Here is a 115343-nt window from a genome sequence, read left to right as displayed (position 1 = left end):
GCGCTCGAAGCCCTTGGTGTAAATTGGGGTAAGCTGTTCCCGGTACCTAATTATGATATCAACAAGTATCCGGAGTGCCGGAAGTATGTAGAGCGCGGGTTCCATAATGCCCAGTTCAATTTCAGGCTTGACCCTACACGGATCGGGGAGATTTTCCAGGGCGAATCACCAAGCCGGAACAACGGAAATCTTGAGGTAACCATTCCGCCGGAAGGCTACCCGCTGCCTACACTGCCTGAGATGCCGAATGAGCACAGTCCCGGACTTACGGATTTGAACCGTTAATTGATGTGATTGAATGATGCAAATTGAATTGAAATTCTGAATTGAATCTTTGTAAAGACCTAGACCTTGCCCAGCAGGGTCTTTTTGTACTGCTATTTTTCATGGGAAGAACGGCTGCTTTCAAGGGGAGAAAATGAACAGGAAAATTCTGCTTATCAACAATCGAATTAAAACTTGTTAAGGTTATATAGATACCTGCACGACAATCAAGAGAATACTTCAAGAGGTGATGAACGAAGATGGCTAGAAAGCAATGTCTGTTCTGTGACGGGATTGTTTCGATTGTAACGGAGGGGGAGTATGACCGGTTTGTCAGTTGTCACTGCTCTCCGACTGGAGATTACCTGTTGGAGCGGGGCAGCTATAATTCCATCCAGGCATTACCCTATCAGGACAAGAGACAGATTCTTCATGTGGTGTCCGCCTACATCAGGGAGATGACCGGTGCCGGTAAAAAAGTGAGGATAACAGCGGAGGGCTTAAATGACATTATGAATTCGCCGGAAATTCCAGTCACGATTGAGGACAAGGCTGGTCGGCTGCTGTTGTATTTATACAAGAATTCTGGAGCCCCTGATGATCCGGTCGTGATCCGGCCCCTATCCCACAGCTTTAATCTGACCTACTCGCCTAATCTGCAGGAGCTGGTGTTTATTATCGACCGGCTTGTCAGTGAAGGTTCCATTTCCAGGGAAGGGGGAACCTTCAAGTTAACCGCCAAAGGTTGGAAGGAAGCCGAAGCCAGGGCAGGCGGCAGGAAGCTGAAAAGCTGCTCCGTTATCATGCCTGAAGGCGGCCTTACGGTGGATTGGCAGGAGAAAGTGCTGTCCCGGCTGGAGCAGTGTGGCTACCAACCGCATATTTGGCGTGAGGAAGTAGACGCGAGCTTGGACATTTCCCCTGTTGAACTGATTCATGAGCGGCAGCTTGTCGTTGCCGATGTGACCAAGCCTTCACCTGACGTATATTATGCCGCAGGGATTGCGGCAGGAAGCAAGGTGCCGGTTATTTGGACAGCCAGACAATCAGAGTACGAGCCATTGCCGGCGCATGCCAACCATATTCGGCCGCTGGTTTACCAGTCTGCGGAAGATCTGGCTGAGAAGCTGCAGCAGAAGCTGTTATCCCTGTAATTTAATTCGGATTAAAGTCTCTCCATGATATTGGAATAACTATGACAAGAATTGTCGCTATTACAAGCTAAAATGAATTATGACAACAGATTGTCTAACCAATATTCAAAATTTCACTTAAAGGAGAGGGATATGATGAATTTCCAATTAACCCCGTATCTTATGCTTAACGGTACAGCCAAGGAGGCCGTTCAATTCTATCAGAAGGTGTTGGGGGCCGAGGTCGTGTTCATTCAAACGTTCGGGGAAGGTCCAGAGGAGTTCGTAAACAGTCTGTCTTCCGAAGAAAAGGGGCGGATTGCCCATTCCGTTCTGAAGATTGGTGACTCCGCGCTTTATGTTGGTGATGTGGAGACTCGCATGGCTCCGGTAAAAGGTAACCAGATTATGCTCTGCATAACTACGCGGGATGTTAAAGAATCGCAGCGGCTTTATGAACTGCTCCAGAAGGAAGGAGGGGTTGTGAATCAGCCGCTCCAATCCACCTATTTCAGCCCATCCTACGGGGTAGTTACCGACCGTTTCGGTGTGACCTTTCAAGTGTTCACAAGAAAATAAGATAACGGTTAACCATCGTGGCTCTGATGTACAGGCTTTCCTGTGCATCAGAGCCATTCTTTCTTTAAGCCTCAATTCTCATAGAGAAGGGGCAAGGTACATATATTGTAGGAAAACTGGCTGAAGGGGCTGGGTTCTATGAAATCAAAGCTTCTAAATTCACCGTTCACCTATGCGCTCGGTATGCTGGCTATGATGATCCCGGTCCAGGCATTCAGCGCATATTACAGTTATTATTATGTAGAGAAGCTCGGCCTTGCAGTAGGTCTTGCCACTTTGGCGAGGACGATCTTCCTGATATGGGACGCGGTAGACCAGCCCATATTCGGCTATTTGTCTGACCGGACGCGAAGCCGCCTTGGAAGACGGAGGCCGTGGCTGATCGCGGCCACACCGCTGTTTGTGATCAGCTTTGTGATGATTTTCGCAGTTCCTCAAGGGACAACCGGAATGGGGCTGTTCATCTGGTTTCTGTCCGCGTTAATATTTTATGAAACCGTCTCCACAGTCTTATGGGTCAATTATGGGGCGTTGTTTCCGGAATTATTTCAAGGAGACCGTATTAGGGCCAAGGCATCTGCGGTCCAGCAGGTGTTTCAGATTGCCGCTCTGCTGATTGCCTCAGGCTTGACGTCCGTGCTGATCTCTCTTTATGGTTTTCCAGGGATGAGCATAGTGTTTGCTCTAGTATTTGCTTGCTTAATGGTCTTATGCATCATTACGATCCGAGAGCGGACAGACGATGTGGCCCAGGAGCCGTTGAAATTCAAAGAGGCGTTTCGTCTGACGCTCCGCAATAAGCCCTTTTGGATATTCAACATCGCTAATTCGTTCGCCCAGACGGTGAACGGCCTGCTTAGCTCGATTATCCCTTTTTACGCCAAATATGTGCTGCACATTCCTGAAGACCAGGTATCGCTGCTGCTGGCTTCTATCTTCGTATCCGTCATCCCACTTGTCGCCGTGTGGTACTGGCTTATCCGCAAGCTGGGAGGCACCGCCGGCTGGCGGCTGTCGCTGGCTTGTTACGCGCTGTCGGTTATTCCGCTCTGGTTCGCTTTTGACCTTGGCAGCGGGATTGGCGCCGGAATTGCGGCAGGCTTTGGACTCTCCGGCTTTCTGGTGACACCAGCCGTGATCAGCGGCCAGATTATTGACCGGGACGCAGAGGAGACGGGAGAGAGAAGAGAAGGCATCTATACGGCGGTGGCCGGCTTCATTACCCGTTCCAGCGGTCTGCTCTCCGCGCTGGCCTTCTGGATCGTGGGGGCTCTATTTGGGTATGTGAGCGGGGATCAACCGGGCTCTCACCCGGAAGCAGCTTTCAAGATCCTGGTCAGCGGTGTTCCGTTTCTTCTGCTGGTCATTGCTTTTCTGATCTCGCTTGGTTTTAAGCTTTCAAATGCTGAACGGAAAGGGGACTAACGCTTGTGAGCAAATATTTAATTATCAATTGTGATGATTTCGGTCAAAGCAAGGCAGCGAATGAAGCGATAATCCAGCTGCTCGAAGAGGGGATGGTCTCCTCGGCGACCATCATGCCGCCCGCCCCAGCCTTTGAGGAGGCGGCGGATTGGAGCCGGCGACACGGCAGAGGCAGGATCGGCCTTCATCTTACTTTTACCAGTGAATTTGCGGGTTATCGTTGGGGCAGCTTGACGGGAAGGGCTTCCCTGCGGGACGGGGAAGGATATCTGCCCCTGACCGTTCGCGAATTTGAAATTCAGGCTGCGCCGAAGGATGTCAAAGCGGAGATGCTGGCCCAGTTCACGGCTGTCCGCCGGGCTGGGATTGAAATCTCCCATGCGGATAACCATATGGGCAGTCTGTATGGGCTGGAGACGGGCCGGAGTTATCTGCCCATGGTGTTGTGGCAGTGCTCCCGCCGCAGAATTCCTTTTCGGCTGTGCCGGAACATATACGACAAAGACACGCTGCTCTCCGGTATACCTGGAGTGGAAGCAACGCTGGCCAAGATCGTACGGGTAGCAGATTTGATGGGGGTTCCAATCCCCGATTACCTGTTATCCCATCCGTATACCCTGCAGGAGGGCGAGACCTATGATACTTTCAAATCGAGCTTAATCCAAAAGCTGTATGAGCTTCCCTATGGGGTCAGTGAGACGTACATTCATCCGGCGGTTCACGATCCGCAAATGCTAAAGCTGATCCCTTCCTGGGAGAAGCGGGTGTGGGAGTACAGATTGATGCTGGACGGGGATTTCAGCTATGCGCTTAAGGATGCGCGGGTGGAGCTGACCGATTACCATTACGTTAAGACGAAGCTTAGAAGGTCTAGAGCGGTGAGCCTTCGCCGGTTTATTTTTCCCCGGTCGACTTGACGTGATATGATGGATTTATCGTAGTTGGTGAGAAATGGACAGCTGAAACCTTGTCAGGCTTTCAAGTTTGGGTGATGAACTTAAAAGCGGGAGCAGTGCGTGCCGCAGCGGGTATTATATGTTTATAATCATGATATCCTATCCAGAGCCCGTATTTTAAATGAAAGGATGATAACGATATGCTGTCTACACAACAAAGACTCAGCTTGCTTGAAGAAAGGCTAACCAGCGACCATCACCGTGATCTGTATATGCAGACCAAGCATCTCATGGACAGTCTGGATGCTTACGAAGAGAAGCACCGCAGGATCGTTAATATTCAGGCGATAGAGGGAGGGATCAAGCCGCAGCACGAGGTGGAGCAGGTTTTCTATTCCACGATCCGCGACTTCCGGGAACAGCTGCTTAGAACGCTGGAGAAGACTGCAGAGGACCTTGAACACAAATATGATAAAAGCTATCATAAGCATTACCAAGACGGCGTTGATTAATATGCATCAGCTGTGAAGCTGTGTCTTTTCATGGGAGTCTAATCGGATAAGGGGATAGGGGCAAATGACATTCATCGGGGATAACGATATCGTTCTATTTCAAGGCGACAGTATTACGGACGCTGGACGTGATTATTATGATGAGCGCTCGCTCGGCACAGGTTACGCTTTAATGACCGCAGCTGAATTTGGGCGCAGATACCCGCGGAAGCAGGTTCAATTCTTAAACCGGGGAATCAGCGGGAACCGTGTGGTGGATCTACAGGGCCGGTGGAGGGAGGACTGCCTGAAGCTTCGGCCTACATGGGTCTCCATTTATATTGGCATCAATGATACCTGGCGCAGATATGATTCGAATGATCCGACCACGGCCGAGTCGTTCTACAGAGACTACCGTGATTTGATTGTTCAGACCAAAGAGGAGCTGAATGCGAATCTGATTCTGATGGAGCCGTTTGTTCTGCCTGTTCCAGAGGACCGGTCTGGATGGCGGGAGGATCTCGATCCCAAGATCCAAGCAGTGAGGGAACTGTCCAGGGAATTCAAGACGTTTTATGTTCCGCTGGACGGGTTGTTTAATGCCGCCAGTAGTCAGGTTTCTCCCGCATACTGGGCGGAAGACGGGGTTCACCCCACACCCGCAGGCCATGCGTTAATCAGTCAAGCCTGGCTGCAAGCCGTGCAAGCTTGATTCGACAGTTTAGTCTTAACAATAACCAAAGCCAATCTGCCGCAGATTGGCTTTTTTATGTCTTTTTAGGGGAGGATCATAACTTTGCACTAATTCCGGGTAAATATAGAATGACGGTAACAACCAGGTCAATACGGAAAGGAGATATCCATATGACACATGAGCAAATGGAACAATGCATGGAGGAATGCATCCGCTGTATGGCAGCCTGCAACCGGTGTTACACCGCTTGTCTACAGGAAGAGGATACGGGCATGATGAAAGAGTGCATACGCCTGGACCGCGAATGTGCGGACCTGTGTTCCTTTACGGCAAACGTGCTGTCGCTGGGCAATTCCTATGCCAAGCAGTTGTGTGAAATGTGCGCACAGATATGTGAGGCATGTGGTAACGAGTGCAAAAAGCACAAGGCAGAGCACTGCCAGCGCTGTGCTGAAGCGTGCTTCCGTTGTGCCGAGGCATGCAAGGCGATGGCTGCATGATGTGGGTTCAGAATAACCTCTTGCCTGATTAAAAGGAAAGGGGTTATTTTTCGTGGCAATAAAAAAGTGGATTTCGAATCGCTTAATTCATTTCTCAGTAATTTTTTTAAGCTCAAAAATAGATGCTCCTGATAACAAGATAAGCCTGTCGTTATTAACAACAAAAAAACTTACACTTACAGGTATGCTAAGCTTTGTAGAAGGGTCACTTATATCTATTGCTTTTATAACATCATTTATATTTAAGTCTGGTATATCTATTTTATATAATCTATAAAAAGAGTCAGAGTTATAGCATGTCGTTGTAATTTCATATATTGGATTTTGTAGTTCATATTGATAATCATTATAGTTTTTAAGTCCTTAACAATATTTATGAATAAGCTTAAGTTTATGTTATCTAAATCAGAAAACATATCTATTTGAGTCATCCTGGAAGAAGAAATAAACGGAATGAGGTAACGCAGAGCGGACATGATGTCTCCAGGTATTGCCTGATATAGCTAGATATTACTTTAATCCTGGCTCTATTAATGATAAAATATAAGAACGTTAGTTCTTATTCTGAGGAATGGGTTTTAAAAACACTGTTTCATTTCTCATTATTGAGTAGGAGCGATCGCTCTATAAACAGTTGGATGGGGATATTGATAACAAAGACTAAAGTTTATACTAAGAATACAGAAGGTAACCCAAACATTGTCTTCCAGAATATGGGTGGGTGCATTAGGCCTGAACTTTACATGGGAAAGGGGAACAGCCTTAGCATGATCACAGACAGATATGCCGAGATCGATCATGTCCTGCACTATATCAGACAAAACCTTCATGAACCGGTGCATCTCTCCAAGCTTGCCAGCCGCGCAGGCTACAGTCCGTATCATTTCACCAGGGTATTTAAAGAAAGAACGGGGCTATCCCCGCTCTATTACGTCTCTTCGCTTAGGCTTCAGAAAGCCAAGGACCTGCTGCTTCACACCCATTTGAGCATTAGAGATATCGCTCTTGAAATAGGGCAGCAAAGCCTTGGCACGTTCACTTCGAGATTCACGAGCCGGGTTGGCTTAACCCCATCGCAATTCCGGAATTCTACAATAGATGCTGACTTGCATCTGAGATCCTTGCAGCAGGTTGGGGAATCGAGTCAAACCTTAACTTTCTCCACAGCGTATGGGGTAGTTGAAGGGACCGTTGTTACTGATCATCCTTTCCAAGGAATCATTCTGCTCGGATTGTTTGCGAAGCCTATTCCGGAAGGACTTCCGCTGCATGGGACTCTTCTGTTCTCACTCGGCCGATTCCGGTTAACCGGTGTCAGACCAGGCACTTATTATCTAATGGCGACCTCGGTATCCTGGGGAAGTAAGGCCGTGGATGTGCTTCTGCCGCACCATACGCTCCGCACAAGATCCAGGGAGCCGGTTGTTGTCCGTCCCTATGAGCCGGTCCCTGAGCAGAAGGTCACCCTGTACCCGCCAAGATTTGATGATCCGCCCATTCTCATCTCACTTCCCCTATTGATGCAAAATTATTTGAGCAAGTCTCTGAATTACAGCAATCGGTAAGAAATACAAAGTTTCTTCCTGTGCTAAACTAACAGAATCTTCCCTAGCCAACTATATCAAGATTGGCTGTTTATGCCGCGATAGGAGGAGCTTTGATGGCTAAAGTGATTTTGGATATGAGCATGTCGCTGGATGGATATATTTCCGGCCTGAGCGGGCAAAGCAGCGGCCTTCATGATTGGTTCTACCACCGTAACGATCTAAGAAACGCTCAGATTATAGATGAAATGGTGCTAGGTACCGGAGCGATCGTGATGGGAAGGAGAACCTATGAGCTTGGGGATCACATGGACGGGTTTGTGCACAATCCCTTCAGAGTTCCTCACTTCGTACTGACCCACAGCACGCCGGAGCGCCCGGCCAAGGGGAATATCCGGTTTGTTTTTGTCACGGATGGCACCCATAGTGCTGCTGCACAGGCCAAGGAAGCCGCAGGTGGCAGGTCGGTCATCATCATGGGTGGAGCACATACAGCCCGGCAGTATATCGAAGCCGGGCTGATGGATGAGATTCACATACATATTGTTCCTGTACTGCTTGGAGGAGGAATCCGCTTGTTTGAGTCCAACATAGGAGGAGATGGCGGATCTTATCCGCTCGAGGTGATTCAGGTAGTAGAGGCCCCCGGGGTTACCCATGTGAAGTACCGCGTGGTGAAGTAGAGCGGTACAAGAGTTAGGGGGTTGTAAGGACATTAATCACCGCCAGTCCCTGGACTGGCGGTGATTAATGTTTATATTATTTTGCCGGGTCTTCAGGGAACTTGGCCGGGTCAAAATATTCATAAGCGAGGATAACTCCGTCCTTGTCCGTTTCAATAACGGTAAGTTTCTTTTCTGTAGCTTGGATTTCCGTACCGGAAGTTAAAGCCCAAGCATTAGCCCATTCAAAGCTTTCGCTTTTTTTCTTGCCGATCTCGGCACTCTTCATAGTATTTAAATAATAGTACACATGGCCTTCGGGTAATGAATCAAAACTCACTTTGTACATCCCAGGAAGCTGTTGATTGTCAGAGAGTTCAATAGTTATCCCGCTCGAAAGGCCCTTAGCACGCAGGACCTGGTCCTCACTAATCTTGAAGCTCTGATATCCGATGACTTCCTTGGTTGCTGTGTTATAACTGATCACTGTGATGACGTTACGGGAGTTCGCAATAGAGATCGGATTGGCCTCACTTAATATGTCTCTCTCCTCACCTGAATTCCATCCTAATGTACCGTTCTCATCCGAGTTGTAAGCCAGTCCTATTATAGCGGAAACGGGCTCAGCAGCGACCTGATATTTAAAGGCGGTGCCTTCAGGGTGCTCGCCAATTTTGGGCTGTGTCTTATTCCAGTTTCCTTCTTCGACATTCGGCTTTACAAAGCTGACAGTACTGTTCAGCCCCGGATTCTCCACCTCCACTTTCCGTACGATGGGGGAGATAACGTTGCCGGCAAGGTCGGTGACTCCGCCAACCTGAATTCCCGCATCTCCTGTAAAGAAGCTTGGCACAGAATACAGTCTGTTATCAATTGAGAATGTTTGTGGGAAGGTTAAAGTGACCTGCTTCTTATCGCCTGACAGAACAGCTGTAGATGCTTCTGGCAGGTTAATGGAGCTAGCGGCATCCTTAACAAGTTTATAGGAAGACAGGTTAATGGCTGAAGTGCCACTCAGAGCTTCGGAAAAGCTTAGAAGTACGGTGCTCTCACTACCTTTACGCTTAATTGAGAGCAGCTGGGGAGCCGTGGTGTCTGATGGTGGCGTATAACCGCCTCCGCTGCTTGGGGGAGTATAGGTGCTTCCGGTACTTCCGGTATTGGAAGGAGGAGCGACGGGCGGAGCCGGGAGCAGATTTCCTTTTTCAATGGCCACGGGTTTGTCGGTCTTCAATGTCTTCCCTGTTATGGACTGCAGCCCAACTATAGAGACCGCGGGTCGATTGAGCAAATCTTGGCTGAGAGGCCCGTCGAAAATAATCGTAAGAACCTTTCCGTTTGTGGATAACCTGAATTGAGCCTTAATTTTATCGAGCGGTTTGCCGTTAATAAGGATCTTAGACAGGTCTACTTGGGAGGGCTGAAGGGAAGCGCTGAAGGTAAGGGTAAGCTCATGCTGTTCGGTTACAGAGGCGCTGAGAAGCTGGAGCGGGTCGAGTTGAGTCTTGGTTTCATAACTTGACAGCACAAGATCATTACGATTGGCAGTTCCTGTCCAATTCATATTCGCCTGTTGTTTTAAAAGTTCCAGCTGCATTGCTAAGCCTACATAGCCTGCTGCCCATTCACTAACCGTCCCTTTTATACTCAAATGCTCATTTTTAACGTCTAAGCCGAGGACGCGCACCAGGAATGCCGCAAGCTGCTCCTTGGTTACTGGGCCGTCCGGATTGAATGTATCAGCTTTGCCATCCCCATTCGTAATCCCCGCTTGCTTGAGCGCTTCAATATAGGGAAGAGCGTAGCCATTAGCAAAGTCATCTGGCTTAACATCTTTAAAGCTGGAATTTTTTAGGGAAGTATCCACCTTCAAATTAAGGATAAGGGCTGCAACTTTGGCAAATTGCGCCCGGGTCATTGCATCGTTCAAGCCAAATCTGCTGTCCCCTAGCCCATCGAATATACCTGCACTGATCAAGGCATCAAATTTGGCTTTGGTCGCAGCATCCAGGTCTTTTAGATCCGTGAAGTCCGCGCTGGTCTTCGCATGAGTAAGCGAAGGGACTGACAAAGTAAGCAGAAGAGCAGCTGCCGCGGAATAGACAATCTTTTTCATTCAATCAACCTTTCTGTAAGTGATGTTTCGTAATATTATAGTGGAATTTAGAAAAAAGTGGTATATGCCTTATGATAAAAGTTATAGCACTAATCGATGGAATCATGTATATTGTCTCATTTCCTAGTTGTAACAATGGGTTGGATGTTGTATATTTAATGCAATCATTGCAAGCAAGCACTTGCTTGCAATGATTATTTTTTCAGCATGGAGGTCGGTATTAATGGATACACAACATATTCAAGGAGAACCGCGTGAGCGGATATTAAACGCAGCAGCTGAGCTGATTAGGCTCAAAGGTTTTAAAGCGGTAACAACTAAAGACTTGGCGAATTCAGCGCGGGTAAATGAAAGTACCATATTCCGCCAGTTTGGGAACAAGATGAATGTGCTCAGCGCGTTAATCGAACGATTCTCTTATTATCCAGGGATGAAAGATGTCTACGAGCATCATATAACATGGAATTTGCGGGAAGACTTGTCCCGGTTCGCTACTGCTTACCAGCAGTTCATGCGGGAGAACAGCGCACTAGTTCTAATTGGCCTAAAAGAAGCAGGGGTGTTCCCTGAGCTGGATGAACGGATTGCCGGGGTTCCGAAGCAGACCAAAGAAATTCTTAAGTCATACTTAAGCCAGATGTACGAGAAGGGCTATATTGAGCGGCTGGATTTTGAAGCGGTAGCCATGAGTTTTATTTGGATGAATCTGGGGCATTTTCTTTCAAAATCCCTCTATGGAGATACAATCAGCCTGGTAACCGACGAGGAGTTTATTGGCTCCGGGGTGCGCATTTTTGCGGATGGCCTACAAAAGGGGAGAGAGTAACATGAAAATTGTTGACGTGATTATTGTCGGAGGTGGCCAGGCAGGCTTGGCTCTGGCCTATTACTTAAAGCAGAAAAACTTAAATTTTATCGTTCTGGAGGCCAATCCGGCTATTGGGGACAGCTGGAGAGAGAGGTACGACTCTCTGCGCTTGTTCACGCCAAGGAAATTCAGCAGTCTGCCGGGCCTAACCTTTCCGGGATCTCCTGGCGGCTGCCCAACCAAGGATGAGGCGGCCCGTTACCTAACGGATTATGCTGAATACTGGAACCTGCCAGTGAGAACCGGGATTAAGGTAATGAAGATAGTGAAGGAAAATGAGGGATTTACCGTACATGCCGATTCGGGGGATTTCTATTCACGCAATGTGGTAGCAGCAACGGGGCCGTTTCAGCAGCCCTATACACCAGCGTTCTCCAGCTGTCTTGATTCTGATGTTGTGCAGATCCACTCCTCCGGGTATAAGAATGAGACACAGCTTAAGCCGGGGAAAGTATTGATTGTGGGGGCAGGTAACTCGGGGGCACAGATCGCCGTGGAGTTGGCGGGAAGCCGGGAGGTCTATCTTTCTTATGGGGATAAGCTTTACTTCAAGCCATTGACCATCTTTCGCAAAAGCATATTCTGGTATTTTGACAAGCTTGGTCTAATTAAGGCCGGATTGAACACGAGAGTGGGCCGCTGGATGAAGAACCAGCCTGAAATTATATACGGGACTGAACTCAAATCACTGCTGCAGCAGAACAGGATTGTGCCAAAGGCGAGAGCAACAGAAGCCACGGGAAACACGATCGTATTCCAGGACAACAGCCGGCTCCAACCCGAAAATGTAATATGGGCAACCGGCTTTCGACTCAGCTATCCATGGCTGCAAATTCCAGGCGCTTTGGACGATCGGGGTTATCCGCTTCATAATCAGGGGATAAGCCCGGTCCCAGGACTTTATTTCCTCGGTCTTCCATGGCAGACTTCCCGCGGTTCGGCGTTGATGGGCTGGGTTGGACGGGATGCCGCATATATTGCCAATCAGCTGTCCTAATGATTCGTGCTTGCAAGGATTAAGGGCTCTAGTCTGATTCTTGAGAAAGCGGTTTCTTTCTTATGTGAAGTATGTTATAAGAATAGCGTATGGACTTTTTTTATAGAAATTCTAATCACACACAAATTTTTAACATCACTTAAGAAGAGATCGGGAAGTATTTCGAGACAAGCTGGAATACTATAAAGGATGAGGTGTGTACAGCTGCTGATATCGAATGGATTGTGAAGAGCGAGTCGTCCGCTGACGAATCATGGACACTTATGCATGAGCATTTAAGCAAGCAGGAATTAACCACAATAGCACTCTGGGGGAATAAGCCATGTCAGAAATGAAATTTCGTACAGAGAAAGATTTTCTGGGAAGTAAAGAGGTTGAAATTCATGCCTACTATGGCATTCAAACACTGCGTGCAGTCGAGAATTTCCCGATTACCGGCTACGCGGTTCATCACGAGTTAATTAAGGCCATGGCCATTGTTAAGAAAGCAGCCGCTTTGGCCAACATGAAGATTGGCCGCTTGTATAAAGGTCATGGAGAGGTCATTGTTCAGGCTGCGGAGGAGATTATTCAAGGACAGTGGCTCGACCAGTTCATTGTCGATCCGATCCAAGGCGGCGCAGGGACTTCCCTGAACATGAATGCGAACGAAGTGATTGCGAACCGGGCCCTGGAGCTGCTCGGCAGGGAGAAAGGGGATTATGCTTATCTAAGCCCCAATTCCCATGTGAACATGGCTCAGTCAACCAATGATGCTTTTCCAACCGCGATTCATATTGCGGTGCTGTCCTTGATGGAACAGCTTCTTGTGACAATGCGCAATATGCATCAGGTGTTCGTCAGCAAAGCCAATGAATTCGATCATGTGATTAAGATGGGGCGCACCCATCTTCAGGATGCGGTACCTATCCGTCTCGGACAGGAATTTGAAGCTTATTACCGGGTACTGGAGCGGGATATTCTGCGGATTGAGAATTCAAGACAGCACCTGTATGAGGTGAACATGGGAGCCACGGCGGTCGGCACGGGTCTTAATGCTGATCCGAAGTACATCGAGCTGGTGGTTGAATATTTGGCTGACATTAGCGGATTTCCGCTTCAAACCGCGGTCCACTTGGTTGACGCGACACAGAATACGGATGCTTACACCGAGGTCTCCGCTGCCCTTAAGGTGTGCATGATGAATATGTCCAAAATCGCAAACGATCTGCGTCTGATGGCTTCGGGGCCGCGCGTCGGGTTCAACGAGATCTCCCTGCCTGCGAGGCAGCCGGGCTCCTCTATTATGCCAGGCAAGGTAAATCCAGTCATGGCCGAGGTCATTAACCAGGTTGCCTTTCAGGTTATCGGCAATGATCATACGATTTGTTTGGCCTCTTCTGCAGGGCAGCTTGAGCTTAACGTGATGGAGCCGGTACTGGTTTTTAATTTGATCCAATCCATTAGTATAATGAATAACTCCTTCCGCGTGTTCACCGAGTATTGCCTTGCTGGAATTGAGGCTAACAAGGAGAAGATGGCGGAGGATGTGGAGCGAAGCGTTGGCATTATCACCGCTGTGAACCCGCATCTGGGTTATGAGGTAGTATCGCGGATAGCGCGTGAAGCCATTCTTACCGGAGAATCTGTCCGGGCGCTGTGCATCAAATACAACGTGCTGACCGAAGAAGAATTGAATTTGATTCTTGATCCGTATGAGATGACCCATCCAGGAATCGCGGGCGCGGAAGTATTTTACCGGGATGAGCCGAGGAAATGACCACTAATGCTGTCGTGACAATATAAAGCTTAAAGCAAAGAGACCCTTTATGCGGAACTCCGCATCAAAGGGTCTCTTTATTCGTTCCGGTTAAGTCCTTCGCGGTGTCATAAGCCGGAACTGCTGCTGCTGATTAATTAGCGATAAATTCCTGAACCCACTCACCGTTATAATAAGCCACACCAATCTTGGTATAGTTAGGACTTAGAATATTCTGTTTGTGGCCCGGGCTGTTCATCCAGGCATTCATAACCTCTTGAGGTGTTTTTTGACCTTTTGCGATATTCTCGCCTGCATACGTATACTGGATTCCGTACTGCTTCATCATATCGAACGGTGAGCCATAAGTAGGTGAAGTATGATCGAAGTAGCCTTTATTATACATGTCTTTCGCTTTATCCAGGGCCATGGAAGACAGAGCTTTATCCGCGGCAAGCGGCTTCACTCCGGCTTTGGCACGCTCTTGGTTGACCAGTGTGATGACCTGATTGGCATAAGCAGATTGGGAAGTTCCGCTGCTGGCTTGTCCGCTGGATGTATTTGTATTTGTTGTATTAGATGTGCCAGTTCCCGCTTGGCCAGACGTAGTTTTATTTGCTGAACCACTATTAGTCTGATCTGTTGTGCCAGTGCCTGCTTGGTACTGTCTTGCCCACTGCTGAAGCAGGGCCTGCAGGGAGGCGTTCTGCTGAGTGCTGAACGTCCAGTACGTGGTGTTCTTGGTAGTGCCTGTGTCAGCGGCAGCGGATGCGGATGCGGCTCCAGCTCCCACAACCATGCTGAGTGCCAGTACTCCAGTGATCAGTTTTTTTCTAAAATGCATTCGTAAATCTCTCCTTTTCATAGCCTGCGAGGTTAGCTGTCGGATTAGGGTCAAAGAGGCAATCACCCTGCCAAAGAATAGTGGCTTCACCCCGGTAAATGGGTCCCCCGTGCTTGGTGTACAAGCTTCGGCTTAGTTAGATAGGGTCCATAATCCAGACCATTATGGCCTGTTTATGAACCAGGTTCGATGAAATTGTAACATAGTTGTTACTTTCGGTTCATTGCGCAAATGTTTCCACCTCATACTGAGCTATTCAATAAATTACATAAGATATTTCTAAATAAAATTTATCTTTCAACCGATATATTTTTGTTCGACAAATTTGAAAAAGGATGTAGAGAAATGAAACAAACCGTGCAGACCGTCTGGTTGCGGTGGCTAACGGCAATATCAGCCGTGGTATTGCTGAACGCATGCTCAACGCAGCCGACACATCAGGCAGAACAAGATTTAAAGAAAACAAAAGTGGGGATCATGCTCTCGGATGTTGGGCTTGGGGATCAGAGCTTTAGTGATGCCGGGTTCAATGGACTGGCCAAGGCCAGGGACGAGAAACGGATCATATTTGATTACAGGGAGCTTCAGGATACGAAGACTTATGAGGCCGGACTGGAGCAGCTCGTACAGGAAGACAGCCAGCTTGTGATCGGGCTGGGATTTGCCATGAAGGAAAGCATGGAAAAAGTCGCGAAGAAGCACCCTGACCGCCAATTCCTTCTCGTTGACGAGAAGTCGGAGCTGCCGAACGTGGCATCCATGACCTTTAAAGAAGAAGAAGGAAGCTACCTCGCCGGAGTAGTTGCCGGCCTTGCCACACATACCGGAAATATCGGCTTTCTTGGTGGGGTAGACAATGCGCTTATACATAAATTTGAAGCCGGATTCCGTCAGGGGATTAAGGCGGTTAATCCGGAAGCTAACTTGACCACAGCTTATGCCGGGGACTTCGGTAAGGCAGATCTAGGCAGAGAGTTTGCGGATGAGATGATCGATAAGCATGATGTCGACACGATCTATGCCGCCGCCGGATTTACCGGAGTTGGTGCGCTGCAGGAAGCGGAGAAGCGGAAGATTCACGGGATTGGTGTGGATACGGATCAGTTTTTTGTTGCGGAGAAAGCGGTGGTTACGTCCATGGTGAAGAACGTGGATGTGGCCCTGAACACAGCTGTGAAAGCTTTCGTGGACAATCAAGGTCATTTCAAAACAAAGGATATGGTGTTTGGCATCCAAGAGGGCGGTGTTGGCCTTGCCCAAATCAGGGCGATCCAGCTCAGTCCCGGGCAGATGGCTGCGATTGAAGAACAAAAACAGAAGCTGATCAAAGGCAGCATTTCCGTCAAAACCAACTAAATTTGCGCACAGAAGGGGATTTACAGCATATGAAACTCCAAGGTAAATTGGTGCGCAATGCGATGATTTCACTTATCGCATCACTTGCACTAGTTGCTTATATTATTGTACAACTTCTCCGCATCAATGATCAGAATCAGGACCTTGTTCCCGCGATGCTGAATGTGGAGACTCTGAACGGGTATATGATCCAGGCAGGACAGGCAATTAACAACTATTCCACCTCCATGTCGGAGAGCAATAAGTCGGACGCGGTTAACCAGCTGAATCAGACAGCTAAGCTGCTGGCCACCCTGAATGCGGACATGTTGAAATCCGAAGAGGAGCAAGCGGTCTTACATCGCATTAATGATAAATTCTCGAAGCTGAAGAAGGCTGCGGAGACGGCGATGAATACGAAGAACAGTGCCGATTCCAAGCGGGAATCGTTCCGGATTAAAGGGATTCAGAACGATGTGTATATGCTCAATCTTCAGACGAAGGCGAACTATGCCGCATATACCGATCAGTTAAGCCGGAGCATAAGACTTACCTGGCAGCTAGCCCTGGCTGGGGGTATTGTGCTGCTCATCGGTGTCGGGCTGTTCAATACAGTTGCTGCCCGGCGGCTTGTTAATCGGATTCGGGAGCTGAATGAAGCGGCAGGGCATATGGCTGAGGGCAATCTGACGATTAAGCTTCCAGAGAGCCGGGGCAAGGACGAGCTTAGTGAGCTGAATGCCTCCTTCCGGCTGATGATTGATAACCTTCGTTCTATTGTGATCTCTGTAGAACGGGCTGGTGGGCAGGTTGTCCGGATGTCGAGGGACCTGGAGCAGAACAACCAGGTGATGCAGGAAGTGGTGGACCAGGTTGCCGTGTCAACCGAGGAGCTGGCCATAGGCAGTCAAAAAGTGGCCGAAGATCTCAGCGTAACCGTGTCGCTTGTGGATGAGATGCAAAGCAAATTCGAAGCAAACCTTGCTGATACGGCGCTCTCTGTTACAGACAGTCAAGAAGCGCTTGAAGTGATTGAGCAGGGAGGCAGCATCATGAAGCAGCAGCTTCAGGTTGTTGCGGATAATCGTGCTGCTATTGTAAGGGTAGAGCATACCGTACAGGATCTTGAACAGCATACAGCCGAAATTACAAAGATGACCCACCTGGTATCGGAAATTGCAGCTCAGACAACATTATTGTCGCTTAACGCCTCCATTGAGGCAGCTAGGGCCGGTGAAGCGGGAAGAGGCTTCGCCGTGGTTGCCGGCGAGGTTAAGAAGCTGGCCGAGCAATCCGGCCAGGCCGTGCAGCAGATTTTCGCAGCTGTACAAGGAATTTCCTCCGCGATGGACAAGGTGAAAAATTCGGTCAGTCAGAGTCTCGAACTATCCAAGGACCAGGAATCTGCTGCTTCCCTAACCGGAGCTTCGTTCGCGGAGATAAGTGCTAAGGTCCAGCATATCGCTGCCCGAATAACAATTCTTGCCGAGGAGATGAATGCCTCACAGAAGATTACCGTGCAGGTACAGGATGCGACCCAGAACATCAGCGCCATTACAGAACAAGCGGCCGCAGGCAGTGAGGAAATTACGGCCTCAACGGTCGAACAGAAGCGTTCCTTCGAGCAGGCAGGAGAACAAGTCAGAAGAATGAGAGAGATTGGTGAAGAGCTTCAGGAGGAGCTCAAAAAATTCAAAGTGGAGGCCTAAGCATCGTCAGACTTCTTCCTACTGTAAGCAGAGGGATTCAGCCTCAGGTAACTGTACAGCGACCGGAAGAACAAGTAACATAAAGGGATGTCCGCTCCAATGTCTTCAACATGAATGTTCAGAAAGAAGGTTGTTCTTTTGGCAAAATCTTTATATTTTGCGCTTATCCTGTTAAGCCTGATTTGGGGAGGTTCGTTCTTCTTCATTAAAAATCTGCTGAATGACTTCGGCCCTTGGGGAATCGCTTTTCTTCGATCCTCCTTCGGGTTCTTGCTCATTACAGCCGTGATGCTGATCATGCGGAAGCCTTTCGGTTTACGCGATATCAGATGGCTGCCCACCTTTGCGGTGGCGATGGTCAATATGGCCGTCCCATGGACCCTCATTGGCTTCAGTGAGACCAGACTGGCGAGCAGTATGGCATCGGTCCTTAATGCAACAACTCCAATCTGGACGATGTTGGTCGGGCTCTTGTTCTTCGGGGCTGTCTTCCGGCGTATTCAATGGGTGGGCATGGGGGTAGCACTCGTTGGATTGATCATCCTGCTGGGTATCCGTCCCGGATCATTCATCAGCGTAGACCCTCTCGGGTTCGCCACCATGATTGCCGCAACCCTGTGTTATGCAGTTGGCACACAGCTGTCCAAGCGCTATCTTGGCGGACTAAGTATGTACCAGCTCACGTTTGGTACACTTCTTGGCGCTATGACAGGCAGCGGCATTCTGGCCTTTTCATTCGAAGGGGTGAACCTGGCCAGGGTCGCTGAGCCCGCGAACCTGTTCGGTCTATTGGGACTAGGCGTTTTCGGATCAGGTGTAGCCTACATTCTGTTCAACTATATGGTGCTCCGGGGCAGTCCAGAATTTGCAACATCGGTCACCTATCTGGTTCCCGCCACGGCAATGATTTGGGGCTACACGCTGCTTCATGAACCGATCGGCTGGAACCTGATCGCAGGGCTCGTGCTGATTCTGGCCGGAGTGTTCATTGCCAGCCGGAAGCCAGGCAGCCTGGGAAACCGGCTTCGTTCAGCGGAGTAAATACGATTACAAAATAAGGGTAATCCGAGTCATCTTCTGATGACCGGGTTACCCTTTTTTGTACATTTCAGCATTTATCACAAGTCAGTACAAATCCCGGATTGCCGATAGCCTACACGTTTCAATAGGAATTCCAACTGGGACATCCGTGATCTTCCCGGTTTACCCCCGTCCGCCCATGAAGCTCGGATATTTCGTCATGCCCCCATCGGCGAAGAGCGTTATCCCCGTTACATAGCTGGCTTCTTTAGACGCCAGCCAAGCGGCCACAGCTGCAATTTCCTCCGGCGCACCGATGTAGCCCATAGGAATCATGGAGACCACATCGGCCTTGGCTTTTGGGTCCGCAAATTTAGCGGCGTTAATTGGGGTGTTGATTGCGCCCGGACCGATCCCATTTACCCGGATTCCTTTGGGAGCGAACTCAAGGGCTAACGTCTCGGTAAGCATCTTGATTCCACCTTTGCTTGCAGCGTAATGGACAAAATGCGGCCATGGAATTTGCTCATGGACACTGGACATGTTGATAATGGACCCTTTGATCCCTTTATCCAGCATGTAATGGATCGCTTCTCGGCTGCCTAGAAAGGCCCCCGTCAAGTTCACATTAATCACCTTGTTCCAGTCGTGAAGAGAGAGCTCGTCCGAGTCCACCTCGTTCTCCACACCGGCATTGTTTATATAGACGTCCAGGCTGCCAAATGATTTGTCGGCTGCCGCGACCAGCGCCTTCACATCCTCTTCTCGGGTAACGTCCCCTTGCACAGCGATGGCCTTGCCTCCGGCAGACTCAATATCTTGGACCAGTTGTTCCAAAGTTTTGTCTTCCCTGATGTAGTTAATGACCACATTGGCTTTCTCCTGGCCAAACCGAAGAGCCATAGCTTTGCCTATGCCTGTTGATGCGCCAGTGATGACTACCGTTTTTCCCTGAAGATCTGTGTACATGAATTATGCATCTCCTTCGGTTAACGTTTGGTGAAGCCCATCATAACCCCGCCTGCGATAATCAGGCAGCAACCTACAATTACAAATACCATCTGCCGCCTGGATTTCTTCTCCCCCAAGAAGAAGATCCCTCCAAGTGTTGAGATGATGATACCGGTCTGTGACAGGGAGAAGCTTGTTGCTTGTCCAATATGGGGGAGCGACAGCAGCAAGCCTAAATTACCGATTCCCCACCATAGTCCCGTAATGATATTCCGCACCATATACTTATTAAACGGGCGATGCCTGTAAGTTAAGAGCAGGGTTCCTGCTGTAATTCCGATCCCTTGAGGGAGAACGGCTGACCAGCCGTTGATATCGTACCAACGAATGAGGCTCACGTAGACCAGATAGCCCAGCGTGGATAACAGCAGTATTCCGGTACCATGGCCCATTGCGGCTTTCTTGTCGTTGCCCGGATTATCCTTATCACGAACAACGGTGAATACCGCACCGGCAATAATACAGATAATTGCGGCAGAGCCCAATATAATGGTGAACATGGAGCTCCATTCATGGAATACCAGAACTCCAATTAAAGCAGTGGCTACCAGCTGCATTCCCGTTGACAGAGGAACCGTCCGTGAGACGCCCAGATACTGAACGGCACGGAGCTGGTTGCTCTGACCTACCGACCAGAACAGGCCGGAAACTATGCCTACAGTCCAGGTTAAGGGGGACATGGGAGGACTCTTAAATACATAAAGAAGGACAGAGAAGATCAGTGCTCCGAAGCCGGTTCCCAGAACCTGGCTGTAAGCGTCTCCCCCGAGTTTGGAATTGAAAAAAACAATACTTCCCCAGCACACGGCCGGCAAAAGAGCCAGTAGCAAATACATGACCGGTTTCCTTTCTTCTAGGCAGGGTTTCAGTACAGAACTAATGTGTTACATCTCTTTGGAACTTATACCCTTAAATGAAGCGAATTTAACATTTGTAGTTATTTAGAACAAAGCCGCTTCTGAAATAACACCATTAATCTCAAAAAAAAAGCAGCACGCCGTGTACTGTAGACACAGCGCGCTGCTTCAACAAATGATTTTACCGCTTTTTGATTAGCAAATACATAAAGTATGGGGCGCCAATCAGGGCTGCCATAATTCCTGCCGGTACCCCATCCGGGTCCGCCAGATTCCGGCCGATCGTATCCGCCATCACAAGCAGCCAGCCCCCGCTCAAGACCGCAACCGGGATGGACAATTGGTTGCGTGGGCCGACCAAAGCTCTGGCAATATGCGGAGCCATTAATCCGATGAAGGCAATCCCTCCGGTAACAGCCACTGCGGAAGAAGCTAAGGCAACAGCGGCTATCAGCAGAATGATACGTTCCCTCTCTACAGGCACCCCTACACTGATGGACACCGGCTCGTCCAGGTTGAGGAGGTTAAGCTGGCCTGCTTTATACAGGGTGAAAGGCAGGAGGACAAGCAGCCATGGCAGCAAAGCCCAGATGAAAGGCCAGTCTGCTCCCCAAATGTTTCCCGCCAGCCATTTGGATATAAAGTCCACTTTCTGACGGTCGGCTGAGGAAATAATGACGATCATAACCCCAGAGAGGGCCATGGAGAAGCCGACACCGGTAAGCACCAGCCGGACAGGCTGAAGACCGGCGGATCTCCGGTAAGACAGCCAGTAGATTAATGTGGCAGCTGCCAGGCCGCCGAGAAAGGCTGCAAAGGGAAGTACATAGGCCAGAGAGCCAACCTCCGTGGAAAAGAACAAAAAGAATACGGAAATTGCCACACCGGCGCCTGAATTAATTCCCACGATGCCGGGGTCTGCAAGATCATTGCGTGTAACCCCCTGGAGAATGGCGCCCGACAGGGCCAGTGCCATACCGGACAACAGGCAGATCACAATCCGGGGCAGGCGGACAGAGAACAACACAAAATCCTCAGCAAAAGTGCCCTGCCCAAACAATGTGGGCAGAAGCCGGCTGAAGGAGAGGGAGGAGTAGCCAATTCCCATACCCGCAATGATGGTGGCTATAATCAGCACAAGCAGACCGCCGATGACTTTAGCCTGTTTTTTATGTAGGTTTAGATTGGGATTCATTTCAGCACTTTGCCTCCTTTACGCACGATAATCAGGAAAAATGGCAGTCCCAGTATGGCAATAATGGCCGCCACCGGGGTTTCGTAAGGGGGATGAAGCGTCCGCCCAATCGTGTCTGCGGCGAGCATGAATGCCGCCCCCAGTATGGCGGATACCGGAATGATATGCCGGTAGTCCCTGCCAACAATGGACCGCACGATATGCGGAATCATCAGCCCTACAAAAGTCAGGTTGCCAACCAGAGCGACCGAAGCTCCAGCCAGGAGGATGATGATCACAAAGAGGATTCCCTTGATATAAACGGTTCTTTGACCCAGCCCAGCGGCTACCTCCTCATTTAAGCTTAGAACGGTAAGCTGCTTGGATAGAACTATGGAGGCCAGAGTTCCGGCAAGAATAACGGGGGCAATCGCACCAACCTGCTCCCAAGTGGTCCCCATCAGCCCGCCGGCTGTCCACATGGAGACGTCCTTGGATATTTTGAACAGAAGGGCAACCCCTTCGCCAAGGGCGTATAGAAAGGCGGTGACCGCGGCTCCGGCAAGCACAATCCGCAATGGGGAGAAGCCCCCTTTCTGGGTGGCGGCAATCCCGAACACCATCAGGGCACCCGCTGCGGCTCCAATGAAACAAGCCGCCATAATGCCAAGATAGCCGGCCGAGGGCAAGAAAGCCAAGGTAAAGGCCAGAGCCGCATTTGCCCCTGTCGTCAGGCCGAGCAGACTCGGGTCGGCCAGCGGATTTCGGGTGATTCCCTGCATGATGGCTCCGGATACCGCGAGCGCAGCGCCGACCAGCATCCCGGCGATCTCGCGGGGCAGCCGAATCTCCCGGATCATCGAGAGTGTTTCAGTGACCTCTCTGGAGGTAAGCGCCATCCATACATCCTTCAAGGAGGTATCAGCAGCCCCTAACACGATAGCCAGAATAAACATACAGACAAAGATGGCAATGGAGCACAGAAGCTTTATGGCGAATAATAGCGAACGTTTTTTCGAATGGTTCATCTGCTGTTATCTCCCGAGAAATTTCGAGATGAAGAAGTTAAGCTGATAGTCCAGTGTCATCGCATCATTGAAATAAAATTGTTTGGCATTGGCTTCAAAGACCCGGTTATTCTTGACAGCAGGAATATTCTTGTAGGTGTCTGTATTCTGGAAGGAGGTATCTCCATCCGTGTTTTTGCTGAAAATAACATAGTCACCGGCATACTGCGGAAGCACTTCGGCAGAGAGCGCATAATAACCGTCCTTTAAAGCCATCTCCTTCACTTTTTCAGGCATCTTCAGCTTCATAGCCTGGTAGATAATCTCAGTGCCGCGTCCCCAGTTGTCGCCAAAAACATACAGCTGCTTATCAAAATTCTCGATAACAGATACCGTTGAGTTCTCGCCAATCTTAGCCTTAATTTCTTTACCCGCCTCTTCGGCACGTTTCTTGAAGTCTTCCACCCAAGCCGTCGCTTCTTTCTCCTTGTTCAGGAGCTTGCCGATCTCGATGTATTGGGTAAGGTAGTCAACTTTACCGTAAGTATACGTAACGGTAGGTGCGATCTGCTTAAGCTTGTCTAGATTCTTACTGGTGGAGCTGCCGATAATCAGATCAGGCTTCAGCTCGATAATCTTCTCGAGGCTTTCATCCGAAACTTCCGGCACGTCCTTAAGTTTGTCAGCGAAGAGGGGATTCTGTTTGGACCAGGAATCCACACCGACCATGTTCACATTTAGAGTGAGCAGATCCCCGGTATAAGCAGTCAGAACCACAACACGCTGAGGATTTGCAGGCACCTGCACAGGACCGTTTTCGGATTTGTATGTAATAGTGGAAGCGGTGGCTTCCTTAGAGGTATCAGGAGTCTGAGCAGATCCGGAAGTATTATTGCAAGCACTTATCAACAGCAGAACAATCAATAGAAGAGGGGCCGACCATTTTTTCATCATAAGAGTCTCCTTTAAAATAAAGTAATTGATATTCAGTTAATGATAATGATTATCAGTATCAACAAATGATACTTTAAATCGATCTATGAGCAAAGTCAATATTTTTTTGCGGAAGCAGCTTAAGAAAAATGTTCTACTAAGCACTTGTCCGCTCGTTGTGCAAACACCCTGGGTCGTGCTATAATACAGACCGAACGTTCAGTATTATTATGAACTATCTATTCTGATACTTGCTGGAGGCTTTTTAACATGTCATTGTTTACTAAAAACCGGGGTGCGCTGCTGCTGTTGATGCTTAATATTTTTCTTGTCTTTACCGGAATAGGCCTCGTTATTCCGATTATGCCTACGTATATGAACGAGCTGCATATAAACGGCAGCATGGTTGGACTGCTGGTGGCCGCTTTCTCGGCGACTCAGCTTATCTTCTCACCGCTTGCGGGCAGACTTTCGGATTCCTTGGGCCGGAAGAAAATGATCGTATCCGGAATGGTTATATTTGCTTGCTCCGAGCTGCTGTTTGGTGTGGTGAGCACATCACCGCTGCTGTTCCTGTCAAGGATGCTGGGAGGTATAGGTGCCGCATTTATCATGCCTGCGGTCATGGCTTATACAGCAGATATGACAACCTCAGAAGAACGTGCCAAAGGTATGGGCTTTATTAACGCGGCAATCACTACCGGATTCATTATAGGACCAGGAATCGGGGGTTTTATTGCGGAGTATGGGATTAGAGTACCGTTCTATGCCGCATTTGCGGCAGCAGGAATCGCTGCAGTGATCACACAGCTTGTGCTTCCTGAGTCTTTGACTTCCCAGATGAGAGAGGATGCCAAAGCTAAGAGCCTGGGCGTCAAGCAGAATTTGCTCGCACAGCTGGTTCAATCCGTACGGGAACCCTACTTTTTGAGTCTGGTTATTGTGTTCGTTATGTCATTTGGACTTGCTAATTATGAAACGGTATTTGGTCTCTTTGTTGACCATAAATTTGGATTCACACCAAGTGATATCGCATTTATCATAACTTTCGGTTCCATCTCGGGCGCGGTGGTTCAGGCAACGGTCTTCGGCTGGATTCTCAATCGTTTCGGGGAAAAGCTTGTAATTTCAACCTGTTTGGTAACCTCATCTTTGTTCGTACTATTGACTTTATGGGTTCAGAGCTATTGGATGATTGTCGTTGTTACGTTTATTGTGTTCCTGTCCATTGATATTCTTCGTCCTGCTATTGGTACCCAAATGTCCAAGCTGGCTGAAGAGCAGCAGGGCTTTGTGGCCGGATTGAATTCGGCCTACACCAGTCTTGGCAACATTATAGGCCCGGTGGTCGCGGGTTATCTGTTTGACAAAGACATTAATTTTCCGTACATCTCGGCGGCATTGGTCCTTGCATTAAGCTTTGTTCTGTCTCTTCTTGCCGGCAGAGGCAAGAGATCGGCTGCTCATACTTCAACTTCATATTCCGATTAAGGAGAATTTATGGTTTAATTTAATCAAGTGTTAAAGAACTAAAGTTTAGACCCTTTGGATTGAATTTAACTGTATATGAGCTGACTACAAGTAATCGGAGATGAAGTTATTGAACAAGAAACAGCTGCAAAGCGAGAGTACCAAGAAGAAGGTCGCGGATTGCGCCCGGGCTCTGTTTGTCCGCAAAGGATATGCGGGAACATCCATCGAGGATATTGTATCCGAGACAGGCAGCAGTAAAGGAAATATTTATTATCACTTCAAGAGTAAGGAAGGGCTCTTTCTGTATCTGATTGATGAATGGGAAAGGGACTGGGACCAGAAGTGGCGGGAGAAGGAGGTTCATTACCACTCGATCAAGGAGAAGATGTACGGCTTCGCTGAACACATGGTCCTTGAAGATTTGAACCACCCTTTAACCAAGGCAGCTCAGGAGTTTTTTAACAACGATCAGATGGAGCATGATATTGAAGAGCGCATTTCCAAGCTGCTTTCATGCCATGTTGAATTCAACAAGCAGCTGATTAAGGAAGTGCTCGGAGACACGCATCTAAGTGAAGATCAGATACATGGCCTTTCCGTAATTTTTGAAGGGTTGTTCATCGGCCTCAATCAGATGTCCAGGAAACTGAACGTGGATGAGGCACTGGCTCTTTATAAGCAGTCTATAGATGTCTTTCTGTATGGCATTGAGAACAGCAAATAAATGGAATGACACATTAGAGTCCTTGATGGCCGGATCGGCCTCCAAGGGCTTTTTTTGGCTTGAACAAATGATGACGGGTGGCGGATCCATTTAATGGAATGTGTGAAGCTCACTATGGAGGGTAATTGACTTATAAAGTTAAGTGCTAGAGTTTGGAGAGATGGTTATAGGGGAGGAAAACATATGCAGTGGAAAGGAAGAAGAGAAAGCTCGAATGTTGAAGACCGCAGGGGGATGAGCGGCAAGTCCATGCTGGGAGGCGGCATCGGCGGCATTATTATCGTACTTCTGGTTACGCTGCTTGGAGGAAATTCCGGAGATCTGCTGAATCAAATCACGGGGACGGTTACTGGAACGAATGCACCCTACGAAGCCACCCAGGAAGAGCAGGAGCTTAAGGAATTTGTATCCGTAGTCCTGGCAGACACCGAGGATGTATGGTCGGACATCTTTAAGCAAAGAGGCATGACATATGAAAATCCGACTCTTGTGATTTATAGCGGCAGCGTGCAGTCCGCTTGTGGAACAGCTGGTTCTTCTGTGGGCCCCTTCTACTGCCCGGGTGACCGCAAGCTGTATATTGATCTTAGCTTCTATGACGAGCTTAAGCAGAAATTTAAGGCGCCGGGCGACTTCGCCATGGCCTATGTGGTTGCTCACGAAGTGGGTCATCATGTGCAGACTTTGCTGGGAACATCGGATAAAGTTATGCCGCAGAGGGAGAAAGTGAGTGAAGCGGAATACAACAAATATTCAGTCAGATTTGAGCTTCAAGCGGATTATTACGCGGGAGTATGGGCCAAGCACGATCAGGGTAAAGGCGTGCTTGAAGAGGGAGATATCGAAGAAGCATTGACAGCGGCAAGCGCGGTTGGGGACGATACACTGCAGAAGCAGGCCCAGGGTTATGCGGTTCCCGAGAGCTTCACCCACGGGACCTCAGAGCAGAGGAAGCGCTGGTTCTATAAAGGATATCAGAACGGAACTATTGAAGGCGGAGATACCTTCCATGAAGCACAATTGTGATTGATGAACCAAGGGACTCCATGGAATCAAGTGTACAGAAGCCTGGTTGCGGTAATGAACTAGAGCCAAGAAACTGCCACTGTTAATCAGGGCGGATTCCTTGGCTCTATTTTGCTAATTGTAACAGCCTTGTTTGCGAACGATGAGTCTAACGGGAAGTTAGTTTCTTGATTTGCTGCTCGGCATTTGAGTCCAGAAGTCCCCCATGGTAACAAATCACTTTGCGCACGGGCAGCTCTGCGAATTTGCTTAGGGATTCCGTAGCCAGCTTCAAATCCGGTGTCATCTTCGGATTAGGGCCATGCAGCTCGACGCCTTGAAGAATCATGGCATCACCGGCAATGAGTGTCTGGCTTGGCTCATGGTACAGGCTGAGATGACCCGGGGTATGCCCGGGGGTATGAATAACCAGAAGCCCGCCTCCATATGGGAGATGCTCGCTATCCTTAATCATTCTGCTAATCTTCGGACGGGTACTTGGCGAGAAAACCTGCTCAAACTGAATACGGTCTTCCACGGTCAATGAGCTGAGCAGCGTCTCGCGGCGTTCGGAGCTCACTTTAATCAGCGGCTTGATCCCTTCAATATATGGGGCATCCTCTTCATGGGCTAGGATCTCCAGATTTCCGGCACAGATAAACTGCGGAAGACTGCCAATGTGATCAATATCCTGGTGAGTTAATATAATCGTGTCTAGGGCGTTTACATCGATTCCCTCGCTTGTCATCTGCTTAAGAATCATATCCCGGCTTCCAGGCATTCCCGTGTCAATCAGAACGGTGTGTTCACGGTCATAAATAACTACCGGATGAATGGTCATGGTCGTGTCCCCTGCCGGGTAGACCAGATCCAGTATAGCAATACCTTCAGAAATTCTCATTATACACCAAGACTGGAAACAGCCTTGACTCACCTCCTTAATGCTTAAAAATTCCTGTTGTTAGAAAAACGTGTGTTCATTATATGACTCCTAGGTTTTCGGTGTCAATTTTGCCAGGTGAAAGGGTTTGACAAGTATAAGGTATGAATTTAATATACCTATAGGGGTATATGTATACAGCAATGAAATACCTCACACTATATCACATTTATTTTATGGAGGTCATATCAAATGTCAGCATCACAAATTCCTGTAGATTCCACACTGGATTGCAAGGGGCTTGCCTGCCCCATGCCTATCGTCAAAACAAAAAAAGCCATAGACAATTTAAATGCCGGCCAGATTATTGAGATTCAGGCTACGGATCAAGGGTCTGTGGCAGATATGCAGAGCTGGACCAGAAAGACGGGTCATCAATATTTGGGCTTAGTAGAGGAAGCCGGATTACTGAAGCATTACATTCGCAAAGCGAGTCCTGATGAGATGAAGGAGGACAAGATGTACCCAAACACAGCATCCCATGAGGAGTTAAGCCGGAATTTAGGAGAACCTGGTCTTACTGTGCTGGATGTCAGAGAGCCCGCGGAATTTGCATTCAGCCACATTCCCGGGGCGCTGTCCATGCCTTTGGGGGAGCTCAAGGCAAGGTATAACGAGCTAGACCAAGAACACAAGATTTATGTGGTCTGCCGGACAGGCTCACGCAGTGATCTGGCATGTCAGCAGCTGGAAGAGTTCGGATTTGACCATGTGTGGAATGTGACCCCAGGTATGACAAAGTGGCAGGGAACTACAGAGAAGACAGTCTGACACGCCGGTGATTTTAATTTAAAAGGAGGCATTAACATGAACGCTAGTGTTGTTCATCAAATGGATGCAGCGGAATTAACCCGAATGATCTTGGAGCGGGAGCCTCTCTTCATCCTGGATGTGAGAAATGAGGAGGTATTTAATAACTGGAAGATTGAAGGGCAGAGCGTGGAGGTCATCAATATTCCTTACTTTGATCTGCTGGATGGTGTAGATGAGTTCATGGACCGGATTCCTCAAGACATGAAGGTTCTAATTGTGTGCGCGAAGGAGGGCTCGTCCCAATTCGTGGCGGAAATGCTGGCTTCAGCAGGACGCTCTGAGGTCTATTATCTGGCCGGAGGCATGAAAGCGTGGAATGAATATCTGCACCCTGTCAAAATTAGCGATTTGCAGGGCGGAGGAGCCTTGTATCAGTTTCTAAGAATAGGCAAGGGCTGTTTGTCTTATCTGATTATTTCAGAAGGAGAGGCCGCAGTCGTGGATGCCTCCAGGTTGACCGAGGTGTATGAGAGCTTTGCCCGACAAGCGGGGGCCCGGATTATACATGCATTGGACACACACCTTCATGCGGATCATATATCCGGCGGCAGGAAGCTGGCCGAAAAGACCGGGGCTGTATACTGGCTGCCACCTAAGGATGCAGACGAGGTTGTTTTTGATTATTCAGGCCTAGAAGAAGGCCAGACCCTAACCGTTGGGTCCGCCCGGATTCAGATTAAGCCGGTGTATTCACCCGGCCATACGATTGGGAGCACGTCTCTGCTGATCGACGGACAATTTTTGCTTTCAGGAGACATTCTGTTCATGCAATCCATCGGACGGCCTGATCTGGCGGGTAAAGCTGAGGATTGGGTTGGAGATTTGTATACGACCTTGCATAAGACTTATAACTCCCTCGCTGAGCATCTGATTGTACTTCCAGCGCATTTCGGCAAGATTGCCGAGCTTGGCGATGGAGGCAGGGTGGCGGCAGCCTTGCCGGAGCTGTTCCGAAGTAATCCTGGCCTTCAAGTACGTGAAGAAAGTGAGTTCCGGGAAATGGTGACGGCAAATCTCCCTGAGCATCCAAACGCCTATCAAGAAATTCGCCAGATCAATATGGGGAAACTGCAACCGACAGAGGAAGAGCAAAGGGAGATGGAGACAGGACCTAACCGCTGCGCGGTGCATGATAACTAATTTAATCCAAAGCACTAATGAAGTTATTTCAATTTTTACGTAGGGTAACTATAATAAATAAGCGAGCACGCTTCAGACGTGTTCGCTTATTTTGCCGGGTCATGTATAATTCTTACGCCCAAAGCAGCGTGGATCTCTTCCTTATAACTGCATGCCGGGCACGATTTACTGCTGCTTATGGAATCATAGGATGTGGTTAACGTTCCGCCGCACTTCGGACATTTATGTTCGAACAAAGATTTAAGTTTATTCAACAGGATTATCACCTATTTCTGATGAAATTACTTGGTTTTAATTATAACTGATTTTTTGTTTTTCGTACAGCACAAAAATACAAAAGGAGGGAGGGTTACTGTGGATTTCTTTTTGTATTTGACCATGATTGGATTAGGGTTTGTTGGCTCTTTCTTCTCTGGCCTTCTCGGGATTGGCGGAGCCATAATCAATTACCCTCTGCTCTTATTTATACCTGCCGGATTAGGGCTCGCACATTTTAACGCACAGGAAGTTTCTTCGATCAGCATGTTTCAAGTGTTCTTTGCTTCCCTTGCGGGTGTGATTACTTATTATGTGGGGAACAAGCTTGGCAGTAGAACTCAAGAAGCTAAGGTGCATACCGGGCTTGTGCTTTATATGGGAATCAGCATACTCATTGGCAGTCTTGCCGGTGCAGCCATCTCCAAGTATTTGAGCAGTGAATCCATTAACCTGATCTATGGGATACTAGCGGTCGCAGCCGTGGTTCTCATGCTTATTCCTGCTAGAGGGGTACCGGAATTATCAGAGACGGGAACGATTCAGTTCAACAAAATCATTGCGGCGTCCTCAGCACTTATCGTAGGTATTGTATCGGGAATCGTCGGAGCGGGTGGAGCTTTTATACTCATCCCCATTATGCTCACAGTGCTTCACATCCCAACCAAAACCACGATTGCTACTTCACTTGCGATTGTGCTCATTTCCGCGATCGGGGGAGTGGCAGGGAAGATCACAGCGGGGCATATTCTCCTATGGCCCACATTATTCACGGTTGTGGGAAGCTTGATGGGAGCCCCTTTGGGTACAAGGGTAAGTGCAAGAATCAATGGCGCTTACCTCCGTTATGTATTGGTAGTGCTTATCTCTGCAACGGCAATTAAAATTTGGAGCTCTATTATCTTGTAATGACTATGCGTATGTCAAATGTGCTTGCCGGCAAGCAGGATATCTTTGTATAATACCTATACGGGTATTATGTATGATAACGATGTATTTTTACGAGGAGGAAATGATCCATGGGATTTAAAATTGATAAAGAAATATCGGCACAGGAACTATGGGAACGGTTGAAGAGGGGAGAAAAGCCTGTCATTGTAGATGTTCGTGAGCCAGCGGAGTGGGCCGAGGGACATATCGAAGCAGCCAAGCATATTCCGCTTGGCGAACTTCTTGAGCGCACGGGTGAGCTTGATCCGAAACAGGAGACGATTCTGGTATGCCGAAGCGGCAACCGTAGTGGTCTGGCATATGAGATGCTGAAGGAAAAGGGCTTTAAGGTGGTTAATATGACCGGCGGCATGAACGCTTGGAATGGCGATCTGGCATAAATAAAGTGAACCAATAGCTTGGAGGGAGGCTGGAGATGCTTGTTCTGATTATACTTGCTGCGGTTTCTGCACTCTGGTATATCCGAGGCATATGGCCTGTTAAAGGGTTGTCTTATATTGATCCGGATACACTGCGCCAGTCAGATAGCAAAGGGGATCAGAAGTTGGTGGATGTGCGGGATGCCTATGATTTTCAGAAGTGTCACCTGCAGGGGGCTATTAATATCTCGATTGGTCGGCTGCCTTTTGTATGGAGGAAAGAGATTTCTTCCGGGGATTCGGTTGTCATTCTGGCCGATAGCCTTCGGAAGAGCAGGAAAGCAGCGAGAATCCTGAGAAAGAACGGGTTTGAAAATCTCAAAGCTCTGCGGGGCAGTTTATGTGATAATAGAACATCTTAAATTATATGTTAAAGCCGGTCCTTTAGGGGCTGGCTTTTGTTGATTAATCAGGCTTGCAAAGCTGGATAGACATGGAATATAATTTACTTACCGGTCGGTAAGTAAAAAAGGAGTGGAAGTATGCACACTTATGAGCAAATTTTAGAAACAGCTTATATGCTTTTTGCGCGTAATGGCTATGAGAAAACGAGTTTGTCCATGATTGCCAAGGAAGTTGGAATATCCAAGCCGGCGATTTATTATCATTTTCCATCGAAGGAAGCGTTATTTACGGCTTTGCTTGATGCCGTTTGTGAGGAAATCCGCTTTGAGAAATATTTTAACCCGGCCGAGTTCACGGCGGATAACTTCACTGAGAAGCTGATCAGCTGTGGATTGAAGATGATTCAGGATCAGCGGGAGAACACGGAATACTCGCTCTTGATGAAGGAATTCATGATTCAGAGCACGCGGGATCATCAGATCCTGATCACGGTACAGGGTGTCATTGAATCCTATCTGAAGGGTTTTGAGAATCTGCTGCGGTACGGGGTTTCATTGGGGGTTCTAAGCGAAGAGGGAATTAGGACGAAGGCCGAAATGCTCACGCTTGCCATTGATCAGATGGATAACTACATGACATTGGGCATTCAGCTGGATTACGAGGGGCTATGGCGACATTTGGTGAGTCAGATTAACCGCTAAGGAGAATGAATGAATGGGTGCTGAGAGAATTACAGGCCTGGATTTGGCCAGGGCACTGTCCATTTTCGGAATGATTATTGTGAATTTTAAGATTTCTATGACGGCGGATCAAGGGGGACCGAACTGGCTAATTGGTCTGGCAGGACTATTCGAAGGAAGGGCATCTGCTGTGTTTGTTGTATTGGCTGGTTTCGGCTTTACCTTAATGACTCGAAGAGCAAGAGCAGGCGATCAGGAGGAGCTGTCCGGCATTCGGCGTGTAATATGGAAGAGGTCGGTTTATCTTGCGCTGCTGGGCAGCCTGCTGCTGTGGTTTGGCTGGACTGCGGATATTCTGCACTACTATGCTGTGTTTTTGTTTATGGCTTCCTTTCTCATCCGGGCACAAAACTGGTTACTCGCGATGCTGACAGGGGTGCTTGTGGTTGGCGGACAGCTGCTTCAATTCATGATGGATTACACCAGAGGGTGGGATGGAGTGTTTCATGCGTATACGGAATTCTGGACGCTGCCAGGGTTTCTCCGTAATCTTGGATTTAATGGCTTTCACCCGGTGGTACCATGGTTTGCCTTCTTCCTTATGGGGATGCTGCTTGGCCGCAGCCGCCTCTCCAATATGAAGATTAGGAGAACCTGGATGCTGGGATCTCTCGCTGCCCTGTGCGCAGCGGAAACTCTGTCTATATTCGCCATGAAGATAGGTGAGGGGTACATTGGCAGGGAAGCGGTGGTGTATTTGTTCCAGACGAAGCCGATGCCGCCTAATTTTTGTTATATGATCTCGTCGATAAGTTCGGCAATTGTCTTTATTCTGTTCTGTATGGCTGTAACTGAATTCAGCCCGGCCCGCCGCTTGGTTGGAGCTTTGACCCGCACAGGACAGATGGCTCTGACCCATTATGTTATGCATATCATTATCGGACTGGGTATTCTTGAGTTATTGGGGATTCTCGAGAACGGATCGCTTTCGTTTGCGGTCATTTATTCAGTAGGATATTTTATTGTGGTGGTCTTCCTCTCCGTATTCTGGGGAGCACGGTTCACACGTGGGCCGCTTGAAGCTGTCATGAGAAAGCTATAAGTCCAAGTCTCTCGAATTGGGTCAAGGCGAGATTCAAGATCTATTAAAGCCTGTGTTACCCGGCAAACGGATTAGAACTGCTCAATTGCACTCCGGGAAACCAAGCAATGAATGCATAACTAGGATCCGCGCATGATTGGCCGTCCAATCGCACACACTTTGGTTGTACTACATGTGAGGAGTGTGCCTATCTATGACGAAGGATCAGGAGATACTGCAAAGTATACGTAAACTGGCCAAGCCTCTTCATAGCGGGGATTCGGTGAAGGAACTCGTGGAGCGGGCTGGAGGGGTATCATTTGTGCTTCTGGGAGAAGCTTCTCACGGAACTTCCGAGTTCTATACCCAGCGTGCAGAGCTCACCAAGAAGCTGATTCAGGAGAAAGGTTTCCGGTTCATTGCAGTTGAGGGGGATTGGCCCGCCTGCTATACCTTAAACCGGTATGTGAAGGGGTATGTTGGTACCGAGACAGATATAGGGCAAGGGTTCAAGGACTTTAACCGTTGGCCCAGCTGGATGTGGGCGAACCGGGAGATTAGGGAGCTGGCCGGATGGCTGCGCGATTACAATCAGAACAAGGCGGACGAGGATAAGGTCGGTTTTTATGGAATTGATGTGTACAGCTTATGGGAATCTATGGATGAGATCCTGAGGTATTTGAGTGGGCGGGATTCCGCTGATCTGGAGGCGGCTAAAAAGGCTTTTGCCTGCTTTGAGCCATTCAGCAGAGATGAACAGTCTTACGGCGTATCAGCATCTCTATATGGGGAGGGATGTGAGGATGAAGTCGTAGCGCTTCTCGGCAGACTTCAGGACCGATGGAAGGCTGCTTATCCCGAAGACCGTGAGAATGCACTGAGTTTAGAGCTTAACGCCATGGCGGTTAAGGGGGCGGAGGATTACTACCGGACTATGATCCGGCATGATTCGGAGTCTTGGAACATCCGGGACCGTCATATGGTCCAGGCGCTTGAGAAGCTGATGGAATTCCACGGGCCGGATTGCCGTGCAGTAGTGTGGGAGCACAACACACATATTGGTGATGCCCGCGCCACGGACATGGCTGGGGAAGGGATGGTGAACGTAGGCCAGCTTCTAAGGGAGAAGTACGGCGAGAAAGTCTACGCCGTCGGACTGGGAACCTATCAAGGGACTGTGATAGCAGGAAGTTCCTGGGGGGCTCCTTTGAAAGAAATGCGGGTTCCCGAGGCTATCCCGTCGAGCTGGGAAGAGCTGCTGCATCGGGATTCCGCGGAGGATAAGCTGCTTATGCTTGAGAAGGATGACCCTGTATTGAGCAGTGTTGCGGTGGGACATCGGGCGATTGGAGTCGTATATCATCCCGACTGGGAGCGCGGCAATTATGTACCTACTCTCATTGCCAGGAGATATGATGCCTTTATCTATATCGACAGGTCCAAAGCATTGTCCCCGTTAACCACAGACCGTGTGAAGGCCTAGGTGAGGCCATGCAAGCGGCTGCAGATAAACGCTTGCGACCCAAACCACCAGCGGTAGACAAACCCGGCTTAGATCTCATCATAGAAATCTGAAGGCTCAAGGATCTAGAAGGGTGTAACCCGGTCCAACCTCAAACTCCGTGAATCCGGCCATGCTGCGTGCTTGGAAATGGATTGGGGATTTGCTGCCAACAAGGAGAATGTTCTTGGCCTCACCAGCACTTTCCCCAGGAAGGATGAATGCAGCAGTATGCGAATATACTTCCTGGAGTGTGGTGTGAATAGCCTGAATAAGCGTGTCATTGCCGCTTCTGCCGAACAGATTCAACAGGACTGAGCCCCTTGGACCAAGCTTGGCTTGGGTAAGGTGGAAGAATTCCCGGGTCAGCAGGTGCAATGGGGTTCCTAGCTCTGTGAAGGCATCCACCAGGATGTAGTCCAGATTATTATCCAACTCCATCTTCAGCAGCTCCCGTCCATCACCAATGATTACATTATCGCCTGTGTAACCGAAGTAATCTCTGCTGATGCCGAGAATCATGGGGTTAAGCTCTGCAACCTTAAAGCGCTTGTCAGGACAGTGCCCAGAAATAGCGCCGATTCCGTGACCGACCATGAACACATCCTCGTAATCCGGGTTGTTTATCTCCATAAGATGAAGCAGCGCTCTTGGATATTCAAAGACAAGCCGGCCTGGTGCATCAAGATCAATGGCCCCTTGTACAGCCTGGTTGGCGAACTGCAGGATGCGAAAGCGGCCTTTGTCCCCGAATAACTCAGTCGTATCAGCCACCATGATTTCTTGATCTGGGCTCACGTCATGGAATAAAATGTTCACGTCTTGGTTCTCCTCTGTATTGATCTAGACAGTATAACATGAAGGACATAAATAAAGAGAGACCAGGGAGGTCTCTCTTTAGGTTTAACACTTATTTATTGCTGAATTCCATAAATCTTGTACAATTCATCAAGCATCAGATTGGCTGCTTTAATGCCTCCTGCGGTGTTCCAGATTGCATCGTCTACCTTATAAGCGTGGCCGCTCTTCACAGCGCCAAGGTTTTTCCAGAGCGGATCATTAATCCATTCCTTCTCCGTCTCATTCGCTTTGCCATCCCCAGTATCATAGGTGAAATAGAACAACCGGTCCGCATCAGCCTCAGGCAGCCGCTCTTTGGTAATCTCGTCTACAAATTTATCTTTAGCATTCTTAGTCATTTCTGTTCTGGCCAATCCGATTTGATCAAAAATAATGCCAGAGAAGGTATCCGTGTGGTAGACCCGGGTCTTGCCAGCCATGAAGCGGACCACAGAAACCGTCTCCTTCAGTTTATCCCCAGCTTTGGCTTTGAAATCTTCAATCCGTTTGTCAAAAGCGGCCATCAGCTCGTCACCTTTGGCAGTCTGACCCAGCGCTTCCGCATAGAGCTTGAAGTTCTTCTTCCAATCCCCGCGAAGGTCCTCCGCCATTACGGTAGGGGCGATCGCTTTGAGCTGGTCATAGACTTTCTCCTGGCGCATCTTATTGCCGATAATAAGGTCTGGCTGAAGCCCGGCAATCAGCTCCATGTTAGGCTGACTCTCTTCGCCGACTTCGGTAACGCCTTCCATATCAGCCTTGATATGCTCATACCAAGGATTGCCCGTCCAGGACTTCACGGCGCCTACAGGTTTGACTCCGAGAGCCAGGAGCGCTTCAGTTCCTTCATTAGTAAGAACGACTACTTTTTGCGGAGTTCCTTTAATATCTGTTTCACCCATGGCATGTTTCACCTTGCGAACTTGATCGTTAGCCCCGGTAGAAGCCTCCGTGTTATTGGTCTGAGACTTGTTCTCCGAGCCAGGACTATCTGATGCGTTCTTGGAGCCGCAGCCTGACAGAATAACAAGCAGTGTAAGGGCAACTGTGCCTAACTTGGCCGCCCTGCTTAAGTAAGATGTACCTCTGGTAAACATTAAATTCTCCCCCTAAAACTTATGTAGTGTGTTGTCTGAGAATCATTATCATTAACAATATCAAACTATACCGGGAGAAGGAGGAGACTGTCAATAAAAATCTGAGAATGATTCTCATATTCATTGACAATGGGATAAGGTTCTACTAAAATTCATACAGAGTTTACTAAATTACATATCTGAAGGAAAAGAAAGTGGACAAACATGAAAGTCATATATTTAAGCATCTTACTGGCTGCTCTTGCAGGGGTAGTGGTATGCAGTGTTGCCTTTGGAGTCACAAATATTCCATTTCATAACGTATTGGAATCATTCCTTCATTACAACGGGAGCAATGAACACCTGATTATCCAGACCACCCGGGTGCCAAGAGCCCTCATCGCCGCTTCGGTGGGCGCATGTCTGGCGGTAGCCGGTGCAGTGATGCAGGTCATGACCCGCAATCCAATTGCATCCCCAAGCACGCTTGGCGTCAATTCGGGTGCGACCTTCTTCATTATACTGTCGGCGTGGTGGCTGGGCCTATCCGGACAGCAGTCGTTCACTTGGGTTGCATTAATTGGAGCCGCGCTCAGCGGAGGCTTGGTATTCTTTATGGGAAGCATCGGCAGGGACGGAATGACTCCGGTCAAGATCACTTTGGCGGGTGCGGCGATGACGGCTTTTTTTGCCTCATTGACTCAAGGTCTTATGCTTACGGACGGTAAAATGTTTGACCAGATTCTCGTCTGGCTGGTCGGTTCAGTAGCAGGCCGAGATATGGCGCAGCTGCAGGCGGTGTGGCCGTATATGACAGTTGGCATGTTAATTGCTCTGCTTCTGTCACGCCACCTCAATGTGCTGGCGATGGGGGATGACATGGCCCAGGGGCTGGGGCAGAGAACCGCTTATATCAAGCTGTCCGGGGCCGTAGCTGTGATCCTGCTTGCTGGCGGATCTGTTGCCGTTGCAGGTCCTATCGCATTTGTGGGAATCATTATTCCCCACATTGTACGTTACCTCGTCGGTTCGGATTACCGGTGGATTCTTCCTTACAGCGCGGTGCTTGGGGCTATCCTGCTCGTGAGTGCCGATTTGGGATCACGGTATATCGCCATGCCTAAAGAGGTGCCCGTAGGTGTAATGACAGCGATTTTGGGAGTACCCTTTTTCGTATATATCGCTCGGAAAGGGAGACGAACATGATGAGCAAATACAAATCTCTCCGTTCGGAGCGTGCTGGATTTTCAGTCCTTGTTGAAAAGAAAACGGTATGGATCACCCTGATCCTGCTAATCCTGTGCGCAGCCGTAATGGTCATCAGTACCGGGTTAGGGAGCAAGTGGATCTCGCCGATGAGTGTGATTAAAGTGCTTATGGGTGAAGGGGAGCCCATGCATCAAGTAATTGTGGAGAAGCTTCGGCTGCCGAGAGTGATAACCGCGGTGCTGGTCGGCGCGTCTCTTGCAGTGGCGGGAGCTGTGCTGCAGGGAATCATTCGCAATCCCCTTGCTTCCCCCGATGTGGCGGGAATCACGGAAGGCGCTTCATTCGGCGCGGTCCTGTTCATCTTCCTCTTCGGTGGGACCGTTCCGATTCACTGGATGCCGCTTGCATCCATCCTGGGCGCTATAGTGGTTACGGGACTTCTATATGTACTGAGCTGGAAGAAAGGTGTAGATCCGTTAAAGCTGGTTCTCATCGGGATCGGCTTGTCCGCTGCGATCAAATCGGTGTCCTATATGCTGATTATCGCGGGACCGATGCAGCTGGCAGAGCGTTCATTAACGTTCATGACCGGCAGCATCTATGGGGTAAGCATGGACAAAGATGTGCTCACGCTCCTGCCCTGGACAGCCGTTCTGCTTGGGCTTACCTGGCTGCAGGCGCGCAGCGTCAATATCCAAGCTTTGGGTGATGACGTCGCCCAAAGCGCCGGAGCCCGTGTCCAAAGGCAGCGTCTGGTTCTGATCGCCCTAAGCGTGGCTCTTGCGGGAGCGGCTGTGGCGATCGGCGGAGCCATTGCATTTATTGGCTTAATGGCGCCTCATATGGCCCGCAAGCTGGTAGGCTCCTCCTTCGGAAGTGTGCTTCCTGTGAGCGCTCTGCTGGGCGCGTTGATCCTGCTGCTGGCCGATTTGGCCGCACGGACTCTGTTCCTTCCGCGGGATGTTCCTGCGGGAGTGCTAACTGCCGCGATAGGCGCCCCTTTCTTCATGTATTTGTTGTACCGGAATCGGAATCGAAATTAGCTGTGGAGGGATTCAAATGAGCAGTCTTGAGGTACGGGAGCTCGGCCTGTCTTATGGTGACACGTATATCTTCGAAAATCTGAATTTAAGCATACCTAAAGGGAAAATTACGGTCTTCATCGGCAGCAACGGCTGCGGTAAATCCACGCTGCTCAGATCCATGGCCAGGCTTCTAAAGCCTCAGAAGGGCTCTGTGTTTCTGGACTCCAGAGAGATCACGTCCATGTCCACGAAGGAAGTGGCCCGGAAGATGGCCATTCTTCCGCAGGGACCCACAACACCTGAAGGGCTGACTGTGCTTCAGCTTGTGAAGCAGGGCAGATATCCTTATCAGAGCTGGCTGAAGATGTGGTCCAAGGAAGACGAGGACATTGTACAGAAGGCGTTGGAAGCAACAGGTATGACGGATTTAGCGGAACGCACCGTGGATTCGCTTTCCGGAGGCCAACGTCAGCGTGCGTGGATTGCCATGACGCTGGCACAGGAAACACCGGTGATTCTGCTGGATGAGCCAACGACATACTTGGATCTCACTCACCAAATTGAGGTGCTCGACCTGCTGTATGAGATGAATGTCCGCGACAACCGCACGATTGTCATGGTCCTGCATGACATCAATCTGGCTTGCAGATATGCTGATCATATAGTGGCGGTCCGGGAGGGGCATATTGAAGCGCAGGGACAGCCGGAAGAGGTAGTTGATGCGGAGCTGATTGAGAGGGTGTTCCGCTTGAAATGCGAGATTATCCCGGATCCCTTGTATGGGACACCGTTATGTATCCCGCATGATAACAGCAGACTGAGAGCGGCCAAGGCCGCGGCTCGTGCCGATAAAGGGACTAAGCGGGCAGACGCTTTCGTCACCGTATAACCTCAAATGGAAGATTGTTCTTGGTCACGTCCCGGGTTATAGTTGGAATTGCGCGGGCTCAAGCAACGGTTGACGTAAGACCAGCATAGTAAACTCACATAAAGGTGCTCATCAGCTATTATTGTGGCTTGTGTGCACCTTTTTTAGATGTTTAACCGAAGTTACCAGCAGTATTCAACAAGCGGACAGATATGCAGCCGGGTGATCGGGGGTATAAGACATTTGAGTGAACTATTAGGAGCTCAGGTATAAGGAATCCGGAATCTGATCATCTGAGAAAAGAGAGTCAGCACAGGACGACAGGCATCTGTCATATATGTGTTGGGAGGTTAGCAGAGTACAGCTGCAATTGTAAGGTGCGAATACATGGCACATGGTTAATAATATACAGATCGTACTTATGAAACTAAAAAGGTCTAACTCACGTAAATAGTAGCTGAATGAATATGTACAACAATGAATAAAATCATGATTTGGGAGGAAACGTCCACAGTGAATGCAGACGAAAGTAAAACCAGCTTTAAGGAATTATTGAAGAAGGGGAATACCTCATCCGCGTTAGCGGCGATTGGAAACACAGGGGTTGCCATTGTAAAAGGAGTTGCAGCTGGATTCACCGGCAGTGGGGCTATGTTCGCTTCCGCCATGCACTCAACGGCAGATGCTGTGAATCAGGCTTTTGTATTTGCGGGGAGCGTGCTGTCAGAGAAGAAGCCGACCCGCCGATTTCCGACAGGCTTTGGCCGGGTCATAAATCTGTTCTGTATGGTAGCGGTTATTGTTGTAACCGTCATGGCTTACGAGACTATACGTGAGGGATTCCATCTACTATCCCACCCATCAGAATCACACGGATTCTGGCTGAATCTAGCCATACTTCTATTATCGATTGCAGTGGATGGATTTGTTCTGATCAAAGCCATGAAGGAGATTATGCATGAGGCCCGGGTGGAAGCCAAGGGGGCTGCGGTCATCCCGGCAGCGTTCCGCAATGTGGGCAGAGCCGCTCCACCAACCCGGCTGGTATTTTATGAAGATCTGGTGGCAACAACAGGTGCATTTCTGGCTCTGATCGCGGTCGTGGTGACTTCGTTAACGAGCTTCACCTTGTTGGATGGGATATCCACCATTCTAATTGGATTCTTGATGATTGCCGTTGCCTTTCGGGTAGGCTACGACAATATGGTTGGCCTGATCGGTGTGTCCGCCCCACCTGAGGTGGAGGAGAAGGTAGCTAAAATTATTTTCTCAAATGCTAATGTAACGGATATATATCAATTGCGTGTGATGCAGGAAGGCCGCTATTATCATGTGGATGGGTTAATTGAACTGAAGCCTGGATTAACGCTGGCGGATGCGGATGATATTAAATTCAAAGTTAGAGACAGCCTGCTTCAGGACCGGGATATTGCGGATGTGACCATCGGCATTATTGAGGATAACGGGGTTCGAGATTGGAATCCCTCGGCGGATAAGCTGTAAGCTGCGGCGGCAAAGATTGGACTGTTCCCGGTGGGAGCAGTCCTTTCATACTTTTTAGGTCAACCAGAGTTACTGGCCGGCCTATTCTTTTTACGCTTGACTCTCCCCTAAGAGGAGCCCTTACACTGATTCTTGTCAGAAGGAGGTGAGCAGCAGATGTATACGGTAAAAGAGGTTTCGGAGATTTCCAAGGTTACGGTGAAGACTCTGCATCATTATCACAAGCTTGGACTATTGATACCGGGCGGGATCAGTGAGTCGGGTTACCGTCTTTATGGCACACCTGAGCTGGAGAGGCTGCAGCAGATTCTTTTTTATAAAGAGCTGGATTTCCCGCTAGCAGCCATTAAACAGCTCCTTGATGGGGAGCCGGACCGCCTTGAAGTCCTGCAGGAGCAGAGAACACAGCTTGTTGCAAAAGCACAACGATTAAACGAAGTTGTCCGGACACTGGACATCTCAATGATTTCAGCAATGAAAGGAGAAGCTATGAACCCAAAAGACATGTTCAGCGGATTAGCAGGAGAAGAGGAATGGAGAGAGGCGCTTGCGCAGCAGGAGCAGTACCTCAAAGACACATATAACTATGATATGCTGGGCAGCGAGCCGATTGAGGTGGAAGAAATGAATGCTCAGGCGAAGGAAGCAGCTCACTTTATGAGCAGCATGGCAGAATCGTTAAGAGGGAAGGTAAGGCACGATGACAGCCGGGTAACCGGGTTGATCCGCAATCACCTGGAGTTTATGAGCCAGCACGGGCATTCCTTTAGCCCAGCTGATTTTGCGGAACAGACCCGCTTTTTTATGCAGGATGATTTTCACAGAGAGATGCTGGAGTCTCAGCAGACGGGGCTGGCTTATTACCTCGTAGCAGCGGCATCTGCATATGCGGATGGTGAACAGGCCATTCTGTGATAGAATTAGGCTATTCGAATGAGTGAAGAAGGTGTATAAATTGATTCTTGTAAGCTCTTGTCTCGCAGGCCTTGAAGTGAGATATAACGGAAGCGGCAGTTTGGATAGGCGAATAACGAGGTTAATTGAGGAAGGTCAAGCGGTAACCGTATGTCCTGAACTGCTCGGAGGGTTCTCTGTTCCAAGGGAGCCAGCGGAAATTCAGGGCGGTGATGGAAACGACGTGCTTGAAGGCAGGGCTAAGGTGGTCGAGCTCTCCGGCAGGGATGTGACAGAAATGTATGTGGCCGGAGCGTATAGGACCTTGGAGATTGCCCAAGAGATGGGCGCATCAACCGTTGTGTTGAAGGAGTACAGTCCATCCTGTGGAAGCGCGATGATCTATAACGGGGAATTCTCGAATATGAAGGTTGAAGGGATTGGCGTTACCACGGCGCTGCTGAGGAAGCATGGAATTCAAGTGGAATCAGAAATTTCCTGGCTTGGATCAGGGGAGTGATCAGAGCAATGAACAAACAGAGCCGTCTGCACTGCGCAGAGGCTCTGTTGGGTTTAGGCTTTCTTTTTAAATTTGAATACCGACCAGATGGACAGGAAAATCACAAGTGCGATACATACGCTGATGCTGATACGGTTCTGAGCATCCACTACGAACAGTACCGCGATCACGGTTAACGCTGCTATGGTAAGCACGGTGATATAGGGGAATCCCCATACCTTGAAGCCAGGCTCCTTCGGATATTGCTTTCTCAATTTGAGCTGGGACAGGCAGATGCAAATCCATACCAGAATTACCACAAACCCAGGCACGGCCATGAGCAGGCGGAACAATCCCTCCTGTGAAATATAAGCCAGCATGGAGCCGACCAGCAGAACTACCGCACAGAAGATTAAGCTGTTCATGGGCACACCGCTTCGGGAAAGCTTGCGCAGCCTCGAGGGCGCTTCCCCATCGCTTGCCATAGAGTGAAGCATCCGGGTAGCTCCATAGATGCCTGAATTGGCAGCGGACAGGACGGCCGTTACCAGTATGAAGTTCATCAGATGAGCCGCTCCTTGCAGTCCGGTTGATGACAGCACCTGCACAAATGGACTTGTATTCCCGCTTAGCTGGTTCCATGGAATCAATCCGCAGATAATCAGGATGGGCAGGGTATAGAACAGGATGACCCGCAGGATAAAGTTCTTGACCACTTTAGGCAGAATCTTATCCGCATTCTCAGCTTCAGTCAGCGTTAGGCCAATAAGCTCTGAACCCCCATAGGAGAACATAACCACCAGAAGGGCGGAGAAGATCGCGGTCCATCCATTAGGGAAGATGCCGCCATGCTCTGTGTAGTTCTTCAGTCCATGAACCTGGGGGTCGGGAATGATTCCGATAAGGATGCAGGCTCCCAGAACAATAAATACAATAATCATAAAAATTTTGATTCCGGCCAGCCAAAATTCCATCTCCCCGTAGCCACGGACATTCATCGTGTTGATCAGAACAATGAACGCTGCGCTGGCAAGGCTTAGCACCCACAAGGGAACCCCGGGCAGCCAGTATTGAAGAAAGCTTCCCGCGGCAATAACTTCTATAATACATACAGCCAGCCACATGAAGCAGTACAGCCAGCCAACAACAAAGGAAAGTCTTTCGCCGTAAGCTTCACGGATAAACTCTTTCATATTCTTGTTTGTGTACACCGTGGCCATCTCGGCAATGGCCCCCATGACAACCAGTAGAAGCAGCCCGGCAAAAACATACGAAAAGATAACACCCGGGCCAGCGAGACTGATCGTTTCTGAGCTTCCTTTAAATATTCCGGTTCCGATTACGCCGCCCATAGCCATGAAACTGATATGGCGCGGCCGCAATTTCTTCTGCAGTGAGTCTCCTGATGACTTCAATTCTGTCTGATCCCCCTTATGACTAACAGGTTGTCATAATTAATGTGATAAAGAAACTTAAATTTCATATTACAATAAATGTCCTATCTAGGATAGGCCATTGTCTGAAAAATAAAACTCTTGACGAGGTAAATGAAAGCGGTTAATATAAAACACGTAAATAATACGTTATATAACGTTATATAAAAGGAGAGAAGAAAAATGAACGTACAAAAAGTTATCCAGACAATCAACAAGCAGACGGAGAATGGGATTTCAGAGGTATATCTAGTGGCTTGTGGAGGGTCTCTGGTCGACATGTATCCCTCTAAGTATTTTCTGGACAGTGAAGCACGTAAGATCGTAGGAGGGCTGTACACTGCCAATGAGTTTGTACACGCGCTTCCCAAACGGCTAAATAAAGACTCGGTTGTTATTGTCTGCTCACATGGGGGGAATACGCCGGAATCCGTGGAAGCGGCCAAAACAGCTAAAGAACAAGGAGCACATACGATTGGCTTAACTCATAACCGGGAAGCAGCCCTGTTGAAATATTCGGATCATTCCTTCATCTACGAATGGGGTGAGGAAAGTGACGTTAAGAACAATCCTATGGCAATTATTATGGAATTGACTGTGGAAATTTTAAACACAACCGAAGGTTATGCGGCATACGAAGCGTTCCAAAGTGGATTGAACAAAATAGGCGGAATTATAAATAGCGGCAAGCTGCTTGTTGCCGAGCGCGCTCAAGCTTTTGCCGACAAATATAAGAATGAGGATTTGTTCTACATTTTATCGAGCGGGGCATCTTACGGCCATGCATACGGCTTCGCAATTTGTTCCCTGATGGAGATGCAGTGGCTGAATGCATCCTCAATTCATTCTGGAGAGTATTTCCACGGTCCGTTCGAAGTAACAGATAAAGAGACTCCATTCATTCTGTTGATGAATGAAGGACGTACACGTGCTCTGGATGAACGTGCTAGAATCTTCCTTAACCAATACGCCGGGAAAGTGGAAATCGTGGATGCGAAGGAACTCGGAATTAATACCATTGCGGATGAAGTAGTTGAATTTTTTAATCCGGTATTATTCTATAGCATTCTATGTGTTTACCGTGAAGCGTTGGCCGAAGTCCGGAATCATCCACTCGAAACACGCCGTTACATGGGCAAAGTGGCATACTAAATCGAGGTGAAAATAGCATGAAAGTGCTGGGGATAGGAGATAATGTCGTAGATAAATATGTTCACCTTAACCTAATGTACCCTGGTGGAAACGCAGTGAATTTTAGTGTCTTCTCAAAAAAATTAGGCGTCGATGCAGCTTTTATGGGGACGTTTGGCAATGATCAAGAGGCAAGGCATGTTGAGCAAGTGCTGCAAGAGCTCCAGATCGATGTATCCAGATGCCGTCATTTTGACGGCGAGAATGGATGCGCCCGTGTAACTTTGGAGAATGGGGATCGGGTATTCCTCGGAAGTAATGAAGGCGGAGTAACCCGCATGTATCCTCTCCAGCTGACCGAGGATGATAAGGCTTATATTCGCAACTTTGCGGTTATGCACACCGGTCTTTACAGTCATACAGGCCATTTGCTTCCAGAACTTACTCAACTCGGGGTTCCACTTTCCTTCGATTTCTCTGATGATTTCGAAGAAGAGCAGGTGGATAAGTATATAGGTTATGCGGATTTTGCGTTCTTCTCCTGTAGTCATTTGACTGATGAAGCGGCACAGGATTATATCAGGTCCAAATGGGCGGGGGGAAACCAATTAATCATTGCGACCCGTGGAAGCAGCCGCAGTATGGCTTACGATGGAACCCGCTTTTATTTCCAGGAGCCCATGGTTGTCGAAGCTGTAGATACGATGGGAGCAGGGGATTCCTACATTGCCGCCTTTCTCATTCATTGCTTGAGAGAAAAGAACGTGCAGGCTGCCATGATCGAAGGCTCCCGCTTCGCAGCCGAGAGCTGCCTGGTAGAAGGGTCATTTGGCTACGGAGTCCCTTATAATTAAGGAGCGGTCACCCGCTTGTGTAATGGTACGGCGTTTGTTACTCTTTATAGAGTAGTATGGATGGAATCATCTGTATCTATAACGTTATACGAACAGGCGAGGGTTAATATGTTAAATCCAGAGCAAGCTGAACCATTATATATTCAACTGAAAAAAGCAATTCATACGGCGATCACTAATGAGGAATTTAAGCATGGGGAGAAAATTCCGACAGAAATAGAGTTAAGCAACCGGTTTAATGTAAGCCGAATTACCGTTAGAAAAGCCGTTGAGGAACTGTGTCAGGAAGGGTATCTTGTGAAACGGCAGGGTAAAGGAACCTTCGTGAATCAGGCGAAGATAGGGCGGAAGATTGAGCATGTTATAGGTTTTACGGCGGCATGTGCAGCTAACGGAATATCATCGCATAGTGTTGTTACGCAAAAAGAGGTTATAAAACCCGATGCAGATGTGTTGCATAAGTTGGGCTTGGAGCCGGGGGAGCTGGTAGTCTTTATTCAGCGGAAGAGATACGGAGGAGACAATCCGCTAATGCTGGAAAATAACTACTATCCATACAAACGGTTTGCATTTCTTCTTAACGAAAGCTTGGAGGGTTCATTGTACGAATTGTTACGGGAGAAATACGATATTGATCCTTGCCAGCCTGGCGAGACAACACTTGAAATTGTTCTGGCAGATGAACAGAAGGCCAAACTTCTGGATACGGCAATTGGCAAGCCATTATTTTATATGTACACGATGATCAATGATCAGAATGGACAGCCGGTTCATGTGGGCAAGCAATATATTATCGGTGACCGGTATCAATTTACACTTTAATGGAGCCGTTCTTTGGTGGTGGATATGGTTACTGCTTCTATACATAGGGGAGCAGTCTGTATTCCCTATAACATAACGTTATGATACGTCATGGATTAGAACGGCTTTTTTTTCAGATATATAAAATGAACTTTAGGTCGTAAGAACACTCGGCATCGCAGCGCCCTAAAAGGGTAACCTTCATAAGTTCATTTTATATAATGGCTAATTCCTAAATTTGGCATTTAGGTAATAGGTTCTCAATCAGAGAAGGAGGCATGGCTTATGGTTAAGAACGCAGCAGATCTTGTTCTTGTATCCAAGGCTATATTTACCGGAGATGGTGATGTCCCTATAGAGGGATATGTTGCAGTTAAGAATGACCATATTGTTGCTGTGGGCCAGCCGGGGCAAGAGAGGGAATGGATCGGACCTGATACTAAAGTGTTTCTGCTTGGGGATCAATTGGTAATGCCGGGAATCCATGATAACCACGTGTTCTTTACGGGTTATATGTCGATGCACCGGGGGGTTGATCTTTCCAATACTCAATCTGCTTCTGAAGCTTTAGATTTAATGGTTAAATACTCAAGCACTCTCCCCCTTGGAGAAAATGTATACGCTTACGGTTGGGACCTCAAAACATGGGGGGAGCTTCCTGATCAATCCATGTTGGATACGGCCTTTCTGGATCGTGCGGTTATTGCCATTAACCGAAGTAAGAACTGGTGCTGGATGAACCAGTTGGCTATAGATAAGTACCAGTTCCAACCTGGAGAATGCAGTGCTGAGGCAAGAGCCCATCTACTGAAAGAAATGCTGGGAGATACAGACACGGTTAAGAGGGAATTCCTTGATTTTTGCAGTGTGCTGGCGGAGCGGGGGGTTACCTCCATTAAAGACATTGGATTTGATGATTACAGTGGCATGCTGCAGGTTCTGTCCTCACTCGAAGAGGAAGGGCGGCTGCCGCTACGGGTTCATTTCTCACTAGAACCAGTGCTTGATGAGCTAGATGCAGTGACCGGTCTGAAATATAAGGAGCTCTATTCCAGTGACCGTCTCAGGTTTCAAGGTTACAAAATCATGCTGGATGGCGTAGTGGCCGATCACACAGCGGACATGCTGGAGCCTTATGCGGACATGCCAGGCGTCACCAATCTGAGGCCGGTGGATTACGCAGCTATCGAAGAAGCTGTTCTGCGTGCTGACCAGGCTGGATTGAAGTGTTGTCTGACTGCTGAAGGTGACGCAGCAATCCGCAAAGCTGTAGACATTCTGGAGAAATGCAGACAAGTTCACGGAGAACGGGATGCTCGGCATTCCATAAGTGATCTGGAGTATCCACATCCTGATGATCTGAAAAGGATGGCATCCAACGGAATTTTCGCTGAAATCTATGCTCAAATTCTGCTCCTTAACCCATCCCGCGAAGAATCCTACATGGCTGAAGTCGCAGGGGAGGAGAATGCATCCAAATTCTATGATTATCGCACTATGCTGGATTCCGGAGTGACTATAACCATTGGCACTGACCTCCCCCTGTTTATGACGAGTGTGCCAGATTCTATCTTTGCCGCAACGGTTAGGCGGTTTCCTGAGGGTTCAGCAAGTACGGATTGGTATCCTGAGAAGGGACTGCCCTTGGCTGAGGTGTTAAAAGCCTGGACAATCCATGGAGCGAAGCACGCCTTTATGGAACATAAAGTGGGCACACTGAAGCCAGGCAAATATGCGGATATTGCAGTTTTTGACCGGAATCTGTTCACGACAAAACCAGAGCAGATTAGGGAAGCAAAAGCTGCGCTTACAATTGCAAATGGAAAAATCGTACATGACAGAACGTCGGGGTAATGATGACAGGTGGTTGGAAGGAGAACTAGACCATTATAAGTAAGACGTTCTATAACGATATTACTCTGGAACGAGGGATTCTTCAATGGAAGCGACAAATAAGAAGAAAAAATGGGCTTTACCTCATAGCTACACCCTCATCTTCTTTATTATTATTCTCATGGCAGCATTAACGTGGATTATCCCAAGCGGCCAGTTCAAGCGGGAAGAGACAACCGTAAACGGCATTACCAAAACCGTAATTGTTCCCGGCACCTATCATACCGTTCCGAAAAGCGGTGAGGCTGGAGATTTAAAACAGGGAATCCCCCAAATACTCAGCGCTCCGATGCAGGGGGTCATTAATGCTGTCGATGTGGTGTCTTTTGTCCTTATCGTGGGCGGAGCCTTTGGAATTATCCTGAACACCGGAGCAATTGACAGGGCGCTGCTTGCCCTCGCCCGACGATTGAAGAATAGAGGAATTCTTGTCATTCCAATTTCTATGGTGATATTCAGCCTAGGCGGCTCAACCTTTGGGATGAGTGAAGAAATCATACCGTTATACACCATCTTTATATCGCTGATGTTTGCATTAGGCTTCGATTCTCTGACCGCAATTCTCATCTTGTTTTTGGGGACTCAAATTGGATATGTCGGTTCTACCACGAATCCATTCTCTGTGCTAATCGCTCAAGGGGTATCCGGCATTCAGGGCAATCCGCAATTATGGCTGCGTTCGATTGAATGGCTGGTATTCACGGGTGTATCGATCGGGTTTACGATGTGGTATGCACACCGGGTAAAGAAACATCCTGAGAAGTCGATTGTATTTAATAATGACCTTATCAATCGTCCGCTCTTTCTAAAAGAAGATACCGGAGAAGAGGTTCACTTCTCGTTGCGGGACAAGCTGATTATTATCGGCTTCGTGGTCACGTTGGGTCTGATTGTCTGGGGTATTCTTGCCAAGGGCTGGTATATGACTGAAATTGGTGCCTTGTTCCTTGCTCTTGGGTTATTCGCTGGAATTGTATCGCGAATGAGCCAGAAACAAATGGCTGAGAATTTTGTTAAAGGCTGTTCCGAATTTGTATATGCGGCAGTCATTATCGGACTGGCACGCGGAATCCTCGTTATTGCCGAGAATGGAATGATCATTGATTCAATTCTGAATTATTTGTCCGGCTTGCTGAGAGGACTGCCCAGCTATTTATTTACAACCATCATGCTTCTTGTTCATAATCTGATCACCTTTTTTGTCCCGTCTTCTTCGGGAGAAGCAGCATTGACTATGCCTGTACTCGCTCCATTAGGCGATCTTATAGGCATCAATAGAGAAGCAATAGTTACGTCGTATCAATTCGGGAATGGACTGACAAATCTGATTTCGCCAACGGGCGGAGTTCTATTGGCAGGGCTGGCCATTGCACGGATTAATTTTGGACAGTGGCTGAAAGTAATAATGAAACTCTTCCCAGTCCTCTGGATCATCGCTGCCATTTTTGCTGCTCTATCAGCATATGCAGGTATGTAATCCTTTTTGAATCATTACATGGCAGAACCCTTGGTTAAATCGAACCGGGGGTTATTTTTTTGTTATGGAAATCAGGGTGCCGGGTCTTCTAGGAATGAAACAGCAAGATAGGGAAGGCTTGATCCAGAAATATGTGCTATAACTAGGATAACAAAAAAACACGAACCAGTAATAAACATGGAGGGAGAAGCTTGTCACATACGAACATATTTGAATACGGGCAAGAAGAGATGGAATATCTCTCTCAAGCTGATCCCATACTTGGGCAGGCTATTACGCGGCTTGGGAAATTGGAGCGTAAAGTCATGCCGGATATGTTCTCGGCCCTTGTTTATGCCATAATCGGACAGCTCATCTCGGCCAAGGCGGCGGATACGGTATGGGGCCGCATGCAGAGGGAACTTGGGGAGATCACTTCCGGAAATTTGTCTGGGTATACTGCAGAGCAGATCCAGAGCTGCGGTATTACACGGAGAAAAGCTATTAATATTAGACAAATTGCCCGGACTATTGAACAGGGGGAGTTCTCTCTTGACGAGCTTCATTCACTTCCAGATGAGAAGGTAATCGCAAGGCTGACCAGCTTGCCGGGCGTAGGCAGGTGGACAGCTGAAATGCTGCTGCTGCACGCCCTTCAGCGCCCGGATGTTGTCAGCTGGGGAGACATAGCGATAAGGAGGGGGATGAAGAAGCTGTATCAGCTGGACCAACTGGACAAGGCACAGTTTAATCGTTACCGCGAGAAATACGCACCTGTGGGGTCCGTGGCTTCTATTTATTTGTGGGTGATTTCGTTTGAATAATATGATAAAAGAGGGGGATTGCAAATGAGTTCTAAATTGAATGACCCATCAGTTGGCCAAAGCCCGCTGAAGAACAAGATTGGAAGCGTGTTTCTTCCCGTTCGGGATATCGGGCAAGCAAGGGAGTGGTACAGCCGGATACTCGGCTTCAACCCGGCGGACGCTGAGATCATCGCTGGACACCTGTGCCCGCTGCCTATGGAGGGAACAGGTCTGATTCTGGACACCATGCCGATGTGGGGAGGCGCGGAGGAGGGAGGTGCACCGAGCATCAGCACTCCAGCGTTCATGTTTCTCACGGACGATCTTGAAGCGTCCTACAAGTTCATGCAGGAAAATGACGTCACCTTGGTCACAGAAATCATGTATGAGCAATGGTTCGTTATTCAAGATCCGGACGGGAACAAGTTAATGGTTGCGAAAGAGTAACAATGAAAGCCGCTGAGGAGCGGCTTTTATCATTAGAATTCACTAGGTGCTAATGATCATCTTGTATCCTAGGAGGTCTTCTTCTTGCGAAACTGACCGCGAACCAATGCCAGCAGCACATAGTAGATAGGAATCCCGTTAATGACCACCCAGTAAAGGGAGTAGCCAAATTGTGAAACGTCACTCTGGAACAAAGATATATCCCGGTTGTATTGGAAGGCTGACACCACTGAGGTTCCAGCAAGCATGATGATTAATGGCACCTTCTCCTTAAATTTAAGCAGATGTGACAGGCAGGTTGCCCCCACATAGAGCAATAATGCGTCATGTACAATCATGGATGTGCCCCATAAGCCGATAAACACCGGATCGGCGTTGCCCACCAGACCTGTAAAGGAGGTGCCCCTGATGAGCTCGAGGACAGGGTATTTTACCATACTGCCAAAATGTGGGCCTAAATTAAGGAGCACCAGCATCCAAGTTATCAGAACGGTGGAGACCACCAGCACATTTCCCAGTAGTAAGTTACGCAGTGTTGTTTTCTTGAAAACGAGATGGGGGGTAATAAACAGGAAGACAAACCATTCGCCGATCCAGGAAATTACATTGATCACATCTTTAGCAAGAATTTTGGTGTCAAAATGGGTGAGCAGCGCACTCAGCATTTGATAATCCGCATCTCCGGCAAGGATGTACAGGATAAATAGAGTCGCCAGAACAAGAATAATAAAGGAGGCATCCCCGATATATACCAGCGTTGAGAACCCCCATCTTGCTGTAATCATAGTAATCAGCCCGATGAAGAGATTAATGAACCAAGCCGGGGTCTCTCTCATATAGACAGATCCATAAAATAAAGTGAACTGTTCAATATCAAGGGAGACATAATATGTGCTCCAAAGTACGAGCAAGAGAAGCACAATTCGGTGCCCCCATTTGCCTGCGATCTTCTCACCTGCCTCAGTCCAGGATTGACTCCCTGTAAATAGACCTAATTTGTAGGTGCAGAATATAAGCACCATATTGATGGCCCCCCCGATCAATATAGGAATCCATCCTTGATAACCAGACGTAGTAATCAGAGGCGGAATCATAAAGGCAAGTGGGATCGTAAGCATATAAATTGTTGCGAACCGAAACATTTGAAACGAAGTTGTACGCATGTTTCATATCCCCCTCATACTGAGAATTGCCTTATTCCAGTCAGAACCAACCTGTAACAAACAGGAGAATCCGGTTCGGATTAGGCCACCATGGCAAAAAATTGCCTGCTGTGTTCCACACAAGCAGGATGGACAAGACCCACCAGAAGACCCGCTTATCACGTGAGCTTGGGCTCTTGACCCTAATCCACTCATAGATTGCGATACCTGCAAACAATATGGCCAGCATAGGGTCTCATCCTTTCCATAGTATGTCGTCCGCCGGGAACCCTTATGGCTTATTGGTCAAGTATCTAACATTCATTGTAGTCTTGACCTCGATCTCCACCTTATCCTTGTAATAATCCGTCCAATCCTCCCGTATCCGTTCCCATAGACCGGGATACTTCCATTCGAGCAATAAGCCCAGACCCAGTGCATCCGAACCCAATTGCCGGGTCTGATGAAGCGCCCGTTCTAAATCTAGTTTTACTTTTGCATTTAGCTGAGTTGTGATAATGGAGTTCAGTTCTGTTTCGTCTCGCTGTTTAGAATCTTTCTTATAAAGGAGATCCCCAAATCCCGTAAGCGTAATCGTATATCTTGGAGTTCCATCGGATAAAGTTACTTTTTTTGTTGCCTTAAGATCAGTAAACAGCACGCTTGCCCGGCTATCCCCCTTGTCCCAATAGACCGTATAGGCCAGCCTGTCGAGCCTGCCGGTAGCCCAGGCTAGGGCCCGGGCTTCTTCAGCTTCAAGTGTGCCTTTAAACTTGTCGTGTTGATAAAGGGCCGCGCCTCGGATCCCCACCCATTCCTCTGATTTCCCGTTCTCACTTGGTGTGGGTTGAGTACCAACCAACATGTAATTGGTGACGAAGCCAACCTTCGAGCTATTCGCAATTAAACAGTCTCTCACGGTTGTGCTGAACATTACATGCTGCAAATTCATTTTACGGAGCACCTCGGCAGGCATCTGTTCGTACAGAGGGATTAAATCTGCCACTTCCCGTGCCTTTCCGGGGGCTGTTCCAAGGAAACTGCTGATATGAAATGCGGGTTCCATCCTGATCCAGTCGAGCAAGTCTCCGATTCCCTCTTCAGCATAATCCCGTCCCACGATGATTTCACGTGTATGCCCAAAGTTCAAACGACGTGTCAGATCTTTCTGTAAATCCATGAATGCATCCGGAATCGTATCTCCTGTCTTGGAGATTATCGCATAAGGCTTGCCGCCGCCGCTTCCGCCACTTCCAGCCTGCTGACCGGACATCATCCGGTTTGGCAGAGGACTGCTGATTGTAAGTTTTACCGTCCCCGGCTTATCCCCTTTATCAACATAAATGGCAAAGACAAAGATCTGCTCATCGATCTCCACCTTGGACCAGCAGCCGGTAAGAAGAAGGAAAGGCAGGAGGAGGAGCAAGCGTCTTACGGTACTCATGTGGAATTCTGTCTCCTTGGATCACGCGAAGTGTAAGCACTCGATCTTGACTTCATGGTTGGGGAAGGCACACGAACGAATACATCCTTCCAGTCCTTTAGGATGAGCGGTGCAATCGGCTGCATGTAGGGCGTGCCGAACGATTTGAGGCTGACAAGGTGCCCGAATACGACAAAGGTGCCGATGAATACACCTATTAAGCCGGTTGTTCCTCCCAATATAAGCAGCGGGAATCTTAGCAGCCTAAGGGCCAGCCCTAATTCATAGTGGGGAATGATATAGGAGGCGATTCCGGTAATAGAGACGACAATGACCATCGGCGCGGACACAATGCCGGCCTGTACGGCGGCTTGTCCAATTACAATGGCCCCGATAATGGAGATGGTCTGTCCTACAGGCTTGGGAATCCGGGTGCCAGCCTCACGTAATCCTTCAAAGGTAAGCTCCATGATCAGGGCTTCGGTTAATGCAGAGAAGGGGATATTCTCCCGTGCTGCAGCAAATGTAAGCAGCAGATCGGTCGGAATCATCTCCGGCTGAAAGGTAGTGATGGCAACGTAAAGGGATGGAAGCAGCATAGAGATGACGGCGAAGAGCAGCCTGACCATACGGATCCAGGAGGCGGACATAAAGCTCTGGTAATAGTCCTCGGAGGACTGCATAAGCGAGAACAATGTGACCGGAACGAGCAGAGCTGAGGGGGTCCCATCCTGCATAATTCCTACCCGGCCCTCCAGCAATGAGGCTGCAACGGAATCCGGGCGCTCGGTGTACTGGAATTGAGGAAATGGAGTTTGGTTTCCCTTTTTTGTCTGCTCAGAGGTATAACTGATTCCCAGTACTCCGTCGAGATCCATATTGCGCATTTCCTGATCCAGGTCCCTAACGATATCGGGCTCGCACAACCCTTCGATATAGACAATATAAATGACCGTTTTGGTGTATTTACCAGCTTCATAACGGATTGTTTTCAAATCAGGATGTTTGATCTTATGCCTTAACAGGGACAGATTGCTGTTAATGTCCTCAATAAACGCTTCCTGGGGACCGATCACGACGAGTTCATTTTTTGATTCGGAAACGGCTCTCTTCTTGTATTTTACAAGGTTGAACATGAAGATCTTGTCGGATTCACTTAAATACAGGAGAACTTCCCCTCTAACCAAGTGATCAACGGCATCCTCAGCAGACTTGGCTACTGTGGAGGGCATCGGAATTAACATGCCCTTATTTAGCATGCTGACGATGTTGTCTTCGCTGGATTCCGAAGCCGCGGCTTCCTTAATCAGAACATCAGCGATTCTCTGATGCAGGGTCTGCATATTAATGATGGATTCTATGTAAATAAGCACACAGGTGTGGCCATGGATGACAAAGCTCATCTTGTTAACATCTTCAATGGCTGCAAGCAGCTCATTAATTTGTTCAAGCTGGGTTCCTTCTGTGTCCATCGGCTGCACCTCCTGTCATTTTAAGAATTGGATTTAATTAGAATGCCAATCATGAAGCCAACTTATACAGATTCAGGAAGGATTTACATTGCTTTGTGTGAATTACTGTGTTAATTTGCTGATTCTTCTGCCTGCTTGCTTTATAATGATAGGGTTGGGACAAATTGCCTTATTTATATGAAAAATCATCTCATTACATATCAAGATGGGGAGTGGGGAGAAGTGTCTGATGTTTAGAAGCCGGAGATTCAGTATTCGTCTCAAAATCATATTGGGGTATTTCCTTATTGTATTATGCCTTGGTGCATCGATTGTGCTCTTGAACAGCCGGATTACAGCCATGGAACGGGAAATTGATTTCATTACGGATCACGATATGGAGGTCCATAATCTGTCGAATCGGATCGAGAAACATGTGCTGGACATGGAAACGGGGCAGCGCGGCTTTATGATTACCAAGGACGACAGTTACTTGGAGCCGTATAGAAGCGGCAAAACCGAGTGGGTATCTGATTTTAACAAGCTGTATCAGCTAGTTGGGGACAATCCCGCCCAGCAGCGTAACCTTGAGGCAATCAAGGTGAACATCCAGCAGTGGATTAACTTAGCTGGGGACCGAACCATAGATTTAAAAAGGAACAACAATACGGCCGAGATCATCCGCTTCTTCAAAGAAGACCCGGGAAAGACAATTATAGATGAGCTCCGGGGGCAATTGGGACTGTTCAGGGATACAGAGAGCAAGTTAACCAGCCAGCGCGTTGATGATCTGGATCAGAAGAATGCTGATTTTAAAACCGGGTTATACCTGCTGCTTGCTTTTGTCACTGCTGTATCTATTCTTGCGGCACTGCTTATTTCAAGGACAATTGTGAGGTCCATTGAGCAGGTAACCAAGGCGATCGATGAGATTGCCTTATCGGAGAATAGGATAAGCCAGCAGCGGATAGAGATTCGGACTCGTGATGAAATTCGTGATCTTGGTGAGGCGACCAATCGGCTGCTGGATAAGCATGAGCAGGAAAATTGGCTCCAAACCGGGATTGCTGAGCTGGCTACATCGTCTCAGGGATTCTCTCTTATCTCCGAGCTTGCTCAGGCGTTTGTAGCAAAAGCAGCTTTGCTGTTACATGCTTCTTATGGTGTGTTCTACCGCCGGATGGGGGACACTCTGCATAAAGAAGCCGCTTTTGCCGGGCAGGCTGGAGGCTCGCCTGCGGATTCCTTCAAGATGGGTGAAGGGCTGGTTGGGCAGAGTGCACTTGAGCAGCGCAGCTTTCTGCTGGGTACCGTCCCCGATCATCATGTGAGGATTACAACAGGATTGGGAGAATCCCTGCCCAGCAGCATCCTGATTGTGCCCGTAGTATTTGAAGGCAAGGTCGAAGGGGTTATCGAGCTTGCCTCAGTAGATACATTCACTTTACTTGAACAGGAACTGCTTGAAGAAGCATGCAGAACCCTGGGTACGGCACTGAACAGCGTGGCAGCACAAATGGAGGTGAAGCGGCTCCTTGAAGAATCTCAGGCGATGTCCGAGGAACTCCAAGCCCAGACGGAGGAGCTGCAGCAGCAGACAGAGGAATTGCAGGCCCAGTCCGAAGAACTGTTCTCCCAGCAGGACGAACTTGAACAGATTAATCAGGAATTGGAAGCCCGGTCAGTTGAGCTGGAGAACCAAATGCGTCAGACTGAAACGATTAAAGAGCAGGTAGAAGAGCAGAACAGAAAGCTGGAGCAGCAGACGGTAGAATTAAAGACCGCTTCCCGGTATAAGTCAGAGTTCCTTGCCAATATGTCACATGAGCTCCGTACCCCACTTAACAGCCTTCTTATCCTGTCACAACTGCTTGCGGACAATAAGGAAGGCAATCTTCAGCAGAAGCAGGTGGATTATGCGAGAACGATCCATACTTCGGGAAGTGATCTTCTGAGGCTAATCGATGAGATTCTGGATTTGTCCAAGGTAGAAGCAGGTCAAATGAAAGTGGAGAAGGAGACGCTGTGTCTGGAAGAGTTGAAAGAGGCACTGCAGCGTAATTTCGAGCCGGTGGCCTCGAAGAAGGGAATTGGATTTACGATAGAAGCGGAAGATGGGGTGCCTGAGACGGTATATACCGATGGGCATCGGCTCCAGCAAATCTTAAAGAATCTGTTGTCAAATGCTATTAAATTTACAGACAAGGGCAGAGTATCTCTGAAAATAACTACGATACCTCGTTCAGACGAGGTATCCCCGCAAGAACACGAGAGTTATCTTGCTTTTGCTGTAACAGATACAGGCATTGGTATTGCCAAGGATAAAATGGACCTGGTCTTCGAGGCGTTCCAACAGGCCGATGGCACGACCAGCAGAAAGTATGGCGGCACTGGACTTGGCCTGACAATCAGCCGTGAGCTTGCCGGCTTAATCGGAGGCCATATTGAAATTGAGAGTGAAGAGGGCCGCGGCAGCACATTCACTCTTTATATTCCGAATATTGAATCCGGCCCATTCCTAGCAAACTGGGATGAACCCATTCAAAGTGACGGTGTGAATCCAGTGCATACCCCATTGAGGAATGAGGTGCTCATCCCGGATGTTGAGCTTACGAATCCGAGTCTGCTCGTCTCTTCAGAGATCGAGGATGACCGGGAGCAGATCAAGCCGGGGGATAAGGTGCTGCTGATCATTGAGGATGACATCCATTTTGCCAAGATCATGCTCGATATTGCCCGTTCGCGGGGCTTCAAGGTGTTAGTTGCGCTTCAGGGAGATAAGGGCTTAGCCTTGGTACATGCATTTAAGCCGGACGCGATCATGCTGGATATCCAGCTGCCGGTCATCGACGGCTGGTCGATCCTGGAACGTCTGAAGCAGAATCCTGAGACACGCCACATTCCAGTCCATGTTATATCTGTGGTTGATGAGCAGCAGCAGGGGCTTACCATGGGGGCGATGGCCTACCTGAAGAAGCCGGTGAATAAAGAGAATATTGAGAATGCCCTGTCCCGGATTGAATCTTTCATGAACCGTGAGATGAAGCGGCTGCTGATTGTGGAGGACGACCTTGTGCTTAGGGACAGCATGGTTGAATTGATTGGTCACGATGATGTACTCATCACGGCGGTATCAACTGGGGAAGAGGCTTTAAGAACCTTGCAGGTTGAGCATTATGACTGTATGGTGATGGACCTTGGCTTATCCGATATCTCCGGATTTGAGCTGCTAGACCGGATTCGGCACACAGAGCGGCTTCACGAGCTTCCGATTATCATTTATACCGGGCAAGAGCTGGACATGCGGGAAGAGATGGAGCTGAAGAAGTACGCGGAGAGCATCATTGTCAAGAATGTAAGGTCACAGGAAAGGCTGTTTGACGAGACCGCACTTTTCCTTCATCGGGTGGAGGCGAATCTTCCGGAAGACCGCCGTGAAATACTGAATAAGCTGCATAACAGTGAAGACGCATTTGACGGCAAGCGAATTCTGCTGGTTGAGGACGATATCCGGAACGTTTTTGCGCTGTCCAATGTCCTGGAATCGCACAACCTGGAGGTTGTTTTTGCCGAGAACGGCCGTGAGGCGCTGGAGCTGCTTGAGAAAGATTCCAACTTTAACCTGATTCTGATGGACATTATGATGCCTGAAATGGACGGGTATGAAACGATGAGAGCGATTCGGGCGATGCCGCAATTCCAGCATCTCCCGATCATTGCCCTAACCGCCAAAGCGATGAAAGAAGACCGTCAGCTATGCATAGATGCAGGAGCATCGGACTACATCAGCAAGCCGATTGATACCGTAAGGCTGATCTCCATGCTGAAAGTCTGGCTGTACGGATAAGAAGAAGTTAGCAGGCTTAGAAGTGGATTACCTGAGTTATATGGAATAAAGATCGGGAATAGAGTCTTAAGTGATGCAGATTTGTTGATCGGGCCGCGTATACACGCGGCTCTTTTTCTGTGCTAAAGCGCATTTATCAGATTAACTAATGGAACCTATAAGATCATTCAAATTGACCCGTCCTCGTTGATGTGATACCGTTCAACTTAGTAGATTTTTAATTAAGTCGATCTAAATTCTAGGAATTAAAAAATCATGCAAGCTACGTGAGGTGGATATTGTTGGAACTCCAAGTTACAAACAGTCCTTTCAGCCAGGAACAGGCAGAGCTTCTTAACCGCCTGATCCCTACATTAACAGAACATCAGCGCATCTGGCTGACAGGGTACATTGCGGGACTTCAAGGGCCTGCACAGGTGCAGTTGTCCGTGCCGGCCGGTATTCCTGTACATTCTGATTCTACCACCCCTGTTCAGGCGTCAGCAGCTTCCAAAGAGGTTACCGTTCTGTTCGGCTCTCAGACCGGGAACAGCGACGGACTGGCGAAGAAGCTGTCCAAGAAGCTTGAAGGCCTTGGGTTTGAGGTAACCGTCTCTTCTATGGGAAGCTTCAAGACCGCCAATTTGAAGAAGATTGAGAATTTGCTCATTGTGGTCAGCACCCAGGGCGAGGGAGAGCCGCCGGATAATGCGATTCCTTTCTACGAGTTCCTTCATAGTAAGAGAGCGCCAAAACTTGAGAGTCTGCGATATTCGGTTCTTGGGCTTGGAGATACTTCCTATGAATTCTTCTGCCAGACGGGGAAGGACTTCGACAAGCGCTTGGAAGAACTAGGCGGGAAACGCTTGGCTGACCGGGTGGACTGCGATGTGGATTTCGAGGAGTCGGCGCAGGCCTGGATGAGTCAGGTTGCTGAAGCGCTGGGACAAGGGGCAGCTGGTCAGACCACAGCGGTTAGTGCAAGTTCGGAAGGGGTAACTGTGCAGGAATCGGAGTATTCAAGAAGCCATCCTTTCCATGCGGAAGTTCTTGAGAACTTGAACCTGAACGGCCGCGGATCGGACCGCGAGACCCGACATATTGAAATTTCTCTTGAGGGATCGAATCTTCAGTATGAGCCTGGCGACAGCTTGGGCATCTATCCGGAGAACCATCCGCAGCTGGTGGCAGAGCTGATCACAGCGATGGGCTGGAACCCGGATGAGCTTGTGCCGGTGAACAAGAACGGGGAGCAGAAGCCGCTGCAGGAGGCGCTTCTTCGTCATTATGAGATCACGGTATTAACGAAACCTCTGCTGACTCAAGTGGCCGAGCTTACTTCTAATTCGGGTCTAACGAAGCTGCTTGCAGAAGGACACGAACAGGAGCTCCGAAGCTATCTTGCCGGGCGCGATCTGCTGGACCTGGTGACGGATTACTCGCTGCAGGGAGCTCCGGCACGTGAATTTGTGGCTCTTCTCCGCAAAATTCCGGCAAGGCTGTACTCCATTGCCAGCAGTTTAAAAGCGAACCCGGATGAGGTGCACGTAACGGTACGTACCGTTAGGTATGAGAACCACGGTAGAAATAGATACGGGGTCTGCTCAGTTCAGCTGGCAGAACGAATCCAGCCGGGAGACAGCCTGCCGGTATTTATCCAGCATAACCCGAACTTCAAGCTGCCGGACAATCCGGATACCCCAGTGATTATGATTGGACCTGGAACAGGAGTTGCTCCTTTCCGCGCATTCCTCGGGGAACGTGAAGAGACAGGGGCATCAGGGAAGACCTGGCTGTTCTACGGTGACCAGCATTTCTCTACAGACTTCCTGTACCAAGTGGAGTGGCAGCGCTGGCTCAAGGATGGCGTGCTTACCCGTATGGATGTTGCCTTCTCAAGAGATACCGGCAAGAAAGTCTATGTTCAGCACCGGATGCTGGAGAAGAGCAAGGAATTGTACCAGTGGCTTCAAGAAGGCGCTGCGGTATATGTGTGCGGAGATGAGAAGAAGATGGCCCATGATGTGCATGCGGCACTTGCAACTATTCTTGAGCAAGAGGGCGGGCTGAGCCCTGAAGAAGCCGCTGTTTATTTGACAGACCTGCAGCAGCAGAAACGTTATCAGCGGGATGTCTATTAATTCTGGGGACATGCCAAAGATCACGAGAGGAGATATAAACAATGTCTGAAAATAACCTGTTGTCCAAGAACAGCGCTCCGCACAGTGATGTGGAGGACATTAAACGCAGAAGTAATTACTTGCGCGGCAGCCTGGTAGAGACTCTCCTAGACCCGATTACCGGGTCCATTCCCGAGGATGACAACCGGCTGATGAAGCATCATGGCAGCTACATGCAGGATGACCGTGACCTGCGGAACGAACGGGCCAAGCAGAAGCTGGAGCCGGCCTATCAGTTCATGCTTCGGGTACGAGCCGCCGGTGGAGTCGTAACTCCGGAGCAATGGCTGATGATGGACCGTGTGGCACACAAGTATGCAAACGGAACGATCCGGCTGACGACTCGGCAGTCGTTCCAGCTCCATGGCGTACTCAAGTGGAACTTGAAGAATACGATCCGCGAAGTGAATGACTCCATGCTGAGCACACTTGCAGCCTGCGGTGACGTGAACCGGAATGTGATGTGCAACCCGAATCCTTACCAGTCCGAAATTCATTCGGAGGTATACGAATGGGCCAGCAAGGTAAGCGCTCATCTCGACCCCCGCAGCCGGGCCTACCATGAAATTTGGCTGGATGGGGAGAAGATTGTGGACAGCCGTGAGGGCGTGGAGCAGGAGCCGATCTACGGACCGGTCTATCTCCCGCGTAAATTCAAGATCGGCATAGCTGTTCCTCCATCGAACGATGTGGATGTGTTCTCTCAGGATCTTGGCCTCATTGCCATTATCGAGAACGGCCGTCTGCAAGGCTTCAACGTTTCCGTTGGCGGGGGCATGGGAATGACTCACGGTGATCCGAAAACCTACCCTCAGGTGTCCAAAGTCATCGGATTCTGTACACCGGAGCAGCTGATCGAGGTGGCGGAGAAGACGGTCACGATTCAAAGAGATTATGGCGACCGGTCTGTGCGGAAGCATGCCCGCTTCAAGTATACGATTGATGACCGCGGCCTTGATTGGTTCGTGAACGAGCTGACCCTGCGCCTGGGGTGGAAGCTTGAGGAGGCACGTCCTTTCCAATTTGACCATAATGGAGACCGTTATGGCTGGGTTAAGGGCAGCAACGGGAAATGGCATTTTACCCTCTTCATCCAGAATGGCCGTGTGAAGGACGAGGAAGGTTATCTTCTTATGACAGGCCTCAGAGAGATTGCCAAGGTGCATACCGGGGATTTTCGCCTGACACCAAATCAGAATTTGATCATCGCAAATGTAAGCACCCAGAAGAAGAAAAAGATTGAATCCATGATTCAGCAGTTCAATCTTACAGACGGCAAGCATTATTCTGCCCTGCGCCGGAATTCGATGGCGTGTGTGGCGCTTCCGACTTGCGGGCTTGCCATGGCCGAATCCGAGCGTTATCTTCCTTCACTGATGGATAAGATTGAGCCTATGCTGTCCCAGCATGGCCTTCAAGACGAGGAGATCGTTATCCGCATGACAGGTTGTCCCAATGGCTGCGCACGGCCTGCCCTCGCGGAACTCGCGTTTATCGGCAAAGCTCCGGGACGTTACAATATGTATTTAGGCGGAGGGTTTTCAGGCAACCGTCTGAACAAGCTGTTTAAGGAGAATATTAACGAAGCTGAAATTCTGGAATCTCTGGAGCCAATCCTTGCACAGTATGCGAAGGACCGGCATCCTGGTGAGCATTTTGGGGATTACGTGATCCGCGTTGGCATCGTGCCCGAAGTGACCGACGGACAGAATTTTCATGCGTAAGCAGTAACTGAATCTAAGAATAAATATCTCTTCCGGTTTGCGTGGATGCGGCCGGAGGAGATATTTTTTTTAATAAAATTCGACAAAAGTCTTGTTTTGCATTAAAGATATGGTACGATAATTTCATCCAGACAAGCTCAGCTGTCTGTTGCAAATAGAACTTTACACGATAATGGCAAACCTGTCGAAAGGCAGGGACGCAAAGCTATAGGGCCTTCTAACAAGATGGCAGCCTAGCCACCGAAGGGAGTTTTATAAGATGAAGCGTAGTGTTGTTTTTTTGTTGTCTTTTTTTCTGTTGTTGTGTGCGGTTATGAATGGTGGGACTGCAGTTAGGGCCGAGAGCGGGACCTGGCTGAATGATACCCAAGTGGACAAAGGTGTTATTGGGATCAAATACACTGTGAAGTCTGGTGTCAAGACGAAAGTGCTAATTGCCAAAGGCAATGAGAAATATACATACAGTCTACTGCCAGGTATCACTGAGGAGAATTTTCCACTTCAGCTGGGAGACGGAGAATATGCAATCAGTGTTCTTGAACAAAAGAGCAACGGCAAATATCAGGTTATTTATGAAGCTTCCGTTAACGTGGAGCTTGAGGAGCCAACCGCGGTATACCTTAATTCCATTCAGAATGTGAAATGGGCACAGGCGGGCGCCGCAGTTGCCAAGGCCAAGGCTTTAACGAAAAACTTAACAACGGATGAGCAGAAGGTCAAAGCGATTTATAACTTTGTGGTGAATAATATCAAATACGATAAGAAGTTGGCCTTGAATATTCCGGCTGATTACATACCGCAAATTGACCGCACGTTAACAGTGGGCAAGGATACCTGCTACGGTTATTCCGCTTTGTTCGCTGCTATGCTGCGAAGTGTGAATATTCCGACGAAGCTTGACATGGGCAAGACAGCTTATGTAACTACATACCATGCCTGGAATGAAGTGTATATGAATAACAAGTGGGTCGTTATCGATACTACAGTTGATGCAGGCTGGAAGGGAACCACAACAAAATATCAGATGATCAAAGACGCAGCCAAATATACTGCGGATAGACAATATTAATAGTACAAGAAGCCCTGGGTGCATACTCTGGGCTTCTTTGCAGAAACAGATTATGTTATTCTAGGCTCGTTGGGAGAAGTACTGATTATGATGTCTAAGGAGTAAGAATATGAAAGTGATCCTGGTGGATGATGAGCAGTTGGCCTTAGATTACCTGGAACGGCAGCTGAAGAAGCTGATTCAAGTTGAGGTTGTGGGAGCTTATACCGACCCTTATACGGCCAAGGAAGAGATTCTAAAGAGGGATGTACAAGTTATTTTTCTGGACATCAGCCTTCCGGAAATCAGCGGATTGGAACTGGCTGAGCAGCTGCTGGAGAGCAAGCCAGATATACATATTGTGTTCGTTACAGCATATAACGAATATGCAGTTAAAGCTTTTGAAATCAATGCGCTTGATTATATTGTTAAACCCGTTCGTGCCGAGCGTTTATCCAAGACCTTGGCCAGAATCGACGGGCTTTTGAAATTGAAGCCGGATGTGACCAGTCACTCCGATTCCGATACACCGCTAAAATTAAACCTTCTTCGGCAGGTATCTATTGAAGTGCAGCCGGGTCAACCTGCATTGCTTCATTGGCGGACCACCAAAGCCCAGGAGCTGTTTCTATATTTAATTCAGCACCGGGGTCAGCTGGTTCGGAAATCAACTCTGATTGATCTGCTGTGGCCGGAGTACGATCCGGACAAGGTATATGCCCAGCTGTATACAGCTGTTTACCATATCCGCAAAACGCTGGAGCCTTACGGCACCTGCTTTCAAATCTCCAATACAACCGAGGGTTACCTGCTCACACTAAGTCAGGTTATGATTGATGTGGAAGAATGGGAGAACAGGCTGCAGGAGAGCACTCCACTTAGCGCGGATACAATTGATGATCATATTGAAATCTTAAAGCTGTATACAGGGGATTACTTGCAGCAGTATGATTACTGGTGGGCGGAAAGTGAGCGACAGAGATACAAAGCTTTATGGCTCTCGGCTTCTTATGCTCTGGCTGAATGGTACAGTTCGCAAGGGGACACGGGCAAGGCCGTGGCGCTTTACACAGAGATTTGCGGGCTGCACCCTCAAGAGGAGAAGGCTCATTTTGCGCTGATGCGGCTGTATGCGGAAATGGAGAATGCCATGATGGTACGCAGACAGTATGAAACTTTAGAGACGATATTAGCTGAAGAATTGAATGAACAACCGGGGCAGTCCATTCAGAACTGGTACCGGGAATGGGAAGCGGGTCTTTTACGGTCATAATAGCGTTTTACATATACAGTTAGCCACCGGATAACCGGTGGTTTTTTTGCTTTGTCCAGAAATTGTATAGTTTCTTTCTTTATAATCCTTACGGTGGGAGAACGAGTAGGGTATACCGGAGGGATAAACGTTGAGAATTATAAGAAATTTTCGGATTTCACCCCCTTTCGGATTCAAGGGGCTGGAACTCGCTTCACTTCGTGAAATCAATATTGCCAAAGAACCGGATGTTCAATATCAGAGAGGATTTTATATTAACTTTCAGGGGAATATGCTGGGAGTTGTGGCGACACCTGAGGGACCGGAATTCTTTTTCAATTCTGATACTTACCTGCTTGCGGGAGATAACTATCAGTTTCGCTTAAAGCACAAGCAGGACGAGAGCATATTCTACTTCGACTGGAATGGGGCCAGTGTGCTGCAAATCAAATATTACCGCATGCTGGGGGGACGGGTTGAGGAAGATCTGGACCGGAATATGCATGAGTTCCTCAATTGGCTCATTAAGGCCGCCAAGCGCAAGAAATTCAAGTCATTCTATACTGTGGATGACGATTCCCCATCTACCTCTCACGCCAGGGAAGCTGATCCGGTTCGTATTGGGGATCGGGTGAAATAGCCGCCAAGCTGTCTTAGGCTGGCCCGGTTTCCGGATGATTGTAGAGAAATTGTTAAGTTGCTTGTTCTACTATTGTAGTTGTCGATTTTGTATCTAATTGCTGGAGGTGAAAGAGCTTTTAAAATTAACAACAAATTAATAGATAGGGAGAAATGGTAAAAAAGCATGAAAAAAAGAATATCTGTAGTCATTTTTGCATTAATCCTCCTGATACATAGCCTGTTTGGGCCGGCTGTTGCTTCAGTCAGCGCAGATGCGGCAGCACTTCCAGAGAACATAACAGCAGCAGGGGATCAGGGGACTGGAACAACCGGGACAGCCGCTCCAGATGCTGTGGTGGATTCTACGGCTGACAAACCGGATGCGGTGGATTCAACCGCTGACAAGCCGGCCGTGGCGGAAAAGGCTAACATTCTCACTAAAGTTGTACTGAAGGATAAAGAGGGTACGGTTATTGACGCCGTGTACAATCCTGACCGGGAAGGCCGTACGGAAGTCGGCTCTGCCGTGACCATCGAGTACAACTGGGCATTAGAGAATAATCATGGTTATAAGAATGGGGATACCTTCGAGTTCACCATTCCGAAGGAGTTCAAGCTCTATAATGACATTTCAGGCAGCTTGGACGAGGCAGGAACGTTTCATGTTGATTCTAAAACGAATAAAGTGACGGTTAATTTCAATGATTTCGTCGAGGGAAACTCCAATGTCAGCGGCACATTGAAAATTGCCACGGAGTTCAACAAAGACACCATCACTGAAGACACCGAGGTGAAGATTCCGTTCCCGATTAAGGGCGGGGATCAGGTTGCCATTGTCTTCTTCAAACCGGTAGGCGGCAAGGTGCTTGATAAGAAGGGTCAGCCAGAAGGTTCGAAGAAGATTAACTGGACGGTCAATGTGAATACCGTGCTTAACAAAATCGACAATGCGGTGATTACTGACAAGACTCCGGACGGACTTAAGCTGGATGCGGCATCATTTAAGGTTTATAACCTTAAGGTGAACATGGATGGCGGCTCCACACTTGGCGATCTTGTTGATCCGGCCAGTTATATCTTTGAATCTGAGAATGACGGTTCTTCGTTCAAGCTGAGCTTTAAATCGGGTTCAATTAAATCAGCCTATCAGCTCCAATATGCGACAGATGTTGTAGGGGAGACCGAAACTAACTTTACAAACACAGTTGTCTTGAATGATAAGGAACAGGCATCAGCAAGTGTGAATATTCCACGTGAGAAGCCTCTGACGAAGGAAGCTTCCTATGATAAAGAGAGTCAGACCATCACTTGGACAATCAACTACAACTTTAACGAGAAGAAAATTGCGCAAGCGGATGCCAAACTCGTTGACCGGTTTGACAGTGTTGTTGAATTCGTTCCTGGCTCCTTGGAAGTTAAAGAAAGAAATTCCGGTAACGTTCTTAAAGAGAATGATGACTATAAATTAACTCCAGTCGACGAGAAGGACAACAAAGCCGGATTCGATCTTGAATTCACCAAGGATGTAAATGTGGGCTACGTGATTACCTACAAAACCAAAGCCAAGGAACGGGTGTATGAAAATACTCCGGTAACCAACAATGTCACTACAGTGGGTAACACTTCAGCCACGGGTAAGGAAACCCTGGTGAGCCTTATCGGCAAGAAGTGGAATAGCGGTGTCGATTACAAGGCTCAAACCGCCAAGTGGACGATTGTAGTGAATGAAGACAAAGCGGCGATGACCGGGTTAACCATTACCGATTCATTCCCGAATGGCGGGTTGGAATTTGTTCCGGGTTCCTTGAAGATTAAATCTTCAGATGGGAATGATTATCCAGCAGATAATTATACCGTTAGTGCAGATAAGCCAACGGAAGGTTTTGTACTTACATTCAAGGACAAGGTTGCCGACAAGCTGACCATTACCTATGAGACCAAGTACAGCAGTGATTGGTTTGCTGCAGGCAAGAATGTGTACCGCAACCAGGCTCTGATCAATTGGGTAGAAAGTACCCTCAAGGATCCTGTCACTGTGGTTGCTGATTTCAAGCCAAATGCTCAGACGACCAATAATGGTTCCAAGAGCGGTTCCTATGATGCAAGCAAAAAAGAAATTACTTGGGATATTACGGCGAACTACAACCGTAAAGACTTGAAGAACGCGGTAATTTCAGACAAGCTGCTTCAAGGACAAACTATCGTTAAAGATTCCGTGAAGGTCTATGAATTGACCATTAATGCAAACGGAAGCATTACAAAGGGCAGTGAAGTCGACAGCAGCAAATACAAGGTTATAGCTCCAACTGCCGAAAATGACAATGAGCTGAAAGTGGAATTGGGAGATATCGATTCAGCTTACTTGGTCACTTTCAAAACAACCTTTGATGCTGCACGCCTAGATCGCGAAATCAGCAATGAGGCTGATCTTACCAGCGATGGGGCTCCGGCTTACAAGTGGGGAGCTAAGGTAAATATTCCTCAAGGCGGCGTGTATGTAAGTAAGACTGGTGCTCAGGACGGAAGCAAGATCAACTGGCAAATCAAAATCAATGAAGGCCAATCTTATGTTACGAATGCCAAAATCATTGATACACCAAGCGCCAATCAAATTTTGGATGAGGCCTCCTTCAAGCTTTATGCTACCAAGGTTGCGCCAAACGGGGCACTGACCCGTTCGGATGAACTGAAAAAAGACGTGGATTACACTCTTGTAATTACAACCGATGCCAAGGACCAGCAGTCGTTTGTCCTGGCGTTTAAGAAAGAGATCTCAACAGCATACATTTTGGAATATTCATCCCAGATTGCGGTTTCCGCTGACCGGGAGAAGGTTCAGAATACCGTAAGCTTTGAGGGCGACGGGTTCAAGGTTGAATCCAACAAGACCAGCAAGGAGATTGAGGTGCGTACATCTTCCGGCTCCGGCTCCGGTGTCGGGGAGAGAGGAAGCATTGAAATCACCAAGGTGGACAAGAATGATCCAACCAAAGTGCTGGAAGGCGCCAAATTTGTTCTGTATGATGCCGCCAAGAAAAGACCGGAGATCATCAAAACAACGGATGCCGAAGGTAAAATCCTGTTCAGTAAGCTCTTGTACGATGATTATGTATTAGAAGAGCTGGAAGCACCTGCCGGATATGTCGCGGACCAAGCCAAACTTAATATTAAGATTGACTCCACGATCAAGCAGGAGGCTAACGTTAAGAAGATTACGGTTACAAACAGCAAAAAGCCAGTAACACCACCGGTGACACCGCCAGTAACGCCAGTGGACCCACCGGTAACACCACCAGTAACACCACCAGTAACACCACCGGTAACACCTCCGGTAACACCTCCGGTAACGCCGCCGGTGACTCCACCAGTGACACCGCCGGTAACACCTCCAGTAACTCCGCCAATCATCACCGGACCTGGAGTCGAGGAGCCAGGCAAGCCATCGACTACAACACCGGGTGGCAAAAAGCCAACCAAGCCGCAGCCGGGCAAGAAGGATCCTAAAGAAGTGGATCTGGATGAGAACGGCAATCCGCTCGGAGGTGTAGATGGTGACAAAGCCAAGGATAAATCCAAAGGCAACCCTAACCATTCAAATGCGCCTATGCTCCCAAAAACGGGTGAAGAAAGTGATTGGCCGGTTTATATGGCCGGACTATCACTCGTATTAATCGGTTTGTGGATGCGTTTAAAGCGCGCTGACAAGTTTTAACTGACAAAGACCTGGGAAAGAGACCTTTCTCGGGTCTTTTTTTGCTAGAATGATGAAGGTGTTAAAGAAGGTTATGAAGGAAGTCGAGAATTTGTTTAGATACAAGTTGTATTTTAATACATATAAGTTGAACTAAAGAAAGATCAGGAGATTGGCGGGTGTCTTCATCCGTACAATCATTTGTTCAGCATACACAGCAAATGATTCATGAAGGAGTTATTTAATTATGCGAAAGTTATCATATGTGGTTATTCTGCTGGGGATTGTCATTCTCTTGACTCCCAAAATCATAGAATGGCGGGCCGATATGGAACAGGATGAACTGCTTAAGCAGGCTGAGAGCCAGGAATACAACAAGGAGCATCGGCCAGCTGTATTGAAGACAAGCAAAGCCAGCAGTTTGGAAAAGGTCTCACGCTTATTAAATGAAGGGGAGAATGGACAGGGCAGTGACCCGTCTGCAGGGCAGGCAGATGATTCATCTTACAGTGAAGACGAACATCTAATCGGAACGATCACGATAGATTCTATTGATGTTAAGCTCCCTATTCTTGAAGGGGCTACCAAAGAGAATATGAGCCATGCCGCCGTACATTTGCCGGAAACCTCCTGGTTCGGAGAGCCAGGCAATGCGGCTATTGCGGCTCATCGGGCGCACAAGGCCGGCCGCCTGTTCAACCGTCTTAATGAGGTGAGCAAAGGGGATAAGGTCGTAATCAAGTCTGGTGGCAAAGTCTTTACATACACGGTGTATAAAAAATGGATCGTGCTGCCAACGGAAGTCTCCGTGCTTGACCCGGTGGGACAAGAGAAGCTGCTTACTCTGATTACATGTGACCCGCTCATTAATCCTACTCATCGCCTCATTGTCCAGGCGAAGGAGGATGAATAGGCCATTCTAAATAATTTCGTGTTCTTCAAAGGAATTCACTAAATTTTGTCGAAACTGAAGAACATGATTATTAAACACAAACTAATTTTTATTACCTTTATATTTCTTTTTGTATTAACAGGACTAAGGCTGATTTGGTTTGAGGTGAATGAGCCGCCTGCCCATCCTAGTGTGGAGAGAGGGAGCTTGGATCTCAGAGGGTGGAGCCTGCCGGATAACAAATCTATCCCTCTTGATGGGGAGTGGGAATTCTATCCCGGCAAGTGGATACAGCCCGGGGGCCCAGAAGGCGGGACCGAGGTCAAGCCGGCCCCTGGCTACATTTCCGTACCTACCCCGTGGAACCAGTCCATTCGCTCCACATCATCTTACGGCTATGCTACCTACCGGATGAAAGTGTGGGTTAGCCGTATCAAAGAGCCTTATTCACTGAAGATCAACAGCATTCAGACCGCGGCCAGGATCTATGTAAATGGAGAGCTTCTGAAAGAAGCAGGACATCCAGCTAGTGAGCTTTCGGAGAGCCTACCCCGGAATTATCCCTATACGGTAAGTTTTATCCCTGATCAGCAGGAGATTGAAATTATAGTTCAGGTATCCAATTTTGATTACCCGGACAGTGGGGGGATTGTGGAGTCTGTCCGGTTTGGCACCGAATCAGCAGTAAAGCATGAACAACAATTCTATGCGAGAATGCAGATTGCAGTATACACCATACTCATTCTTCATGTGCTTTATGCCGGAATCCTAAGCTTAATTGGTATACGCAGCCAGACACATCTGTTCATGTCCCTGGCCATTCTTTCCCTGGTGTTGTCCGATCTGGTCGATGGCAGCAGGTGGCTGCTTATTTGGATGCCCCTAACCCTGGAGTGGTCATTAAAGCTGAGTGTGATTGCTTACTTGAGCGGTACGGCTTTCCTAGGAATAGGATTCAAACAGCTGCTGCCCACCGCAGCGCAGGCCAGCGTATGGAAGTGGGTTATCTATATAAGCGTGGCTGCTGTTATTCTTATACCTTTCCTGCCTCTCGTGGTATTCCTGTGGCTCGCTAATTTCTTTAGGCTGCTTATGGTCATTAATATCATTCGTGTCATTTATCTAATCTTTCAATTTGTAAGCAAACAGAAGGATGCCGGGGTATTCCTGCTGCTCACAGCTGTGAGCATAGCTTCCTTCATCTTTTGGACGGTTGTAAAATATGTGTTCTGGCATCAAATGCCTTATTATCCTTTTGACATTATTTTTGCTTATCTCGGTTTTGCAGGATTCTGGTTTATCCGCTTTTTCCAGGCTCATGAACAGACTCAAAGCTGGACTCGGCAGCTGAGAGAGGCGGATAAGCAAAAGGACGATTATCTTACCATTACTTCCTTAGAGCTACAGGCCCCACTGCAGGGGATGATCGGGATGGCCGGGTCCATTCTCGAAGAACGGGGGACAGTGATGAGTGCAAGAAGCCGGGGAGATCTGGAGCTGATGATTCAGGTAGGACAGCGCATGTCCCTAATGCTTGGTGATCTGCTGGATATCAAGCGGCTTAATGCCCAGGAGATTCGCCTCAGCCGGAAAAGTCTGTCCCTTTCCCCGGTCGTGACCAGTGTATTTGATATGCTCAGGTTTATGAACGAGGGCAAGAAGGTGGAATTTGTTCAAGGGATTCCTGCAGACTTCCCTCATGTGGATGCCGATGAGAACAGACTGGTCCAAATTTTGTTCAATTTGGTGCACAATGCCCTTAAATTTACGAATGAAGGACTGATTATGGTCTATGCGGACGTAGAAGACAGCATGGTTCGGATTCATGTTGAAGACTCCGGTATAGGCATAGATGAGGATATCCAACAGATTATATTTCTTCCTTATGAGCAAGGAGATTCAATTAGTACTGCGGCTCTAGGAGGCTTGGGACTTGGGCTTAGCATTTGCAGACAGCTGGTTCACCTTCATGGTGGGGAAATTACCGTGAGATCCAGTCCCGGTAAAGGCTCAGTGTTTACATTTACCCTGCCTCTTGGATAGAAGTTCGCTTACTTCAAGGCGTTCTCTCATAACATAAAAGGATGGTTCCAGATTGCTGACTTCAACTAAATTGCTTCCCAAAAGAAAACTAATTCTGCTCACTGCTGTATTTCTTCTTATACTGACGGGAATACGGCTGCTGTGGAATTATGAGCTGAGGGTTCCTGATCACCCGGAACCCTTGTCAGGTGTTGTTGACCTGCGCGGCTGGCAGTTCGACGATAGTAATACCATCACCTTGAATGGGGAATGGGAGTTCTATCCGAATACATTTCTTGCGCCGGGAACTTATCAGCATAAGCCCAAGCCGGTCACAGCGGTTGTGCCAGGGATATGGGATCATGTTACAGGTACGGGCAGTTCTATTGGCTTCGGAACCTACCGGCTTACTGTTCTTCTTGATCCTTCGGAGCAGATGTACGGAATACGAGTCCCAAACATTCAAACAGCTTCCAGATTATACGTGAACGGACAAGAGCTTGGGGTCATGGGCCGTCCTTCAGTAACTAAAGAAGAGAGCAAGGCAAGAAATGTGCCCTACTCCGTCTTCTTTCGCAGTGATAAACCTGAAGTTGAGATTCTGATCCATGTCTCCAATTTTGACCTTCCTACTTCAGGAGGGATTATTCAGTCTCTTAGATTTGGTACCGATACAGCGGTAACTCGGGAAGCCTTTTTCTCGGAAAATCTACAATTCATTGTATGTATTGTAATTGCCCTACATGGTATTTACGCGGCTATTTTGTACTATCTTGGAGTACGCGGTAAGGAGCTGTTCTATTTCGTAGGTATTGTGGTTACTGTGCTGCTTGCGGTTCTCATGGATGATGATAAGCTTCTGCTGCAGTGGGTCCCCATTGGACTGGAATGGTCTACAAGACTGAGAGTGCTAGCCTACATGGCGTGTGGTGTGTCGTTATTTTTCTGGGTTAAGACATTTACAGGCACGAGAACCAGCTGGTTTACACGCGGATACGCCTGGGTAAATGTGTTATTCACCATCGTGATTGTTCTGGTTCCAATGGAATGGATCAAGCAGGCGGCTTCTTTTATTTTGAGGAGTGTTATGATTGTCACGGTCATTACGGAGATCAGGCTGATGGTTACGGCTATTTACCGGAGAGAGATTACCGCGGTCTTCCTGCTGTTATCTGTGGCCGCTGTTTCCGCCAACAGGGTATGGGGCACACTCAAAGGCATCTTTTGGCCGGATCAGCTGTTCTATCCATTTGATCTGATTATTGCCTTCCTGGGTCTTGCCAGCTTCTGGTTTGTGCGCTTTGCCCAAATGAACAAGCAGGCGGAGCAGCTGGCGGAACAACTCCAGAAAGCAGACAAGATCAAGGACGATTTCCTTGCCAACACCTCCCATGAGCTCCGCAATCCGCTTCACGGGATGCTGAATATGGCACAGGCCGTCCGGAGTGAGGCTCATAGTGAGCTCGGCCCGGAACATAAGAATCGAATGGACCTGCTGATCCAGGTCGGACAGAGGATGTCACTTCAGCTGGACGATCTGCTGGATGCCGCGCGGCTCAAAGAACAAGAGCTTCATCTGGTTAAGAAAAGCATCAGCTTCTCGGCTGCGGCCTCGGGAGTTATAGATATGCTCCGGGTTGCCAGTAACAGCAGCCCCGTTGATGTGCAGCTTCGCATACCGGATCAGTTTCCTTACGTGATCGCAGATGAGAACCGGTTGGTTCAGATTATTTTCAATCTGCTTCAGGAAGCTCTGAGAGTGACACAACAAGGAGCTATAGTGCTGGAGGGCAGCGTTCGAGAGGGAATGGCCGCGTTTCGAATTTATTCGCCCGCTGCGGATTGGGAGGAAATAAAGTGCTCTGCCGGGGCGGAATTAAACAACGATCAGCAGCTCAGAATGAACATTTGCCGCCAATTAATCGAACTTCACGGCGGCACATTTAAGGTGATTACCGGGGAGGCGGATGCATGTGAAATTGCCTTTTCCCTTCGTGCGGATTTCAGCCGATCAGAGAACCGGCTGGGGTCAGATGTGAGTATGGATTCCGAGTTCGAGCCATGGGATTCAGATGAAGGGGCAATAGGCTCAGTTCTGGCTGAGCAAGAAGCCGCCGTTACAGCGGAGACGAGAGCCCGTCACCGAATTCTGGCGGTTGATGATGACCCGATTAACCTGAAGGTTCTGGGCAGTATTTTAGGTGGAGAGGATTATCAGCTTGTTACGGCCACCAGCGGCAAAGAAGCCTTGGATCATCTCGAACAAGGAGAATGGGACCTGGTTATCTCAGATGTGATGATGCCTCAGATGTCAGGGTATGAGTTGACCCGGACTATTCGCCGTCAATTTTCTCTCTCAGAGCTTCCTGTTCTTCTATTAACCGCACGAAGCCAGCAGGAGGACATACAGGCCGGATTTCTATCAGGGGCGAATGATTACCTGACCAAGCCTGTCGGTGGGATTGAATTGAAATCCAGGGTTAAGGCTTTGATTGATCTTAAAGAATCGATCAGCGAAAGACTGCGCATGGAAGCGGCATGGCTGCAAGCCCAGATTCAACCGCACTTCTTGTTTAACACCCTAAATTCTATCGCCTCTTTAAGTGAGACAGATACGTCAAGAATGGTGATTCTCCTGGAAGAGTTCGGAAATTACCTTAGAACCAGCTTTGATGCGAGGAACCTGCAGCGCCTGGTTCCCATCTCGCATGAACTCCAGTTGCTTCGGTCATATCTGTATATTGAGCAGGAACGCTTCGGCAGCAGGCTGAAAGTGGTCTGGGAAGTGCCTGAGCCGCTCAGCGTGGAGATCCCGCCGCTTTCTATCCAGCCGCTTGCGGAAAATGCGGTGCGTCATGGAATATTACAACGTGCCCGTGGGGGGACGCTGACGATACGGATTACTGAGCATCCTCAGGAAGTTGCCATTGTGATTAAAGATGATGGGGTTGGGATGGATCAGGCTACTCTTCTGTCGGTTAGAGGGGACGGTTCAACGTCCCGGAGACGCGGAGTCGGAGTCCAAAATACGGACCGCAGATTGAAACGTCTTTATGGACGGGGGCTTGAGATCAGCAGCATACCGGATCAGGGGACAACAGTGGCATTTTCAGTTCCCAAATAAATTACCATTCTACAAACAAATCACGAGGGGTTGATTGTCATAAGCCGGAATATAAAGACAGCGTATATGATCTCAGTTATTCTAATTCTGTTCCCATTCGTGATGGCAGGAATAGCTCTCGCCACCTCGATGAACACGACAACGGGATTTGCACATTATCTGCTGCTGCTGGCTCCAATGGGAATGTGGATCGGTGTGATTATGCTGATCATCACTTTAATCGTGCACAGAAGCAAGATCAGGAAAGCTGAAGAGGAGCTGGAATAATCATCAAATTCAGGGGGAAGGACTTATGTGGATTTATATAGTTCGAAGAACCTTTCAATCGATAGTGGTGTTGCTGCTAGTCTCTCTTCTATGCTTTACGCTTATGCATATGATGCCGGGCAACCCTTGGACGTTCGTGGGTATGAAGCTGGCAGACCATATATATGCGGAGGAACAGATCCGGTTGCATAGCCTTGATCAACCGATATATATACAATATATCCTTTGGCTGAAGGGGCTATCTACCGGTTATTTGGGCCAGGATTATAATGGCAATGCGATTGATCAATACATATGGAGTTATGTTAAGAACAGCTTAATCTTGGTGGGGACTGCATGGCTGCTCTCGATCATGATCGCTGTACCCTGGGGGATTTACAACAGCAGGAAGCCATATGGTTTGTCCGACCGGACAGCCCTGCTCTTGAGCCTGACGGGGCTCTGCATTCCCGGTTTTGTGCTCGGCTATTTGCTACAGCAGATCTTTGCCATGGACTTGTTTAACATGGACTTGTTATGGCTGCCTCCCAGCGGTATGCACACTCCTTCCAAGGAAGGCGAGGTGGGGGATTTGTTAATCCACATGATACTGCCTGTCCTCACACTTACCATAGGGAATCTGGCATATTATTTAAGGTTTGTCCGCAACAATATGATAGAGGTGCTTCCGTCTGAGTTTCTATTAACGGCCCGGGCTAAAGGGGCTTCGGAGAAACGGATTATTTATAAGCATGCCTTTAAGAACGCGGCTATTCCGATGGTGACTATGCTGGCTATGGATATTCCGGTCATGGTGGGCGGCTCGGCCGTGATTGAGAACGTCTTCAATTGGCAGGGGATTGGTTTGCTGCTGGTTTGGACCGCTCAGAACAGAGATCTTCCGGTGCTCCTCGCGATTATTATGATCGTATCCCTGGTGGTTATCATCGCAAATTGGATCGCAGACATTCTGTATACATGGATCGATCCGAGGGTTCGTCTCACAAGAAGCTCACGCTGATGGGGCAAGTTACGTGGAGTCATATTTATGTTAATCCAGAAGCAGGCTGGTTATTCACCCCAAGCTAAACATCGTTCAGCGGTATAGACTACCCGGGGGTGAATAGTACGGGGCAATCGTTTTGTGGTACAGTAATAAAAAATCATGGAACGAGGTCAAAGCAATGCTGCAAAAGTTCGGATTCTCTCAATATGAGAGTAAAGTATATGAGGCGCTGGCCTCCAGTTCACAACCGCTTGATGCGAGTATGATTGTTAAATATTCGGGTGTGCCGAAGGCGAAGATTTATGAAGTTATCTCAAGAATGGTAGAGAAAGGGATGGTTCTAGAGACCATTTCTGAGAAAAAAAAGCTGTATGCTTCCCTGCCGATCCATCTGGTGGTTGAGAAGCTGACTGCCGAGTTTCAGACAGATATTGAGCAGCTGGAGCAGCACAAAATCAAAAAAGAACTGGTGGACGACCATGTATGGAGTCTGAAAGCCGATACTTCCATTGAGACTCAATTGAAGCAGGCGATGATGGAAGCCGGAAAGTCTATCCGTTTCTCTGCCTGGAAAGATGACTTCCAGAAGTATCTGCCTCTGTTGGAAGAAAAGGAAAGCCAAGGGATTTTAGTGGAGGCGCTCGTGGTCGGAGATTTGAAATGCGGCCTCTCTAATCTTGTAACTATGCAGCCTAATGAGGAACACACTTTGCTTGAAAGATTCAGGCTGCTCATTGTGGACGATCTGGAAGTCATCTTTGCCGGGGTTGAGGATGAGGCCTGGCAGGCGATTAAGACGAGATCCCAGCCGTTTGTTCGTGTTTTTACAGACTATTTCTATCATGACGTGCTGCTCACCAAGATTACAACCAAGTACAAGGATGTTCTGTCCAAGGACAAGGAAATCATGGCCCAGTTGCTGCAATTAAGATATTAGCGGATAGCGCCAGTTGGATTCATATAAAATATGGATAGATTTACAAGGCGGATAGATCAGTTCTATCCGCCTTTTTTGTGCCTGCTCAAAATAGGCTTGCCGACAAACGGGAAATAGGTTACTATTTCGGTAGTAACCAAGTGACGGATGATCGCAACTATGAGAGGAGCATAAGCAATATGAATTTCAAGATTTACATTCTTGCCCTGGCTTGTTTTGTAACTGGCACCGTGGAGCTAATCGTAGGAGGCATCTTAGATTTGATCGCAAATGATCTGAGCATCTCCTTAAGCACGGCGGGCCAATTAATTACCTTATACTCGGTTATATTCGCGATATCGGGGCCTTTGCTGCTGGCAGCCACTTCTAAGATAGAGCGTAAGAAGCTGTATCAAATGGCGCTGCTTGTTTTTATTATCGGAAATGTTCTATCCACTCTGAGTCCCAATTTTATAGTCATGTTGGCAGCTAGAGTTCTCTCAGCGGCCAGTAGTTCGCTGATTGTGGTCTTATCCATAACCATGGCCTCGCAGATGGCTGAACCCAGCCATAGAGCCAGAGCTATCGGCATTATTTATATGGGGGTAAGCGGCTCGCTGGTGCTTGGGGTTCCGCTGGGCATGATGCTGGGGAACGCGTTTGGCTGGCGTGCGCCTTTCCTGATGATCTCAATTCTGTCCGCATTGTCGATGGTGGCTATTCAAGTTTTCATAACCAAAACGCCGCCGGCAGCTACAGTTCCACTTAAGGAGCAGCTGAAATCACTGAAGAGTGGAAAAATCATTTTCGGGCAGCTGATCTCTGTACTGATGCTTACCGGGCATTTGACGTTATATGCTTATTTAACTCCGTTTCTTCAGGAGACCTTACACATCAATGCTTCACTACTGAGTCTTTTCTATTTCATATTCGGAATCGCGGCGGTATTTGGCGGGGGAATTGGCGGATGGGTTACCGATAAATTTGGAGCGGAAAAGAGTATTCTGGCTATCGTAAGCATCTTCGCTGTAGTTATGTTTCTAATGCCAATATCCACGGTATCTATGTATGTTTGTATGCTGGTCATGATGATTTGGAGCATGCTTAGCTGGTCGATCTCTCCATCCTTGCAAAGTTATCTGATTAAGTCGGCACCGGAATCGGCTAATATCCAGTTGAGTCTGAACAGTTCCGCCTTGCATATCGGGATTGCTCTAGGCTCTGCAGTCGGAGGTATTGTAATTGAGAAGTCCACGGTGTATTACAACGCCTGGGTCGGAGTAGGATTTGTGCTGTTAGCCCTTGCTGCAGCTGTACTGTCCATTAAGTCATCGGCAAGACCAGAGCCGAGAGCGGCTGTTAGCAGCTCATCCGGAATCAATCAATCAGCTTGAATGGAGGGGAATCCCGCAGCCGAAAGGTTCGGTTGTAGGGCTCAAATGAATGAACTGTACCATGATGAGAGCGCAAAATGTATGGCCTTGACTCTGCTCATGATGCCCGGGCCTAATCCCGGTTCCATATCCAGCCCAATGGACACAGAAGATAGTGCTCTGGCCGGCTTCTATCGCCAGCTTGACAGTTTGAGAGAAGATTCCTGTGTCCATGAGCTCCTGATTCACGGAAATTTTGATTTGCTTGCACCTGAAGATGCCCAAATCTTCGCTTATGAGCGTTGCCTGAAAGGGAAAAGGCTGTCCCTGATCGCTAATTGGAGCTCAGAACCTGTAACGTGCAGGATGACAACCGATTTGGCGGACGGGGTGGTTCTGGCTGCCGTCTATTCCGATACCCATCCTTCCGAGACGATGCTGCTCCGTCCTTATGAGGCTTTTGCAGTCCTAAAATAATCTGAAGAAGCCGCGTGAACCAGCACGCGGCTGTTTTTATGAAAATAGGTATTGACAAAAGAAGAAATCCATAATATCTTTAATTAAAGATATTTGTTGCAGTGAATAATATTGTGAGGAGGTGAATGGACATGGCTTTTGAAATCGGAGATGAAGAGAGCATATCATTGAAGACCTTCGTAGTTCTCTCGAAGGCGTATAAAGCGGTCATGGACCGGGCGGTGAAGGATATGAAGAAGTACGGCTTGTCTCCTTCTGAATTTACGATTCTTGAAGTGCTGTACACGAAGGGCAGAATTCCACTCCAGCAGATTGCGGAGAAGATTCTGATTACCAGCGGTACGATTACTTATAACATTGATAAGCTGGAGAAGAAGAAGTATATCCGCAGGGTTCCTTGTGAAGAGGACCGCAGAGTTATCTTTGCTGAACTTACAGCGGAGGGCAATGAGTTGTTTGACCGGATTTTCCCTGAGCACGCCTCAACGATTCATGCTTTAACCGAAGGACTGTCTGCAGATGAGAAGCAGGAAGCGATCCGTTTGCTTAAGAAGCTGGGTAGAGGGGCGGAGAAACGTTAGTTGAGCTAACGGATTTTCTCTGTCATAAATCTTTAATTGAAGATTATTAATTTAAAAATATTGGAGGATGATTAAGATGATGGCATTAGGGATATTGGTGATTCGTATAGTAGTAGGATTGTTGTTTGTGGGGCACGGGGCACAGAAGCTGTTCGGTTGGTTTGGCGGTCATGGTATTAAAGGAACAGCCGGCTGGATGGAGTCGATCGGCATGAAACCAGGTGTAGCAATGGCTGTCCTCGGCGGACTTATGGAGCTCATTGGAGGAGTTCTGCTTGCAGCAGGCTTATTCACTCCTGTGGCAGCTGTTCTGATTGTATTGACCATGCTCGGGGCTATTGCTAAGGTTCACGGTAAGAACGGGATTTGGGCGACCGCGAACGGTTACGAATACCCGTTGGTGCTGATCGCTGTAGTGATAGGAATCGCGCTAACCGGTGCGGGAGATTACTCGCTGGACGCTTTGATCAAATAAGATGAGCTTTGTGCTTATCATTAAAAAATTTAGGGAACCCTCCTGCGCGAGGGTTCTTATTACGCTTGATTCCAATCGTGTCGGGCTATATCAAAGAAGGCTCCTTTCACCCGTGGGTGAGGAGCCTTTTTACATGTTGAAATTATAAGATAACTGCGCTTATAGCTCCGCAGAGCAGGCCTAACACGATAACGGAACCGGTGACAAACCATACCACCCTGCGGGGGAATGACCGGTAGACCATCAGCAGGGACGGAAGACTGATAGACGGGAGAGTAATCAGCAAGGCCCCGGCTACGCCAGTACCGAAGCCGAATGACAGGAACGTGCCGATAATTGGAATTTCAGCGGCAGTCGGGATGACGAATAAGGTACCGGCAATGGCGAAGATGACGATGGCCAGAACCGTGTTCATCCCATGCGCTCCAAGAGCCGGGAACATCCACGCCCGTGCTGCACCGAGCACAAGAACGGTGATCAGGTAAGCGGGCACGATCGTCAGGAGCAGCGTCCCCACACTTCTAAGCCAGAGGGTCAGGAATGAGCCTGATGGCTCGTCCGGCTGGTCAACTGCCTCCTGAACTTGTTCAGGAATGGGAGCTTGTCCCGCAAGCCTGCCGGCGAAATAGCTCACTGCGAAAGTAAGGATTAAACCAAATCCGATCCGCATCAATGTGAATTTCCATGACAGCACAAAGGTCATGAAGATTAAGGTTGCCGGATTAAGCACCGGGTTGCCGAGCCAGAAGGCCAGGGCCGCGCCGACAGACACATTCTTCTTGCGAAGGCCTACTGCAATCGGAGCCGCACAGCAGGTGCACATCATGGCTGGGAGCGAGGCGATTCCGCCAAGGGCTGTGCTTTTGAAGCCAGCTTTGCCAAGTGCTTTGAGCAGCCATTTTGCGGGAAGCAGGACTTGAACCAAGGACCCGAGCAGGATTCCGAGCACGGCAGCCTTCCATACGGATTTGAAATAGTCCACGGCATAATCCCAGGCGGATTGAAACGAAGGAGCCGGTGCGGCAGCCTGATCTCCCGTAAGAATGGATGAGCCGATGGTGTGCTCGGCCGCAGCTTTAAGGGCCTTGAAATAGTAAGGCCACCATTTAACATAAGTAAGTCCTACAATGGCAATGATGACGAATAGCATCGTAAACCATACCTTTTTGGAACCGGACGGGCGTTTGTCTTTAAGTAATGAGTTGTCAGCATGGGATGACATAACGCGAAATAACCTCCGTTTATAGTAAATTTCAAGATTCAAATTATAGCATGTGGAAATTAATAAAGTAACTTATTTTTTGTGCCAATTGTTGAATTGGTGTAAAATTAATCGTACTGCATGATTCGTGAGTCTGCGTTATGATGTAGGATGATGACCTATTCTAACTTTAAGGAGCTGAGTCAACATGTCTCAAGCTGGAAATATAAAATTGACTTCACTCTCCTCCAAAGGGGGATGCGGCTGCAAAATCGGTCCGGCCGATTTAATGCAGGTTCTGCGCACATTGCCACCTGCGGTACATGATCCCAACCTCCTGGTCGGAACGGACACGAGTGATGATGCCGGAGTATACCGTCTTACGGATGACATTGCCCTCGTTCAGACACTGGACTTTTTCACACCGATTGTGGACGACCCTTATTCGTTCGGACAGATCGCAGCGGCCAATGCGCTCAGTGATATTTATGCCATGGGCGGGAAACCATTGACTGTTCTTAATATTGTAGCCTTCCCTATTTCCGTGCTGGACAAAAGCATCCTGGCGGATATTCTGCGCGGCGCAGGCGATAAGGTGAAGGAAGCAGGCGCCACGCTTGTCGGCGGCCACTCCATTGATGACAAGGAGCCTAAATTCGGCTTATCGGTAACTGGAACGGTTCATCCGGATAAGGTTCGAACCAATGCGGCCGCCCAGGCGGGCGATCATTTGATTCTTACCAAACCGATTGGCGTCGGCATCCTGACAACTTCCATTAAGAAGGACCAGCTGACCGAAGAAGAAACAGCCCGTGTGGTATCAGTCATGTCAACCTTGAATAAGACCGCTGCCGAGATCATGGAGCCTTATGAGGTTCATGCCTGCACGGATGTGACGGGCTTCGGCCTGCTCGGACATGCTTCCGAGATGGCTAAAGGCAGCGGGCTAGGTCTGGTTATTCGCAAGAATGACGTTCCCGTGCTGCCAAGAGTACGGGAGCTGGCCGAGAGTGGCTTCATTCCTGGCGGAACGAAGAATAATTTTGCCCATTTGGAAGGAAGCATCCTGTTCCCTGAGCAGTTGGATCAGATTGACCGGTATATTCTTTGTGATGCGGTAACCTCAGGCGGGCTTCTGATTTCTGTTGCTCCGCATCAGAGCAGTCAACTGCTGGATGAACTGCGTGGGGCAGGGGTGGAAGCCGCTGTGATTGGCGAGGTCACGGGGGAGCATCCGGGACAGATCAAGGTAACGGCCGAAAGTCTGTAAGCTAGGGCTCGGATGTTGGGTGGAACAGGCAGTTAACAACAAGAGGTGGGATTAGCGTTGTTTCAAGATATTACGTTAGAAGAGTTAAGAGAGCTGAAGCAGAAGAAGAAGCTGACGGTGATCGATGTTCGTTCTCCTTCTGAATATGAGGATTCCACGCTCCCTGGCAGTCTGAATATTCCCTTGTTTAATGATGAAGAACGGGCGGAGGTCGGCACGCTGTACAAGCAGACCAGTGTTCAGGCAGCCAAGGATAAGGGGCTTGAGATCGTCTCTGCCAAGCTGCCGGCTTTTATCCGTGAGTTCGGAGCGATTGAAGGGGATAAAGCGGTGTTCTGCTGGAGAGGCGGCATGAGAAGCAGGACCACTGCGACCGTGCTGTCCTTGATGGACATTCACGCCTACAGGCTGGTTGGCGGTTACAAGGCCTACCGTAAATGGGTGCTTGAAGAGCTGGAGAACTTTACGTTTAAACCCAAGTCTTTGGTTATCCATGGGAATACAGGAACTGGGAAAACTAACCTGCTGCACCGTCTTAAGAGCAAAGGTTATCCTGTGCTTGATCTGGAAGGCATGGCAGGTCACCGCGGTTCTATCTTTGGTCATATTGGGCTTAAGGCCAACAATCAGAAGACCTTTGACAGCCTGCTTCTTGAAGAACTGAAGAGACTAGAGGACGCTCCGTACGTTCTGTATGAAGCCGAGAGCAAGCGGATCGGTAAGGTAGTCATGCCTGGATTCCTGGCCGAGCAGAAAGAAAACGGCACCCAGCTGTGGATTGAAATGCCCCTCGAAGCCAGAGTGGACATTATTCTGGAGGACTACCAGCCAGAGCAGTACAAGGAGCAGTATATTGCTGCCTTCCGGCGAATCAAGTCCCGGATTCATGTTCCTATCGCCGCCGAGATTGATCGCTGCCTGCAAGCGGATAGGTTCAGGGAAGCCGTTAGGCTAATGCTGGAGCATTACTATGACCCGAAATACGACTACACTTCCCAGCAGTATGATGGGGAGGAGAAAGTAGTTTTTAAAGTGAATAACCTTGATGAGGCCGAAGCTGCAGTGATTTCATTTCTGTCCAGCCAGCCGGAAGGAGTCTCAAGTATAGTAACGGGGTAGACTCTAACTATTAATAGGTACAAGATTACGTTGTTTAAATAAGCTTCTTCCTGCTTGTTGGCCGGGGGAAGCTTATTTTTTATATTGGCCTGTCTTGATACTTGTTTGGAATCCAACCGTGAAGAGTTATGGCATCTTCTAAAAGAGGGTGGTATCCTTATTATAGAAGGGCACATTAGAGCGGTACAAAGATTATAGATCAGTCCTATAGTCATATCACATGAATAACATTGGAGGAGCCAAATGCTGCAGATTAAACTGCCTAAGGAAGACAAGGATGTCATTATTCGGAGTGTTCAAACCTATTTTGAAGAAGAACGTGGGGAGAGCATTGGGGAATTAGCAGCCGAACAGCTCATTGATTTTATGATCGGGGAGCTGGGGCCTGCTGTTTATAATAAGGCAATTGAAAATGTCAGAAAGATGATCTTCGAGAAGAACAGTCAAGTAGATGACGAACTGTACGCTCTGCAAAAACCGATTCAGCGAAGATGACGGGTATCGATCTCTCATTTTTTGAAAGTCTGTTACATACTAAATTTAGAATAGCGAGGAGTCTGACGGAAATGAACAAACCTACGAATCGGGAAGTCATTGAGCAGTACATAAGCGCCTACAATTCCTTTGATGTGGAAGGAATGATTGGCTTGATGAGTGAAGATTGTGTATTTAGGAACATTGCTGGCGGTGAGATGGACACGGAAACCAAGGGAATTCAGGAGTTCAGACAACTTGCTGAACAGTCTGCGGGTGTATTCTCAAGCCGGTGTCAGACGGTAACAAGCTATCTGGAGTCGGAGAGCGGGGCAGAGGTTGAGATCGACTATAAGGGGAAATTAGCAGTAGACCTGCCTAATGGTTTAAAGGCTGGTGACCAAATCCAGTTAAAGGGCAGGTCCAAATTTGAATTGTTGGATGGTAAACTGGTTCTAATTGAAGATTACAGCTAGGGTTTCTAACTCGTGAATAGAGATGTTGGTCAAATGGTGTTAAAAGTCCGCGTAAAGCGGATTTTTTAATGTGTCCCTGTAAGCGGCCTACTTAGGACATATGTCCTTAATAAATATGATTCAAGAATTCTGGGAGCAACAGCAACTCTAAAGAACATTTCGCACGTTTTCCTTACGTGTAAGTCAATAGTTCAACATATATTACAAGGAGGGCAAAGAATGACTACAACAATTGATAAAATTGCATGGCTGCATCTTGTAGATGGTCAGATCCTGGGGGCCCGCTCCAAAGGCAAAGACACCTATTACATTCCAGGAGGAAAAAGAGACCCGGGAGAGTCGGATGCCGACACCTTAATCCGGGAAATTAGAGAGGAGCTTTCGGTCCGGATCAAACCGGATACGATCTCACACTTTGGCACATTTGAGGCGGACGCTCACGGCAAATCAGAGGGTATCCGGGTGAAGATGGCCTGCTATCAAGCGGATTTTGAGGGTAATGTTAGTGCAGCTTCGGAAATCGAGGAGCTTAATTGGCTTGGATATAAGGATCGCGATAAGGTGTCTCCGGTGAGCCAGATCATTTTTGACCGGCTGCATGAACTGAAGCTGCTGAAGTAGCCAGATCGAAGTTGAATCCGAGCAGCGATAAGCGTCTTGTCTGATTCAGAAGAAGCGAAGCGTTCGCCTTTATGACCGGAATACTACCTTATAAATCGAATTGAGAAGTTCAACTTATACAGTGTCTTTTTGCTGCGAAAAAAGCTAATATAGTTAATGGATATAATAAGATGATCTGAACTTACCATTACGGAGTTAGATCAGTAACGAAAGAGAGAGACAATGGGGAATAAGCGGGATAGGTTCCTGATGTGGACCTGCTTGATTGTGTTTGTGTTAAGTCTGCTGGTTATGATTATCCATGGTAATACACTGCTGTTAGGAAGCTTAAATAAGCTGGATAATGATGATGTGCGTTATATTCGAAGCGGCCGGTATCTGCTGGAGACCGGACATTTGATTTATTATAATCCGGTAACGACTCCTTCCGCATTTATTATGCCTGGGCTGCCGTTGCTTCTTGCCGGGGTAATGAGCATCTTTGGCACGGGCGAAGCGGGCATTTATGCTTTCCGGGTTCTTCAAGCCCTCATGACGGTTGCGACCGTGGCCGTGTTATACAGCTGTTCATTGAAACTGTTTAATAGGCAGGCCGCTAGAATTGCTGCCGTAGCGGCTGCTGCTTATGTGCCCTTGTATTATGCGGGGAATTTGGTGCTGACGGAAACGGCCTTCACGCTGACTTCCGTATTGATTCTGTACTGTTTCATTGTGGCCTTAGACAAGGGGAGAGTCTGTGATTATATCCTGCTGGGATTATCTATTGCCGCAGCCATTTATTTCAGACCGACCGCAGCCCTGCTTCCGCTGGCTATAGGAGCAGTCTGGCTGCTGAAGAAGTACAAATTCAAGACGATGCTCAAGCATACGGTAGTTCTATCTTTGACGATTGGAGTCTTTCTGGCTCCATGGTGGATCAGAAATTACCAGGTCTTTCATCAGTTTATTCCGCTAACGAACTCGTCAGCGAATCCTCTGCTGCTCGGTATGCTGATCAACGGTAATGAGCCAGCGGATTTTATCCGGGACCATCCTCAGATCTATGATACGTACCGTCACGGCAGTGAGCAGCAGCAGAAGGAATTGGCCTGGATGATATTTAGATATCAGCTGACACATCATCCGTTTATTTATGGGGCCTGGCTGTTGTTCGGGAAGCTGATCCGGCTCGTCATTCTCCCGTTCTACTGGGCGCCCGTGATGGGAGTCCCTTTCTGGCTGACCGGCTTGCAGCACTTAGGCTATTTGGCTCTAGCTATTGTTGGGCTGTGGAGGATGCTTAAGCTGAGCGCTCAAAGGTTTATAAGCTTATTTGCGGTTACAGCTTATTTCATTATTATCTACCTGCCTTTTATTACGATGGAGCGTTATTTCTACCCGACCATGCTTCTAATGATGATTCCGCTAGCTTATGCAGTTCAGAGCATGATTGAGAATCGTCAGAACAAGCAGAAGGGGCAGACTGGTTCATCCAGCTATGATGTGAACCTGGGCGCATAGTTAAAAGCCAACATTTACTTGGATATAAGTGCTTACTCTTGGTAGAAGGCGCTTGTATCCTTTTTTATTTAAATGAAATCTAATTAAAATGAAGGCAGGGTGTTCCAATTCTGCTGAGTTACCTTAAAAATTTTGTTATATAAAATGAACTGATGAAAGTCATCCTTTAGGGGCGCTGCGATGCCGAGTGTTCTTACGACCCCTGTTGTCTCCGAAATGCTTGAACTAGAATCCAAGTAGGGGCATTTCGGTGACAAAGGCGGACGCTCCGCTTCTTCAGAATCACTCGGGATCGAAGCTGAGAACGGGAAATTCTAAAGTTCATTTTATATAGGTGGAAATATTTTCATCAAAGCGTAACCTTTTCTGACTTTGGATAGTCTAATGTGATGGGAAAAACTAGTTCGATCACTTACATAAAGGATGTGCGATTATGAATGTTCGTCAGCGGTTTATTTCAAAAGTGGTTTGTCTAGGGATGGTTATCATGCTGCTACCCATTCACGGCTATGCCGCCGAATCAGTGGCTCCATTAGAACTTAGGAATAAGGAGGAATCTATCCCTTGGAAGGACGCAAATAATGGTCTAGTACAGGTATCCAATTCTCAAGAGCTGCTTTCTGCTTTAAAGAGTGCCAAGCCTGGTCAGACCATTGTGCTGGCTAACGGGAGTTATACGGCTAAGGAATTTGAGCTTATTAATGTTAAAGGAACCGAGCACCAGCCGGTGTTAATTAAGGCGGCGAATCTAGGAAAGGCAGTTATTACAGGTAAAACATCATTTGAGATTAGGGACTCTTCATATGTCACGATTGAAGGATTAAAGTTTACGAATTCTGCTTCTAAGGGAGTGCTGCTGAACGGATCAAACCACATTCGAATCACCCGTAATCAGTTTGCCTTGGCAGCAACCGGTTCCGCAAGCACATGGCTGCAGGTAAGCGGGTTGAACAGTCATCATAACCGTATTGACCATAATGATTTCGGGCACAAGTCAGACAAGAATCCTCTGATCGGGTATGAAGGGGATGGGAAAGGGAACATTTCACAGCACGATGTGATTGAATATAACTACTTCCATGATATCGGGCCATGGGTCTCAAACGGAAAAGAAACGATTCGTCTCGGCTTATCCAAAATCTCACTGTCTCACGGATACAACGTAATTCAATACAATTTGTTTGAGAATGCGGACGGCGAGCCGGAGATGGTCTCCGTCAAGAGCAGCAGCAACACGGTCCGGTATAATACGTTTAAGACATCAAAGGGTGGCTTGACCTCTAGACATGGGCATAATAACAGCTTCTACGGGAACTTCTTCCTAGGGGATGGCAAGGAACCGGAACAAGCGGGGATTCGGGTATACGGTAATGATCATAAGATTTATAACAACTATATGGAGAAGTTGACCGACTACTCTATTATCCTCGACAGCGGTGATTTTGATGGGGGCTCCAAGGGTAATCCGGCAAATCCAAGTAAGGATGATCTGAAAGCCCAATGGAAAGTTTACCGGGCAATGGTAGTTAACAACACGATTGTTAACAGTGCTTCCGGGATTACAATTGGATCAGGTAAGGAGTATGATCCTCAGGATAGCATAGTGGCTAATAATATTGTAATGAAATCAGGCAGTGTCTTGTTTAACGAGGCAGCTACAACAAATACCCGGTTTGAAGGAAACATCGGTTATGGGGGGAAACTGACCAACAAGGATCGAAAGAAAGATGAAATCTGGAATACGAATCCCCAGTTCATGACGATAAACGGGCTTCAGAAGATAAGTTCATCCAGCCCAGCTGTTGATTATGCCAAAGGCAGTTATGTATTTGTAAAAGAAGACGTGGACGGTGAATTGAGAAATAAGAACGATGCGGGTGCTGATGAATATTCGAACGCCTCCTCTTTTGTGAACCATCCGTTAACCACCAAAGAGGTAGGTCCAAGCGCTCCATAACATGTACCCGTTAAATCCTTACCCTAAAGGCTGGCACGAAATGTGCCAGCCTTTTGTTGTTCATTCACCGCAAAGATGATGATATAGTGGCTTCATAGTATTAGACATCTGATATATATGAGTCATCTCTTGCGCGTTAGCGCCCAGAACAAGAGGGCAAGCAGGCTGACCATGGCTCCCAGCCCACATACTCCATACCACCCGTTGCTGGCATATATATGGGTAGATGAGATGGACCCAGCTGCACTGCCGAGGGAGTAGAAGATCATATACCCAGCTGTAAGCCTGCTCCGGGCTTCCGGCCGTGTGGCCAGAATCAAGGTTTGATTCGTAACATGTACCGCCTGTACAGCGAAATCGAGCAGGATTATTCCTAGGACCAGCACAAACAAAGATTGGTGCACGAGGCTGATGGGGAACCAGGAAACCAGCAGCAGGGCCAAGGCGAGGCCGGTAGTGCGCTGCCCCAATCCCCGGTCCGCCAGCCGTCCTGCTCTAGAAGCGCCAAGTGCTCCAGCGGCCCCTGCCAGCCCAAATGCTCCAATGCCACTATGGGATAGAGAGAGCGGAGGGCTGCTTAAAGGGAGGACGAGTGAAGTCCATAAGATGCTGAAAGCGGCAAAGATCAGCAGAGCGAGCACGGCCCGGATTCGTAGAATCGGCTCTTCCAAGAAGAGCTGAAGCACAGAGCGAAGCAGTTGGAGATAAGAGATTCTCTTGGCTGTGGCGGTTGGCTTAGGAAGCAGTAAGCTTAGTACACCAGCTAAAATCAAAGTTAGACAGGCTGAGGCAAGATAGACAGATCTCCAGCCGGCCAGGTCAGTCAAGGTTCCCGCAAAGGTTCTTGCCAGCAGGATGCCGATCACAACACCACTTGTGACCATTCCAACGATCCTGCCCCGTTCGGCCGGCTTTGCGAGATCTGCCGCAAAGGCAACGAGAGTTTGGGTTACCACGGCAAGCAGGCCGATGACAGCCATCCCGGCAAACAGCATACTCTCATTACGTGAAAACCCGACAATCAATAGGGCTACCACAGAGATTAGCATTTGCAGGGGGATGAGCCGATGACGGTTAAGCAGGTCACCCAGCGGAACGAGAAGCAGGAGTCCAGCTGCATAACAGAGCTGTGTAACTGTAATCACAGAACCAACCCAAGCAGGCTCCATACCGAATTCCAGGGCCATCGCATCCAGCAGCGGCTGGGCGAAATATATATTGGCTACGGCAAGCCCGGCGGCCACGGCAAACAGCAGCGCCAACCGGGGAGACAAATACCCGGCCGGAGCGGATAAAGCGATGGCTTGATCTCTTAAATCTTCATGGATGCCAGATCTTAAATCGTCGTTGCATCGATCGGATCTTCCGCTTTCTTTTTGATTTTCGTTTAGATTGTGAGTGTGCAATCTTCTCCCTCCCAGTCAACATATTGTGCCGATGAGTATATTATACCGAACGGTACAATTTGATTTTAGCTAACTATAAATTGTCAGAAGGTTATTTGTCAATCCTGACTTTTCAAGATGGATTCCAATGTTCACTTCATTGACAATTGACAAGGAAGAGCGGCGATGCCTACACTCATTACATACCGTTCGATATGAAAAGAGGGTTCGAAATGGTGAGAAAGCGTGAATTTGATGAGGAGCAAGCCTTGGACGCGGCAATGAGGCTCTTTTGGGAGAAGGGATACGAGGCTTCTTCTTTAAGCGATTTGACGGCCGCCATGGGGATTCAACGGCCGAGTCTATATCTTGCTTTTGGCGATAAACAAGGACTCTATGAAAAAGCGTTAAACAGATATACCACGGCTCATGAGGAGACAGTCCGCGGTGTGCTTGAGAAGGGGGCCTTTGTACGTGAAGCATTTCGGGCTTTGTTCGAAGAGACCATCCGTACGGGGGATGAAGATGAAGCCATACGAGGCTGCTTTTGCATCAATACGATCGTAGAGCTTGCCCCGCATAATGTCAGATTTGAACAAATGTCCCTTGAGCATCAGCTTCGGCTTGCTTCAATCTTTGAGGAGACGCTGCAGAGGGGAATACAATCGGGTGAACTCGATTCAGCTATGGACATCTCTACTACAGCGCGCTCTTTGCTAATCTCGTTTATTGGCTTGACCGTTCTAATGAAGTCCAGTCCTGACCCGGCATTTATGAATAGCGCCCTAGATGGCATACTTTCTTTAATCCGGTAACTAAGCTTGGTAAGCCTTAATTGAGCTATGAATTAAATCACAGCAGAACATAAGGGAAGAATGTACTGTGAGTTGGATGAACAGCCCGAAGCAGATTTTATCTAGATTTGGTTGAAAGCAGGGAAAGCAATGTTACTACCGAGGGACAATACGATGTGGCAAGAAGCTGAACAATTTATCCGAATTTGTTACCAAGAGCTGGGGAAATCCTCCCCGGAGACGGAGAACAGGCTTGCTTTAATAAAACAGGACTTACAAAGGCATGGCTCATACACACATACCTATGAAGAATTGGTCCATGGCGCTAAGATGGCTTGGCGCAACAGTGCCAAATGTGTTGGACGGTTATTCTGGCCTTCTCTTGAAGTGTTGGATAGAAGGGACGTATCTACTGAAGCCGGGGTAGCTGAAGCGCTGCTTCAGCACATGGAATGGGCGACTAATCATGGGCGGCTCCGGCCTTTGATGACTCTGTTTGCGCCTTTGCATGAGGGGAAGACACCGGTCCGAATCTGGAATCATCAGCTAATCCGCTACGCTGGATATGAGACAGAGCATGGAGTTATCGGAGATCCCGCTTCAACCGCATTGACGAAGGAATGCCTGAAGCTGGGCTGGCGGGGAGAAGGCACACCATTTGATGTGCTGCCGCTAGTGATTCAGTTGGGTGATCGGAAGCCCCAATGGTTTCCTATTCCTGAGTCATATATTTTGGAGGTTCCTTTGGTGCATCCCGAGGTAGCGGCATTTGCAGATCTGGGACTACGTTGGTATGCCGTGCCCATGATATCGGATATGAGGCTGGAGATTGGGGGCATAACCTACCCGGCTGCGCCTTTTAATGGCTGGTACATGGAGACAGAGATCGGTGCAAGGAATCTTGCCGATGTTCATAGGTACAACATGCTGCCGGCTGTAGCCGAGGTGTTCGGTCTGGATATGACCACGAACACTTCCCTGTGGAAGGATCGGGCGCTTGTTGAGTTGAATCGGGCCGTGCTGCATTCCTTCAAGCAACAAGGAGTCAGTATTGTGGATCATCATACGGCTTCGGATCAGTTCATCCGTTTTGCGAAGCAGGAGGAAGAGGCCGGAAGGACTGTGTCCGGCCGTTGGTCGTGGCTGATCCCCCCGATGTCCCCGGCCGCAACTCAGATCTGGCATAACAGTTATAATGATTTGCAGGTGAAACCCAGTCTGGAGTATCAGACAGCTCCTTATTTGATAGGGCCGGCGAATCACGCGGAGCAGCCAGAGAAGCCAGAGCACCCTATGCGCCCGGGGCAGGATAATGGTGCTGCTGATTTCCCAAGCCAGAAGAACTCCGGAGCACCTTCTGTAGAAGCTGGTGCAGCCTTACGCTGCCCATTTCACAAGGAGTAGGGAGATTAGGCCCTAGAGAATGACTAACCGTTCATATTTACATAAGGAATCTTCTTGTTTATACACCGCATGGCGTCTGCCGTGGGGTGTTTTTTTCACGTTCTTATGAGAGTGTAAACTTCAATGGGGAGAGCCATATGGGAAAAGTACAAAGATTGAGCTTGGTTTTGTCCATTGCCATGTAGAGGATGATCAATTTAATATTGATAATGAGAATCAATATCACAGAATGATCTCAATTGTAATAAAAGGTGGAGGCTATGGCTCGGACGGCAGATTATCTATATAAGCAAGAGGCAAAAGGTAGGGCCAAGCTGCGGACACGCCCTTGGGCGGTAGTTCTAATTCTGATTGGAGGATTGGCTGCCCTTGTGTTCAGTATCGCGCTGTCTGTTTCATTCGGAGCGGCAGATATCAAGTTCAGCTTTGTATGGGATGCGGTTTTTCATTATAATCCCGATCTGGTCCAGCATCAGATCATTATGGAATTGCGTCTGCCGCGTGTGCTGGGTGGGGCGATGATAGGAGCCAGCTTTGCGGTGGCGGGGGCTATCATGCAGGGCATGACCCGCAACCCGCTTGCGGATTCCGGGCTGCTCGGACTTAACGCAGGCTCAGGGTTCATGCTGGCGGTTTGTTTTGCTTTTTTCCCTGGACTGCCGTTTATGTACTTGATCTTGTTCTCGTTTCTCGGAGCGGGTATTGGCGCCGGCCTGGTATATGGAATAGGTTCCATGTCCAGAGGCGGTTTGAGCCCGGTACGTCTGGTATTGGCGGGCGCGGCGCTAAGCGCGTTAATGTCTGCGTTAAGTGAAGGCATTGCCCTGTATTTCCGGATCGGACAGGACTTGGCGTTCTGGTATGCCGGAGGTGTGGCAGGAACCAAATGGGACCAACTTGAAATTATGTTTCCCTGGATCGCTGCTGCGCTCGCGGGCGCTGTTATGCTGTCCCGGTCTATTACCATGTTAAGTCTGGGTGAGGACATTTCACGGGGGCTGGGTCAGCGGACTGTGCTGGTTAAGCTGGCCGGAACGATTATCGTATGGATCCTCGCCGGGGCAGCCGTGTCGGTTGTCGGTGCTGTGGGTTTTGTCGGACTGCTTATTCCGCATATCACCCGCTATTTGGTAGGAGTTGATTTCCGCTGGATTATCCCATGCTCCGCCGTGTTGGGCAGCTTGCTGGTGATTATGGCCGATCTGGCGGCCAGGATGGTCAACCCGCCCTATGAAACACCACTGGGAGCTGTGATTGCCCTCTTGGGTGTTCCATTCTTCCTTTACCTGGCGCGTAAGGAAAGGAGGGAACTGTAATGGGGAGTTCCTCTGGACTTATAAAGGAAAGGCAGGCTGGAAGAAGGAATATTAAGGTAGTCCTTACACTAGGAATGCTTATCATTGCCGCATTTATCATTAGCATGAATACCGGGTATATTCGTTTATCACCCCTAGAATTGATGTATACCCTACTAGGCCAGGGAACCCAGAAACAGTCTCTGATTCTATTTGATTTTCGTCTGCCGCGGATAGTCATTTCTGTGTTGATTGGAGCCGGTCTGGCCGTATCCGGTTGTATTATGCAGGGTGTCTCACGCAATGCTTTGGCTGATCCCGGGATCTTGGGCATTAATTCAGGTGCGGGGCTTGCTGTTCTGCTATTTATCTCGTTCTATCCGAGCACGTCCTCTGCACCGGTATTTCTGCTGCCGGTTCTTGCGCTTCTAGGAGCGGGAATGACGGCAGCGCTAATTTATGGACTTGCCTATAAACGGCATCGTGGATTGCTGCCAACAAGTTTGCTTCTGACAGGGATTGCGGTTGCGGCTGGAACCAGCGCAGCGACGATTGTGCTTACTTTAAGGCTTAACCCTGAGAAATACCAGTTTGTAGCCACCTGGGTGGCAGGCAGTATCTGGGGCAGCAATTGGAAGTTTGTGCTTGCGCTGCTGCCTTGGATACTGCTGTTAATTCCGTATGTTATTTATAAGTCGCGTGTATTGAATGTGTTGAACCTGGGAGATATGACCGCAGCCGGTCTTGGGGCACCTGTAGAGAGGGAAAGACTGAGACTGCTTGGTGCAGCTGTGGCTCTGGCAGGAGCATGTGTCTCCGTCAGCGGTGGAATTGGATTCGTTGGTCTGCTCGGCCCGCACTTGGCCAGACGGCTTGTCGGGACGAAGCATCAGATTCTCATTCCTGTCTCTGCACTGGCAGGCTCATTGCTTGTGGTGGTGTCGGATACCATCGCACGAATTATTCTTCAGCCTACTGAGGTCCCTACAGGTATAGTGGTTGCGGTAGTCGGCACCCCTTATTTCCTATATTTGTTGTCCAAAACAAGATAACCAGCCTACCGCGCATTGCGGTTGCTGTAAGATACCGATCATTCAAGAAATAGGATAAAGATTTCAGTCCATTACAAGCCAGGAGGGAACGGGATGACAAGTTCTTTGGAATTATACGATGTGACCATTATTGGCGGGGGACCTGCAGGAATGTATGCCGCCTTTTATAGTGGAATGAGGGATATGAAGACCAAGCTGATCGAAGCGAAGGATGAGCTGGGCGGGCGTATGCGCATTTACCCGGAGAAAATGATCTGGGATGTCGGCGGTTTTGCGCCAATCCAGTGTGAACAATTGATCAGACAGCTGGAGCAGCAGACTATGGTGTTTGATCCGACCTTGGTGTTCGGGCAACAAATCACCGGGCTGGAAAGGCAGGAGGACGGGACCTACCTGCTTATCACCGAGTCTGGGGAAAAACACTGGACGCGTACCGTCATCCTTGCTGTAGGACGTGGTATTCTCAAGTTGGCCAAGCTGGAGATTGAAGGGGCGGAACGCTTTGAAGTGACTAATCTTCATTATACGGTTCAGGAGATTGAGGCTTTTCGCGGGAAAAAGGTACTGATCTCCGGAGGTGGAAATTCCGCAGTAGATTGGGCTAACGAGTTGGAACCCATTGCGGCCCAGGTCACTGTCGTGCACCGTCAGGATCGCTTTGGCGGCCATGAGAAAAATATTGTGCGCATGAAGGAGTCCACGGTGGATGTTCGTACCCGTCATGTGGTAGCAAATCTGCACAGCAGTGATGGCAGAACTATTGAGAAAGTTAGCATCCGCCATGTGGACCGTGAGGAGACTGAGCGGCTGGAGGTTGATGCTGTTATTGTCAATCACGGGCTGAAAGCAGATTTTGGCGGAATTACCGGCTGGGGATTGAACATGAATGATTGGAATGTGTTCACTAGCAGCAAGCTTGCCACTAACCTGCCGGGTATATTTGCCGCTGGTGACTTTGCGGCTTATGACAGTAAAGTCAACCTGATTGCGGGGGCTTTCCCGGATGCGGTTCTTGCGGTCAATAGCGCCAAGCTGTATATGGACCCTGCGGCACCAGAGGTTGCCTATGTGTCCTCGCATAATAACCGGTTCGATGAGAAGAACCGGGAGCTTGAGACAGCGGAACAGAAGTAAGTTAAGGTACAAGGTGGAAAGTACAAGGCCCAGGTGTAAGGTACAGGTGTAAGGTGCATTCCCCCTCTCGGCGGCATTAGCCGGGAAGCCCGGAACAGGGCTTCTCTACGGCGACCGGGCAGGGGGATTTTTTTGTAATTAGCAAAGCAAGAATGAGGCATTAGCCAAAGCAGGCGTGCTGCTTGCTCCTGGTGGTCTGCAGCCAAGCTCAAGTGTAATCTGAATTTCTTATCCCGAGTCTGGCGGGAAGGCCAAGGTGAACAGACGGGCCATTTACGGAAATCAAAGAAATGATTGCCAAATGTTTGATGGCCTGCCAGAGAGTAAGACATTGAAGCTCCGCAAGGATTCTGCAATCGACTCGGCTCAGCTGGTATCGTGGCTTACCCAGGCTTCAGATCAGCTATAATTCCCTACCAAGGGCTTAAATGTTAAGTTATATGCTTTGGCCAGAAGAGCCGTATTTTTTAGCACACTCTTGTGAAGCTGCTCCCACATGGCGTCATTTTTGGCCTTATACTGGGCGAGCCAATCTTTGGCCTGCTGTTGTCTGCCGAGAAGATCTCCAAGCAGCGTTATGCGCTCTTCTAATGGAGCAAACGTATTAAACGTTACCGTTGGTGCAATCTTGGCCAGTTGACTGTACTCTTTCTCATCCGTATTGGCGGTTAGTATAATATCCGGATTAAGTTCAAGCGTCTTCTCCAGGTTAATGGGATATGTCATTTGCTCTATATGTTTCAATTGTTCCTCAAAGATGAATCCTTTGATAAAACCGCCCCCGACAGCATCCACTTTAAGAGCTAACAGATCACCGAACGTTTCCCCGACAAAAATGACACGCTGAGGTGAAACAGGGATCTCCACTTCGTGGCCTATATAATCCTTAATTCTTCCTCCTGGATAATTTATCGATGATAATCATTATCATTTAGAGGTGATAATAATAGATTTAGTCCTATAACTCAATGGACAAAAACAAGATGCAGATTTTACTTTGTACAAAAAAACTATCCGTTTGACCAGTTTTTATTGATAGATCCCTGCATGCTTGCGAATCTGAACGGGCAAAAAATCCGAAACCAACAGCGATGGGAAGTAACTGAATCCCGTTGTTCACTAAACCTTCAAAGGAAATGAGGGTTAATAGCTCTTTCGAGTCATTCTTAACCAAAGCTCTGGCCAGTATGATCAATGATATAGACAGTATCCAATATTTGTTGATGGCGAGATCGCTGAATTTTATGCCCAAGGAGGAATGTAATGCTTAAAAACCACCTGAAGCTATTATGGATGTTGGGGATGATTCTCCTCATATTGCTGGGCGTATCGGCACCGTCTACGGTTGCCTCAGCGGCTCATGATCACAGCCATCATGGTTCAAGCACAGATACAAGTTCAGGCGCCAGTACTCTTAGCACCCAGGGTCAAATGAACCCGGAGACAGCGGGTGCAGACAATGGGCGGCTTGAGACTTATAAGAGCCATCCAGATCAGGCGGAGGCCTATCCTGCCGAGGTGAGCACGGGTATTTATATTTTCTCGGTGTTTTTTACATTAGGGATCACCTTGTTTGTTATTGCGAGAATCGGGAGATATGGAAATGCTCTGCCCCAGATGTCCGGCATGATGGCGGCGATGGCAATTGCGATGATGGCCGGACTAGTGGTAGGCACTGTGGCAGGGGTTATGCTGGAGACCATGTTCGCTTCCACTTGGGTTGGTGTGGCATTCGGGCTGTTAACCGGTTATGCAGCCGGCAGGAGGCTGAGCATGTTGGCTGTGCTCGACGGCATGCTGTCCGGTATTATGGGGGGCATGATGGGAGCGATGCTTGGTGTGATGGTCATTCAGGATCATCCAGTGCTTACAGTCCTGTTCATGGATGTGCTGCTTATCTTAATTGTGATGGCTCTGAGTTCTCTTTGGAAATTCAGACCTTCTTGCTGTACTGAACCAGACAACACTGAAGAGGAACTTGGCATAACAACAGGCTGAAGTCCTACATGTCTTGTGGCAATACAGGTGAAGATTGCGAATAAGGAGGCCGTGATGGAAGACAAAATCGTGATAAATATTACGGGGATGACCTGCGCGGCATGCTCGGGCCGTGTTGAGAAAGGGTTAAGCCGGCTTCAGGGGGTCTGCTCAGCCCAGGTGAACTTGGCCACGGAGAGCGCACTTGTGGTATATGAGCCGAATGAGATTAGTGCCGAAGCCATCCTGCAGAAGGTGGATTCTATAGGATATAAGGCCGCTATAAAAGATACATCCGAGCCTGCAGACAATGACCAGAGGGAGTCCCGTGCGAAGAAAAACGAGCTGATTCTGGCTGCCCTCTGTTCCATCCCTCTGGTCTGGGCCATGGGGGATCATTTCGAGTGGTTATCCTTCCTGTGGGTTCCCGAGATATTGTTAAATCCGTGGGTTCAGCTTGCGCTGGCTACTCCTGTGCAGTTCCTTGTCGGAAAATCCTTCTATACCGGAGCGCTGCATGCTCTCCGCAACAATGCCCCCAATATGGACGTGCTGGTCGCCCTGGGGACTTCAGCCGCTTATTTCTACAGCATTTATCTGGCTGTCCAGTGGAGCGTGGTTCCCCAAGAGGGGAAGATCATGCTTTATTTTGAGACAAGCGCACTTCTGATCACTTTCGTTAAGCTGGGCAAATGGCTGGAGTGGTTAAGCAAAGGAAAAACTGGCTCAAGCCTTGAGAAGTTAAAACAGATGCAGGCCAGATCAGCGATCCGAATTGAAGGGGAACGGGCTGTTGAGGTTCCGATTGATCAGGTGATGGTCGGAGACCGTATACAGGTTAAGCCCGGGCAGTGTATCCCAATGGATGGCGATATCCTGGACGGTGAGGGATATGTGAACGAGGCAGCCTTTACAGGGGAGAGCATGCCGGTATTCAAGAGACCTGGTGATTCTTTAATCGGAGGGACGATGAACCAGAATGGGGCGATGACCCTAGTCGTTACACGAACCTCAAACACCTCGCTGCTCTCCCAGATGGTCAAGCTGGTAGAGGATGCCCAGCTGTCCAAGCCGCCAATACAGCGGATAGCCGACTCGATCTCTGAATATTTTGTGCAAATTGTGGTCTTCATCGCGGTGATGACCTTTATCATCTGGTTTGTCTGGCTGTCACCCCGCGACTTCGCAAGTGCCTTGGAGACGGCTATCTCGGTACTCGTTATCGCCTGTCCCTGTGCTCTTGGCTTGGCAACGCCCACCTCCATTATGGTCGGCTCGGGCAGGTCGGCAGAGCATGGCATTTTGTTTAAACATGGGGAGTATCTTGAGGCCCTGCACAAATGCGGCACGATTGTTTTTGACAAAACAGGAACCTTAACTGAAGGGAAACCCACTCTTATTCATTATGAAGTTGTGAAAGGAACAGAACGTCCTGATTCCGAGCTTCTGTTGAAATATGCCGCAAGCGTGGAGCAGTACTCCGAACATCCGCTTGGGCGTTCTATTGTGGCCGCAGCTGAAGAAAGGAAGATCATACTGGGCCAGGTGTCGGGCTTTCAGTCCGTACCGGGCAGCGGAGTACAGGCGTTCGTGGATGGGCAGCGGGTCCTCATCGGTTCCGCTTCGTACCTGGAACAGAGTGGCATCCCGGTTTTAAGATATACGAGTCATGCTGAGAAATATGAGCTTGAAGGCAAAAGCGTGGTATGGGCTGCTGTTGGCCTTTATTTGATCGCTATGCTTGTCATCGCCGACCCGCTGAAAGAGGAAACAGCGGCGGTGGTGGATCGGCTGAAGAAGATGAATAAACGGCTTGTCATGCTGACAGGAGACAATGAGCGTACGGCGTTAGCTGTTGCCAAGCAGGCGGGGATAACTGAGGTGATTGCCGGAGTTCTGCCGGATGGGAAAGCTAGGGCGGTCCAGAGTCTGAGGAAGAAGTCCAAAACTAAAGTGGCTATGGTGGGAGATGGCGTGAATGATGCTCCCGCCCTGGCTGAAGCGGATTTCGGGATCGCTCTTCACAGTGGTACGGATATTGCGATCGAAGCGGCGGACATTGTGATTATGCATGACAGCCTGCAGCGCATACCGGATGCGATCCTGATCAGCAGATGGACGATGGACAATATCAAGCAGAATATGTCCTGGTCACTCGTATACAACGGGATAGGCATACCTATTGCGATGAGCGGGATGCTGATGCCCTGGGTTGCGGGTGCCGCCATGGCACTTAGCTCGGTTGCGGTGATCACGAATGCGCTCCGGCTGAGACGAATCAGCTTCACTGCAAAATAGAGGAGGAGAACAGCCTTATGGATATGAAACAAATGGCGGAGTATGACTCTATATTTTTAGCGATTTTCTTTGTGGTTATGGTCGGCCTGTGTGCAGGCGTATGGTTTGCATTCAAGGTGAACCGGAAAAAGGATACGGATGAGTAAGAAAGGCCAGCACCCGGAGTTCCAATCGACATACTGAGAGGGGGGATCTTCGTGCACACCCGAGTGCTCGTTGTGGATGATCATATATTTGCTCAGGAGGCGGTTTGTGATATTTTATCAGGCTGCCATGGATTTGAGGTGATCGGCGTCGTTAGCAGCGGTCAGGAAGCGATTGATTTCACCGAAATGATGATGCCGGATCTGATCCTGATGGACATCCAGATGCCGGGACTGGACGGACTGGAAGCCACACAGCGCATCAAGCTGCGATTTCCATATGTAAAGATCGTGATGATGACAGTGTCCGATGATGTGGTAAATCTGTTGGAAGCACTCAAAAGAGGAGCCCAGGGATATCTGCTGAAAAATCTCGCTCCCTCTGCGTGGATTCAATATCTTCAGTCTATCGTGAGTGAGGAAGTCCCGCTCAGCAGGGAGCTGGCCTTTCAAATTTTGAAGGATGTCTCCCTGTCCTCCCGCAGAGATGCCGGCGAGCAGCTTACCCTGAGAGAGAAGGAAATACTTAACGGTGTAGCGGCAGGTCTTACGAACAAGGAGATTGCCGAGGAATTGAATATTTCGGAACATACGGTGAAGAACCATCTTAAGAACATTTTGCAGAAGCTGCAGGTCCAAAACAGAGTCCAATTGACCCGGTATGCGCTTGAGCAAGGTCTTGTAAAGGGGAATAACTTCCTTGATAACGATTAGATTTCGTCGGAACAAGAGGATGATCGGGTGCGGCTGGCCGGTGAAATATTTCAAAGTTAGCAGAGATAACAGAGATTGCAAAGATAACAGAGTTCGCAGCTTCTTGCTGCTTGTATTTCTACTGTCTGCTGGCGTGGTGGCCCCTGTGCATTTCAATTACGCATCTGCTGCTCCTGATCAATCATCCAGCCCGATCCCGCTGCAGAAGATCATTGACGGAACCGCACCAGGTGAGGAGGCCGTTCTCCCTGAGGGTGTTTATGAAGGGCCGGTAGTGATCAAGAAGAAACTGAAATTACGCGGTGAAGGAGAAGTAACTTTGGTCAATCGAATCCCTTCTCCGGCAGTACAAATACAGGCTGAGGGGGTGGAGGTCTACGGAATAAGGATTGATCAGCTGGAAGCCGGTGAATCCGCCGCAGTTAAGGTAGTTGGCGATGATGTGAGGTTGGAGCGGCTTACTATAAACACCCGTGGCTACGGGATTATGCTGCGTGACTCTGACAACGGGATAATCCGGCAAAATGAGATCACCTGGAAAGGCAACGTCGATACGCCAAGCGATAACAAAGGAAACGGGATTGATCTATACAATTCGCACAGGAACCGGATTGAAGAGAACCAAGTTACCCGGGTACGGGATGGGATTTACATTGAGAACAGCAAGATGACACAGATCACCGGAAATGTTGTATCACAGTCCCGTTACGGTATTCACTGCATGTATGCGGACGGGGCCCTAATCCGTGGTAATCAGGGGGAGTACAATTATACCGGCGCCATGATTATGGGGGTTAACGATTCACGCGTCATCGGCAACACCTTCCGGCTGCAAAGCTCCAATGTGAATGCGCAGGGGATTTTATTATATGATGTGCACCGTTCAGTAGTAACCGGGAATCAGGCTGAGGGCAACCGGGTAGGGATCTATGTTGATCTGTCCACGGATAATCAGATTGATAGAAACTATCTTCAGCGCAACTTCCTTGGACTGCAGTTGAATAAGTCGAAGAATAACCGGTTCCAAGGCAACAGCTTCATCGCGAACGTGCTGGATGCAGTCGCATCTGGCAGCGAAAACAACAGAATGAACGGCAACTATTGGGATTCGTTCAAGGGACTTGATCCCGACAAGGACGGGACAAGCGATGTCCCTTATGCCATTAATCCGTTCTATCAGCAGCTGATCGAAAGCAACTCGGCTTACCAGTTATTTTTTCAGTCGCCGGGGATGATCTTCCTCAGCGATTTACATATGAGCGATACACAGTCTTGGCTCACCGATCAAGGGCCCGGGATGAAGCCCAACTCTGGAAGTGTCCGTGAGGGTGCGATGAATTATCAGGGAGCTGTTCTTGCAGCAGGAATCGTTATGATGCTTGGAGCAATTTATATTATAAGGTTGGGGGTCAAACGACATGAATAAAAAATTATGGAGCGCGGTATTTCTACCGCTGCTGCTCCTCGGAATGATATGTATTTCAGCTTGCGGGAAGACGTATGAGGCGCTCCCAATAGATGAGAAGGTGGATATTTGCGCAATCTGCAATATGCAGGTGAAGGATGACGCTTTTGCCACACAACTTACTACGAAAGACGGGAAAACTTACAAATTTGATGATATCGGATGTATGCACAAATGGAAGGAGCAGAACGGCACCGGGAACATCGGTATGGATTTCGTGCGCGATTACAATGACAAAGCCTGGATCGAGTACAGTAAAGCCTACTTTGTATATGACTCCTCGATCCGCACGCCGATGGCCTACGGGATACTCAGCTTTAAGGACAAAACCTCAGCAGAGGCTTTTGTCGCTGAACAGGGGATAGGGAAAGTCCTCACAGCCGAAGAGCTTAATCAGCACAATTGGAAGCAGAGCAAGGCTATGGACAATATGGATCATATGAAGGAACACACCGCTGAAGAAGGGGATAACAAGCAGCATTCTGATATGAAAGACAGCGGCGGCCATAAGTAGCCTCGGGGGTGGACCATGAATGATACGTTGCAGGTCGCGCTGCGGGAGATTAAGTCAGGATTCCGAAACCCATGGGCGTACTCTTTTCTCCTCTTATTTACGATATTCAGTATCAGCCTGTTGATGATTCACTCTCAGAGCTTTATGGAAGGGTATACAGGAGCCACAGGCTCCATGCTAAACCTCATTCTGTATCTGCTGCCCTTGATGACCTTGTTTCTGGGTTCCTTTTCTCTTACTTCCGAGAAGGAAGATGGCAACTGGCAGCTGTTATCAACCTACCCATTAAGTACGCTGTCATTTATTACCGGAAAATATATCGGTTTGGCCGCGATGCTGCTCGCCATTGTCTGTTTTGGTTATGGCATTATGGGTGTAGTTGGCGTGATTACCGGCCATCCTTTTGGCCTGCTCACTTATTATTTGTTTGTCGTGTTCTCTATTGGACTGGTACTCCTATTTCTAGCTGTAGCGATGGTAGTTGGTTCTTGCTGCAGCAACCGTTGGCAGGCCTTGACTGTTTCGGTGTCCCTCTGGTTCTTTGCGGTGATCGGCTGGAATTCCCTCCTGATCGGTTTTCTGGGCTGGCTGCCCTACGTGTGGATCAAACCTGTGTTAGTGGCACTCACGATCTTGAACCCCGCCGAACTGGTCCGTCTCTTTGTCATTATTAAGCTTGGCGGAGGCTCTGTATTAGGGCCGTCGTATTACAGGTGGGTGGACTGGATTGAGCAGCCGGGAGGCAGCTACATATTTGCCGGAGTATGTCTGGTCTGGATCATTGCCTCGATCGGCCTTGTGTATTGGATTTGGGAGAGGGGGCGTACCCGTGGATAATATTGCGGCGGAAGTATCGGGTGTCTCTAAAGTAATTGGAAAGAAGCCGTTGGTTCAGAATATAACGTTTCAATTGAGGAAAGGTCATGTGGTTGCTCTATGTGGTGGCAATGGAGCGGGGAAAAGCACTGTGCTGAGAATGCTGGCTGGAGTTACGCAGCCAACAGTGGGTGAGATCACCGTCCATCATGTACATTGGAGGAAGGACCGAAGGCGATATGCCCGGCATATCGGTTATATGCCGGATGATTACCAATTTAATCAGAGTCTGACAGCAGGTGAGGTGATGTCCTTCTGGGCTGAGCTGCGGCAGGTGCCGCAGGCTAGAGTCACTGAGGTGCTTAAGCTGGTTGGACTCGCAGACAAGCGCGGCCTGCTTGTGAATACGTTCTCCAAGGGAATGAAACAGCGCGTTTTGTTTGCCCAAGCCATCCTGGCCAAACCGCCTTTATTGATTATGGATGAACCGACAAACGGATTAGACCCCTATTGGATGAGAGAGCTTACCACGCTTCTGCATGATCTTAAGCAGGAGGGGCATACGGTGCTCTTCTCCACACATCAGCTTGATCTTGCGGGGGAGGCGGCGGACGACATTATTTTCATGAATGGGGGCGGGATTGTTGGGGAAGGAACAACCGCCAGCATTAAGGAGAAGTATGGCTCTGTTCAAGATGCCTTCAACTCTAGTCTAGGATTGTAAGGAACGGAGGGTGAAGGTGATGTTGAACGGTTCCGGGTTAATAGCGCGACGTGTTATAACCCTCGTGATTGGGGTGGCCGCGATCGCGGGTGTCTTGTATTCAGTCAGCCACTTTCTGAACAAAGCTGGATCTGAGCAAGACAAGGTTAGACTCGGACTTGGGGAGAAAGCTCCCGATTTCGAGGCTGTGAATTCTCTGGGGAACAAGGTACGGCTCTCGGATTCAGAAGGTCAAGTGGTATTGTTAAATATATGGGCTTCCTGGTGCAAGCCATGTGTAAAAGAAATGCCGCTGATTCAGCAGGTTATTGACAAAGACAAGAACAAGACCGAAGCCTGGTTCATAAATGCTGGGGAAGCCAAGGGAACAGTAACCCAGTTCCTTAAGAGTCATGAGTTTCAATTTCCGGTTATTATCGATGTAACTGGAAGGATAAGCAGCCTGTATGAGGCACACAGCCTGCCGGTGACTTATATTATCAACAGGTCCGGGAGGATCAGCCGGATTATCCCAGGAGAGATTGAGGATGCCGCCCGTCTGCAAGCATGGCTGGATGAGGCGGGCAGCAGAAGCACCCGGCCCTGATGAACTGGCCGAATGCGTATATATAGGTGCTGGAGTAAGGGGCCTGCTTAAAGGCAAGTAATCATACAGCAAATTGTGCCGCTTCAGAGCAAAAAAAGTAAGCAAAGCGTCAGTCCAGGGAGCATCCTTGGGCTGGCGCTTTATTTTGTTATCGTGGGCACAAAATTAGAGGTTTGTTTAAAATAATATTTCAAAAATATATAATCATTATTGAAATATTATTTCAAAAGATGTAAACTGATTTTACAAAGAGAAAGCGCTTTTATCACGGTGATTGGAGGAGGAGCTTCTTGATTGAAAATTTAACGACTGAAGGCAGAAACTTGCTCACACAGGATTTGGATCAACTGAGCACATGGTCAGTATTAAAGCTGATGCAGGAGGAGGATGCCAAGGTATCACTGGCTGTTAGGGAGAAGCTGGGGGAAATTGAGCGTGTAACACAAACCGTGATCAAGAGCTTCCAGGCGGGGGGAAGGCTAATTTATATCGGCGCTGGAACCAGTGGCCGGATGGGCATCCTTGATGCGGTTGAATGTGTCCCTACTTTTGGAACTGATCCTGAGATGGTCCAGGGAATCATTGCCGGTGGAGAGACCGCGATCTACAGGGCAGTTGAGGGCGCGGAAGATTCACCTGAGCTGGGAAGGGCGGATCTAGAGAAGGTCGGGCTGACTAAGGAAGATACTGTACTTGGTATTGCGGCGAGTGGAAGAACTCCATATGTGATTGGTGCGCTCAAGTATGCGAATCAGGTCGGGGCATCAACGGCCAGCTTATCCTGCAATGCCAATGCTGAGATTAGCCGCTACGCTAAGTACCCGATTGAAATTGTAACGGGAGCGGAAATTCTAACCGGTTCAACCCGGTTGAAGGCGGGCACAGCGCAAAAGATGGTACTGAATATGATCTCCACGGCTGCGATGGTCGGGATGGGCAAGGTGTTCAGCAACTATATGGTGGATGTGCAGCCCACCAACGAAAAGTTGATGAGAAGAGCCAAAACGATGATTAGCCAGATTACCGGCTGCAATGAGGAGACCGCGGCTGAATACTATGAGCGCAGCAGGCATCAGGTCAAGCTGGCTATATTAATGCTTCTGACCGGGTTGGACTATGAGGAAGCGAAGGGGAAATTAACGGAATCTCAAGGCTTTATCCGCAGGGCAATCGAGCATAAGAAGGAGCTGTAGTCATGGGGAAAGAGAAAGAGCTGGCCTTAAATATTCTGGAAGCCGTAGGGGGCATCGGGAATGTAGAACGGGTAACGCATTGCATGACAAGGGTGCGCATTACTTTAAGACAAGATGAGCTTGCTAACGTGGAGAAGCTGAAGAAGGTCCAGGGTGTGATTGGCGTTATTGAGGAATCCACCCTGCAGGTGATTGTTGGGCCGGGGATTGTTGAGAAAGTTGCTGGTGAGATTGCGGTGATTAGCGGGGTTGAACTGGGTGAACCGATTCCTCTCAGAAGCGATAATGCGATACAAGAGCCGAAGTTGTCCAGTAAAGAAGAGGTTTCCCGGATAGCTGATGAGAACAAAAAGAAATATTCCAAACGGAATGACACGCCTGTCAAGAACTTCCTGAAATCCATTTCCAATATATTTATTCCTTTAGCGCCTGCTTTCGTGGCTGCAGGTCTGTTAGCAGGAATTACGGCAGTTATCTCCAATCTGATTACGGCGCATTATCTCAGCGGCGAGAGCTGGAGCCAGTTCAATCTGATCCTAAATGTCATCAAGAACGGGATTTTCTCGTACATGGCCATATTTGTCGGCATCAATTCCGCCCGCGAGTTCGGCGCAAGTCCATCGCTAGGGGGATTGATTGGCGGGGCTACACTTCTTACGGGAATGAAGCCGGAGCTTCCGATTCGCAATCTGTTCACGGGGGAACCGCTCATTGCCGGACAGGGTGGTATTATAGGCGTAGTACTCGCTGTATGGATTCTGGCCTGGATTGAGAAAAGATTACACAAGGTTATACCGAACTCCATTGATTTAATTGTTACTTCGTTCCTAAGCATTATCATTACAGGTCTTATAACCATCTTCCTGATCATGCCGTTTGCTGGTTTTGTGGCGGGCAACCTGCTGATCGCCGTCAATTGGATTTTGTCGGTCGGGGGAGCCTTTGCCGGATTCATTCTAGGCGGGATATGGCTGGTCATGGTCATGCTCGGGCTGCATCATATCATGACACCGATCCATATTGAGCTCATTAACCAGACGGGAATGACGGTACTGCTGCCGATTCTTGCCATGGCAGGGGCAGGCCAAGTAGGCGCGGCCCTGGCACTTTGGGTTCGTTGTTACAAGAACAAACAACTTACGAATATCATCAAAGGGGCACTGCCTGTTGGGGTGTTAGGCATAGGGGAGCCGCTCATTTATGGAGTCACACTTCCGCTCGGCAAGCCTTTTGTCACAGCCTGTCTTGGCGGAGCCTTTGGGGGAGCGATGATTGGCTATTTCGGCAATGTGGGGGCGATTACCATCGGGGCGAGCGGGGTTGAGATGCTGCTCTTGATCGCTGACGGCAAATGGTGGGTTTATTTACTCGGCCTCGTAACCGCTTACATCTTTGGCTTTTTGTGCACGTTTCTATTTGGTGTTCCAAAAGAAGCGAGGCAGCCAAAGGGCGTATAGAGCTCTTGTAGGTGGATTCATATCATGAAAGAGGTGTTAGACAGGTGAACGGAGTACTCGTGTCTTTAACGGAACAACCGGTAGAGACAACATTAGATTATCTCGGATATATGCACGAACACGGCTTTCGGTATATTTTCACGTCACTTCAAATGCCAGAAGAGGACCCGCTCGATTTGCTGGAGCCACTTGGCCGGATTGGGAGCTTTGCGGGTGAGCACGGGATGATATTCATGGCCGATGTCTCCCCGCGGGCCTTCGAGAATTTCTCCCTCGCCGAGCTGAAGTCAAGCGGAGTTACGGGTCTTCGCATTGATTATGGCATGGGAAGCCGTGAAATTGCCGAGCTGAGTCATGAGTGGCTGGTGGCGTTCAACGCCAGTACCATAGACCAGGAATTCCTGAGCGAGCTAAGGGAGCTAGGAGCGGACTTCTCGTCGCTTCAGGCGTGGCACAATTATTATCCAAGACCGGAGACGGGACTGGACTTTGACAGCTTCACCAATCGTAACGCCTGGCTGCAGGATCAAGGGCTGCAGGTTGCGGCTTTCATTCCCGGGGATGGGGAGCTGCGGGGCCCTCTCCATGAAGGACTTCCCACACTGGAACAGCACCGGGGACAATCTCCTTTTGCAAGTTATCTGGAGCTCTATCAGAGCGGCAAGGTTGACCATATTCTCATCGGAGATTTATCTCTTAGTGATTCGACCATGCAGCAATTTATTGCCTGGAATGAGGGGGTGGTCCTGCTCAGAGTTCATGGGGCGAGACCGTCACATGTCTGGACGCAGGTGCATCATAATCGTCCCGACATAGCCAGAGATGTGATCCGTTCAGAGGATGCGCGCAGGAGCTATAGCGCCGCTATTGAGCCAGAGAACTGTGTGGAGCGGCCAACGGGGGCTCTTACGTTGGATAACGATAATTACAAGCGTTACAAAGGCGAGTTCCAGATTGTGCTTAACCCGCTCCCGGCGGACGAACGTGTGAATGTTATTGGTTATGTAGATGAATGGGATATCCCATTATTGCCTTTCCTGCAAAGAAGCGGACATCCATTTAAGTTCCTTGTCACGATGGACAAAGGCAGATAAGATAGGATTACCTGATAAGGGAAACTCACCTTAATTCTGGATTAATATATGGAGGCGTTACTGTTGGGTGTTGGTCAAATTTTATCCCGAATTGAAAATGTGCTTCCTAAATTAACGCAATCCGAGCAAAAGGTAGCCAGGTTCGTTCTCGCAGCTCCAGATGACGTGGTCTTTATGTCCGTTCAAGAGATGGCCCTGCAGTGCCAGTCGAGCAGCGCGTCTGTAGTGCGTTTCTGCCGCACTATCGGATTGAAGGGCTTCCCGGAGCTCAAGGTTGCGCTCTCCGCGGACCTGGCTCAGGAGCAGAAATCAGGCTACTATGACCTGAACAAGAACGAGAATACTACAGATCTAGTGGATAAAATACTTTCCAACGCGGTTCAGTCGCTGAAAGATACAGTCGGCCAATTGGATGTGAAAGTTATTGAAGAGGTGGCCAGGGAGTTGTACAAGGCACCGGTAATCTTTGCTTTTGGTGTAGGAGCTTCCGCGCTGGTCGCCGAGGATATCTCACAGAAATGGCTGCGTCTGGGTAAAAATGTGTACTCATTCCGGGATGTGCATGTTCTGACCATGGCTATGTCCACCGCGCCTAAGGGCAGTGTGTTCATTGGCGTTTCATATAGCGCGGCCACCCCGGAGGTTCTTCAACTTATGAAATTTGCCAGAAAGAACGAGCTGACTACCGTGAGTATCACCGGGTTTGGGCGAAGCAACCTGTCTGATATGAGTGATTTCAATTTGTTTACATCCCTCGCGCCCGAAGCAAAGGTCCGAAGCACGGCTACCAGTTCCCGGCACAGCCAGCTGTTTCTAATTGATGTGCTTTATTACGTATACGCTTCGCTTGATGTTGATTCTTCAATGGAGAAGATCATGAAGACTAGGCAAGCGGTTCATGAGCTGAAGAATCTGGAAGGTCAGGAGTCCCCATGAAGCCGTGAAGAGGCGATCGTCATCCTTATTCATTCGAGGGGCTTAATTCCAATTAAAAAATAAATGCAGCAGCCGTCTGGAATTTAGATCCAGGCGGCTTTGTTTTAATTCTATATTTTGATATCTTGCGGTCTTATTCCCGATTCCAACACATCAGCCCACCGCCTGTGTTAAGGTAATCCTGAATTTGAGAAAAGAAGGGGCAGTGACATGCATACTGTAATCGAACCTAAAATATTGTATTTCGGTACATCTGTTGTATTAATAAGCTCGTTGAATGAGGATGGCACGGCTAATCTGGCACCGATGTCTTCGGCATGGTGGCTTAACCAGTCCTGTATGCTTGGCCTCAGCAGCAAATCCCAGACCGTTCAGAATATTATCCGGGAACAGGAATGTGTACTCAATCTCCCATCCGTTGATTTGATTCCCGCAATTGACCGGCTGACCTTACTAACTGGAAGGAATCCGGTCCCTGAATCCAAAGCAGGGCGGGGTTACCGCTTTGAGGCTGATAAATTCGGTGTATCCGGTCTGACCCCGCTGCCCGCTGAACTTGTCCGGGCACCGCGGGTGAAGGAATGTCCGGTCCATCTGGAGGCTAAACTTGTGAAGATACATTCTGTTGAGGAACCAAGCTCCCTTGTTGCTATAGAAATGCGGGTTCACAGGGTCCATGTTGAACAAAATCTTCTTATGGATGCTTCTTCTAGCTATATTGACCCGGCAAAATGGAAGCCAATGATCATGAACTTCTGTGAATATTTCGGGCTTGGACCGCAGTTATCCCATTCCAAGTTGGCTCCCGTGTTTGGCCCCGTCTCATCCACATAAACTGTATTAGTGAAGCTTGCATAAGCAGGTGGCCGCCAGCCGAAGCTCTTGCAAGCTTTATTGTTAACTTAGAGTTAATAATAGGAGACATGGAAGGATCAGATTAACATTTGTTTGACCCTGGTTTTATGTTCCCGGAACATGGATTGCCTAATATGAAGAAATGTCCAGGCGGAAAATTTGTCGAAGGACTAAATTAAGGCATCTATTGAGAGAGGGAGAGAGTTTTGAACAGCAGGAGTCTAAATTTACGCCGGTGGTTATCCGCTGTGATGATCAGCAGCATGGTGCTTGGGTCAGCGTTTCCTGCGGCAGGGGCGGCAGATGAGGCGAATTCCAATGTACCTTCAGTTACCGCTCCAGGCGGGCCCGTGGATGAATCGGCCGGCCCAGGAACAGAGGGAGATGTTCCTGCGAAAGACAATTCAGAGCAAGCGGCAGAGCCGCTCGCAACTCTAAAGATTGAGCATACGCCAGCCGTGACGGTTGAACAGCATGCCGATTATCTGATAAGCGCTGTTATTACAGGGGGAACAGAGCAGATAAATGCTGTTGTGTATTTCTCTGTAGACGGAAAGCCTGAGCAGTCTATTGTACTTACACGGACAGGAAGCGGCATCTACACGGCCAGCATCAGCCAAGACAAGTTAAACGGAACCACACTGACCTACCATATCGAAGCCAGTGATGAGCAGGCCAAGCCTGATCTGTCGCCTACATACACGGTAGCTATTCACGGGGCACCGAAGCTGCTCGCAGAGCAGGCCAAACTACCGTCTCTGCTGATCACGCAGATTGTTCCTGATACGAACAATGTGCCGGAAATCTTACCGGATGGGACTCCATCCAGCAGCTCGGTTGATGGCTATGAATCGATTGAAGTGTATAACAATACCACGGAGGAAGTGGATTTTAGTCAATATAGTTTCTACTACAAAAATGGTTCTAAACTGACCGAATGGCCGGTTAATCCGGGTACCAGCGTAAAAATTCCATCCCGTCAGGCAGTTGTCTTCTGGGTTCAGAACGGCAGCAACCAAGGATTGAGTGCAGGCGACTTTAACACAAACTACAGCAATACGGATTACACCTCATCTTTGGAAGAAGGAAGAAATCTGTTCCGCCTGCAAGGCGGCAGCGGTATGGCGAATACAGGAACCCGCTCCTTGATCATACGCAACAAGCAGGGGGTAGATGTAGTTGAGGCGGAATATACGATCGCAGCCGGGAATTCAAAGGCCAATCATGGTATCCGCTTCGGTTATCCCGTGGACGGAAGCACCAAGATGATGATGGAGTCCCAGCCGGAGTCCCTGCCCGCTACTCCGGGCCAGCCGCTGGAATCCCAAATTCCAGCGCAGCCTTCTACTCCCGAGCAGCCTGGTACGGGTACAGTCCAGATTACCCATGTGCCTGCGGCCAATGCCGAGGGTCTGAAGGATCTGCCTGTAACCGCCCAGATCCTGAACCAGGCAGAACCGTCTGGCAGCGGACTAACGGCTGAGCTGTTGTATAAAACTCCTTCCCAGGCGAGGTATACGGTCATTCCATTCCCTCGCAAGGGTGGGGATGAATATTCGGCGGTTATTCCCGGGACCGCACTGGCCGAATCCAAGCTGGACTATAAGATCCGTGTGAATTCAACCGAGAAGGCATATTCGGTGAACGTAAATCTTCCTGGGTTTGACTCATCCAAAGCACCGGTTCTGCTCGTGACTAAGGTGGTACCTAATACCACCAATGTTCCGGGAACATCATCTGACGCTTATGAATTCATCGAGGTTTACAATAACACGGACCAGCCGATTGATTTTAATAACTATAAAATTTATTACCGCTATCCTGACTCCGGCGTCCAGGCCGATGTGAAATGGCCGTCTAATAAAGAACAATTCGTAATTCCCGCCGGAAAATCGGTTGTATTCTGGATTAAAAATGGAACAAATGACAGCTACACAGCTGATGATTTCAACACTTTTTACAATACATCGCTTGTCCAGGATAGCAGTCTATTTACGATTAATAGTGCGGGAATGGCCAACAGCGGACGCCGTGCTATCGTAATTAAGACGAACACAGAGAAAGAAATCTCAGCCGCTTATTATGATGCAGATACGGTATATGAGGGCGGCTCCAAGGGAGACGAGACGAAGGAAAATACTGCGCTTCTGTACAAATATCCGGTCAGCGGCACCTCAATGATCAAAACGAGCTCTGGCCTGGTTAAAGCTGTTCCTGGCGTGGAACCTGACTCCGTACCGTCCAGCCCTGTGCATGTCGAGCCGGATCTAGCTGCACCCACCGTCAAAGATCTGACGGGTTTAACCTCGATTGATCAGTCTGGAGCTTTGGACCTCAAGGTGGATGCCAGGGATGACAAGCAGGTCATCTCCGTGAAAATCTACATTAAATCAGATAAACAACAGGATTACGTAGAACATAATTTGTCAGAGGACTACAGCGACCGCCTTTATCACTACAAGCTGTCATCTGCGGATTTGATCGGGAGAAAAACTCTTACTTACTATTTTGCTGCTTCAGATGGAACCCATGTTACAGAGTCGGATACTAGAGAGGTGTCCATCACAGGAGGGCCAGGTCAAGAACCTCTCCGCCTAAACTTCAAGGATGGGGACTTGGTCAAAGATACCCTCACGTTGAAAGGAACAGCGCATGGGACGGACCCGGGTACTCTTAAGCTAAGTATAGATGGCAATGAAGTCACTCAGGGAACGTATACAGCACTTGAGCATAATGCGTATTTTGTCTTTGATGCCAAGAATGTCGATTACTATTTCAAAAACGCGGTGACGATGGGGGAGCCTGTTCCAGGTAAGGAAGAGGAGACGATCTTGTATACCTTTATGGACCCGATTCCAACGTATACGACCTTGTCTTATCCAATTGATTCAGACCGGCTGAAGCTTGGTACAGACAATGTCATCTATATCCGTGCGGGTTCGAAGTCATCTCCGTTTGATCCTCGGCCAGAGGAGAATAAAGATGATTTTGAAATCAGAAATGTCCGTCTTCTGCTCGCCGACGGAACGGAGGTATGGGACCCGGCTTACAGCACACCAGACAAAGAAATTAAAATGGGCGACAGTGCCGGCAAATCCGAATCGATTGGCTTCCGATTCAACCTGACAACCTCCATGCTGGAGTCCAAGGCATACCGCTGGGATACCAAAAACTTTGCGGATGGGGTACACCAGATAAAAGTTGAGAATCAAGGTAAGTCCATTGCAGCCAAGGTGACTGTTGACAATACGCCTCCATCCATTAAACCGAATCTGGAAGAGGGCAAGGAGTACCGGGGAGCCTTTACGATCAATGCCGAAATTATAGATGCGTTTGCTGGTGTGGATCAAGTTGAAGTGAAGCTGGACGGTAAAGTTATCCAACTGACGTATGCTACAACCTCCGGGGCCATGAAGCCGGGAGCACATGAATTATCTATAAAGGCTAATGACAAAATTGGCAACACCGCCGAGAAGAAGGTAACCTTTCAGGTTCCTAACGAGAACCCGTTAGCGCCTGAATTAGTGGCTCCTGCCCAAGGGCAGATCAGCTTGGGAACG

103 protein-coding genes and 2 riboswitches (2 of these 105 only partly in view) are annotated in these 115343 nt (G+C 48.6%); of the genes, 85 read left to right on the top strand and 18 right to left on the bottom strand.

Annotated elements, in window-relative coordinates; translation table 11 throughout:
* The 11 genes from BN6628_RS14575 to BN6628_RS14525 all read left to right on the top strand — a co-directional run.
* Positions 1 to 285: the final stretch of a manganese catalase family protein gene (locus BN6628_RS14575; RefSeq protein ID WP_068618613.1), read on the top strand. 570 nt of this gene lie to the left of the window's left edge; the window shows 285 of its 855 coding nt (coding positions 571-855); the start codon falls outside the window, past its left edge; its stop codon occupies positions 283 to 285.
* Positions 286 to 524: 239 nt separating this feature from the next.
* The gene (locus BN6628_RS14570) at positions 525 to 1418 is read left to right on the top strand and encodes a hypothetical protein (protein WP_068618611.1); all 894 of its coding nucleotides are present in this window, start codon (positions 525 to 527) and stop codon (positions 1416 to 1418) included.
* A gap of 132 nt (positions 1419 to 1550) precedes the next feature.
* Positions 1551 to 1976, top strand: a complete 426-nt coding sequence (locus BN6628_RS14565; protein WP_316245806.1) for a VOC family protein — start codon at positions 1551 to 1553, stop codon at positions 1974 to 1976.
* Positions 1977 to 2114: 138 nt separating this feature from the next.
* Positions 2115 to 3401 carry an MFS transporter gene (locus tag BN6628_RS14560; RefSeq protein WP_068618607.1) on the top strand — a complete coding sequence of 429 codons (1287 nt, stop codon included), beginning with the start codon at positions 2115 to 2117 and terminating at the stop codon, positions 3399 to 3401.
* Between the two features lie 5 nt (positions 3402 to 3406).
* Positions 3407 to 4318 (top strand): polysaccharide deacetylase family protein, encoded by a 912-nt coding sequence (locus BN6628_RS14555; RefSeq protein WP_068618605.1) that lies wholly within the window; start codon positions 3407 to 3409, stop codon positions 4316 to 4318.
* A gap of 179 nt (positions 4319 to 4497) precedes the next feature.
* Positions 4498 to 4809 (top strand): hypothetical protein, encoded by a 312-nt coding sequence (locus BN6628_RS14550; protein WP_068618604.1) that lies wholly within the window; start codon positions 4498 to 4500, stop codon positions 4807 to 4809.
* Between the two features lie 64 nt (positions 4810 to 4873).
* Positions 4874 to 5500 (top strand): SGNH/GDSL hydrolase family protein, encoded by a 627-nt coding sequence (locus BN6628_RS14545; RefSeq protein WP_068618602.1) that lies wholly within the window; start codon positions 4874 to 4876, stop codon positions 5498 to 5500.
* Positions 5501 to 5652: 152 nt separating this feature from the next.
* Positions 5653 to 5982 (top strand): four-helix bundle copper-binding protein, encoded by a 330-nt coding sequence (locus BN6628_RS14540; RefSeq protein ID WP_068618600.1) that lies wholly within the window; start codon positions 5653 to 5655, stop codon positions 5980 to 5982.
* A 52-nt stretch (positions 5983 to 6034) separates the two neighbouring features.
* Positions 6035 to 6259, top strand: coding sequence for a hypothetical protein (locus BN6628_RS26435; RefSeq protein ID WP_187386137.1), 225 nt, complete (start codon positions 6035 to 6037; stop codon positions 6257 to 6259).
* A gap of 490 nt (positions 6260 to 6749) precedes the next feature.
* Entirely contained in the window at positions 6750 to 7547 is a 798-nt protein-coding gene (locus BN6628_RS14530; RefSeq protein ID WP_187386136.1) for a helix-turn-helix domain-containing protein, read from the top strand.
* 95 nt (positions 7548 to 7642) lie between these two features.
* Positions 7643 to 8209 (top strand): dihydrofolate reductase family protein, encoded by a 567-nt coding sequence (locus BN6628_RS14525; protein WP_082926918.1) that lies wholly within the window; start codon positions 7643 to 7645, stop codon positions 8207 to 8209.
* A gap of 76 nt (positions 8210 to 8285) precedes the next feature.
* Here the strand turns inward: BN6628_RS14525 and BN6628_RS14520 are convergent, their stop codons facing one another.
* Entirely contained in the window at positions 8286 to 10304 is a 2019-nt protein-coding gene (locus BN6628_RS14520) for an S-layer homology domain-containing protein (RefSeq protein WP_068618596.1), read from the bottom strand.
* Positions 10305 to 10527: 223 nt separating this feature from the next.
* Between BN6628_RS14520 and BN6628_RS14515 the strand changes: the two genes are divergently transcribed.
* The 3 genes from BN6628_RS14515 to aspA all read left to right on the top strand — a co-directional run bounded on the left by BN6628_RS14515 (position 10528) and on the right by aspA (position 13928).
* Complete coding sequence (locus BN6628_RS14515; RefSeq protein WP_068618595.1) at positions 10528 to 11130, top strand: TetR/AcrR family transcriptional regulator; 603 nt, start codon at positions 10528 to 10530, stop codon at positions 11128 to 11130.
* A 1-nt stretch (position 11131) separates the two neighbouring features.
* The gene (locus tag BN6628_RS14510; protein WP_068618593.1) at positions 11132 to 12169 is read left to right on the top strand and encodes a flavin-containing monooxygenase; all 1038 of its coding nucleotides are present in this window, start codon (positions 11132 to 11134) and stop codon (positions 12167 to 12169) included.
* 322 nt (positions 12170 to 12491) lie between these two features.
* Positions 12492 to 13928, top strand: a complete 1437-nt coding sequence (aspA, locus tag BN6628_RS14505; RefSeq protein WP_068618592.1) for an aspartate ammonia-lyase — start codon at positions 12492 to 12494, stop codon at positions 13926 to 13928.
* A gap of 133 nt (positions 13929 to 14061) precedes the next feature.
* Here aspA and BN6628_RS14500 read toward each other — a convergent pair whose 3' ends face one another.
* Complete coding sequence (locus BN6628_RS14500; protein WP_082926917.1) at positions 14062 to 14751, bottom strand: CAP domain-containing protein; 690 nt, start codon at positions 14749 to 14751, stop codon at positions 14062 to 14064.
* A 6-nt stretch (positions 14752 to 14757) separates the two neighbouring features.
* Positions 14758 to 14894: riboswitch (cyclic di-AMP (ydaO/yuaA leader) on the bottom strand.
* A gap of 202 nt (positions 14895 to 15096) precedes the next feature.
* On the opposite strand from BN6628_RS14500, the gene BN6628_RS14495 reads away from it, so the two are divergent.
* The 3 genes from BN6628_RS14495 (at position 15097) to BN6628_RS14485 (ending at position 18836) form a co-directional block, all read left to right on the top strand.
* Positions 15097 to 16107 (top strand): BMP family lipoprotein, encoded by a 1011-nt coding sequence (locus tag BN6628_RS14495; protein ID WP_068618590.1) that lies wholly within the window; start codon positions 15097 to 15099, stop codon positions 16105 to 16107.
* 29 nt (positions 16108 to 16136) lie between these two features.
* Positions 16137 to 17795, top strand: a complete 1659-nt coding sequence (locus tag BN6628_RS14490) for a methyl-accepting chemotaxis protein (protein ID WP_068618589.1) — start codon at positions 16137 to 16139, stop codon at positions 17793 to 17795.
* 138 nt (positions 17796 to 17933) lie between these two features.
* The gene (locus tag BN6628_RS14485) at positions 17934 to 18836 is read left to right on the top strand and encodes a DMT family transporter (protein ID WP_068618587.1); all 903 of its coding nucleotides are present in this window, start codon (positions 17934 to 17936) and stop codon (positions 18834 to 18836) included.
* A 162-nt stretch (positions 18837 to 18998) separates the two neighbouring features.
* Here the strand turns inward: BN6628_RS14485 and BN6628_RS14480 are convergent, their stop codons facing one another.
* The 5 genes from BN6628_RS14480 to BN6628_RS14460 form a co-directional block, all read right to left on the bottom strand.
* Entirely contained in the window at positions 18999 to 19784 is a 786-nt protein-coding gene (locus tag BN6628_RS14480) for a glucose-1-dehydrogenase (RefSeq protein WP_068618585.1), read from the bottom strand.
* A gap of 20 nt (positions 19785 to 19804) precedes the next feature.
* Positions 19805 to 20662, bottom strand: a complete 858-nt coding sequence (locus BN6628_RS14475) for a GRP family sugar transporter (protein ID WP_068618583.1) — start codon at positions 20660 to 20662, stop codon at positions 19805 to 19807.
* Between the two features lie 202 nt (positions 20663 to 20864).
* Positions 20865 to 21878, bottom strand: a complete 1014-nt coding sequence (locus BN6628_RS14470; RefSeq protein WP_068618582.1) for a FecCD family ABC transporter permease — start codon at positions 21876 to 21878, stop codon at positions 20865 to 20867.
* Entirely contained in the window at positions 21875 to 22885 is a 1011-nt protein-coding gene (locus BN6628_RS14465; RefSeq protein ID WP_068618580.1) for a FecCD family ABC transporter permease, read from the bottom strand. The genes BN6628_RS14470 and BN6628_RS14465 overlap by 4 nt, the downstream gene beginning before the upstream one ends.
* A 6-nt stretch (positions 22886 to 22891) precedes the next feature.
* Positions 22892 to 23815 carry an iron-hydroxamate ABC transporter substrate-binding protein gene (locus BN6628_RS14460; RefSeq protein ID WP_068618578.1) on the bottom strand — a complete coding sequence of 308 codons (924 nt, stop codon included), beginning with the start codon at positions 23813 to 23815 and terminating at the stop codon, positions 22892 to 22894.
* 252 nt (positions 23816 to 24067) lie between these two features.
* On the opposite strand from BN6628_RS14460, the gene BN6628_RS14455 reads away from it, so the two are divergent.
* The 3 genes from BN6628_RS14455 to ypfJ all read left to right on the top strand — a co-directional run bounded on the left by BN6628_RS14455 (position 24068) and on the right by ypfJ (position 27020).
* Complete coding sequence (locus BN6628_RS14455) at positions 24068 to 25288, top strand: MFS transporter (RefSeq protein WP_068618576.1); 1221 nt, start codon at positions 24068 to 24070, stop codon at positions 25286 to 25288.
* Between the two features lie 109 nt (positions 25289 to 25397).
* Positions 25398 to 25994: a TetR/AcrR family transcriptional regulator gene (locus tag BN6628_RS14450; protein WP_068618574.1), complete on the top strand. Its 597-nt coding sequence runs from the start codon at positions 25398 to 25400 to the stop codon at positions 25992 to 25994.
* 183 nt (positions 25995 to 26177) lie between these two features.
* A complete protein-coding gene (gene ypfJ / locus BN6628_RS14445) occupies positions 26178 to 27020 on the top strand; it encodes a KPN_02809 family neutral zinc metallopeptidase (RefSeq protein WP_068618572.1) in 843 nt (280 codons plus the stop codon).
* Positions 27021 to 27168: 148 nt separating this feature from the next.
* On the opposite strand, the gene BN6628_RS14440 is transcribed toward ypfJ, so the two are convergent.
* The gene (locus BN6628_RS14440) at positions 27169 to 27900 is read right to left on the bottom strand and encodes an MBL fold metallo-hydrolase (RefSeq protein WP_068618571.1); all 732 of its coding nucleotides are present in this window, start codon (positions 27898 to 27900) and stop codon (positions 27169 to 27171) included.
* Between the two features lie 231 nt (positions 27901 to 28131).
* Here BN6628_RS14440 and BN6628_RS14435 point away from each other — a divergent pair, with 231 nt between their 5' ends.
* The 8 genes from BN6628_RS14435 to BN6628_RS14400 all read left to right on the top strand — a co-directional run bounded on the left by BN6628_RS14435 (position 28132) and on the right by BN6628_RS14400 (position 35106).
* Complete coding sequence (locus tag BN6628_RS14435; protein ID WP_068618569.1) at positions 28132 to 28710, top strand: sulfurtransferase TusA family protein; 579 nt, start codon at positions 28132 to 28134, stop codon at positions 28708 to 28710.
* A 36-nt stretch (positions 28711 to 28746) separates the two neighbouring features.
* A complete protein-coding gene (locus tag BN6628_RS14430; RefSeq protein ID WP_068618567.1) occupies positions 28747 to 29892 on the top strand; it encodes an MBL fold metallo-hydrolase in 1146 nt (381 codons plus the stop codon).
* Between the two features lie 354 nt (positions 29893 to 30246).
* Positions 30247 to 31056, top strand: coding sequence for a sulfite exporter TauE/SafE family protein (locus tag BN6628_RS14425; RefSeq protein WP_068618566.1), 810 nt, complete (start codon positions 30247 to 30249; stop codon positions 31054 to 31056).
* A gap of 110 nt (positions 31057 to 31166) precedes the next feature.
* Positions 31167 to 31478: a rhodanese-like domain-containing protein gene (locus tag BN6628_RS14420; protein ID WP_068618564.1), complete on the top strand. Its 312-nt coding sequence runs from the start codon at positions 31167 to 31169 to the stop codon at positions 31476 to 31478.
* 35 nt (positions 31479 to 31513) lie between these two features.
* The gene (locus tag BN6628_RS14415; RefSeq protein WP_068618562.1) at positions 31514 to 31879 is read left to right on the top strand and encodes a rhodanese-like domain-containing protein; all 366 of its coding nucleotides are present in this window, start codon (positions 31514 to 31516) and stop codon (positions 31877 to 31879) included.
* Positions 31880 to 31999: 120 nt separating this feature from the next.
* Complete coding sequence (locus tag BN6628_RS14410; RefSeq protein ID WP_068618561.1) at positions 32000 to 32563, top strand: TetR/AcrR family transcriptional regulator; 564 nt, start codon at positions 32000 to 32002, stop codon at positions 32561 to 32563.
* 13 nt (positions 32564 to 32576) lie between these two features.
* Complete coding sequence (locus BN6628_RS14405; protein WP_068618559.1) at positions 32577 to 33644, top strand: DUF418 domain-containing protein; 1068 nt, start codon at positions 32577 to 32579, stop codon at positions 33642 to 33644.
* A gap of 193 nt (positions 33645 to 33837) precedes the next feature.
* Positions 33838 to 35106 (top strand): erythromycin esterase family protein, encoded by a 1269-nt coding sequence (locus BN6628_RS14400; RefSeq protein ID WP_068618557.1) that lies wholly within the window; start codon positions 33838 to 33840, stop codon positions 35104 to 35106.
* A 96-nt stretch (positions 35107 to 35202) separates the two neighbouring features.
* Here the strand turns inward: BN6628_RS14400 and BN6628_RS14395 are convergent, their stop codons facing one another.
* Entirely contained in the window at positions 35203 to 35943 is a 741-nt protein-coding gene (locus BN6628_RS14395) for a spermidine synthase (RefSeq protein WP_068618556.1), read from the bottom strand.
* Positions 35944 to 36038: 95 nt separating this feature from the next.
* On the bottom strand, positions 36039 to 37061 hold the full coding sequence (locus BN6628_RS14390) for an ABC transporter substrate-binding protein (protein ID WP_068618554.1): 1023 nt from the start codon (positions 37059 to 37061) through the stop codon (positions 36039 to 36041).
* A gap of 204 nt (positions 37062 to 37265) precedes the next feature.
* On the opposite strand from BN6628_RS14390, the gene BN6628_RS14385 reads away from it, so the two are divergent.
* The 6 genes from BN6628_RS14385 (at position 37266) to BN6628_RS14360 (ending at position 43059) form a co-directional block, all read left to right on the top strand.
* Positions 37266 to 38246 carry a FecCD family ABC transporter permease gene (locus BN6628_RS14385; RefSeq protein WP_068618552.1) on the top strand — a complete coding sequence of 327 codons (981 nt, stop codon included), beginning with the start codon at positions 37266 to 37268 and terminating at the stop codon, positions 38244 to 38246.
* A complete protein-coding gene (locus BN6628_RS14380) occupies positions 38246 to 39292 on the top strand; it encodes a FecCD family ABC transporter permease (RefSeq protein ID WP_068618550.1) in 1047 nt (348 codons plus the stop codon). The genes BN6628_RS14385 and BN6628_RS14380 overlap by 1 nt, the downstream gene beginning before the upstream one ends.
* A 16-nt stretch (positions 39293 to 39308) precedes the next feature.
* Positions 39309 to 40163, top strand: a complete 855-nt coding sequence (locus BN6628_RS14375) for an ABC transporter ATP-binding protein (RefSeq protein ID WP_068618548.1) — start codon at positions 39309 to 39311, stop codon at positions 40161 to 40163.
* Between the two features lie 492 nt (positions 40164 to 40655).
* Positions 40656 to 41645: a cation diffusion facilitator family transporter gene (locus BN6628_RS14370; protein ID WP_068618546.1), complete on the top strand. Its 990-nt coding sequence runs from the start codon at positions 40656 to 40658 to the stop codon at positions 41643 to 41645.
* Positions 41646 to 41801: 156 nt separating this feature from the next.
* Complete coding sequence (locus BN6628_RS14365; RefSeq protein WP_068618544.1) at positions 41802 to 42560, top strand: MerR family transcriptional regulator; 759 nt, start codon at positions 41802 to 41804, stop codon at positions 42558 to 42560.
* A gap of 40 nt (positions 42561 to 42600) precedes the next feature.
* A complete protein-coding gene (locus BN6628_RS14360) occupies positions 42601 to 43059 on the top strand; it encodes a 2-thiouracil desulfurase family protein (RefSeq protein ID WP_068618541.1) in 459 nt (152 codons plus the stop codon).
* A gap of 53 nt (positions 43060 to 43112) precedes the next feature.
* Here the strand turns inward: BN6628_RS14360 and BN6628_RS14355 are convergent, their stop codons facing one another.
* A complete protein-coding gene (locus tag BN6628_RS14355) occupies positions 43113 to 44453 on the bottom strand; it encodes an amino acid permease (RefSeq protein ID WP_068618540.1) in 1341 nt (446 codons plus the stop codon).
* A gap of 201 nt (positions 44454 to 44654) precedes the next feature.
* Here BN6628_RS14355 and BN6628_RS14350 point away from each other — a divergent pair, with 201 nt between their 5' ends.
* From BN6628_RS14350 to BN6628_RS14320, 7 genes are all read left to right on the top strand, one after another.
* On the top strand, positions 44655 to 45623 hold the full coding sequence (locus BN6628_RS14350; protein ID WP_068618538.1) for an SIS domain-containing protein: 969 nt from the start codon (positions 44655 to 44657) through the stop codon (positions 45621 to 45623).
* Positions 45624 to 45640: 17 nt separating this feature from the next.
* Complete coding sequence (locus BN6628_RS14345; protein ID WP_068618536.1) at positions 45641 to 46456, top strand: fructoselysine 6-kinase; 816 nt, start codon at positions 45641 to 45643, stop codon at positions 46454 to 46456.
* A 108-nt stretch (positions 46457 to 46564) separates the two neighbouring features.
* Complete coding sequence (locus BN6628_RS14340; RefSeq protein ID WP_068618534.1) at positions 46565 to 47278, top strand: GntR family transcriptional regulator; 714 nt, start codon at positions 46565 to 46567, stop codon at positions 47276 to 47278.
* Positions 47279 to 47542: 264 nt separating this feature from the next.
* Entirely contained in the window at positions 47543 to 49111 is a 1569-nt protein-coding gene (locus tag BN6628_RS14335) for an amidohydrolase (protein WP_068618533.1), read from the top strand.
* Between the two features lie 85 nt (positions 49112 to 49196).
* Positions 49197 to 50627 (top strand): YfcC family protein, encoded by a 1431-nt coding sequence (locus BN6628_RS14330; protein ID WP_068618531.1) that lies wholly within the window; start codon positions 49197 to 49199, stop codon positions 50625 to 50627.
* A gap of 230 nt (positions 50628 to 50857) precedes the next feature.
* Positions 50858 to 51430: a DNA-3-methyladenine glycosylase family protein gene (locus BN6628_RS14325; protein ID WP_068622310.1), complete on the top strand. Its 573-nt coding sequence runs from the start codon at positions 50858 to 50860 to the stop codon at positions 51428 to 51430.
* Between the two features lie 24 nt (positions 51431 to 51454).
* Positions 51455 to 51859 (top strand): VOC family protein, encoded by a 405-nt coding sequence (locus tag BN6628_RS14320; RefSeq protein WP_068618530.1) that lies wholly within the window; start codon positions 51455 to 51457, stop codon positions 51857 to 51859.
* Between the two features lie 68 nt (positions 51860 to 51927).
* On the opposite strand, the gene BN6628_RS14315 is transcribed toward BN6628_RS14320, so the two are convergent.
* The 4 genes from BN6628_RS14315 to BN6628_RS14300 are packed head-to-tail and all read right to left on the bottom strand — an operon-like array spanning position 51928 to position 55896.
* Positions 51928 to 53022, bottom strand: coding sequence for a GerAB/ArcD/ProY family transporter (locus tag BN6628_RS14315; protein ID WP_068618528.1), 1095 nt, complete (start codon positions 53020 to 53022; stop codon positions 51928 to 51930).
* 40 nt (positions 53023 to 53062) lie between these two features.
* On the bottom strand, positions 53063 to 53251 hold the full coding sequence (locus BN6628_RS14310; RefSeq protein WP_068618526.1) for a hypothetical protein: 189 nt from the start codon (positions 53249 to 53251) through the stop codon (positions 53063 to 53065).
* 42 nt (positions 53252 to 53293) lie between these two features.
* Entirely contained in the window at positions 53294 to 54445 is a 1152-nt protein-coding gene (locus BN6628_RS14305) for a Ger(x)C family spore germination protein (RefSeq protein WP_068618523.1), read from the bottom strand.
* Positions 54442 to 55896, bottom strand: a complete 1455-nt coding sequence (locus BN6628_RS14300) for a spore germination protein (RefSeq protein WP_068618521.1) — start codon at positions 55894 to 55896, stop codon at positions 54442 to 54444. Before BN6628_RS14300 ends, BN6628_RS14305 begins: the two co-directional genes overlap by 4 nt.
* A 229-nt stretch (positions 55897 to 56125) precedes the next feature.
* On the opposite strand from BN6628_RS14300, the gene BN6628_RS14295 reads away from it, so the two are divergent.
* The 17 genes from BN6628_RS14295 to BN6628_RS14215 all read left to right on the top strand — a co-directional run bounded on the left by BN6628_RS14295 (position 56126) and on the right by BN6628_RS14215 (position 81329).
* Positions 56126 to 59722 carry a response regulator gene (locus tag BN6628_RS14295; protein ID WP_068618520.1) on the top strand — a complete coding sequence of 1199 codons (3597 nt, stop codon included), beginning with the start codon at positions 56126 to 56128 and terminating at the stop codon, positions 59720 to 59722.
* A gap of 281 nt (positions 59723 to 60003) precedes the next feature.
* Positions 60004 to 61842, top strand: a complete 1839-nt coding sequence (locus BN6628_RS14290) for an assimilatory sulfite reductase (NADPH) flavoprotein subunit (RefSeq protein ID WP_068618518.1) — start codon at positions 60004 to 60006, stop codon at positions 61840 to 61842.
* Positions 61843 to 61883: 41 nt separating this feature from the next.
* Positions 61884 to 63605 carry an assimilatory sulfite reductase (NADPH) hemoprotein subunit gene (gene cysI, locus BN6628_RS14285; RefSeq protein ID WP_068618516.1) on the top strand — a complete coding sequence of 574 codons (1722 nt, stop codon included), beginning with the start codon at positions 61884 to 61886 and terminating at the stop codon, positions 63603 to 63605.
* A gap of 164 nt (positions 63606 to 63769) precedes the next feature.
* A riboswitch (cyclic di-GMP riboswitch) is annotated at positions 63770 to 63850 on the top strand.
* 14 nt (positions 63851 to 63864) lie between these two features.
* Positions 63865 to 64674, top strand: a complete 810-nt coding sequence (locus BN6628_RS14280) for a transglutaminase-like domain-containing protein (RefSeq protein WP_068618514.1) — start codon at positions 63865 to 63867, stop codon at positions 64672 to 64674.
* 109 nt (positions 64675 to 64783) lie between these two features.
* Entirely contained in the window at positions 64784 to 65926 is a 1143-nt protein-coding gene (locus tag BN6628_RS14275; protein WP_068618513.1) for a response regulator, read from the top strand.
* A gap of 130 nt (positions 65927 to 66056) precedes the next feature.
* Positions 66057 to 66545 (top strand): hypothetical protein, encoded by a 489-nt coding sequence (locus tag BN6628_RS14270; protein WP_068618510.1) that lies wholly within the window; start codon positions 66057 to 66059, stop codon positions 66543 to 66545.
* Positions 66546 to 66710: 165 nt separating this feature from the next.
* Positions 66711 to 70238, top strand: coding sequence for an LPXTG cell wall anchor domain-containing protein (locus tag BN6628_RS14265; RefSeq protein ID WP_068618509.1), 3528 nt, complete (start codon positions 66711 to 66713; stop codon positions 70236 to 70238).
* A 226-nt stretch (positions 70239 to 70464) separates the two neighbouring features.
* Positions 70465 to 71130, top strand: coding sequence for a class D sortase (locus BN6628_RS14260; protein ID WP_068618507.1), 666 nt, complete (start codon positions 70465 to 70467; stop codon positions 71128 to 71130).
* 186 nt (positions 71131 to 71316) lie between these two features.
* The gene (locus BN6628_RS14255; RefSeq protein ID WP_157692477.1) at positions 71317 to 73152 is read left to right on the top strand and encodes a sensor histidine kinase; all 1836 of its coding nucleotides are present in this window, start codon (positions 71317 to 71319) and stop codon (positions 73150 to 73152) included.
* Positions 73153 to 73204: 52 nt separating this feature from the next.
* A complete protein-coding gene (locus BN6628_RS14250) occupies positions 73205 to 76255 on the top strand; it encodes a response regulator (RefSeq protein ID WP_235847646.1) in 3051 nt (1016 codons plus the stop codon).
* A gap of 66 nt (positions 76256 to 76321) precedes the next feature.
* On the top strand, positions 76322 to 76522 hold the full coding sequence (locus BN6628_RS14245; protein ID WP_148449282.1) for a hypothetical protein: 201 nt from the start codon (positions 76322 to 76324) through the stop codon (positions 76520 to 76522).
* Positions 76523 to 76547: 25 nt separating this feature from the next.
* Positions 76548 to 77522, top strand: a complete 975-nt coding sequence (locus BN6628_RS14240; RefSeq protein WP_068618502.1) for an ABC transporter permease — start codon at positions 76548 to 76550, stop codon at positions 77520 to 77522.
* A 163-nt stretch (positions 77523 to 77685) separates the two neighbouring features.
* Positions 77686 to 78444, top strand: a complete 759-nt coding sequence (locus BN6628_RS14235; protein WP_068618500.1) for a TrmB family transcriptional regulator — start codon at positions 77686 to 77688, stop codon at positions 78442 to 78444.
* Between the two features lie 179 nt (positions 78445 to 78623).
* Positions 78624 to 79817, top strand: coding sequence for an MFS transporter (locus tag BN6628_RS14230; protein ID WP_082926915.1), 1194 nt, complete (start codon positions 78624 to 78626; stop codon positions 79815 to 79817).
* A gap of 45 nt (positions 79818 to 79862) precedes the next feature.
* Complete coding sequence (locus tag BN6628_RS14225; protein WP_148449281.1) at positions 79863 to 80273, top strand: hypothetical protein; 411 nt, start codon at positions 79863 to 79865, stop codon at positions 80271 to 80273.
* 131 nt (positions 80274 to 80404) lie between these two features.
* Positions 80405 to 80854 (top strand): MarR family winged helix-turn-helix transcriptional regulator, encoded by a 450-nt coding sequence (locus BN6628_RS14220; RefSeq protein ID WP_068618497.1) that lies wholly within the window; start codon positions 80405 to 80407, stop codon positions 80852 to 80854.
* Between the two features lie 76 nt (positions 80855 to 80930).
* A complete protein-coding gene (locus BN6628_RS14215; RefSeq protein ID WP_068618495.1) occupies positions 80931 to 81329 on the top strand; it encodes a DoxX family protein in 399 nt (132 codons plus the stop codon).
* A 142-nt stretch (positions 81330 to 81471) separates the two neighbouring features.
* On the opposite strand, the gene BN6628_RS14210 is transcribed toward BN6628_RS14215, so the two are convergent.
* Positions 81472 to 82551, bottom strand: coding sequence for a permease (locus BN6628_RS14210; protein ID WP_068618493.1), 1080 nt, complete (start codon positions 82549 to 82551; stop codon positions 81472 to 81474).
* A gap of 187 nt (positions 82552 to 82738) precedes the next feature.
* Between BN6628_RS14210 and selD the strand changes: the two genes are divergently transcribed.
* The 7 genes from selD (at position 82739) to BN6628_RS14175 (ending at position 89947) form a co-directional block, all read left to right on the top strand.
* Positions 82739 to 83800, top strand: a complete 1062-nt coding sequence (gene selD, locus BN6628_RS14205) for a selenide, water dikinase SelD (protein WP_068618491.1) — start codon at positions 82739 to 82741, stop codon at positions 83798 to 83800.
* 57 nt (positions 83801 to 83857) lie between these two features.
* Positions 83858 to 84919: a tRNA 2-selenouridine(34) synthase MnmH gene (mnmH, locus tag BN6628_RS14200; protein ID WP_068618489.1), complete on the top strand. Its 1062-nt coding sequence runs from the start codon at positions 83858 to 83860 to the stop codon at positions 84917 to 84919.
* Positions 84920 to 85162: 243 nt separating this feature from the next.
* Positions 85163 to 85414 (top strand): DUF2164 domain-containing protein, encoded by a 252-nt coding sequence (locus BN6628_RS14195; protein ID WP_068618488.1) that lies wholly within the window; start codon positions 85163 to 85165, stop codon positions 85412 to 85414.
* A gap of 71 nt (positions 85415 to 85485) precedes the next feature.
* The gene (locus tag BN6628_RS14190) at positions 85486 to 85869 is read left to right on the top strand and encodes a nuclear transport factor 2 family protein (protein ID WP_068618486.1); all 384 of its coding nucleotides are present in this window, start codon (positions 85486 to 85488) and stop codon (positions 85867 to 85869) included.
* 219 nt (positions 85870 to 86088) lie between these two features.
* Positions 86089 to 86490 (top strand): NUDIX hydrolase, encoded by a 402-nt coding sequence (locus BN6628_RS14185; RefSeq protein ID WP_068618484.1) that lies wholly within the window; start codon positions 86089 to 86091, stop codon positions 86488 to 86490.
* 222 nt (positions 86491 to 86712) lie between these two features.
* Positions 86713 to 87990, top strand: a complete 1278-nt coding sequence (locus BN6628_RS14180) for an ArnT family glycosyltransferase (RefSeq protein WP_068618482.1) — start codon at positions 86713 to 86715, stop codon at positions 87988 to 87990.
* Between the two features lie 433 nt (positions 87991 to 88423).
* A complete protein-coding gene (locus BN6628_RS14175; protein WP_068618480.1) occupies positions 88424 to 89947 on the top strand; it encodes a polysaccharide lyase 6 family protein in 1524 nt (507 codons plus the stop codon).
* 122 nt (positions 89948 to 90069) lie between these two features.
* On the opposite strand, the gene BN6628_RS14170 is transcribed toward BN6628_RS14175, so the two are convergent.
* Positions 90070 to 91248, bottom strand: coding sequence for an MFS transporter (locus BN6628_RS14170; protein WP_235847735.1), 1179 nt, complete (start codon positions 91246 to 91248; stop codon positions 90070 to 90072).
* Positions 91249 to 91565: 317 nt separating this feature from the next.
* Between BN6628_RS14170 and BN6628_RS14165 the strand changes: the two genes are divergently transcribed.
* The 5 genes from BN6628_RS14165 to BN6628_RS14145 all read left to right on the top strand — a co-directional run bounded on the left by BN6628_RS14165 (position 91566) and on the right by BN6628_RS14145 (position 97011).
* Complete coding sequence (locus tag BN6628_RS14165) at positions 91566 to 92147, top strand: TetR/AcrR family transcriptional regulator (protein ID WP_068618479.1); 582 nt, start codon at positions 91566 to 91568, stop codon at positions 92145 to 92147.
* Between the two features lie 129 nt (positions 92148 to 92276).
* Positions 92277 to 93530, top strand: coding sequence for a nitric oxide synthase oxygenase (locus BN6628_RS14160; RefSeq protein WP_082926914.1), 1254 nt, complete (start codon positions 92277 to 92279; stop codon positions 93528 to 93530).
* A gap of 260 nt (positions 93531 to 93790) precedes the next feature.
* Positions 93791 to 94846, top strand: a complete 1056-nt coding sequence (locus tag BN6628_RS14155) for a FecCD family ABC transporter permease (protein WP_068618475.1) — start codon at positions 93791 to 93793, stop codon at positions 94844 to 94846.
* Positions 94846 to 95877, top strand: a complete 1032-nt coding sequence (locus BN6628_RS14150) for a FecCD family ABC transporter permease (RefSeq protein ID WP_068618473.1) — start codon at positions 94846 to 94848, stop codon at positions 95875 to 95877. The genes BN6628_RS14155 and BN6628_RS14150 overlap by 1 nt, the downstream gene beginning before the upstream one ends.
* 93 nt (positions 95878 to 95970) lie before the next feature.
* Positions 95971 to 97011: an NAD(P)/FAD-dependent oxidoreductase gene (locus BN6628_RS14145; RefSeq protein ID WP_068618471.1), complete on the top strand. Its 1041-nt coding sequence runs from the start codon at positions 95971 to 95973 to the stop codon at positions 97009 to 97011.
* A gap of 399 nt (positions 97012 to 97410) precedes the next feature.
* On the opposite strand, the gene BN6628_RS14140 is transcribed toward BN6628_RS14145, so the two are convergent.
* A complete protein-coding gene (locus tag BN6628_RS14140) occupies positions 97411 to 97878 on the bottom strand; it encodes an ABC transporter substrate-binding protein (RefSeq protein ID WP_068618469.1) in 468 nt (155 codons plus the stop codon).
* Positions 97879 to 98274: 396 nt separating this feature from the next.
* Between BN6628_RS14140 and BN6628_RS14130 the strand changes: the two genes are divergently transcribed.
* The 15 genes from BN6628_RS14130 to BN6628_RS14065 form a co-directional block, all read left to right on the top strand.
* Complete coding sequence (locus tag BN6628_RS14130) at positions 98275 to 99009, top strand: hypothetical protein (RefSeq protein WP_068618466.1); 735 nt, start codon at positions 98275 to 98277, stop codon at positions 99007 to 99009.
* 54 nt (positions 99010 to 99063) lie between these two features.
* Positions 99064 to 101286: a heavy metal translocating P-type ATPase gene (locus BN6628_RS14125; protein ID WP_068618463.1), complete on the top strand. Its 2223-nt coding sequence runs from the start codon at positions 99064 to 99066 to the stop codon at positions 101284 to 101286.
* Between the two features lie 17 nt (positions 101287 to 101303).
* Positions 101304 to 101432, top strand: coding sequence for a hypothetical protein (locus tag BN6628_RS26850; protein ID WP_262363156.1), 129 nt, complete (start codon positions 101304 to 101306; stop codon positions 101430 to 101432).
* Between the two features lie 51 nt (positions 101433 to 101483).
* A complete protein-coding gene (locus BN6628_RS14120; protein WP_089153554.1) occupies positions 101484 to 102143 on the top strand; it encodes a response regulator in 660 nt (219 codons plus the stop codon).
* On the top strand, positions 102130 to 103569 hold the full coding sequence (locus BN6628_RS14115; protein WP_148449280.1) for a right-handed parallel beta-helix repeat-containing protein: 1440 nt from the start codon (positions 102130 to 102132) through the stop codon (positions 103567 to 103569). The genes BN6628_RS14120 and BN6628_RS14115 overlap by 14 nt, the downstream gene beginning before the upstream one ends.
* Positions 103562 to 104122: a nitrous oxide reductase accessory protein NosL gene (locus BN6628_RS14110; protein WP_068618459.1), complete on the top strand. Its 561-nt coding sequence runs from the start codon at positions 103562 to 103564 to the stop codon at positions 104120 to 104122. The genes BN6628_RS14115 and BN6628_RS14110 overlap by 8 nt, the downstream gene beginning before the upstream one ends.
* Positions 104123 to 104137: 15 nt before the next feature.
* Positions 104138 to 104959, top strand: coding sequence for an ABC transporter permease (locus BN6628_RS14105; RefSeq protein WP_068618458.1), 822 nt, complete (start codon positions 104138 to 104140; stop codon positions 104957 to 104959).
* Positions 104952 to 105662, top strand: coding sequence for an ABC transporter ATP-binding protein (locus BN6628_RS14100; RefSeq protein WP_068618456.1), 711 nt, complete (start codon positions 104952 to 104954; stop codon positions 105660 to 105662). The genes BN6628_RS14105 and BN6628_RS14100 overlap by 8 nt, the downstream gene beginning before the upstream one ends.
* A 19-nt stretch (positions 105663 to 105681) precedes the next feature.
* Positions 105682 to 106248: a redoxin domain-containing protein gene (locus BN6628_RS14095; protein WP_068618454.1), complete on the top strand. Its 567-nt coding sequence runs from the start codon at positions 105682 to 105684 to the stop codon at positions 106246 to 106248.
* A 290-nt stretch (positions 106249 to 106538) separates the two neighbouring features.
* Positions 106539 to 107441, top strand: a complete 903-nt coding sequence (gene murQ, locus BN6628_RS14090; protein WP_068618452.1) for an N-acetylmuramic acid 6-phosphate etherase — start codon at positions 106539 to 106541, stop codon at positions 107439 to 107441.
* 2 nt (positions 107442 to 107443) lie between these two features.
* A complete protein-coding gene (locus BN6628_RS14085) occupies positions 107444 to 108898 on the top strand; it encodes a PTS transporter subunit EIIC (protein WP_068618450.1) in 1455 nt (484 codons plus the stop codon).
* 44 nt (positions 108899 to 108942) lie between these two features.
* Positions 108943 to 109992: a DUF871 domain-containing protein gene (locus BN6628_RS14080; protein ID WP_068618448.1), complete on the top strand. Its 1050-nt coding sequence runs from the start codon at positions 108943 to 108945 to the stop codon at positions 109990 to 109992.
* A 63-nt stretch (positions 109993 to 110055) separates the two neighbouring features.
* Positions 110056 to 110928 (top strand): MurR/RpiR family transcriptional regulator, encoded by an 873-nt coding sequence (locus BN6628_RS14075; protein ID WP_162272655.1) that lies wholly within the window; start codon positions 110056 to 110058, stop codon positions 110926 to 110928.
* Between the two features lie 210 nt (positions 110929 to 111138).
* Entirely contained in the window at positions 111139 to 111762 is a 624-nt protein-coding gene (locus tag BN6628_RS14070; RefSeq protein WP_068618444.1) for a flavin reductase family protein, read from the top strand.
* Between the two features lie 227 nt (positions 111763 to 111989).
* Positions 111990 to 115343, top strand: partial view of an S-layer homology domain-containing protein gene (locus tag BN6628_RS14065; RefSeq protein WP_148449279.1) — the 5' portion only. It continues 2877 nt past the right edge of the window; only the first 3354 of its 6231 coding nucleotides appear in the window; it begins with the start codon at positions 111990 to 111992; the stop codon falls past the right edge of the window.

Source organism: Paenibacillus tuaregi, from assembly GCF_900086655.1.
GTDB classification, from domain to species: Bacteria; Bacillota; Bacilli; order Paenibacillales; family Paenibacillaceae; genus Fontibacillus; species Fontibacillus tuaregi.
Note: the sequence above shows the minus strand (reverse complement) of the source record. Positions and strands in the feature narration are given on the sequence as shown.

Coding starts and splice junctions, on each gene's coding strand:
- BN6628_RS14185 (WP_068618484.1), top strand. CDS start 86,089: ATGACTACAACAATTGATAAAATTGCATGGCTGCATCTTGTAGATGGT.
- BN6628_RS14280 (WP_068618514.1), top strand. CDS start 63,865: ATGAAGCGTAGTGTTGTTTTTTTGTTGTCTTTTTTTCTGTTGTTGTGT.
- BN6628_RS14305 (WP_068618523.1), bottom strand. CDS start 54,445: ATGAGTACCGTAAGACGCTTGCTCCTCCTCCTGCCTTTCCTTCTTCTT.
- BN6628_RS14085 (WP_068618450.1), top strand. CDS start 107,444: ATGGGGAAAGAGAAAGAGCTGGCCTTAAATATTCTGGAAGCCGTAGGG.
- BN6628_RS14440 (WP_068618571.1), bottom strand. CDS start 27,900: ATGAGAATTTCTGAAGGTATTGCTATACTGGATCTGGTCTACCCGGCA.
- BN6628_RS14330 (WP_068618531.1), top strand. CDS start 49,197: ATGGAAGCGACAAATAAGAAGAAAAAATGGGCTTTACCTCATAGCTAC.
- BN6628_RS14495 (WP_068618590.1), top strand. CDS start 15,097: ATGAAACAAACCGTGCAGACCGTCTGGTTGCGGTGGCTAACGGCAATA.
- BN6628_RS14435 (WP_068618569.1), top strand. CDS start 28,132: ATGTCAGCATCACAAATTCCTGTAGATTCCACACTGGATTGCAAGGGG.
- cysI (WP_068618516.1), top strand. CDS start 61,884: ATGTCTGAAAATAACCTGTTGTCCAAGAACAGCGCTCCGCACAGTGAT.
- BN6628_RS14560 (WP_068618607.1), top strand. CDS start 2,115: ATGAAATCAAAGCTTCTAAATTCACCGTTCACCTATGCGCTCGGTATG.
- BN6628_RS14175 (WP_068618480.1), top strand. CDS start 88,424: ATGAATGTTCGTCAGCGGTTTATTTCAAAAGTGGTTTGTCTAGGGATG.
- BN6628_RS14480 (WP_068618585.1), bottom strand. CDS start 19,784: ATGTACACAGATCTTCAGGGAAAAACGGTAGTCATCACTGGCGCATCA.
- BN6628_RS14520 (WP_068618596.1), bottom strand. CDS start 10,304: ATGAAAAAGATTGTCTATTCCGCGGCAGCTGCTCTTCTGCTTACTTTG.
- BN6628_RS14375 (WP_068618548.1), top strand. CDS start 39,309: ATGAGCAGTCTTGAGGTACGGGAGCTCGGCCTGTCTTATGGTGACACG.
- BN6628_RS14350 (WP_068618538.1), top strand. CDS start 44,655: ATGAACGTACAAAAAGTTATCCAGACAATCAACAAGCAGACGGAGAAT.
- BN6628_RS14400 (WP_068618557.1), top strand. CDS start 33,838: ATGACGAAGGATCAGGAGATACTGCAAAGTATACGTAAACTGGCCAAG.
- BN6628_RS14295 (WP_068618520.1), top strand. CDS start 56,126: ATGTTTAGAAGCCGGAGATTCAGTATTCGTCTCAAAATCATATTGGGG.
- BN6628_RS14490 (WP_068618589.1), top strand. CDS start 16,137: ATGAAACTCCAAGGTAAATTGGTGCGCAATGCGATGATTTCACTTATC.
- BN6628_RS14525 (WP_082926918.1), top strand. CDS start 7,643: ATGGCTAAAGTGATTTTGGATATGAGCATGTCGCTGGATGGATATATT.
- BN6628_RS14230 (WP_082926915.1), top strand. CDS start 78,624: ATGAATTTCAAGATTTACATTCTTGCCCTGGCTTGTTTTGTAACTGGC.
- BN6628_RS14315 (WP_068618528.1), bottom strand. CDS start 53,022: ATGCGTACAACTTCGTTTCAAATGTTTCGGTTCGCAACAATTTATATG.
- BN6628_RS14515 (WP_068618595.1), top strand. CDS start 10,528: ATGGATACACAACATATTCAAGGAGAACCGCGTGAGCGGATATTAAAC.
- BN6628_RS14240 (WP_068618502.1), top strand. CDS start 76,548: ATGTGGATTTATATAGTTCGAAGAACCTTTCAATCGATAGTGGTGTTG.
- BN6628_RS14125 (WP_068618463.1), top strand. CDS start 99,064: ATGGAAGACAAAATCGTGATAAATATTACGGGGATGACCTGCGCGGCA.
- BN6628_RS14410 (WP_068618561.1), top strand. CDS start 32,000: ATGCACACTTATGAGCAAATTTTAGAAACAGCTTATATGCTTTTTGCG.
- BN6628_RS14210 (WP_068618493.1), bottom strand. CDS start 82,551: ATGTCATCCCATGCTGACAACTCATTACTTAAAGACAAACGCCCGTCC.
- BN6628_RS14380 (WP_068618550.1), top strand. CDS start 38,246: ATGAGCAAATACAAATCTCTCCGTTCGGAGCGTGCTGGATTTTCAGTC.
- BN6628_RS14150 (WP_068618473.1), top strand. CDS start 94,846: ATGGGGAGTTCCTCTGGACTTATAAAGGAAAGGCAGGCTGGAAGAAGG.
- BN6628_RS14385 (WP_068618552.1), top strand. CDS start 37,266: ATGAAAGTCATATATTTAAGCATCTTACTGGCTGCTCTTGCAGGGGTA.
- BN6628_RS14475 (WP_068618583.1), bottom strand. CDS start 20,662: ATGTATTTGCTACTGGCTCTTTTGCCGGCCGTGTGCTGGGGAAGTATT.
- BN6628_RS14335 (WP_068618533.1), top strand. CDS start 47,543: ATGGTTAAGAACGCAGCAGATCTTGTTCTTGTATCCAAGGCTATATTT.
- BN6628_RS14235 (WP_068618500.1), top strand. CDS start 77,686: ATGCTGCAAAAGTTCGGATTCTCTCAATATGAGAGTAAAGTATATGAG.
- BN6628_RS14225 (WP_148449281.1), top strand. CDS start 79,863: ATGAATGAACTGTACCATGATGAGAGCGCAAAATGTATGGCCTTGACT.
- BN6628_RS14430 (WP_068618567.1), top strand. CDS start 28,747: ATGAACGCTAGTGTTGTTCATCAAATGGATGCAGCGGAATTAACCCGA.
- BN6628_RS14245 (WP_148449282.1), top strand. CDS start 76,322: ATGATCTCAGTTATTCTAATTCTGTTCCCATTCGTGATGGCAGGAATA.
- BN6628_RS14470 (WP_068618582.1), bottom strand. CDS start 21,878: ATGAATCCCAATCTAAACCTACATAAAAAACAGGCTAAAGTCATCGGC.
- BN6628_RS14095 (WP_068618454.1), top strand. CDS start 105,682: ATGTTGAACGGTTCCGGGTTAATAGCGCGACGTGTTATAACCCTCGTG.
- BN6628_RS14190 (WP_068618486.1), top strand. CDS start 85,486: ATGAACAAACCTACGAATCGGGAAGTCATTGAGCAGTACATAAGCGCC.
- BN6628_RS14340 (WP_068618534.1), top strand. CDS start 46,565: ATGTTAAATCCAGAGCAAGCTGAACCATTATATATTCAACTGAAAAAA.
- BN6628_RS14420 (WP_068618564.1), top strand. CDS start 31,167: ATGGGATTTAAAATTGATAAAGAAATATCGGCACAGGAACTATGGGAA.
- BN6628_RS14130 (WP_068618466.1), top strand. CDS start 98,275: ATGCTTAAAAACCACCTGAAGCTATTATGGATGTTGGGGATGATTCTC.
- BN6628_RS14195 (WP_068618488.1), top strand. CDS start 85,163: ATGCTGCAGATTAAACTGCCTAAGGAAGACAAGGATGTCATTATTCGG.
- BN6628_RS14275 (WP_068618513.1), top strand. CDS start 64,784: ATGAAAGTGATCCTGGTGGATGATGAGCAGTTGGCCTTAGATTACCTG.
- BN6628_RS14110 (WP_068618459.1), top strand. CDS start 103,562: ATGAATAAAAAATTATGGAGCGCGGTATTTCTACCGCTGCTGCTCCTC.
- BN6628_RS14500 (WP_082926917.1), bottom strand. CDS start 14,751: ATGCATTTTAGAAAAAAACTGATCACTGGAGTACTGGCACTCAGCATG.
- BN6628_RS14570 (WP_068618611.1), top strand. CDS start 525: ATGGCTAGAAAGCAATGTCTGTTCTGTGACGGGATTGTTTCGATTGTA.
- BN6628_RS14180 (WP_068618482.1), top strand. CDS start 86,713: ATGGGGAATAAGCGGGATAGGTTCCTGATGTGGACCTGCTTGATTGTG.
- BN6628_RS14365 (WP_068618544.1), top strand. CDS start 41,802: ATGTATACGGTAAAAGAGGTTTCGGAGATTTCCAAGGTTACGGTGAAG.
- BN6628_RS14070 (WP_068618444.1), top strand. CDS start 111,139: ATGCATACTGTAATCGAACCTAAAATATTGTATTTCGGTACATCTGTT.
- BN6628_RS14265 (WP_068618509.1), top strand. CDS start 66,711: ATGAAAAAAAGAATATCTGTAGTCATTTTTGCATTAATCCTCCTGATA.
- BN6628_RS14325 (WP_068622310.1), top strand. CDS start 50,858: ATGGAATATCTCTCTCAAGCTGATCCCATACTTGGGCAGGCTATTACG.
- BN6628_RS14415 (WP_068618562.1), top strand. CDS start 31,514: ATGCTTGTTCTGATTATACTTGCTGCGGTTTCTGCACTCTGGTATATC.
- BN6628_RS14510 (WP_068618593.1), top strand. CDS start 11,132: ATGAAAATTGTTGACGTGATTATTGTCGGAGGTGGCCAGGCAGGCTTG.
- BN6628_RS14145 (WP_068618471.1), top strand. CDS start 95,971: ATGACAAGTTCTTTGGAATTATACGATGTGACCATTATTGGCGGGGGA.
- aspA (WP_068618592.1), top strand. CDS start 12,492: ATGTCAGAAATGAAATTTCGTACAGAGAAAGATTTTCTGGGAAGTAAA.
- selD (WP_068618491.1), top strand. CDS start 82,739: ATGTCTCAAGCTGGAAATATAAAATTGACTTCACTCTCCTCCAAAGGG.
- BN6628_RS14465 (WP_068618580.1), bottom strand. CDS start 22,885: ATGAACCATTCGAAAAAACGTTCGCTATTATTCGCCATAAAGCTTCTG.
- BN6628_RS14530 (WP_187386136.1), top strand. CDS start 6,750: ATGATCACAGACAGATATGCCGAGATCGATCATGTCCTGCACTATATC.
- BN6628_RS14460 (WP_068618578.1), bottom strand. CDS start 23,815: ATGAAAAAATGGTCGGCCCCTCTTCTATTGATTGTTCTGCTGTTGATA.
- BN6628_RS14220 (WP_068618497.1), top strand. CDS start 80,405: ATGGCTTTTGAAATCGGAGATGAAGAGAGCATATCATTGAAGACCTTC.
- BN6628_RS14550 (WP_068618604.1), top strand. CDS start 4,498: ATGCTGTCTACACAACAAAGACTCAGCTTGCTTGAAGAAAGGCTAACC.
- BN6628_RS14545 (WP_068618602.1), top strand. CDS start 4,874: ATGACATTCATCGGGGATAACGATATCGTTCTATTTCAAGGCGACAGT.
- ypfJ (WP_068618572.1), top strand. CDS start 26,178: ATGCAGTGGAAAGGAAGAAGAGAAAGCTCGAATGTTGAAGACCGCAGG.
- BN6628_RS14320 (WP_068618530.1), top strand. CDS start 51,455: ATGAGTTCTAAATTGAATGACCCATCAGTTGGCCAAAGCCCGCTGAAG.
- BN6628_RS14160 (WP_082926914.1), top strand. CDS start 92,277: ATGTTACTACCGAGGGACAATACGATGTGGCAAGAAGCTGAACAATTT.
- BN6628_RS14300 (WP_068618521.1), bottom strand. CDS start 55,896: ATGGACACAGAAGGAACCCAGCTTGAACAAATTAATGAGCTGCTTGCA.
- BN6628_RS14390 (WP_068618554.1), bottom strand. CDS start 37,061: ATGTTTACCAGAGGTACATCTTACTTAAGCAGGGCGGCCAAGTTAGGC.
- BN6628_RS14310 (WP_068618526.1), bottom strand. CDS start 53,251: ATGCTGGCCATATTGTTTGCAGGTATCGCAATCTATGAGTGGATTAGG.
- BN6628_RS14345 (WP_068618536.1), top strand. CDS start 45,641: ATGAAAGTGCTGGGGATAGGAGATAATGTCGTAGATAAATATGTTCAC.
- BN6628_RS14165 (WP_068618479.1), top strand. CDS start 91,566: ATGGTGAGAAAGCGTGAATTTGATGAGGAGCAAGCCTTGGACGCGGCA.
- BN6628_RS14215 (WP_068618495.1), top strand. CDS start 80,931: ATGATGGCATTAGGGATATTGGTGATTCGTATAGTAGTAGGATTGTTG.
- BN6628_RS14405 (WP_068618559.1), top strand. CDS start 32,577: ATGGGTGCTGAGAGAATTACAGGCCTGGATTTGGCCAGGGCACTGTCC.
- BN6628_RS14455 (WP_068618576.1), top strand. CDS start 24,068: ATGTCATTGTTTACTAAAAACCGGGGTGCGCTGCTGCTGTTGATGCTT.
- BN6628_RS14565 (WP_316245806.1), top strand. CDS start 1,551: ATGATGAATTTCCAATTAACCCCGTATCTTATGCTTAACGGTACAGCC.
- BN6628_RS14540 (WP_068618600.1), top strand. CDS start 5,653: ATGACACATGAGCAAATGGAACAATGCATGGAGGAATGCATCCGCTGT.
- BN6628_RS14260 (WP_068618507.1), top strand. CDS start 70,465: ATGCGAAAGTTATCATATGTGGTTATTCTGCTGGGGATTGTCATTCTC.
- BN6628_RS14155 (WP_068618475.1), top strand. CDS start 93,791: ATGGCTCGGACGGCAGATTATCTATATAAGCAAGAGGCAAAAGGTAGG.
- BN6628_RS26850 (WP_262363156.1), top strand. CDS start 101,304: ATGGATATGAAACAAATGGCGGAGTATGACTCTATATTTTTAGCGATT.
- BN6628_RS14105 (WP_068618458.1), top strand. CDS start 104,138: ATGAATGATACGTTGCAGGTCGCGCTGCGGGAGATTAAGTCAGGATTC.